The sequence below is a fragment of the Pedobacter sp. Bi126 genome (assembly GCF_918698245.1).
In the GTDB taxonomy this organism is placed as follows: domain Bacteria; phylum Bacteroidota; class Bacteroidia; order Sphingobacteriales; family Sphingobacteriaceae; genus Pedobacter.
Genome location: NZ_CAKKMS010000001.1, coordinates 115,343 through 230,685, shown reverse-complemented (window position 1 = coordinate 230,685; position 115,343 = coordinate 115,343). Strand labels below are relative to the sequence as shown.

Below are 115,343 nucleotides of genomic sequence, written 5' to 3'. Positions count from 1 at the left end.
AGCTGAAATCCAGGCAGCTTATGCCGGCGGTGTTTTCACAAGCAATGCCGATATCTGTATGACCAGGCATGAGAATGTTCCCAACAGTTATCAGGATCCACGCCCGAACGGAATTTCAGCAGCCTGGAACAGTAAAAATGAAATGGGCCGTGTAGTAAACACCTTCTTAAATGCATTAACGGTTACCAATGATCCGCGTGTAAACCATCTGATTAAATGTTACCGCGAATTCAATCCGGTAGCCCCGACCAGATTCCTGGAGCGGGAAGATATTACGGCACAGGTTAGGGCTAAAATAGGCTTGGTGGGTGCAATCCCGGGCCGTTATAACTCTGATGATGTGTTAAGCACCACTGCCATTACATTGGCAAACGGCACATCTTACACACCCAGAAGCATAGACCTTAAGCCACAGTTAAACCATAACTTACTGAGAAACGATGCACCATTCTTCCACATTACGTATGCTGAGGTAGAACTGCTATTGGCCGATGCGACACAGCGTTTCGGTTTGAACTTAGGTGGCACTGCACAAGAGCACTACTACAAAGGCGTGGAGGCAGCCATGCAACAGCTTAGCTTATATCCAGGTGGTCCGGTGGTAACGGCAACCGAAATCAACAACTTCAAAACCGCCAATCCCTTAGTTGTGGGCAGAGAATTAGAGCAGATTAATACTCAGTTGTGGATTGCCTTGTTGTTAAATGGAAACGAAACCTATGCCAACTGGCGCAGAAGCGGATTTCCGGTATTGGTACCGTCGCCTACTACCGAATCGGTATCACAAACCATACCCAGAAGATTTGAATATCCACTATCCGAGAAACAGCAGAATGCCGCTAATGTAGAAGCCGCGATTAAAATTATCGGTACAGACGATTGGACCAAACGCGTTTGGTGGGATCAGGAATAATAAACATCATTAATAATGATCGTACAAAATTTAAAGAGATGAAAAAAATCAAATTATTAATATACGCCTTATTTGCTATGGCCTTCTTTTTTGGTTGTAAAGAAAACGAGGTAGCCCAACAGGAAAAGGACTATGATTATGTGCCAAGAATTATTGGCGGAGACATTGCATCTATTTTCCCAACTCCCAATGCAACCCAAGTATTGGAACCGGGAGAAATTATTACATTCAATACACTGCAATTTACGCCTGCAGGAAAGGTGCAAGTGCTTTGGAAGGTAAACGACAAACAAGTAGCTACTGGCGAAAAATATGCTTTCACGGCTACAGCCGCTGGCGATTATCGCATAAAAGTAGAAGCCACTTATAACGGAACCACGGTAAGCCGGTTTAAAGATGTGTTTGTATTGGCTGCTGCTGGAACGGCATTTACGCCTAAAAGCTACACCAAGGTGGTGATGTCGTACCTGGGGGAGAATGGCGATATCAGCAACATGAACTGGAATAATGTAACACATGTTACCTTCAAGGCGGGCTTAATTAATGCTGCCGGATTGTTGGATGTTTCTAAAGGAGAAACGGGCAGGAAATCGCAGGAAATTGTGACCAAGGCACACCTGGCTGGTGTTCCGGTGCTACTGGGCATTAGTGCCACACTTTCGGCGAACGGCTGGAATATTTATGACAGTAATACTTTTGGTTCGGCATTGAAGAATGCAACTCAGCGTACCGCACTGGCACAGGCCGTTAAAGATTACCTGGCCTTACGAAACATGGACGGGGTAGATGTAATGATGGCCGATGTGGGCAATACCGTAGAAGCAACTACAACAGCTAACATGGCTGCAACGATAACTTTTATCAATGAGTTGCGCAATGCATTGGGCACTTCCAAAATCATTACCCTCACTGTACCGGTAAATTACACACACAGTAACTACACGGCTGCAAGTCTGACCAATGTAAACTGGGTTCATGTTCGTGCTTTTGAAAGCGGTTTAAATACCGGTACGGGCAAGCCATTGGGCAATCCTTCAGGCTACGATTACATGGTAAGCAGTGCCAATGTTTGGAAAGCTAAACTGCCGCTTAATAAAATCGTAGTAGGCATCCCGGCTATGGGATTAAGGTACACCGCAGTTGATGCCAATGGCAACAATGCGAGCTTTACCTCATTCAACTATATTGCCTATAAAGATATTCTGGCTTTATATCCTACAGCTTTCGATAAGGAGAAAGTAGATTTGACACCGGCTCCCTTGGCAATTTATTTCAACGGCGTGCCATTGGTTACCCAAAAAGCAAATTTCATTAAAACAAGCGACTTTTTGGGTGCCTATATCTGGCAGGGAGATTTTGATGTATCAGGAAACAACTCTTTAACCCAGGCGGTTTACAATACCCTTAAATAATACCCTATTGGGCCAGCGTTGGTCAGTTGATTGGCGCTGGTTCCAGAAAAAAGCACATAATAACTTTTGCAAAAGCTATACAAATGATTTACAGCAATAACAAAAAATGGATCTGTGGCTTAATGCTTTTGGTCCTGGCCACTGTTAACCCCTTGCATGCCCAGTTTAAAGTAATCGGTTATATCTGGTCGCGGGCAAATATGGTGCAAGACCTGAAGAAAGTTGATCTGGGAAAAATAACACATCTCAATATTGCTTTCATCAACCCCGGTCCAGACGGAGTTTTTAAAGATGTACCTGGCTTAGATACGGTAGTACAAATGGCACATCAGCGGAATATCAAAGTGCTGCTGTCTTGTGGTGGGGGAAGCAGCCATGCTTATTACGGCAAATTATTGGGAGATGAGCATAGGAAGGCTTTGGTTACCAACTTTATTGCTGTGCTGGATAAATATAACCTCGATGGCATTGATGTTGATTTGGAGGGGGACGACATTGATGCCAACTACGAGGCTTTCGTTGTTGGGTTAAAAAAACAACTGAACAAAAGAAAGAAGCTCTTATCAGCTGCGGTGGCCTGGTGGACCAGAGACCGAATAACCAATTTAGCTTTAGCGCAGTTTGATTTTATCAATATCATGGCCTACGACAAAACAGGCCCCTGGAAACCTGAGGTACCCGGGCAACACGCACCAATATCTTACGCGATGGATCATCTGGATTATTGGCATAAGGAGCGGGACATGAAAAAGACGAGTCTTAACCTCGGACTTCCATTTTATGGTTATGGTTTTGGTGAGTTGCCAGGTAAAGACAGGACCTTCAGGCAAATGTCCTGGCAAGATGTGCAGGCGAAATATACTGAACGGATGGATTACGACGAAATTGTCTTACCAGAAAATGGTGGCACAATTTATTACAACGGAAAAAACACCATTAAAGACAAAACTATATTGGCTACAAAAGACGGTGGTGGAGTAATGATCTGGCAACTCTTATACGATAGCCAAAATGAAAACTCGCTACTGAGCCTCATTGATAAAACCCATAGAGAAGCCCTGAAGTAAAAAATATCCATATGAAGAAAATATTGAATTTGCTCTGCATGCTCCTTTTTGTGTTGGTATCATGCAAGGGCAAGCAAACGGCAGCGCCGCAAGAAGGGCAGCTACCTGTAAATAAAGACAATCCGTTTGTTATTAACGGAAGGTTAAAGGTAGTGGGAACCACGCTCATGAACCAGCAGGGGAAAGCCATCCAATTGAGGGGCATGAGTACCCACGGCCTGCAATATAGGGGTAATTGCTATAATGACCAGTCGCTCGATCTGTTGACCAACAATTGGGGTGCCGACATTTTGCGTATTTCCATGTATATTCAGGAGGGAGGCTATGAAACCAAACCAGAACATTTTACACAGTTTGTAGATGACCTGGTTGAAAAATGTTATCAAAGGGGAGTTTATGCACTTATTGATTGGCATATGTTGCATCCGGGCGATCCAAATGCCAACACGGCAATGGCCAAAACATTTTTCGAACACGTATCCAAAAAACATGCAGCCAAAGGGAATGTGCTTTACGAAATCTGCAATGAACCCAATAGCGATAAGTATCCGGTTACCTGGCAACTGATTAGAAATTATGCGGAACAGATTATTCCGATTATTCGCAATAACGATCCCGGATCTATCGTGATTGTAGGCACTCCGGAATTTGCCTCAAGGCCCGACCATGTAATTGGCAAGACATTAAACTTTAACAATATCATGTACACCATGCATTTTTATGCCGCTGACCAAAACAAACCCAGTCAGGATGCCCGCATGGGCTTTGTACAGGCTGCACTTGATGGGGGAATTCCGGTTTTTGTAACCGAATTTGGCACCCAGGATGGATGGGGTGATGGAGAAAATGATTTCATAAAGTCGCAGCAATGGCTCAGATTTCTTGCAGATCGAAAAATATCATGGGTGAACTGGAACTTTTCTGATAGTCCGCGCAGTGGCGCAGCCTGGAAAACAGGCACCTGCCCGGATGGCCCATGGACCGATGAGAACCTCAAAGAGGCTGGCAAGTGGATCAGAACACAGTTGAGCAGTCCGCCAGATAGCTGGAAGTAAAAGATAATGGAGAGAAAATGATATCTTGAGTAATAAAATATTGAAAGTGAACAAGAGGATAAATAAAACAAAGTGGGTTTTTGCATTGGTTTGGCTCATTGCTACCAGTTATGCCTATGCCCAAACATCTGAGCAGAGGAATGACTTTGCCATTAAGGGTTTTCATCTTGATTTAAGGATCCAGGTGATGAAGATGCCCGCCTTAAAGGAATTTGCGCTTCGGCTCAGTAAAAACGGTATCAATGCCCTGGTGATGGAATGGGAGGGAACCTACCCATTCGAAAAACATGCGGTTATTGCCAACAAGTACGCCTATAGCAGAGCTGAAGTGAAATCGTTTATTACCTATTGTGATTCATTAAAAATTGATGTGATACCACTGCAACAAAGTTTTGGCCACGTCGAATACATCCTTAAAAATTACAGGTACAAGGCGTTGAGGGAAGATCAGAAAGATTACTCACAGGTAAACCCGATGAAGGAAGCGCTTTGTAAAGCCTTGTTCACTGATTTATATACAGACCTCATCAGTACCCATAAATCTAAATATTTTCACATTGGTGGAGATGAAACTTATCTGTTAGGCAAATCACCAGAATCTAAGCGCAAAGCAGATTCACTTGGTATGGGCAGGTTATATGGCGACTATATCAAAATGCTGTGTGAGCTTGTGGTGAGTCTGGGGAAAAAACCAGTAGTATGGGCAGACATCGCCCTTAAATATCCTGATGCCTTAAAATCATTGCCAAAGGAAACCATCTTTATCGACTGGAATTATGGTTGGGAGTTAGACCGATTTGGCGACCATGAGAAGCTGATGAAGAGCGGCTTCGAAATTTGGGGATCTCCGGCATTGAGAAGTAGCCCGGATAACTATTTTTTAACCGATTGGGAAAAGCATTTCAATAACATGAAAGTTTTTATCCCTCAAGGCAGAGCGCTCGGCTACAAAGGAATGATCATGACATCGTGGTCTACTTCCGGCATCTATTCGCCAATTGCCGAGTCGCATAGTGATATTATGGATCTCCATGCGATCAGACGGGTGTATCCACTTTCGGGTTTTAACCTTTTGGTTGATGCATTTTTTAAGGCCCTTTCAAGTAAGCAAGCAATTGCACCTGCTGATTTTGTAGCCAACTATGCCGCCGATAAATACGGCCTGTCAGCATCAGAGGCGAAACAGTTCTGGAATGCATTAAAACTAGCCCCCTACGAGGTAAATCAAGGAAAAGTAAGTAAGCAAGGTTTTACGGTTAAGCAACTCAGGGATAGTGCTAGGTATGTATTAAATGCGTTCAGATCTTTTAAAGTTAATAAAGGCCAAAAGGAATATGCACATTATGTGCTCATGGCCAATATCCGGTACAATTACCTGGTTTGTATGGAGGTTGAAAGCGAACTAAACAGGCAAGGTTTTGATAAAAAGCAGGCGGGAACGCTATTAAAGCAATTGCTCGAACTAAACGTATCAGAAGTCAATGCGGAATTTGCCAGGTTAAACAGCCATTTTTTGTATGATATGGAAATTGCAGAAGAAGGTCGATTGCGGAATTTCAGGTATTTAGACCTGCTTGCCCGGTTACAGAAAATTAACAACACACCTTAATATCTTTATATGTCATTACAAAACAGCCCAATTCAGGTGTCTTCGCTTACCAGGAAGGATATGTTGGTTTCAATTTCGATCATTGGCCTGCTATTCTTCATTTTTGGCTTTGTAACCTGGATCAACGCCATCCTTATTCCCTTTTTCAAGATTGCTTGTGAGCTGAACAACTTTGAATCTTACCTTGTTGCATTTGCCTTTTATATTGCCTATCTGGTTATGTCGCTACCTGCAGGCTATCTGCTTAAAAAAATCGGGTTCAAGAAAGGCATGATGTGTGGTTTTTGGGTGATGGCCTTAGGCGCTATGTTGTTTATACCCGCCGGGCTAACCAGAACATACCCGCTATTTTTGAGTGGACTTTTTACCCTTGGCATTGGCCTTGCCATCTTACAAACTGCCGCAAACCCCTATATCACTATCCTCGGTCCGCAGGATAGCGCCGCACAGCGCTTCAGTATAATGGGTATATGCAATAAAATGGCTGGAATATTAGCGCCTTTACTCTTTGCAGCGGTAATTCTGCGGCCAGAAACAGATAACGAACTGTTTAGAAAGGTAGCATTGATGGTCGGTACTGAAAAAGAAGTTATGCTCAACGAAATTATTGGACGTGTGGTGATACCCTATGCCGTAGTTTCCCTGGTATTGTTATTGCTCGGATTTTTGGTGCGCTATTCTCCCTTGCCCGAAATAGATACCGAACACGAAGACTCGCACATTGCCGTTGATAATGCCGATAAGAAAAGCATTTTTGACTTTCCACACTTAGTGTTCGGTGCGGTTGCCATATTTTTCCACGTTGGTTCTCAGGTGATCGCTGTTGATAGTATTGTGAACTATGCCTCACATCAGGGGATGGCTTTTATGGAGGCCAAAACATTCCCTTCTTACACGCTTACGGCAACTATTATAGGTTACTTGTTGGGTATCTCCTTTATTCCGAAGCTTGTTTCGCAGCTTACCGCCCTAAAAGTGTGTACGGTGCTCGGATTGATACTCAGCCTGTGCATTCTAGCTTTCGAAAGAAGAGTAGCCTTTTTTGGTCATCATACCGACATCTCGGTTTGGTTTATTGTGTCGCTAGGTTTTGCAAACTCTATGATCTGGGCCGGCGTTTGGCCACTTGCGCTCAACAACCTGGGGCGTTTCATTAAAACAGGTGCTTCCCTCCTCATTATGGGGTTATGCGGCAATGCCATCATGCCATTGCTATATGGCTATTGGGCAGATCAGCATAGTTTACGCGAAGCCTATTGGGTATTGCTGCCTTGTTACACTTACCTCATTTTCTACGCTTTTTATGCGTACCGGCTTAAAGACTGGAAATTTACAACGAACTAATTTATGAACTATACTAAAATATACAATGGCAATATCATTACCCCATCTGGCTTAATTAAGGACGGGACGGTAGTAATTGCCGGAAATAAAATTGAGGAAGTAACAACCGATAACGTTTCCGTTCCCAATGCCCTGGAAATTGACGCCAAAGGGAAATATGTTGCTCCAGGCTTTATTGATATGCATGTGCATGGTGGTGGTGGGCACGATTTTATGGACAATACACTGGAAGCATTCCTTGAAATTGCACGCACCCATGCCAGGTTCGGAACCACCTCGATGATGCCGACGACATTGAGCTGCGAAAAACAAGATTTATTGGCGACCATTGCTGCTTACGAAAAAGCACATCCATTAAATACTGATGGAGCCCAGTTTGTGGGCTTGCATATAGAAGGCCCTTATTTTGCGATGAGCCAAAAAGGCGCCCAGGATCCGAAATACATCAGAAATCCCGATCCTGTCGAATATCTCGAAATACTATCTTCCACCGGGGTGATCAAAAGGTGGAGTGCCGCGCCTGAATTGCCTGGAGCGCTACAGTTCGCCGAAGCACTAAAAGCAAAAAACATTCTTGCTGCAATTGCCCATACCGATGCTATTTACGAAGATGTAATAAAAGCATATGAAGTTGGATTTACCCATGCAACCCACTTTTATTCGTGCATGTCTGGTGTATCCCGTAGAAATGCCTACCGCTATGCCGGAGTGATAGAAAGTGCCTATCTCATCGATAATATGACGGTGGAGATTATTGTTGACGGCAGACATCTGCCCATACCTTTATTAAAACTGGTGTACAAAATCAAAGGAGCCGAAAATACTGCATTGATCACCGATGCGATGCGTGCAGCAGGTACAGGCGCAGACAAAAGTATTCTGGGTAGCCTCAAAAGTGGGATGGAAGTGATTATAGAAGATGGGGTGGCCAAACTGGTTGATCGTAGCGCTTTTGCCGGTAGTGTGGCAACAGCTGATCAGTTGGTTAGAAACATGATCAATCTGGCAGATATTCCATTGTTCGATGCGGTTAAGATGAGCGCTGAAACTCCCGCCAGAATTTTAGGTATCGATGACTTTAAAGGTTCACTTACCAAGGGGAAGGATGCTGATATTGTGATATTTGATCAGGATATTAACATAGACACCACTATTGTAAACGGTAAAATAGTTTATAGTGCATCACAACCGCCAGCCACAGTTCTTCATCTACCATAAAACAAACTATTTATATCGAAATACCCCGTGAACAAGCTAGAAATCCCCTATATTAAAACCTCAGACTTCACTACGGCAGATGAGCTGGTGTTGGCCGTACAGCAACTGCAGCGCATGCCGATATCATACAGTCCATGGCCAGAATTTAAAAGCGACACCAAGGCCAATTTTGTCATTGCCCATAATACCGATGCGATAATTCTATGGTACCAAATTGAAGAACGTTATCTTATCGCCGACGAACTGAACAATGGAAATATCCATAACGACAGTTGTGTAGAGTTTTTTATTGCTTTTGATAACGACAAGGCGTACTATAACCTTGAGTTTAATTGTTTGGGCGCTACCAAGATCGGTTATGGTAACAGGCGGAGCGGTCGTGAACTGCTTCCTGCAGAAGTAATCGGTAAAATAAGCTTCTCCTCCAGGATCAATTCAAAACTGGGTAAGAAGCAGGAAGGGTTCGACTGGGAAATTGTTCTCATTATCCCCAAAGAAATATTTGTTCATCACACCATCAGCTCATTTAACCTGTTAAAAGCAAAGGGAAACTTTTATAAATGTGGCGATGGACTACCAGAGCCTCATTTTTTAACATGGAATATGGTTACAGGCACTAAGCCGAACTTTCATAAAACAGATTGCTTTGGAGCGTTGGAATTTGCGCAGGGGGGCTAAATAATCCCACACGCATGCCTGGTAGTAAAAAGCCCTCTTTAGCTATTAAAGGCGGCTTTTTTTGGTAATCTTACTTATATGCTTTTACAGCCGTTCCGCCCAAGCTTGTTAAAAGCTTTTATCGCAAGTTGTTAGTGTATGGAGAACTATAGATATACTCCGTAAATTTATACTTTGACATAGATTTTCCGTTTATCCAAAACCCAACACACTAACCACATTAACAACATATAGGCAAGGGCAAATGCCAGTGATGCATTTTTAGGCTCCATTGCTGACAGAAATAGGTTGCGGTAGGCTGATGATGCTATCGATAACCGACCGAGCTGTATCATGTACAGTACTTTTAACACCATCCAGGAGATGATGTAAATGAAAAGCGGATTTTTACCAAATACGGCAAAGAAGTATGTCCACTTGCGCAGGTTGGCCAGTTCAATGAACACAATAAGCACAGCAAGGATTAAGAGGTCTAAGCCGACCGTTAAAAGAACGTAAGAACTGGTCCAGATTGCTTTATTGATTGGGAAGGAGGCGTTCCAGACCATCGAAACTGCGACTAAGACTGCGCCGATAATAGTTGTTTTGATGACCTTGCTTTTTGTTGTTCCTGGGCTTTGCACAAAAAGCCCGATCAGATAGCCGGCCAACACGTTTACTGTAGCAGGTAAAGTGCTCAACAAGCCTTCGGGTTCAAAGGGGATGCCAAAACCTTGATAAAGATTCTTGGCGTTAAACAGCAATAGGTCTACCGTTCTCACTAAATTGCCCTGCAGGCTATATGGATCGTTTGGATTACCTAGATAAAGCACCGCCCAATAGCCGAGCAGGGTACATATACTTAAAATGATAATCCCTTTTTTATGGAGATAGTGGATCACAATGCTCGCTAATAAGTAACAAACCGCTATTCTTTGCAGCACGCCCCAGAGCCTTACATCAAGAGGGCTGATGAAAATGAGTTTGCCTTCTTCGATTTTAAAGGAAGGAAAGTATAACAGCAAGAAGCCGATCAGGAAGATAATGGCGCTTCTTTTCAGTACTTTTTTATAGAACTCCGCAGTGCTTACTGCCCCGATTGCTTTCTTGGTAAAACTCATGGAATTACCTACAGCAAATAAAAATGTGGGAAAGACCAGGTCGGTTAGCGTAAAGCCGTGCCATTCTGCATGCCTGAAAGGTGCGTATATATCGTTCCAGCTCCCTGGATTGTTTACAGTGATCATCAATGCAACGGTCATTCCCCTGAGTACATCTAAGGGCAGGTTACGTTGCTTATTACTCATAACGTTTGTCATAATTCTCTTTTTGGTTTACTGTTCTTTCAGGTGTAAGTTAGGTAAATATAAATATTTTCGTGTACGTACACGAAAATATTTGCTACATTAGCAAAAAAGATGTTAATCTAATTTGTTTACTATGTCATTATCTATAGAAAATACCATTGATGTGAGGGTTTACGAATCACGTAAAACAATGGGGGCGGCTGCTGCCGAACGGTTTGCCAGGGAGGTAGACCACCTGCTGTCGTCAAAAAAAGAAATTAATGTGGTTTTTGCGGCCGCACCATCGCAAAATGAATTTTTAAATTGCCTGTATGATTGTAATTTGAACTGGAGTAAAATCAATGCCTTTCATATGGATGAGTACATTGGTTTGGCATCAGATGCTCCACAAGGTTTTGGTAATTTTTTAAGGGAACGTTTGTTCGGAAAGTTTAAGTTTAAATCTGTTAACTATTTAAACGGCAATGCTCAAAGCCTTCAGGCAGAATGCATGAGGTACACCGAGCTCCTGGCGCAATATCCTGTAGATATTGTTTGTATGGGGATAGGCGAGAATGGACATTTAGCCTTTAACGATCCGCCTGTAGCAGATTTTAATGATATCCATGCCGTTAAAGTTGTAGAACTTGATCAGGACTGCAGGACGCAGCAGGTAAATGATGGCTGTTTCGAGCATATCGGTCAGGTTCCTACACACGCCTTAACTTTGACTATCCCCAGCTTAATGAAAGCAGATTTCATCAATTGCGTTGTTCCGGGAAGTGCAAAGGCGATGGCAGTTAAAAATACCCTCGAAGAACAGGTAGATACGAAATATCCGGCTACCGTCATGCAGCGGCACCCAAATGTGGTTTTGTTTTTGGATTACGAAAGTAGTAGTTTATTGGCAAAAGCTTGGAAGATTACCAATAGAAAGTGAAGGGGTGATACTTTCTGGAGATCGCCTTCACTTTTCCTTTGATATTTTGCATTGCTGTTAGTATTTATTTGTCCAATTTGTTTTTCTAAAAATTCAGGATAGTGGTCGCCTACCAATGTAATTCTATTACTGTTGAGTGTTTTTTTGTAGATGCACAGGTAAAAGCGTCAACTGGGAAATTGATATGAGATTTTATTCAGGAAGGATATCACTGCTTATCGTTTTTTACTTCGCACTAGAGGTTTGTCTGGAAAGCCTATATTTCAATGGTGATACTTTCATATATCTAGTAAAAAGACGTGAGAAATAATATTGATCATCATAGCCCAGTTAAGAAGCAATATCTTTCACCTTAATTTCTGTAGTAAGCAATAGCAAGCAAGCTTCTTGTAATTTTAAATGGATAAAATAATCTAATGGTGACATGCTGGTGTGTTAACTCACTACGGGTCCAAAGCTTTTCACCGTTTCATCTGGCCATCATACCAATCAAGGTATCTGTGCCTTTCTTGATTTTCTTTTGGTTCTAATTTTTTTCTTTTTGTCTACGACTGTTGGAATTATCTTTTCTCGTTCTTTTCGCAAAAGAAAATCATTAGTGTCCGGTAAAAACTGAAATACATAATTAACCACAAAAAATTTTTGGTCTAAATGATGGATAGTGATGAAAAAAGAATGGGAATGGGGCCACAAACTATCCTATTTTGTGGTAAAGATTTTTTAAATGTGCTTTAGGTGATATAATGATCAGCATTTCATTATTTGCCGCTTCTTTTTTTAGTTACTTATGATCTTCAGATTTGCCACTTAATCATAACAGCTTATGTTATTCCAGCCCGGCGCTAAAGTCGATTCCAAAATTAAAATCCAGAAGTTCTGTTGGATGGATTTTTAAACCTATTGCCAATCTCAATAATGTAATAAAACTTGGACTGGTTTCTCCATTTTCATATTTAATAATATCTCCGGTATTAACCCCGCTTCTCTTGTAAAATTCGCGATAAGAAAGTTCCTGTTTCTCTTTTAAAGATTTTAAGTGCTGACCGAATCTTTTCAGCATTATTTTTTCTTTCTCACTAATCATTTTATTGCTAATAAAAATATAATTGGCAATGTCTTTTATATTTTATTTAAAATCGTCATGCAATTACTTGACATTAAGCTTTTTTTTATTTACATTTACGTAATAAAAAAATAAAACCAGTAAGGTAAAATTAAGAGTCTTGCAACCTCAAATCTCACGCCGTTGGAGCAGGACAGCAGATTTTATCCCATTTCTTATAGCGGAATTGCTATCTTTAGCTTTCCAAAATAAGAGTGGGCTTCTGCTGTAATTCCATTTCAACGTAAGGCGTGAGAAACATTATGAGGTTATGGTTTGGGAAGCCCACTTTTTCCTCTCTCCGCCAAGACTCATAACATACGATTATGAGCAGACAAAAAATAAGTTGGATTAACTGGTTGGTACTTACTGAGGTGAGTATGCTCCAATATGTTGTTTTAATTGTTCATCATTTCCAAGCATTTTTATACCAATCTCTATTAACTTGTCCGTTTGATCGGCTTTATGCCTTGAAGCCCAAGAACCCTGAATAGTTTTTTGGATGGGGCAGGTTGACCTTTATGGTTCAAGATAAAATAGGTTCTTAATAATGATGACCTGCCTCATTTTTTGTTGCTTGGAGCTTAGGCCTGGTTTATTGGGATGTTTTTTGCCCATCTTTCCTCTATTTTTTGTGTTTTAAAGAATAAACGGATTTGCCGTAGTGGGATTGGAATATCTGGATTTTTGAGCCAGGGTGGGCGTTTTTCTGCCACTTAGCCTCTTCCACAATTGGGTACTTTGGGCGACTGCCTTTGATCAATTTTTAGTTTAGCATTTTTAATCCTGTTATATGAAGACCAATAGTAGTTATTTGCCGTTTTTTTTTCTCTGTTGGACTTTTTTATATAGCTCATTGACGGTATGGAGCTTTTGGCCTATAGGTCGTAGCAGGCAGGGACTGATTAATAAAAATAAGTATGAGTCCGGGCAGGTACCGCGGAATATAGGCGGAGTGAAGTCGGGGCCGGATGATTTGACATGTTTCTGTTGTATTTATGGCAATGTGAGCTTGGTTATATATTCTTACATTGATTTTATTTCACCTTCGCTCCAAAATCCTATCAAAAATATTATTAAAGGTCCGGAATAGATCTGTCTTAGCAGCCGAGGTTTTTCAATTCTTGCAAAAATCAGGTTGCCATATTACTGTAAAGTAGTCAAACTTTGCGCTTGCTTTAATCAACTAACAATTTCTCCTAACCATCAATTCATGACCTTGTCTGATTATAATTCTAGAAACCTTTCTTTGAAAACAACTCAACAGGTGCTGGAATCATTTTATGAACACTATAATGTTGATAAAATAAAGCTGACGTTGTTGGAGTCGTTTCAGGGTTATGCCTTGAATGAGAAGAAGGGTTTCCTGGAGCTTAAAATCAGTGAGCAGGAAGTTAGTGATGTTTTCGATAGCCTGATCGATTTGGTCACGGCTGTGCGGACGCTGATGGAGCAGGGGAAGATTGAAGGAGTAAGGGCATAGGAGCTACTTTACGGTTCAATTTCTAATTTTTTTACGTTTTAAATCAATCAAAATGAAGCTTAAATTATGCTTCCTGCTACTGCTATGCCCAGTTTTTTGGGTGCATGCCCAGGATAAAAATACATCTGTTACCAGTGTGGCTGCGTCTGCGGATCATCGGGGGATTTCTATCGGTCAGCAGGTGCCGGATGTACTGATAAGGAATGTTTCCGGTCTTAATGGGGCGGGTCAGAATTTGGCAGTCTTGCCGCTTTCTGCTTTTAAAGGCAAACTGGTGATCCTGGATTTCTGGGCAACCTGGTGCTCGCCCTGTATCGCCATGATCCCTAAAATGGAGGCTTTGCAAGAAGAGTTTAAAGGGCGTGTCCAGTTCCTCCCGGTAGCTTATCAGTCCTTTAAAGAGGTAGATGCCTTTTATAAAAAGCTGCAGCAGCAAACTGGTAACGCTTTCTCGCTGCCGATGGTTACAGCAGATACGACACTGGTCCGGCTTTTTCCCCATCAAACGCTCCCACATTATGTATGGATAGGTGGTGATGGTGTAGTAAAGGCCATTACCGACCGTGAGGCTGTGTCTGCTGAAAATATCAATTCCTTATTAGCAGTAGGGTCGCTGGAGCTGAAGGTCAAAAAGGACGAGAAAATGCTATATGATACCAGTAAGTCTTTATTTTTCGAGGGAGCGGATTTCGATAACGGTATTTTTCGATCTCAGCTTTCAGGTTATATCACCAATATCGGCCGTGGGATCTATAAAGACGTAGAGGTAGAGGCAGGCGGACCAGTGAGACGCATTACCGGACGTAACCTGACCATTCCTGAATTGTTCCGAATAGCCTATAAAAAAGGGAAAAAAGAAACGGTGCTGGAAGATGGACTTTCGAAAGCATTTGAGCCTGGAAAATTAACCGGCGCAAATTTTATGGACTGGCTGAAGCAGGGCAGGGCATATTGTTATGAGCTTATGGTCAATCAACGATCCAGTGATCGGACATATGCACTGATGCAGGATCAGTTAAAGGGATTTTTCCCCGATTACCTGGTGGGGCTGGAGAAACGGAAAGTAAAGGTACTGGCTCTGGTGCGTACCTCTTCGAAAGATAAACTCCGCACCTCTGGCGGGCAGCCCACGGTTAACCTTGATGGCTTTGGGTGCAAAATGACCAGTTGCTTTCTCGCTGTTTTCATAGACCGGTTGAAGATTCCTTTTCAGGCGAGCCCACTTCCGGTGATTGACCAGACCGGATATACAGGAATGGTGGACCTTGAGCTCACTGCAAATATGAGCAGTATCGAGCAGGTCAATAAAGCCCTCGCCCGCTATGACCTGCGCTTTGTCGAAAAACCTGCAGAGATCGAAATGCTCATTATCCGTAAACGCTAAACACAAATTTTAGTTATGAAGAAAATTATTATACTATACCTCGCCATGCTGTTTCTGCTTTACAGTCTACCGCTCAATGCCCAGCAGCCAACAAACGAAATAAAGGGTAAGGTTGTGGCGGCGGGCGGACGCATTCCCTTGTTTGGGGCCACTGTTAAACTTAAAGAGTCAGGGGTCATGGTGCTGACTGATGAGGGGGGCGATTTTACTTTAAAAACGGGCCTTTCGAAAGTGACCCTGCAAGTGTCCTACCTTGGCTACGAGCAAGCCAGCCTTAGTGTATCGGCTGGTGATCAACCGCTCGTCATTATACTGACTGCCATAGAAGCACAGTTAAAGGAGGTTGTCGTTTCCACAGGTTATCAGACCCTTCCGGCCGAAAGGGCTACTGGTTCTTTTGTTCAGGTCGATAATAAACTGCTCAGCCGGAGGGTGAGTACAGGCGTGCTAGACCGGTTGGAAGATGTTACTCCGGGCCTGCTTTTCAACAAAGGCAGGTCGGCAGGGGCAGGCCTGATCAGTGTTCGCGGGCAGAATACCATATATGGGAATTCCAGTCCATTGATCGTACTGGATAACTTTCCATATGATGGTGATATCAATAACATCAACCCCAATGACGTAGAGAGCATCTCGGTGCTCAAGGATGCTGCGGCGGCTTCCATCTGGGGTTCCCGTGCCGGAAACGGCGTGATTGTCATCACAACTAAAAAAGGACGTTATAGCCAACCCCTGAAAATAGGTTTCAATGCCAACGCCACGATCGGTGATAAACCGGATGTTTTTTATCAGTCCAGGATGTCTGCTGCGGATTTTATTGGCATCGAAAAAGCGCTTTTTGATAAGGGCTTTTACCAAAATGCCGAAACGGGTTTCAATAATCCGGCGATTACGCCGGTAGTGGAACTGCTGATTGCCCGCAGGGACGGTAAAATCACTGCCGGTCAGGCTGATGCACAGATTAGTGCTTTGGCTTCAAACGATGTGCGGAGTGATTTTGAGCACTATTTTTACCGTAAAAGTGTTAACCAGCAATATGCCCTGAACTTCAGCGGTGGCAGCGAAATCCAGCGCTTTAACCTGTCGGGAGGGTATGACCATAACCAGGATAACCTGGTGGGAAACAGTTTTGATCGCTATACTTTCAATGGTGGACAGTCCATCAACTTACTGAATAAAAAACTGGAGATAACGACTGGATTTTATTATACCCAGAGCAATACCACAGCCAACAATCCCGGGACAAGCCTGATTGGACTCAACACAGGTAACGGCCCTTCGCTATATCCCTATGCCAGGCTTGCCGATGCTGTGGGAAATCCCATCGCCATAACCCACGACTACCGTCAGGGATTTATTCAGGCTGCGCAGCAGCGCGGACTGCTCGACTGGAGCTATAAACCCTTGGAAGAAATCTTTTTGGCGGATAAAACCCGAAAACTGATAGATTACCGGCTGAATTTTGGCGCCAGTTATAAAATCAAGCCTTATCTTTCACTGTCACTATTGTATCAGTATGGCCAGAGCATCGCTAACGGCCGGAACCTTCGGAGCGAAAAAACCTATTTTACCCGGAACCTGATCAATAATTTTTCGGCAGTTGATGCTAATGGGAAACTCTCTTACGCTATTCCGCGTGGCGCGATTCTAGATATGGACGAGCTCACTGCTACCAGTCAGAGCATTAGAGGGCAGTTGAATTTTAACCGTCAATGGAATGATAAACATAACCTCACGGCATTTGCCGGGTATGAACTCCGTGATTTCCACACGGTGGGCAACAGCAACCGATCATATGGTTATGATGACAGCCATGCGATCGCTCTAGGGGTAGATTACGTTACACTGTTTCCACAGTTTGCCATCGCTGGTTCTTCGACAGCCATTCCTTTTTATAACAGCATGACCGACCTGACCGACCGGAATATTTCTTATTATTCGAATGCGGCATATACTTACCTTGACCGCTATACCCTGTCTGCCAGTGCGAGGCTCGACCGGAGTAACCTGTTCGGGGTGAAAACCAATCAACAGGGGGTGCCCCTTTATTCGGCGGGCCTCGCCTGGAATATTGATAAAGAGCCTTTTTATAACCTGGATTGGCTTCCCTATTTAAAAATGAGGCTGACCTACGGCTACAATGGAAACGTGAATAAAAGCCTTTCTGCCTTTACAACTGCGCTGTACCTGACAGGCAATGTTATCAATACCACCTACGCGCAGGTCATCAACCCGCCGAACCCCGAGCTGAGGTGGGAGCGTATACGCCTGATCAATATGGGGATTGATTTTGCAACTAAGAATAACCGGATCAGCGGCACGGTAGAGCCTTACTTAAAACGGGGCATGGATCTGATCGGGGATATCGCCTTTGCACCCTCATCGGGCATCACCACCTTCCGGGGCAATACGGCAAATACCCGTGGAACAGGAATCGACCTTAGTGTAAACAGCCGGAATTTGGTCGGTGAATTGGGTTGGCAGACCAGTTTCTTTTTTAGCCATGTCAAGGATCAGGTTATAGATTACGCCCTGCGGCAACCGGCAAGTAGATATGCACAGTTTTCCGACAGCGAGGTTTATCCTTTACAGGGAAAACCCTTTTACGCGGTATACAGTTATGCCTTTGCAGGTCTGGACGCCCAGAACGGCGACCCTCAGGGTTACATCGGTGGCAAAATAAGCAAAGATTATGGGCAGCTATTGTCTTCGGCGACTGCGGATAACCTGATTTACAGTGGCCCTGCCCGTCCGGTTAACTATGGCGCCCTGCGTAATACATTCACTTATAGGCAGTTTTCCCTTTCTGCAAACATCAGCTATCGCCTGGGTTACTATTTTAGGCAACCGGGCATTTTGTACTCCAGCATCCTTTCCGGACAGGGTTACTTCCAGGGGAGGTACAGTGAGCGATGGCAGAAGCCTGGGGATGAACTGATCACGACCGTCCCATCAATGCCTGCCGGCATCAACGCCGCAAGGGACAGTTTTTATAATTTGTCAACTGCAACTGTCCAAAAGGCTGATAATATCCGCTTGCAGGATATCAGCCTTTCTTACGAATTTGGTAAAAACGTACTGCAGCATCTTGCACTTAGTAAACTGCAGGTCTATCTCTATGCCAATAACATCGGGATCATCTGGAAGTCGACCAAAACCGGTTTTGACCCGGATTATCCCGTCTTTGACTATCCGCCGGCCCGCACGGTCGCACTTGGCATTAAAGCTGATTTTTAAATGTTAATCACGAAACTGAATATTATGAAACCATTATTTTTGCTCATGGCCCTATTGCTCTTCGGCCTGCTTTTTACTTCCTGCCAAAAGGAATTCCTAGACAAAAAGCCAGATAAGGCGCTGCTCATTCCTACTACCGTGGATGATTTTAATGCCTTGATGGACAACCTGACCGTATTCAACATCAGTCCCGCGCTGCAGGAAATTTCAGCTGATGACTTTTACGCTACAGATGCCGACGTGGCTGGGTTTACCTCTGTGATCCAGAAAAACAGCTATTTATGGTCCGCAGATATTTATCAGAACCAATCTTGTACAGACTGGAACCGTCCTTATCAGCAGATCTTTTATGCCAATATCATACTGGACGGACTTCAGGAGCCTGAAGGGGCTGGAGGATCAAAGACCGACTGGAACACCACAAAAGGCAGTGCGCTTTTTCACCGGGCATTTGCCTTTTATAACCTGGTGCAGCTGTTTTCCAAAACCTATGACAAGAACACCGCCGGCGTAGATCCGGGGATACCCCTGCGCCTCACTGCAGATGTGAATGCAAAGGTTGGAAGGGCTAGCGTGCAGCAGGTATATGACCAGTTGATTGGTGATCTGCTGGAGGCAGAAAAGTTATTGCCACAAACGACCCGGTTTAAAAATCGTCCTTCCAAAGCTGCAGCAGATGCACTACTGGCGCGGGTGTACCTGAACATGGAAAATTATGAACAGGCCGGTAAATATGCGGCAGCATCGCTTGCGTTGAACCGTTCCTTGCTGGATTATAATACCATCAGCCTTAGTGCAACCAATCCATTCCCTTCTTCTCCAACAGTAGACAATCCTGAGGTAATATTTTATGATATGCTTGTAGCCCATGGATTTACCTCCTCCACCAGGACCACGGTTGCTGATGAGTTATACCAGCTCTATGCAGACAAGGACCTGAGAAAAAGCATATTTTTTGCAGGCAGCGCTCCCTTTTATTTCAAAGGACGGTATACCGGATTCCGCCTGCAGCTGTTTGGCGGATTGTGTGTGGATGAAATGTACCTCATCCGCGCCGAATCACTGGCGAGGATGGGCAGTTTTGCCGAGGCCATGAAAGAGTTGAATACCCTGCTGGTCACGCGCTGGACCAAAGGCACCTACCAGCCCCTCTCTGCTGCCGATGCGGAGAGTGCCCTAAAGATTGTTCTTCTGGAAAGGCGTAAGGAGCTTGTCTTTCGTGGACTTCGTTGGGGAGATCTCAAGCGGCTCAATAAAGATCCACGCTTTGCTAAAACTATAGTCCGGACGGTTTCAGGGCAGGTATTCACATTAATCGCTGGTGATAAACGTTATGTGCTGCCCATTCCGGCCGAAGAAATTTCTGCCAGCGGTATGGCGCAGAATGAACGGTAAATAAAAAAGCAACCGGCGCGATGCCGGTTGCTGGTTAAAAGGGTGAACAAGATGCTACTGAGCAAAAGTACCAACCTCTTCGTCAAGGTAGCCGCTTGGATTGATGTTGGGATTTTGGCCTTGAGGATAAGTGCGGGTACAGGTTAGGTCCGACTCTATACAATTGTAGTTGCCGGTTACCTCTACATACGTGCTTCCATTCAAACCCCATTTAACATTGGCTTTTTGAGCAGTAGATGCTACTGCTATGCCTGTTCCAAGTAGGAATGCGATAGCAGCTAAGTTTAATTTGATCCTTTTCATAGGAAACGAATGCTTTATTACATCAAAAAACATTCAGAAAAACTTTAGTGAATAAATGATGCTTACTCTGTTCGCAGGTTTTCAGCTTGCCCTGTTTGGCTGTTGGTCATGTTGTTGACCTTATTTAATTCCTTCGGTTCGAAAGTATAGAGATATAAAGCGAGAAGGTTTAGGATCAGAAAAATACTGTTGAATATAAGATGTGCGGTCCAGCCCATTTGGTTCAGAATGCCTCCACATGAACAGGGAACCCTGTCCCAGAAATGGAGCATGACCATGGCAATGTAGGATGTGAAGGCCAGCAGCAGTACAGCTGAAAATAACAGACCAGATATGATGGTCCGCTTGAAACATAGCAGCAGCGCAGTGATGATTTCTGTAGGGATCAAAAAATACAATAGGAAATCAGCAAGCCAGCTGGGAAAAGACTGGTTGTGAAGCTGCTGGTCAAAGTCTGAAAAAGTAAAGAACTTGCTCAAAGCAGCATATACAAATAGCAGTACGAGCAGTGGTGGAACGGTTGATTTTAAAATTGCCTTCATGGTAAAAGAATTATAGAAACAAATTAATGGCGAATAGAAAAGCCAAAACAGTATGAGATGGGTATTATACCCTTTAAAGCGACGAAGAGATGAAAGAAGATAAGTCAACGATGTACCGGTTTTTACCGCAGTTGTTTTTACGGGCACCGTACTATAGCTTTACAGGCTATGATCTCTCGCGGGTGCCGGAAGTATTGCAGGAACAGGCTTTTCGCAATGCAGTTTTTTTGGCGAGCGCCGGGTTTTATGCCTTACTTGAAAAAAAGGAATTTGATTTCGATAAATTATCAGATAAGGAAAAACATACCCTTTATAAGTATTATAACCGGATGTGCTTCAGACCAACCCCTTTTGGAAGCTTCTCCTCCTTCACTTTACTCCAATGGGGAAGCGGTGGCCAGGTCAGGCTTGCGGGAAGCGACGAGTCGGTACTTCATCTATTGCCTGACCAGAATTTTTTGAGAAAATTGAAAAATAGGGCGGAGGCTGATCTGTCAGACGGATTGATGGTCAACCCTGCGTTGTACCGGTTTAATGACGTTTTCCGCTACACCAAATCATCTTTAGATGATAAGGGCCGATTTAGCTTTTCCCTGGAAGGGATTGCAGCCGTAAAATTCAATATACAGCTATTTTCATTTTTATCTTCAAAAAAGGCTTCCAAAAATATCCTCTTGAGGTGGATTATGGCGCACGGTGAGTGCTCAGCTGCAGAAGCGGAAGAATACATCCAGTTTCTCCTTGACGCCGGTGCGGTTTTCAATGGCACTCAGGGCAAAGTGATCAGTAATGAGGTCATGGAAAACTCCTTTGGCTTACCTGGCTGGAATGACTTCTGGAAAAATTACACAATGATTCCTTTATCGGGTGACGCATCCCTGTCGGCTTTGGCCGGGAATATCGGGGAAATAGCAAAGGAAAATAAACCTATTGGCCAGCCATTTTATGCGGCCCTAGAAAGGCCGAACAAAACTGGGGGACCAGATATTGCTGAACAGGTGGAACTCTCCAAAGCTGTCCATGTGCTGCAGTTATTGGCAAATGCTGAACAGCCTGCTGATCTGTCGCGTTTTATCCGTGATTTCCGTACCCGCTTTGATCAGGAAAGGGTACCTTTGCTGACGGCCTTAGATCCCGATGGAGGACTGCATTATGGCGAGATGGAACCCTCCATGCCTGATCAGGATATCCTGGAGAATATTCCTTTCCCTGAGCCGGAAGAAGAAAACAGGACGCTTGGATGGCATGCCTCCCAGCAGTTTATCTTCAAACTCTGGATAGGGGACACCCTACGCGATCCCTGGTCGCCCCTGCAGATCAGCGAAGATGATTTGATTAAACTGGAAAATCACAAAAAAGCAGTATTGCCTTTGCCCCAGACGCAGGCGCTCATGTACCGGTCGACTGGAGAGCACCTGATCATCGAAAGCTCGGGTGGAGTTACTGCCGCATCGCTGATTGGAAGGTTTTCATGCTTTAGTGATCTGGTACACCAATTTTGCCGCGAGCTTGCCGCAAAGGAGACTTCCTCAAATCCCGAAGTTGTTTTTGCTGACATTGCCCAGCAGTCTGATAGCCATGTGGATAATATCAATCGTCGTAAGCCGATTTATTCACACGAGATACCCTTGAACGTATTTCCCACACAATCGGACGAAAAGCTCATACTTCCAAGCGAAGTCATGCTTTCTCTTAAAGGCGGTGAATTGATATTGGAGTCTTCTAAGCTTAACAAAAGAGTAATTCCCCGTTTGGCGACAGCCTATAACTTTCGAAATAACCATTCGCCGGTTTTCCGGCTGCTGTGTGACCTGCAGTTCCAAGGGGTACAGGCAGGACTTTCATTTAGTCTGGAAAACTTTTTTCCGGGCCTGACTTTTTATCCTCGGCTCTGCTACGGAAGGGTGATCCTCTGTCTGGCGAAATGGAATTTTAAGGAATCAGACACAAACCATTTAACTGCGGTAGATAATGTTGATCCATTTAAAACGCTGGATGGGTTTCGCAAGAAGCACCACCTGCCCCGGCACATCACGATAGGGGCAACAGACCAGCAGTTGGTTTTTGATCTGGCCAATACCACCGAGGCAAGGTTTTTTCTGCAGTGCATTCACGGCCTTAAGAGGATAACCATTCAGGAATATTTATGGCCAGACCGATCCGTTCTGGCCGGTAAAAAGCCGCTTGCGGGGCAAATGATTGCTTTTCTTGCCCACGGGAATAATATTTATAAACCTTCAAAAAAGGAAAGCGCCACTGCTTACGGCGAAAAACAACGCGATTTTTTAATGGGGAGTAATTGGCTTTACCTTAAAATTTTCTGCATTCCACGCGCTTCGGATGAAATCCTTAGTAAGGTGATTTTCCCGTTTATTAAAGCGCAGAAAAAGCGGATCAAAAACTGGTTTTTCATCCGCTACAGCGATAAAGGTTATCACCTGCGCCTGCGCATACAGGCGGAAGAATGTGATCTTGGCACGATACTCGTCGCCTTGCGAAAAAAAATTGAATCATCCAGACATGATAAACTCATCCGGGATTTCCAGGGAGATACCTACCGTAGAGAAATCGAACGCTATAGCCCCGTTCTCATTTCGCATGTTGAGGAGCTTTTTTGCGCGGGAAGTAATCTTACTGCGATCATATTGACTTTAAGGGGGAACAGTTCCCTTCAACTTAGCGAGTTTGAACTGGCTATACTTACTGCCTATCGCATGATCAGCTGCTTTTTTACTTCTTTGGTAGATGCTCTGGATTACCTTGGTAAGGTAAAGGATCAGTTTATGGCGGAGTTCAGTGCAGATAAAACGCTTAAGGTCGCAATGGATGAGAAGTACCGGGAGAAGAAATTAGCGATAGCGGACTTGCTGGCAAGTAAAGAATTATCAAAACATCTTTTGCCCCTTTTAAAGCAGATGTCTGTTTTAAAAGGGCTTACTATCAACTATTCAAAAGACAAAAAAATGGAGCTTTTGGCCGATCTGGTGCATATGCAACTGAACCGGACATTCTCCGTTAGACAAAGGCAACAGGAGTTGCTCGTCTACTATTGCCTGCAAAAGTATACCAGCTCGCGTTTGGCCCGAGAAAGGACTTCAGTCTAGTGATCACTTTTGTCTCTTTTGCTAATGACTAAAGCTGGCTGGATTTTTTCCCGGAAGGCGCTACGATAAGTCCCTCCAATCGGAATACTCACTTCTCCGCTTAGTCTTACCTGAGCGTATTCCAATGAATGAATAGTTGCATGGTTGACGATATAAGACTGATGTATTCTGGAAAAAGTTTCAATAGGCAACTTGGAAAGGACTTCCGCTAAGGTGAGGTAAGTGGTTACTTTTCCATCATTCATATGGATAATGATGTAGTTGCCTATGTTTTCAATATAAAGGATCTCCGCGATGGTGATCCGGTTAAATTTTCCTTTAATGTTGCTTTTGACGAAAAAGAAGGGGTTATCAGTGCTTCGAGTTGTCTGACTGGTGAGATTTGAGCGCACCCTGGTAACTGCCTTTAAAAACCTGGCGTAATTGATGGGCTTTAGCAGGTAATCTACTGCATCTTTTTCAAACGCTTCCGGTGCGTACTCGCGGTAGGAGGTTGTGAAAATAATGTTGCTCGCTGAACCTATAAGGTCTGCCACATCAAGGCCATTGAGCTGTGGCATATCGACATCTAACAGAACAATATCGGGAGTTTGGATAGTGCATAATTCTTCCAGCGCTAAAAGCGGGTTGGTGGAGCTGCCAACCAATTCCAAGCCAGGAGTTTGATTGACGTACTTATCGAGTACTTCAATTGAATGGTATTCATCATCAATGATATAGCATGTTAAGCTCATAATTTAAGGGTTAAAGTGAGTTCGTAAAATTCGCCAGGTTCGTTGATTTCCAGCTTATAGTTGTCTTTATAAAACGAATCCATGCGGAGCCGGATGTTCTGCAGACCTAATGCTTTTCGCTGACGGGGATGTCCGTTCTTTGATTTTTTTAAGTTCCTGGTGTAAAAAGTCAATTGTCCGGTTTCATCAGCCGTTAACTTCAGTACAGCCGGAGCGGTAAGTTCGGTCAGGTTCCCATGTTTGAACAGGTTTTCTGTCAGCGTAAGCAGGATCAGTGGGATTATTTTATAACGACTGAGATCGCCATGCATTTCCAGCTTAAGATATAGCGGTTCTTTAAAACGATAGCGGTTGATCGCGATGAGGTTTTCAATTTGCTCAACTTCTCTATCCAATTTGATTTTTCCGTCTGGACCTGCTTCTTCCAGGCTGAAACGCATAATCTCCGATAGGAGCCAAATGCAATTAGCGGCATCATCGGAATATTTCTGTGCGCTGTTGTAAACGAAATTAAGCGCATTGAAGAGCATATGCGGATTGATCTGTTGTTGTAGGTATGCATTTCGAGACTTGGTAAGCTGTGCTTCTAACGCTGCGTTATTCTTTTCGATGATCAATTGTCGCTTTTCGGCTTCCAAAGCCTGTCTTTTATAATGAGCAACATACTTTGCCGAACAATAAAATATAGCCAGCAAAGTGAAGTATCCGGCCCGCGCAATATTTCGTGCTAGAAACTGATTGATATATATGAAAGGATTATAATTGGCGGGTTGGGGATTTCCCAGTAAATAGTCGGCAAAGCCTTTTATAATCAGATAAAGAATAAGTAGGGCTAAATATGCAGCGACGCCGCGAATGTAATTTTTCTTTAACCCTTCTAAAGTATAATTTAACACATGAAGGCAGGAATAAAAAAATGCAAAGTTAATTGTATAAAAGACAATATATATAAGTGGCCTTTCCAGAGATCCAATTTGATAGTATACTAAGAACAATTCATACGCGATAAAAAGCGTCCAAAATGAAGTATGGATTATAATTGTCTTCCGAGTTAGCTTACTCAATTTTAAACTTTTCAAATTTATCATCACAAATGTTGTTTTACCTACAAAACCGCTCGAATCTGTAATAAATTATATAACCAATGCATAGACTCTTAAATTAACATTAAAAATTAAAATTATGATGAAATCAAAGAAACTTCCACAAAAAAACACGCAAATTGTTGCACAGTACAAATCTTTAAATGAAGTGAATAAAAGGCCTGATTCTGACACTACTACGGTGGCTACAACAATCATTTCAAGCACTCATATTTTCAACCAATAGAAGAAATATAAATAATGCACCGGGAAATTCCTTTCGCTATGCTTAAGAATGAACTGAAGGATATAGAAGAAATTTTAATTGAGCAAGAGTATTCCGACAGCGATAATACAGCCCAAATTAATCTTACGCCTCACTTTGGTCAAATCTATAGCGCATGGGAAGCCGTATTATTTTCCAATACGCCAGAGGCTACCCTGGTGCGTTATTTCCATTATCATCTTGATAGTATATCAACCACTTCCATTACATTATCTAATTCCCAAGATTCTGAAAAATATTTACTTTCCCAAAATGAACTTTTAGCACTTATAGACCATCTGCAGAAATACTATTTCAGTTATTTCAATGACGATGCGATTGCGCCTATAATTTATCATCAACGATTAGTTTCTCAGCTTAACGGAGATATTTGTGCTATCCAGAAAACCCTGAAGTCAAGCGACCTAAATGCTTCTCTGATAGCCTGTCTATTAAAATGGTTCAGTGTAATGTCCGAGGATATTGGAAAAGTAAAATTTACCTTTCGTTCATTATCTTATTTCGGATGTATTATTCATCAATTAGGTTCACTCGATTGTCATTCGCATAACGCAGAAAAATTACTGGTTTCTCTACTTATTCGTTCAAATTTCAATAACCTATCTTTTTTTGTTTACTACCAGGATACAATCAGGAATGCTTTTGGTGATTTTAGACATACGCAGGAAAGACTTAATTATTTGGTTGAGCAGAAAGCAGAAGTTTCATCATCTCCAGAAGCGAAAAACATAGCTTTTGACCCCTCGTGGCCTTCCATAAAAACCATCATAGGGGATTGGTTAAAGGAAGAAATTGTACTTGCAGAAAAGTTTTTAACCAAGGGGAGTGACGTTGTTGTTCCAAAAATACCACTGGAAATGTCAGTTGCTCACTTGTCCTGCTTAATTCGTTTACTGTACGAAGAAAGTGTTTTCGCCACTCAGAATCTTCAGTTTATTTTTAAATTTTTTGCTGGTCACTATCAAAGTAAAAGACAAGCTGTTATTTCCCCTGGAAGCCTTAGCAAAGAATTTTATAGTATTGACCAGCATACCGCCGCACGTGTGCGTGATCTGTTACAGCGTATGGTCCTGCGGATCAACCGCAATTTTTTTCCTATGGCCGTTGCAATAAATGCAACAGTCCTCTCTTATCTAAGTATGCGCTGAGTTCCCCCAGCCAGTTATAGCTAAACCCTTCTTTATTTATCAGTCGTTCAGGCAAAAGAGATGTGATGTCGTTTAATGTGCTGAAATTCATTGAACTACAAGCTTTACAGAATTCAGTGCTAAAACCAAGTCTGTCAATAGGGGTCTGTAATAATTCCTCAATTTCCATATTTTTAGTTATATGACGCGAAATAAAGATACATTTTTGTTTCTAATAAGATGTATCTATTGTGCTGTTTCTTTTTAAGAGTACCTCTCGCGCATCATTTTGGTTTACTTTACGTTATGAGTAGAGCCAAAAACGAAGAGGAGAGCGAGCATATAAAGGAAGTTTTGAAATTGGTTGGTGCACGGATTCGTTCCCTTAGAGAAGCGAAAGGGGAACGGAACTATGAAAAATTTGCCTTTAAACATGACCTTAACCGTACCCAGCTCTGGCGCTATGAAAATGGGGAAGATCTGTATTTCTCATCTTTGCTCAAAGTGCTTTCCGCATTGGATATCACCCTTGCTGAGTTCTTTAACGACGGGTTTGATCAATCGGCTAAGCGATAACATTTATTAAATATGAGCAGGCCTCAATAAAAAACTCAAGGCATTATGGTGTATTGTAGCGTTCCATTGATCCGGAGGTTTTGCTGCGTTACCGATGAAATGTTGAGGAGCTTTCGTACATAAACGCTCTTAAGCCACCGTCGGTTTTCAGACTGTCCCGATCTAATGAGCTGCCCGATTTCAATGTAAGCGGCTGCATGTAATACTGGCGAAAAGTAACAAGGCGTTGTGTTTGCTAAGACAATGGCGACATTGATGTCTAATCGATTTAATATATATTTGCCAAAGGATTTAGTTGCTGCATAAATAAAAGATTGGAAAACCGGAACTGAGGTGTCTATTAAAGACAGCTTTAGAGTTTTAAATAATGCCGGCTGGTTAAAAATGGATACATCTGGAGTAATTAGCCATGTTAATAAAATTTCACTCTCAACTGATTACGCAAACCCTGTCAAACATCTCCGGTAGGATGACCAGTATCAACAATAGTTCGCTAACGATAAATGATAAAAATGATGATGGAAACGATCTTTTTGGAATGGAAATCGGATATGAACTACCAGATGCAGGGTTGGGAGTGGCAGTTTACTATAACGGGCTTATTTCTTCGGTTAAATGGTCAACGGAAACCAGCGTGGTTATAGATTTGACTATGATAGTGCACAGCGCTTGAAAAATGCAATCTACGCTCAAGGAACATTGGGCTCAGGTTCATGGACGGATATTTCTGGTTACGAAGAAAAGAACATTAGTTATGACCAGAATGGCAACATCCTTAGCTTACAGCGTAATGCTTTACTAAATAATACTGGTCTGTTGATTGCCGTTTTTAATTAAAGGAGTGTCTGAACTCCAAAGGCGAAACGTTTGTCTTCGTCTTGAACAGCTTGCTGAACGATTGTGAATGTTCAAAGCCCAGTGCATAAGCAATTTCCGAAACAGAAAGATTTGTATTTGATAATTTTTCTTTAGCTTTTTCTATGATTGCATTCTGAATGTATTGTTGTGTGTTTAGTCCTGTCAATGAACTCAACATATCACTCAGATAGCGCTGCGATAGCTTTAATTCTGTACTGATATATTTTACGGACGGTAAGCCGTTTTTCAGACTGTTTTCTTCTTCAAAATAGTTGTCTAAAAGTTTGTCCAAAGAAGTTATGATATCGTGATTGATTGCTTTTCTCGTAATAAATTGCCTGTTGTAAAAACGGTTACTGTAATTCAATAACAATTCTATCTGTGACACCAGAACATCCTGGCTGAAGTGGTCAATGTTGTTATTCAATTCATTGGCTATTGTAGCAAATAAATTGGCTATAATTTCTTTTTCTTTTGCCGACAGAAACAAGGCTTCTGAAACATCGTATGAGAAAAAGCCATAGTGATTTATTGTTTTTCCCAACGTATAATTTCGTATAAAGTCCGGATGAAAATACAAAGCAATACCCTGATAGCTCTCTGTGTCTTCCGGCGAACAAACGATTTGTTTTGGCTTCAAAAATGCTAATCCGCCTTCTTCAAAATCGTAATAGCCCTGCCCGTATTTTATTTGTCCGGTGAATGTGGGTTTAAAGGAAATTTTGTAAAAATCAAGACTTACTTTTTGCCCTTTTGGAAACATCTCAATCGAAACATTATTGTAATCAACCAGTGCAATCAAGGGGTGCAACGGTGCAGGAAACCCCAGGATACGCACCAGTTGCGATATACTTTTTAGATGATTGATGTTGGATTGTTGTTGCATTTTTCGTTTACGAATGTAGTTAATTTTGTTTTGAAGGACGGATAACAATATCGCCAATTTCAACGTCGTCAGGCTGGCTTATGGTATAAATAACAGCATTGGCAATGGCAGCTGGGCTAATGGCCAAATTTTCCATATTATTCTTGATAATGGTTTTCATTTCCCTGTTTTTTATATTTTCAGCAAAGTCGGTTCTTACAACACCTGGGGAAATCCCTGTAATGCGTATGGTTCCATCTGACTCCTGACGAAACGCTTCTGCAATCGTGCGGATGGCATTTTTGGTTCCTGCATAAACACCTTGCATTGGCACAATCTTTATTCCTGAAGTTGAAATGATATTGACGATATGTCCCGATCGCTGTTTTTTGAAAACGGAAATTGCAGCTGCCATCCCGTACAAAACGCCTTTAAGATTAATGTCGATCATTTCCTCCCAACCTTCAATATCCAGTTCGTCAATGCGGCTTAATTGACTGATACCTGCGTTGTTTACAATAACATCCAATTTTCCGTATTGCTCAACTGCTGTATTGACCAATCTAATTAGATCTGCTTTATTCCTCACATCAATTTGAGCAAATGTGGCTTTACCACCTTCGCTATTAATTTCTTCAACAATTTGTTGCAACTGTGCTGTTCGCCTTGCACCCAGAACAATCTTTGCACCATTTTTAGCTAATTCCATGGCGATGGCTTTGCCCATTCCGCTGCTTGCGCCTGTAATGGCTATAACTTTTCCTTTAATATTTTGCATTGCTTTTGGTTTTTACTTGTCTATTTGTTTTTCTAAAAATTCGGGATAGCGGTCGCCAACAAGTGTAATTTCATTGACTGTTGTGTCAATTTTGGTGAGTTCATCGGCTGTTAGTGCAATATTTATACTGCCGATGTTTTCTTCTAAACGATGCAGTTTGGTAGTTCCGGGGATGGGTGCGATCCAAGGCTTTTGCGCTAAGAGCCAGGCCAAAGCCAGTTGTCCGGTCGTAACATTTTTTTGTTTGGCAATTTCAGAAAGTGCTTCTACTAAAACCAGATTGGCCTTTATATTTTCTTCGCTGAAACGGGGAATAATATTTCTGCGGTCGATAGCCTCTAATTTTTTGTTGATGATGCCCGTGAGAAAGCCTTTGCCCAAAGGACTGAAGGGAACGAAACCAATCCCCAATTCTTCCAATGTTGGTATGATTTCATCTTCAGGCTCGCGCCAAAACAAAGAGTATTCGCTTTGCAATGCTGATACAGGTTGTACTGAATGCGCTTTCCGGATCGTTTTAGTACTTGCTTCCGATAAACCGAAATATTTCACTTTGCCCTCTTGTATCAGGTCTTTTACTGTCCCTGCAACATCTTCTATCGGGACATTAGGGTCGACTCTGTGCTGATAAAGCAGGTCAATGTAATCTGTCTTTAATCGTTTTAGAGATGCTTCGGTAACTGCTCTGATCGTTTCGGGTCTGCTGTCTAATCCTACTGCAGGTCTGGCGTCTTTACAACCGAATTTTGTAGCTATCACCACGTCTTTTCTATAAGGCTGTAATGCATCGCCAACAAGTTCTTCATTGGTGTAAGGTCCGTAAGCTTCTGCGGTATCAAAAAATGTAATCCCGCTTTCAACTGCGTTGTGCAGTAGCGTTATGGCATCTTTTTTATCAAGACCTTTGCCATCCAGGAAATTTAAACCCATACAGCCAAAGCCCAATGCGGAAACTTCTAGTCCACTATTTCCTAATTTTCTCTTTTGCATAATTCTTTTTTGATTGTTTCTAACATTGAATAAATCTCATTACAAAACTCCTGATTGTCGTTCTGTAAAAAGTAGCCCAATTGGTAATTGTTGTAGTCAGATTGGCAATCGTTTTAAATGCTGCAATAAGTCCTATACCTTAATCTAGAGATTTGATGGCTGTCAGACCATCAGCGGATAACTCAAAGTCAGATACATTGAAATTTTCGTTTGCCCTTTCACAGGGTAAAAGGGCAAATTGAATATTTGGGATTGATATATTTTTTGATGCTTATGGCATTAGATTTTTCAGGGATTAGTTGCTGTTCAGAAAATTTGATCACTGGCAGACGGTTTTCAGTCTTTGCAAAGCTATCGGCAATGTATTTTCCCTTCATGGTAATAAATCATCTTGAATACTGATATTTATCAGTTTCAGTCGACTGGATTTATTTGGAACTTTGGGGGACAGTTTTATGGCCTTGCTTTAAATTGCTTTCCAATCCTAGAAGGTTTTACCATTTATGATTTTAAACCGGCCATATCACTTCTCTTTAGCGGGTATGTCATGGAGCGTAATTTATTTGGGCGCGATCAGATTTCATTATAATGCTTAGACACTTAGGACCAAAAAGAACATATGAGCATAATCTCAGATTGGCAAGCTTGTTAGGCATGACTGCTGGTTTTGTCAACGCTGAAGGCTATCTTGGATTTAACATTCTTACCACAAACGTAACAGGACATGCTGCACTTTTTGCTGAGAGGATAGCCTTTCAGGATTGGGGAACAGCACACATTATCGCGTTGTGGATGATGCTTTTTCTTGCTGGTGCATTTATTTCAGGCCTGATCTTGTCCTTTATGGGGCTTAACCAACGTTACGCTTGCTCAATTCCCATTCTCATCGAGATCGGTGTACTGCTGTTTTCAGCATTTTGCGGGGGAAGCTACGATAGGACACTTTTCTCAAAGGAGTTATTTGCCGGAAGTCTTCTTTTTGCCATGGGAATGCAGAATTCACTGGTGTCCATGGTGTCCGGTTCTGTCGTAAGGACTACCCACCTTACGGGTACTTTTACTGACCTGGGGATAGAACTGGCACAGGCGCTGCGTAATAAAGGGCAGGAGCGTAAGACTGTAAAATTAAAGATCAGGCTTCGGCTTGCTATTATTTTTTTCTTCATGGCAGGGGCAATTACAGGAGCTTATCTTTTCAAACATTTTGGATTCCCTTCTTTTTTTGCCCCGGTTGCAATTCTTGTTTCCGTATTGCTTTATGACTTATTCAGGATCAGGGCCAAAAGGTATTATAACAGGACCGCAAGCGCGGTGAAAAGGAGGATCGGACCACATCCCTAGATTAACTGCCAACACAGCTGGAGGCGACTGGGCAAAAATATATTGAATTTACATTGCACAGTCAAACTGATAATTATCATTTTTCTCCATGATATTTTGTCGGAAAAAATAGCTCATTACCCTATAATTTTGTTTCCGGGTTTGTTAAAGGACCTGTATGGCCATGAATTGAAGTATCTCTGGGCGTGTTCGATAAATAAGCTTCTTCCCATTGGTGCCTTATCGGTCAGTCAACAGGGCATTTTAATGAACGAGAATATCAATATTGGAAGTATTGTTTTAAACAGCTATATGGAAGAAATACCTAAGGATATCCTGCGCAGCTGTATGGACAGTTTATCGTATTGGGATATGTGGTGGTCTACCCGATAAAAAGAATTAAGCAAATGATTGGAATTCCATTACCGGTATCATATGGCCACAAAGTTTATACACTATATGTTATTTCATATGTGACTTCGTTGTTGCTGGAAAGTGAGATTTCGGTGGATATACTTCTTGAAGGTAAGAACCACAGACTGATCCTTGACCAAGGGTGTGTATGGAGGCAGCAGATTGATAAGGGAAGTATACAGATTGAGCCTGGCCTTTTGGGCAGGCTAACGCAGATCATAGAATCCCGATGGCTCGGAAAATTAAAACATTCAAGATAGATGGTGAGGGCGTTTTAGCTTATGCTTAACCCAGGAGCCTGGAATGCAGATTTGGCAATAGCCTTGTATGGCTATCTGTCGGAACCAATTAAGATTAAGACGGAACGTGATAAATAAAATTTTCGAGGACGATCAAACATTCGATTGGCTCTACCCGGAGCATTTTCAACTGATGTCCAAAAAACAATGGACCCCAATAAGTATAGCGCAGCAGTCTGCTGGGTTTCTTGCCCTTCCAGGTTCAAAAGTGCTCGATATCGGTAGTGGTATCGGAAAATTCTGCCTCATAGCAGCAAGGCAGCATCCTGCAACCATGTTTTTCGGAGTAGAACAGCGGCAGGAACTGGTGCATCATGCAAATGTTGCGATGGAATTTCTCAGACTGGATAACCTGGAATTTATCCATGCCAATATGACCCAGATAAACTTTAAGGCCTTCGACCATTTTTATTTCTATAATTCTTTTTTCGAAAATGTGGATTTTATAGGGAGGATCGACGATTCTGTAGAAACCTCGTTGGCTTTATATAAGTATTATACACAGTACCTAAGCGCAAATCTGGATAGGATGCCACGAGGGACCCGGTTGGTTAGCTTTCAGGGTTCTGGCAAGGAAGTGCCTGAAAATTTCACTTTAGTCAAGAGTACTTTTAACGGTCTTTTAAATATGTATGTCAAAAGCACCTGATTGCTCATCCCGATTTTGTGCTTCTTATTACCGAATCAATAAATAAATGGTAAATACCTACTTTGATCATGATATTCATTTTGATTATCTATATCCCGATCATATCCAACAACTTTCCAAGGTTCACTGGACACCGCTTGACATTGCAAGAAAAGCATCTGAATTTCTTTCATATCCTGCCCATAAAGTGATGGATATCGGCTGCGGCGTTGGCAAATTCTGTCTGACTGCGGCGTTTTTTAATCCCAACACATTTTTTTATGGTATAGACCAGAGAAGGGACCTTATCAGATATGCAAATGAAACGAAGGAAAATCTTAATCTTTCTAACGTTGATTTCATTCATGGTAACATAACCGATGTAGACCTCAAGGAATACAAGAGCCTTTACTTTTTCAATTCCTTTTATGAGAACCTCAATACAGAAGGTGGGATTGACTCTACCGTTAACAGGAATTATGATCTTTACCGTTTTTATAGCCAGCTGCTTTATAAGAAACTCGAGGCACAGCCAAAAGGCTGTAGGTTGGTTACTTATCATACCGTAACAGGGCAAATCCCTCCTTCCTATAAGGCCACTGTCCAGTGCTATCATCCTGAGCTCAAAATGTATATCAAAGGATAATTTTGACTTTAATGCACTCACTTTACGGAGATATGTCTGAAAAACATTACGTTGGCCTGGTTAAAAAAGGAAATCCAAAGGAAAGCACTAAAATAAAGTTGATCTGGGATTGTGCCCAGAGATAGTCCTTGGGAGGAAAAACTGCATTTAATGAATAATATAAGTCGTACCTTTATATATGAGCTTATCAGGAATTTTCCCCATTGATAAATGGAACTTCAGTACGCACTCGATATTAAATGTGCTGACCGAAGAGGAGTATCGGTTCCTGATTTCAGGACAGGCTGAACAGAAATATGGAAAAGGAGAGGTGGTTTTCAGGGAAGGAGTTGTACCTTCGGGGATCTACTTTATCCATAAGGGTAAGGTGAAAAAGTATAAAGTGGATCATAGTGGGAGAGAGCAGATCATATACGTTGCTAACCAGGGAGAGTTCATTGGTTACCATGCCGTACTCTCCGAAGAGCGGTATCCTGATTCGGCTGCTACTATAGAGGAGAGCGTTCTTAGCTTTATACCTAAAGAAGATTTTCTTCAGGTGCTGAACAATTCGCCCCTGCTCACCTCACGTATGTTAAAGGCACTAAGCCATGAATACACAGTATTGGCGAACAGTATTTCTGTTTTTTCGCAGCGTTCGGCCATAGAACGGCTTGCCATAGCGCTCATTTTTCTCAGAGAAAAGTATAAACACGACCTTAACACCGATGGAGAGATTCTGATCAATATCTCAAGACATGACCTGGCTAACCTTGCCGGGCTGGCAAAGGAGAATGTGATCCGGCTCCTCAAAGAACTAAAGTCGGAAGATATCCTTTATACAGATGGCAGGAAAATCTGGATTAAGAACATTGAAAAACTCATTGCCCGATCCAACTATCGTTAGCATGGTTTATCATTCATAGGAATCATGTCATGGCAACCAGGATTTTGATCAACTATAATAATGCTTTTCATCATCGTCATCTTTGGTTTTTTCGGTAGATATTTATCATTAACCCCTGAGATATTGTATTTAGGAAGCTGTCCTTGGTATCTTATCTTTCATTAGTGGATCGGTCTATGTACTTCTCTGAGTAGATTAGTAGAGGGCATATTCAGTAGGCCAGGGCTGGGAATTGCCATCAGCTGCAATAAATTGGCGATGAATATATTTCCTGTAATCTCTTTTTTGATCATCTCTTTGAGCCTCACTTGTTGCTGTGCCTGTTCATATACTCGCCATAGCTGATTGCTATAGCTTCCATCATGTACGATTTTTTCCAAAGCGGCGGAAAAGATTGCGGTAAAAAGGGTGAGTCCGATCGCAATTGGGCCACCGATGAGGCCTATTGCCCTGATGTTGATGCCGTTCAATGGTGCAGAGAAGGGGAGCAGATTTTTTAGATAGGCGGAGATTCTGATCGCATTAATCAGCACGCCTAGTTCTACCCCTGCGGCCACTACCGATGCTGCCAGTACGTTCGCTTTGATCTGCCTGGCGGGAATGCCTGCAAGTGCCTCTTCCAGAAAACGGTCCGGGATGCGTGTTCCGCCCAGCTTGAAATAATCGTTCAACAAGGGAAGCCTTCCCGGATTTGTTTTCAGATCTTCCTTTATCCAATTGTTGTAATCCTCAATGGCATCAAGAGCGGCACTGATCCTGTTCTGTCTAATGTGTTCACGAAGCAAATCCACGAAGTGCTTATGCGCCGGACTGGCGATTTGCTTGTCACACTGTTCTTCGAGCGAGGGAAGCATGGCAAGAAAAATCGCCACCGTCTTTTCACGGAACTCCCGCTTTTCATCCTGCGAGCGCATCCAAACAAAGAGCTCCTGACGGGTAATATGCCCTTGGGGAAGGCCTAGGTTTTGGCGGCTGGCGGTTGAGTCAAATCCTTGGTTGATAAGGCGCTGAAAGGCATCAGTGAGCATGGAGGTATACATGGCGCTAAAACCCAGTACGCCCTGCATTGTGGCCGTGGTTAGCGAGAGCATTTTTACGCGGCCTGTTTGTTTTACCTGGTCTGCTGTTCTGCGCATGTTGAGCACCTCACTATAAAGCTTGAATGCCTCCTGTTGCGAGTCAGCTACTATGACTACTGCATCGCAGATGAAGTTTCCCAGGATTTCACGGGTGCCGTTATCGGGATAACTAGGGTTGAAGCGTGCTGAGACGGGGTAAACGCCAGAGCGTGAGGTGTCAATGGTTCCTTTCAATAAAAAATAATCGTCCGGAACATTCAAAAATTCCCGCCCATATCTTTTGGAATAATATTCAGATCGCCTCAGTGTAGCACTGTCTAGCTGAAACCTGAACTCTGGCAAGGGCAGTGGATCCCCTCGAAAAATAATCATGTCGCACATGATGAGGGTATTGGTTGAAAAAACGATAGGATCAGCAATAGTAATTGGACCGTAGATGATCTGAGGAGACTGAATGATAATTGGCTGTTGAGGTTTTTTGTTTTTGTTTTCCATGGTTTTATATTTGCTTTAGTGATGTGGTTGGTAAGTTTATGGTTGTCCCTTTTCCTGGTAGAAAATGATAATGATCTTTGCTATAAAGTCTCTGCTGTTAAATCTTGAATGATTGGGACGCTGGTATACCGGTTAAATACACGATAATGGTAGCTGAGCTGACTGTATTATGCCAACTGCATTTCATCATACTGTAATACCTGTGTATATTGGTGGATTTTGCCATCATTTTGGTAATTTAAATAAACTACTGTAGGGATTTGCTGACGATGACGGTATAAATATAGATATTTTCGCTGAGTTAACAACCTGTGTGTTTGGTGAGTTGATCATTAAACAGCTAGATGCAGTTTTTAGTACTTGGCTACGCACGCAGAATGAGCGCTGTTACGGAAGCAGCTTGGTTACGCCTGTTATTGAGTTAATTTATGTTGAACACCAACGTGAAATTTGGGTAGATCAATTTTTTTTATTCTTTTTAAGTAAAAGGATAACACGCCAAAGAACTTTGATTGTCTTGCCAATAATCGGAGCATTTGATTGTAAAAAGCATAATGATGATGACAATACGCATTGTAGGTAAATGAAAATGGTCCGGCATTAAATTTATCCTGGTAATCTGAATACCGGCCACGCCAAGGGCATAGAAACATATTACGGTTGTGTAAAGCGTGTCGCTCTTCCTTTAAATAGCAAAGAGGTGAGGGGGGTGGCAGGAAGCACTCAATCCAACTTATGGATTATCCGGATAGCTTTTATATGGTAGAAAATAGAATAACAGCATGTAGCTTAAAAAAAGATATCTGTTTTTACGAAAAAAAGATTCTATTTAATTAGATTTGAAGTGTATCCAAAGAAATACTTCCCGCTAACAGGGAGCTTTTAATGCCTTACCAAATGACCCGGATTGCTCTAATTTTTATTTTTCTTCTCACTTTTTCAAATATCGCTCATGCTCAGGAGAGTTTTATTGGAGATATTAACTACCAATTGCTGGAGAAGTATGTTGATCTTGCACTGAAAAATTACCCCAAGCGCAAAATGTATAAAGCCAGCGAACTCAGCGCAAAAGCAAAAATTGGCGTTGCAAAGGCAACCTATCTGGATGCCTTTACCGCATCTTATAATTATAGCCCAAACAACGCTGCCAGGTATAATACAACAAATCCCTATACGCTGAACGGAATACAGTTCGGGATCTATTTTAATGTGGGGATTTTATTCCGTACACCAGCCTTGGTGCGCCAGGCCAAAGAGGAACATAATGAGAAGTTCTATCAGGCCCAGGAGTACGATATCCTGCTGAAATCCGAAGTTAAAAAAACATATTTTGAATATCTTCGTGAGGCTGCCGATTTAAGGGTTAAAGCGCAGACCTATATCGACAATAAAGCGTCGAGCGATGGTCTTCGGTACAAATTTGAGAAAGGTGAATCGACTTTGGACGATTATACCAAAGCCAAAACCTTAACCTCCTATGCTAACTCTGAAAGATTGCTTGCAGAGCTAAATCTCTTAAAAGCGAAAGAATCTCTTGAAGCATTGATTGGCGAAGTTTTGGAAAATGTGAAATAAGATAGAATGAACATAAAGAAATCCTTAGAAACAGTTAACAGATACAGGTGGATTATCATCTTGATTTTTATTTTTACAATGATTTCAGGTTTTTTCTTTCTGAGAAACCTGCCAAAAGACTATAAATCCGAAGCCAAACTCTCAACAGGTCTACTTGATCCATCGAGGCAGCTGGCGCCTGATAATGCCAGCTATACCGGGCCTGATATCATTATAAAACTTAACCAGCAGTTTTCTACCATCATGGACATCATGAGGATGCCCAAAAATATCAGCCTGCTTTCTTATCGGTTGATATTGCATGACCTCAAGGACGAAAAAGGTTCGTTCAAGCCATGGAGCGAAGAAATTAAGACATTAACCGATGTGCAAAGACAAGAGGCCATTGCCATTTATGAAGACCGCTTGAACAAGCGGCAGGTACTCACACCGCTTGATAATGGTAACATTAAGCTTTATCAGATCGTAACTTCGATGGGTTATGATGAGAAGAGTCTAAATAAAAAACTGGATATAAACCACGAACAGAACAGCGATTTTATCTCTGTAGCCTTTACCTCCAACAATACCCTGCTTTCAGTTTTTGTTGTAAATACGCTCTCGAAAGATTTTATCAATAATTATAGCCTGGAGCAAATCGGGAATAAAAATACAGCTATTCTTGTACTCGATTCTTTGCTGAAGAAAAAAGAGGCAATTATGAACGACAGGATACGGCAGTTGAAAGACTATAAAATCCGTAACGGTGTGCTAAACCTGGATAAACAATCTCAGATCGTTTATCAGCAGATTACTGATAATGAGAATAAGAAAAACCAGGCTCTGATTGATAAACAGGCCGCACAAGCTGCATTAAAAAGCGTTAATGAAAAATTGGCGAGCCGAACCAGCGATAAGTACCTGGGTGCTGAAGTGATTGAGGATAACCGCGCGATTATCAGCTTAAAAAATAAAATCCTGGCAGCAGAAGATCACTATTTGCGCAATGGGTATAAACCGGCAGATAAAAAGACTGTAGATTCACTACAACTCTTGCTCAGTTCAAGATTAGTCCAATCGAATGACCAGTATGTAAGCGATCCGCTTATTGCCAAACAAAGCCTGGTTCAGCGTCGTATTTCGCTAGGTGTGGAGATTGAAAAAGCGACAGCGGGCATAAGCGATATCGATAGGGAACTGGCCAAGCTTAATGCAAAATTTACCGGTATGGTTCCTTTTGATGCGGGCGTACAAAATCACGAACAAAAAGCCGATGTAGCAACAAAGGAATATCTGGAAATACTGGCACGTTATAACCAAACGAGCCTGGATAAGAATATCGGGTTGCGCCTGCAATTGGTACAAGAGGGGATACCAACACTTCCCGAATCATCAAAAAAACTGATATATATGGCCATGAGCGCTATTGCCAGTTTAGCAATCTGTTTTTGTACACTATTTTTGATATCTGTTTTAGATCGTTCAGTTAATAATAGTGCAGAACTAAAGGAGGCTTTACCTGCAAAGCTTATTGGTGAGTTGGATTATATTAGGCCCGATAACGATAATATAGCTAAAATATGGGGAGGCCAGCATTCCGAAAGCGAATATCAGGCTTTTAAGAACCAGCTGCGGGCCCTGCGTTTTGAGCTCGATAACAAGCTTTTTAGCGGTAACCAAAAAGTATTGGGCATTACAGGCTTTGGCTCAGCGCAAGCCCAGGCATTTACCATATTAAATTTAGCATACGCTTTTGGGCAAATGAATAAAAAAGTATTATTGATTGGAGATCAGGAGCTGGCGCCAGCGCTACAGCGGTTAAAAGTGCCTGTAGATCAATCAATAAGAGCGATATTGCAGGGAGCAGATGTTACTGAAAGCGAACCTTTTTCATTCGTGAAAAATGATCTTGGTGGCCAGTCGTTACTTGAAATAAGAGACAGGGAAACACTTTCTGGGATTTTCGGTTCGATCAGGGATCGCTTCGATTTAACCATTGTAGTGCTTGATCCACTGGGTGATGGTGCAGCGAACCGCGAATGGATGTCCTTTATCGCACTATACGCTGCTGTATTTGTAGCCGGATCAACATTGCATGATAAAGAGAAAGCGGCACTTGCTGCATTAAATGAGGATGAAAAGTTTGCTGGCTGGGTAATTACCGGGGTAAAACAAAAATAGGCAGTCCCTATGCTCAAAAATTTAAACGCATATATTGCTGACCATAAAAAAAAGATTATATTTTTTATAATCTCCCTGTGTCTTTCAGTCCTGGTGGCAGCCTCTACCTATTCATTTGGGATTTTAGGGCCATTGGCCGTATTGGCTATTGCGGCGCTGGGCATTTTTATGGTCAGCCTTTTCCGAGATCCCCGTACGGGTGTTTGGGTATATCTGGGCTACTGTTTTATCCTGGGCTTTTTGGTGAAATATTTTCTGAATATTCCGGTTGGTCTTGCCCTCGACGGGCTGTTGATCCTCACCTGGGCAAGTATACTGGTTCATGTAAAAAGATTCGATTGGGACCGGCTGAAAAATGAGCATGTTTTGTTTTCATTGGTATGGTTTGTTATAAGCTTTTTACAACTTCTAAACCCATACGGAGCCAGCTTTACCGGCTGGTTTAATGAGCTTAGGTTTGCAGCGCTTAGCTGGTTGCTGGTTGCACCATTTGTATTTCTGTTGTTTAACAGGAAAGCCGATCTGAACCGCTTTATCATTGCAATATTGCTGTTTTCTCTTGTTGCTACGCTTTACGGTATGAAACAGCTTTATTTAGGCCTGTTGAACGGAGAGCAGTTGTGGTTAAATGCAGGCAATGCCGGTACGCACATCATTAACGGCAAGCTCAGGGTATTTTCTATGTATTCGGATGCGGGCCAGTTCGGTGCCTCGCAGGCAATTATGGCCGTTATTGCGCTAACGCTTGCTGCAGGACCCTTCAGTTTTATGAAAAAAATAATTTTTGCGCTCTTTGCACTGGTTTTTCTATATGGTATGGCTATATCGGGTACCAGGGGTGCTTTGTTCGCATTGGCGGCCGGACTATTTTCTGCCCTTTTTTTAAGCAGGAATTTCAAGGTGTTAATTTTAGGCGTGGTCTGTTGTGCGGCAGGTTTTGGGGTGTTAAAGTATACCACTATCGGCGATCATATTTTCCAGGTTAACCGCTTAAGGAGTGCACTTAATCCGAAAGATGCTTCATTAGCCGTTAGGCTTGATAACCAAGATAAATTAAAAAAACTCCTCGAAGATGTGCCCTTTGGCGCAGGTCTTGGCATGAGCGGAATGAACGGTACCACTTACAATGCTGGTAAGCCCATAGCCAGTATACCACCCGATAGTTATTGGGTGAAAGTTTGGGTAATGTACGGGGTGGTGGGTTTAGTTATCTGGTTTGCGCTTACCAGTTATATTATCGGCAAATGTGGCGGGATTGCCTGGAAAATCCGCGATCCGAGGCTAAGGGTAAAGATGATTGCCCTTACCGCTGGTACCGTGGCCTGTTTTATCTGCAGTTATGGCAATGAGGTAATGAATGGGATCCCTTCATCTATAATTATGTTTATGTCCTGGTCTTTCATCTTCATTGCACCAGAACTTGATGAACAGCAAATGCGACTAGAATCGGATGGAACAGATATATAAAATTATACACCTGCTGTTGTGGGTTTTGGCTATTTACCTGTCATTTAATTGCCTGTACCTGGTAATTTTTGCACTTGCGGGGCTTTTCCCTTTGGCCGGTGTACAAAAATATGCTGCCAGCTATAAAAAAATAGCCGTGCTGTTTCCTACCTATCATGCAGATGAGGTGATAATCGAAAGTGTACGTGCTGCACTTTTACATGATTATAAAGGGGAGTTCGAAATTGTAGTAATTGCCGATGGATTAGAGCCTGATACAATTGAGCAGCTCGAAGTAATGGGAGCGGAGGTAATTGAGGTGTTTTTTGAGAAAAGCACTAAAGGCAAAGCCCTTTTATATGCAATTGAAAAGCTTAAAAACCGCGGCTTTGATATTGCTGTAGTGCTTGATGTTGATAATTTAATGGGACCACATTGCCTGGAGGCGGTTAATAGTTCATTTCAACACGGGCATAAAGTTATTCAGTTGCACCGCACCGCAAAAAATCTCGATACCAGTTTTGCTTTTCTGGATGCCTGCAATGAAGAGATAAACAATCACATTTACCGCAAGGGGCAGGCATTGCTAGGACTTTCACCTGCGCTTATCGGATCAGGAATGGCCTTCGATTACGGCTATTTTTATACCTTACTAAAAAATGTGGGGAATACCGTTGGTGAAGATAAAAAAATGGATTTCCTTATTGCCGGCGACAGGACTAAAGTTACCTATTTGAACGATATTTTTGTTTACGACGAGAAGGTAAGCAGCGCCAGTGTATTTACCACCCAAAGAACCAGGTGGATTGCATCGCAGATTGAGTTTTTGCGTATATATACCATACCCGGAATAAAACAACTGCTTAAAGGAAACATAGAATTTTTTAATAAGACGGTACAAACGATGTTAATGCCGCGCATATTATTACTGGGACTGCTGTTTGTCATGGCCCTTCAGTCTTTTTTTAATCCCTTGGGACCAGGAAAAATATTATGGCTAACTTTATTCTTTAGCATATGTGTTACACTGCTGATTTCAGTACCGATACGATTTTACAGGGATAAAAGGCTTTATCTTGCCATCTGGCAAATACCAAGGGCAATGGTTGGAATGGTTATCGCACTGTTTAGCATTGGGAAAGTTAAAAAATCCAATTTAGCAACGCCTCATCAAAATACAAGTGCCGGGAAAAGTAAAACTTAAACTATGCCGATATTATTATTGATCATTACCGGTGCAATTGCCGGCATCTTTGGGTTTATTAAAGGAATAAAAACACCTAAACAAAAAACATAATCCAATGGCTATTCTAAATAACAGGGACATTATCATTGTGGGGCAACAGCCCTGGGATATTCCTATTGGTAGCAATTGTAAGGATTTAGCGCTGGAGTTTAGTAAAAACAACCGTGTATTGTATGTTAATGCACCATTAGATCGAAAAACAAGTGTATTGCAGCGCGATACAGAAGGCGTAAAAAAAAGATTGCGCGTTATTGCTGGTAAAGAAGAAGCTTTGACAGAAGTATCGGCAAACCTTTGGGTGTATAATCCTCAGATTATCATAGAATCTGTAAACTGGATCAGATTCAGGGGGCTGTTCAGGTGGTTAAATAAAATCAACAATACCCGGTTCGCCAGATCGATCTGCGGTGCGGTTGCTCAGCTTGGCCTTAAAAATTTTATCCTGTTTAATGATAACGATATTTTTCGGAGCTTTCACCTAAAAGAGCTTTTGAAGCCCGATTTAAGCGTTTATTACTCGAGAGATAATGTTGTAGCCACGCCATACTGGATGCGGCATGGTACTTATATGGAGCCCGAGCTGATTGCAAAAAGTGACCTTTGTGTAGCCAATTCGGTTTATTTGGCAGGCTATTGCAGAAAATATAATCCGAATTCATTTTACGTTGGGCAGGGCTGCGATTTAGCGCTTTTTAGTAATGATGAGGTGCTGGAAATACCATCAGATCTTTCCGCTATCAAAAAGCCGGTTTTGGGCTATGTTGGCGCCTTGTTATCCATAAGGCTCGACGAAAAGATCCTGCTATACCTGGCAAAAGAAAGGCCAGACTGGAGTATGGTACTTGTAGGGCCACAGGATGAAGATTTTAGCAGGAGCGAGCTCCATAAGCTAAACAATGTGTTTTTTCTGGGCCCGAAAAAGCCAGAAATGCTGGCTGCATATATTAAGGGTTTCGATGTTTGCCTTAACCCCCAGGTGATCAATCCACTTACAATAGGTAATTATCCCCGTAAAATTGATGAGTATCTGGCAATGGGTAAACCTACACTGGCTACCAGAACCGAAGCGATGGATTTCTTTGCAGATCACGTTTATTTGGCATCGACGAAGGAAGAATACCTGCAATTGGCTGAAAAAGCGCTTGCTGAGGACAGTCTGGAGCTGGCCCGTGAGCGGATTGATTTTGCCGGAACACATACCTGGGAGGCCAATGCCCGGGAAATCTATAAGGCCATAAATGCTGTAGAAAGTGGTTTGGCAACATCTACGGTGGTGTAATACTGAATCTCCCCAGCTTGTTCATTAAGATTGTAAATATTTAAGTCAGATATGCCGTCGACCTCAATTATCACCGTTAATTTCCATCAACCGACAGTAACTATAGCCTTACTGGAGTCTATCAATAGGTCTTATCGTGCAGAAGACACTGAGGTTATACTGGTAGATAATGGCGCAGATCAAGACCAGGCGCATATATATGCACCCTATTTTGGAAATATCCACTATATCCGTTCTGTTGAAAACCTCGGTTTCGCAGGGGGCAACAATCTGGGAATCAGGCATGCCAAAGGCGATTACATTCTGCTGCTGAACAACGATACCGAAATACCGGCAGGCTGTCTGGAAACCATGCATGCCGAATTTGATGCCAATGAAAAAATAGGATTGTTATCGCCCTTATTGCTTTATTTCGAGCAGAAGGACCTGGTTCAGTATGCCGGTTTTACCCCCTTAAATTACCTAACGGGCAGAAATGCCTATGTTGGTCAGTTTGAACGTAACCATGGGCAGTTCCTGAAGAGCTATAGCACCGCTTTCTGCCATGGAGCGGCGGTGATGTGCCGCAGGCAGGATCTGTTGAATGCCGGACTAATGGATGAAAATTATTTTCTCTATTACGAAGAACTCGACTGGTGTGAAAAATTCAGACGGATAGGCAAAGAGGTCTGGTTTACCGGAAAGACCCACGTTTACCATAAGGAATCTGTTAGTGTGGGAAAGGAAAGTCCGCTCAAGGTATATTTTATGACCAGAAACAGAATGCTGTTTATCAGAAAAAACACGGGTTGGATAACCACTTTGTTCTTCTCGCTGTATTTTTGTTTTATCGCCTGCCCAAAAGCAGTATTGATTTATCTTGCCAAGGGAAGACAAGATTTGGTAAAACAGGTGCTCAGGGGGCTTTGGTGGAACTTTACGCACAAAAAGCACAGTAAAAAACTGGGACTGGTATTGCCTGGTAATGGCTCATCTTAATCTTTTCAGGCTGGCAGAAACAGCATATCTCCCAAGTAAAATTGCTGATCTGAGAAAACCTATGCCCTCGCTTTCCCTGAATATTTTCCAGGTATAACCAATTGCTTTGAGTTTGTTAGATGAAACCGAATTTTGTCTTACCCGGTAATAGGCAAGCGGTTGGTTAATGCCATAGCCCTGTCTGCACTGTTTTAGCAGTTTGAGTAAAAAGATCCAGTCTTCGTGGCCTGCAGGGCTAAACTTTAAGTCGCCAATGGCACTTTTTAACATCATAGAAGTCGAAAATATCACCACGTTATGGGCAAGCAGCGCATTATAATCTACTGCCTGTGGAGCCGGAATCTGACCTGAAACTACTTTTCCCTGTTCGTTAATGCGTTTGTAGGCGCAGAACGTAAGGGGCAGAAGTTCCTTTTCCATATAGGATACCTGTCGGCTAAGCTTATCTTTAAGCCAGATATCATCACTATCAAGAAATGCGACGTACTTGCCTTTCGCTTCTGCCAAACCGATATTTCTGGCATTCGATACTCCTCCATTCTCCTTTAAGGCTATCAGCCGGATACCATTGTGCCGGCTGGCAAATGCTTCAACTATCTGGCAGGTATCATCGGTAGAGCGATCATCTACAACAATCAGTTCCCAGTTTGTATAGCTCTGGGCAATTACAGTATTGAGGGTTTCTGTTATAAAAGCTGCTGAATTATAGCATGGGGTAACAATTGATACAAGCGGGTCCAATCTCTTTAGGTTATGTTTTTTTCGTTTGACCAAAATAGCTAAATTTTTTATGATAATATATTAGGGCACCGATGATATTCAAATAAAACCATTACTTTAGGGCAGCTATTGATATGGATAGAAGACGTTTTGTTGTTAACCTGGTCTCCAACTTTTTTAGTGCACTTTCTGGTGTAGGGATTTCTTTCTTTCTTACACCTTATATTGTGGCGCACCTGGGTAAAGAGGCTTATGGTTTCTTCCCCCTTTCCAATAACTTTGTGATGTATGCAGGGATTATTACAACTGCACTAAATTCCATGTCGAGCCGGTATATCACCATCAGCCTCGAAAAAAAAGACGTCAAAGAAGTGAATGTTTATTTCAACTCCATCTTGTTTGGCAATATGTTGATATCACTTGGTTTCATTGTATTGAGCGCGCTATTCTGTCTGTTCATCAATAATATACTCGATATTCCGCCCGGCCTTTTTGATGATGTTCGGTTGCTGTTTGTATTCATTTTTTTTAGCCTGGTGATCAATGTCTCTTCAGCGGTTTTTTCAGTCGCAGCTTTTGCCGTCAACAGATTCGATAAGCTCGCCTATATCAATATTATATCCAATGTGGTGAAACTTTGCGCAGTGGCGTTCCTGTTTTATCTTTTTAAGCCTAAAATTTATTTTCTGGGACTGGTAACGGTATTAACAGCAATTTACATATGTTTTGCAAATTACAGGCTTACCAAAAGACTCCTCCCTGAAGTGGTGATTGACAGGTCGCTTTTCTCTTGGAGTGCGCTTTCACTGATCGCGGGCTTCGGTATGTGGAATTCTATTATTGCCCTGTCGAATGTAATCAATACCCAACTGGATTTATTAATTGCAAACCACTTTTTTGGTGCCTCGGGAATGGGTTTCCTTTCATTAACCAAGTTCATACCCAATGCAATTTATATCCTGCTCGGAATTGTTGTGCCCATATTTCTACCCGAAATGCTAAAAGCCTATGCTCAGGAAGATATGGGAAAACTTAAAAGCACCCTCAACTTATCGTTTAAGGCTATTTTTATGGTTGTACTGTTGCCCTTGGCTGTATTTTTTGTTTATGGTGGCGATTTTTTCCGGCTATGGCTGCCAGGCCAGGATTCCACCGCGCTCCACCTGCTTTCGGTGATTACGCTATTGCCCTTCATCATTCATGGAACAGTAGAAACAGTACATCATGTTTTTATCATCACCAATAAGTTGAGAATTGCATCAATCTGGGGTATTTTTATTGCCGTGCTGAATTTTGTAATGGTGATTTTACTTTGCCTGTACAGCAGCCTGGGGATATATGCCATTCCGGTGGCGGCAGCAATAAGCGGCGCGTTTAGTCACCTTACTTTCACACCCATTTACGCCGCACATTGCCTGAAAGAGAAAAGGAGCTATTTCTTTTTTAAGATTGTTAGGGGATTAGCAGGTTTTACGTTGCTGGTTGCGGTAACTTATGGCTGGAGAAGTATCGGTTTGATTACGGTTACATCCTGGTTTACCTTTATCATGAATTGTATGCTAATCGGGCTGGTTTTGCTTTTGATTACGCTATTTATGCAGTTTGATCGGGTTACGCTAACCCAAGGTTACAGGAAGATTCTAAATAAAATGAAGCTATGATACCTAAAATAATCCACTATTGCTGGTTTGGTAAAGGAGAAAAGCCTGAGCTTGTGATTAATTGCCTGGCTTCCTGGCAGAAATACCTTCCCGATTATCGCATTGTAGAGTGGAACGAGGAAAATTTTGATGTAAACAGTTACCAATACTGTGCGGAGGCTTATCTCGAGTGTAAATTTGCTTTTGTTTCTGATGTTTGCCGCTTATATGCTTTGAAAAATATGGGAGGCATTTATTTCGACACAGATGTGGAGCTTTTAAAACCACTGGACGAGGCAATGCTTGGCAATTTAGCCTTTACAGGGTTTGAAGATAATCTTTTACTTTCATCAGCAATTATGGGAAGCACCAGGGATGGCAAATGGGTGAATGATTTACTTGCTTATTACGACAACAAGAGTTTTTACATGGCAAACGGAAAGCCAGACACCATGCCGAATACCGAAAGCATCACAGCATTTATGAAAGCAGAAAAAGGATTGCAGTTAAATAATTCCTTTCAGCAGCTTGATGACTATTGCACCATTTATCCCAGTGAGTTTTTTAGTCCCAAAAGCTGGAAAACACTAAAACTGAAAATTACGGCAAATACCTATAGCATTCATCATTTCGCAGCCTCGTGGATTTCTGGTGCTGATTATAGTCTTGTCGGTAAACTATCCAACCAGCTGTTAGGGAAAAGAGTATCGGATTTTCTATCTAAAATATACAGAAAGCTCCTATGGCGCTAAAATCAACACGGAGGATTGCTTGAATTGCTCAATCTGTTCTTGTCAGAATTGGTTTACTGACTATTTCTGATCACAATTTCTTCCCTGAGTTCGGCCATTACTCGGTTAAGCACATCGTTTACCTCCGCAATCATTTCTGCTAGTTTAGGAGCTGGGATATTTCCCTCATCCACTGCTTCAATTTCCCTTATGATACGCTGAAGCGGTATAATGGCCAGATGATCAATGGTGGATTTGAGTTTGTGGGCAAGTTTAGATAACTGTTCAAGGTCACCATCGGCGCTAGCCTGATTGAGCTGTTTTAACGCGTCGGGTATCTGTCCGCAAAACATTTCGATCATTTTGGTTACAAAATCCTCGCGCCCCTTGCTGATCACACGTAGGCCGTCAAGGTTATACAATGGTAAATCAAGATCAGGAGCGATAACCTGGCTTGCCGTTTTTTGAAGCCAGTTATCAATCACACCAATCAGCAGTTCTTCGTTTATTGGCTTGGTAATATAGTCGTCCATCCCAGCGGCCAAACATTTCTCTCTTTCACCTTCAATGGCCGAGGCCGTGAGTGCAATGATTACGCCCGTATATCCACCCGCCCTGAGGGTTTTGGTCGTATCATAACCGTTAAGGACAGGCATCTGTATATCCATCAGAATGATATCATAAGCCTCTTCATTTAACATGTCGAGGGCTATTTCGCCATTTTCGGCAATCATTACCTGCGGGCCATAGGCTAATAAAACCGTACTAGCCACCAGTCTGTTCATTTCGTTGTCGTCCACAATCAGGATTTTGCGCCCTGCAAATAAATCTTCGTTGTGGGTAATCTTTGTTTCAGCAGGTACATCGGTTGTTTTACCTTTTTCGAGTTTAATAACAAAGGAAATCTCTGAGCCCTGGCCTTTCTCGCTTTTTACATTGAAATATCCGCCCATTTGCGAGACCAGTTTTTGCGAAATACTCATGCCTAAACCTGTGCCACCATATTCGCGTGTTACAGATTCATATTCCTGGCTAAAATTATCGAACAGACGGCTTAAAAATTCAGGATCCATTCCAATCCCGGTATCTTTCACCAAAACTTCAATTTCCTGGTAAGTCTCGCTATCCTCCCTTACAATAGCTGTTAACAGCACTGAACCTTTTTCGGTAAATTTAATGGCATTGGTCATTAAATTAAGCACAACCTGGGTTATCCGGTAAGGGTCGCCAACCAGTACCGGCGATATTTCGATATCCGCTGGCGGAAGGTAATGGATTTCCAGTCCGCGTTTTATGGCCTTGTGCGTAACTACCTGCATTACCTCACTAAATACCATTGGTAAACTAAAGCCAATTTGCTCCAGATTGAGCTTTCCTGCATCCATCTTAGAGAGGTCTAAAATGTCATCAATAATGACCAGGAGACTTTTTGAAGCGGTTTGTACCGTTTGAATATAGTAATCCTGTTCTTCGGTAAGCGTGGTTTTAGAAAGCAGGTTGGTCATGCTGATAATGGCATTCATAGGGGTCCTGATTTCATGGCTCATATTGGCCAAAAACATTGCTTTGATGGTGGCTACCCGCTCAGCATCTTTCCTGGCTGTAATCAGTTCCTGCTCAAAGCTTTTGTGATCGCTTACATCAAAACAGATACTTATCCAGCCTGTATTTTCATTTCTTTCATTGTAATTTACTGCACGGCCGGCCAACCATAGTCTTTGGTTGCCTTGGGCATCAGTAAACACAATCTCATGCAATGCTGCGTCTGCTTCTTCCGAATCCTCATCTTTATAAGCTGCTGAAAAAAAATCGTTGCCAAAAAGTACATCAGGCATTTGCTGGTACATGTTATCCAGCGTATAGCCAGACAAGGCACAGAAACGTTTATTGGCATACTGTATTCTGCCAGCAACATCCATCTCTATAAAGCCAAAGCCCATATTTCCGAGGATCCTGTCGAAATGGTGGGCGTTGAGCAAAGGATATGTATCCGCAGTAGCACTGTTTTTTCCATTTATCTCACCAAGCCCATTTTGTTGGATATAGTCTGCCCCGGCAAAAAATAACAGTTCCTGTTCGGCAGATTTTTCCCAGCAACCTTTTATTTTTCCACCTGTATGTCTCGGGCTGATGAGAAGCGGTTCGCCCAAGGGAAATTGTCCTTTACCGTTTAATTCATGAAGTTCAAAATAATCAAACAAGTTTCCGTTCTGACAATCGGCATAAATATTTTTCAGTTTATCGCCAATATGCAATATCTTCATATCGCTATCCAACAGGATAAAATAAGGGAAAAGCCTGTTCAATTGTGCGGGATCAAGGGATAAGGAAAAGCTGTTCATCAAGATAGATTTAATAACAGGTTAAATTTATAAAAAAATAATCCGCTAATACAGCACATGAGCAATTTAGTATCTAAAAGCCCGATTGTTGTTATTAATACACTGGTTACGACCAAGTAGGGCTATACGTACAAAGGGTTAACTGCTTTTTTATACAGTAGATTTATCGCCTTTTTTAAAATGTATGGCTCGTTTACAGCGTTTTATTTATTCTTTCAACGTTTGGGAAAATAATAGGGATTAATCTGATTTTTTTTTATAATTGTACAACGACATTGATATCATCAAATTCAGACTACTGTCATTTAAATTTCGGTTTCCATTTTTGACTGTAAAACTGACAATAATGATAGTAGAGAAAACCGTTTTCGTCTAGAATTATTTAACTATTATCTTTTCTAAACCGGTTTTTATAGAAAATCAATGCGTTGCAATAAGTCCCTATCATGACCCAAACCAATAACCCCAAAACTCGTTTACTCTTGGTTGAGGATGATGAGTTTATGCAAGCAATACTTGAGGAGATCCTCACAGCAAACTACCAGATTGATATACGGCCTGATGGCCTCAGTGCATTAACTTTCCTGCAGAGTGGCAACATTCCCGACCTTATTATTTCTGATTTGAATACGCCGAACATGAACGGCCTTGAATTAATTGAACAGTTAAAAGTGAGCGACTTTTTCCATTCCTTGCCGATTATGATCTTATCGGGCGAGGAGAGCTCGGATAAAAGGATCAAATGCCTGGATGCAGGGGCAGATGACTTTGTGATTAAGCCCTTTAACCCGGCAGAACTCGAGGCAAGGATTAAAATGGTACTAAGGCGCGCAGGTAAAAATCTTTCGTAATGGAGTATGCGGTGAAGCCCGACCAAATGAATAAGCCGGTAATTGCCCTTGTAGGTTTTGAAAGGGATTTTCAGCACATTGATTTTGATGCATGCAATTTTGACGATATACAAATCGTTCGTTTTGAAAATGGATTAAGGCTTGTACAGGAATGGACGGAGCAGCAGTTAAATGTTACAGCTGTTATTTCTAATAGCGAAATTTTGTCGGACGGTGGGCTTTCCCTGCTCGAAACACTAAAAAAAAGCCAAGTGCCTTCAGTTCCCTTTCTTCTGGTTGTAAGGTATTTTAATTCAAATTTAAGGATATTGGCCTTAACGGCTGGGGTTTCTGATGTTTTTAGGCTGCCTATAGAAAAAGAACGCCTCGAAAAACGGCTTGTATTCCTCGTTAATAACTGGGGTTCACTTAACCGTGAGGTAAAAATAACCAGCAGACCAGTGTATCACATCGGTTTTGCCAAGCGCTTGTTTGATGTTTTTTTTGCCGGATTAGCCCTGATCTTGCTGTTTCCCTTATTATTACTGGTAGCAATATCAATATGGGTAGAATCCAAAGGTCCGGTATTTTACTATTCGTTAAGAAGCGGCACGGGGTTCAAAGTTTTTCGTTTTTATAAATTCAGGTCAATGTACGTGAATGCAGATCAAAAGATTAAAGACCTGAAACATTTGAACCAATACGATGTTGACCAGGAAAAAAAAGAAACCCGCAAAACAGATTTTACACTCTGCAGCTCCTGCATGTCACAGGGGAAATGCCAGTATCCTGTTTATGCTGATGGAGCCCAGTGGTGTGAAAAGGATGGTGTATATCTGAGTTCGCAAAAAAGCGGATCAGCGTTTTTTAAAATCGCCAACGATCCGAGGGTTACCCGGGTTGGTAATTTTATCCGGAATACCAGCATAGATGAATTGCCACAGCTTTGGAATGTAATAAAGGGCGATATGAGTATTGTGGGTAACAGGCCATTGCCCATTTATGAAGCCGAGAAACTAACTACAGATAAATATGTGCTAAGGTTTGCCGCACCGGCCGGGATAACAGGTTTATGGCAGGTAGAAAAACGCGGAAGGGGTGAAATGAGTGAGGAAGAACGGCTAATACTCGATAACACTTACGCCTTGAAGCAGAGTTTCTGGAACGATATCAGGCTTATTTTAAAAACTATACCGGCACTTTTTCAGAAAGAAAACGTATAGCGGTAAACAAAGCCGGATGGGGAATAGACAATGGGCCAATTTGCCCAGTTGTAAATAAAAATAAACCCATAAAAAGAAAACCGGATGTGCTATACCTGTTATTTTTTTCTGATATTTAAGGACTAACCCATTAATAAGCCCTGTGGCTCTAGCCCCACAGAGGCGTTGGTGCGGTTAGCCGCTGAGAGAAAAGATTGATTAGCTATGCTAATCTGTGGCCGTTGAAAAAAATAAAATATTGGAATGCAAGAAGATCTAACCGCACGTTTAAGGAAATCCTACAGTTACGAAATAATAGGGAAGGGCCGGGAAAGTGATTTCGACAGGATTAGCGAGATGGCTGCCTTAACTTGTGAAAGCAAGATTTCGTTAATTTCCTTTTCAGATGGCACCAACCTGTGGTGTAAAACCGTTAAGGACCTCAATGCCAAAGCGGTTAAGGCTGTTTTGCCCTTGTGCAACTATCCTTTGGTTTTAAGCCAAACGCTGATCATTGCAGATATTCTCGATGATGAACGTTTTAATGAGCATCTGGAGATCGTTAATGGAGAAAAAATAAGGTTTTACGCAGCATATCCGATAAGGGATAATAATGGCATTGTTCTGGGATCCTTAACGGTGATGGATATGGTGCCAAAAAAAATTACAACAACCCAGCAAAAGTTGCTTTCGCTGCTGGTAGAAGAAATCAGCGTACTCATTCACGAACGTGTAAAAAAGACTGAAGACAAGAATATAGGCCTGCTTTTCGAACATTCAGACGATCTTATCTGTATCCTGGATAAGGATTTGAAATTTAAGCGGATGAATACCAGTTTCGATATCAAAATGGGATGGACAGAACAGGAGCTCAGGCAAAAAACACTGCTCGATATTGTTCCGGCAGCTGAACTCGAACAAGCCGGCAGAATCTGGAAAAATCTGATAAGCCGTAAGCAGGAAGAGGATCCTACCCATCAGGTGGCCATGAAGGATGGAGGATTCAGGATGATTGAATGGACAGCTACAGTTGAGGAAAGGGATGGTGATGTATTCGCAATTGGTAGGGATGTAACTGCCGAAATGGAAAAGAACCATGCCTTAAAAGTCAGTGAACAAAAATTAAAGGCATTTTTTGAAAGCTCTCAAGGCCTCATGTGTACGCACGATATTCATGGAAACCTGATTTCGCTGAATCCTTCCGGGGCCAGGTCGCTCGGTTACAGAAGATCAGAATTGATTGAAAAAAGTCTTTTCGATATCATTCCCGCAGAAAGACATACTCATCTGCGCCAGTATCTGTTCGATATAGTTGAAAAGGGGCAATCGACGGGTTATATGATCATAAGGCGTAAATCGGGCGAGGAGCGCTTATGGTTGTATTCAAATATTTTGCAAAAAGACCTTCAGGGCGAACCTTATATAGTTGGGAATGCGGTAGATATTACAGACCAGAAAAAACTGGAGGCCGATCTGATACATATAAAGGATCTGCTCGAAGAAACCAGCGGTTTGGCAAGAATTGGGGGGTGGGAGCTGAATCTCAAAGATCAGCAGCTACATTGGTCAAAAATAACGCGCGAAATCCATGGCGTACCCGACGGATTTATCCCTACGACAGATAATGCCATCGCTTTTTATGAGCCCGGCCCAAATAGAAACCGGATCTTGCAAGCTATGGATGAATGCCTGAACAGCGGGAAGGAATGGGATGAGGAACTTCAGATCGTCGATTTTAATGGTCGTAATATCTGGGTGAGGGCTATTGGCAAAGCAGAAATTGCAAATGGAGTTCCGGTAAGGATATATGGTACTATACAGGATATTGATGAGCAGAAACGTGCTCAGCTTGCGGTTGCCGAATCTAAAAAACTGCTTGATGAGGTACTTTCGGCCGCTACTGGGGTAAGTATCATTGCGACAGACCTCGATGGAACAATTACAGTATTTAATGAAGGCTCTGAACGCATGCTGGGATATACAGCTGAAGAAATGGTCGGAAAACAGACGCCGATCATGTTTCATGACGAGCGGGAAGTTTCGGAGATTTGTGCTGATTTCAGCGCTGCTACAGAAGACGAAGTAACTGGATTCGGTTTTTATGCACAGTGTGCAGATAGTCCAGAAAGGGAAAGAATTTTTACTTTTATTACGAAGGATGCTAAAAGGGTGAGGGTATCATTATCTATTACCTCAATCAAAAGCAGTAATGGCGATACGATTGGATATTTAGGGATATCAATCGATATTACTCAGAAAGAAGCGATTCAGCAGGAACTTGCCCTGGAAAAGGCATTGTTGATTGCTTTTATTGAGAATGCACCTGCATCGGTGGCCATGGTTGATAATAACATGAAGTTTTTAATTGCGAGCCGCACATGGATAAAAGCTTATACCCAGATTGAAGGCGATATAAAAGGTTATTCCTATTACGAGGTATTTCCCGAGCTTTCTCAGGAACGTAAAGATGTGCATCAGGAAGTTCTAAGAGGCAGAACAATCAAAAAAGATGAAGATACTTATGTAAATCCGATAACTAACGACTTAAAGCATATTGCCTGGGAGATGACCCCTTGGTACAAAGCCGATAAAACTATCGGTGGAATGATGATCTTTACGCACGACATCTCAGCAGCAGTGCAGCATCGGCAGGAACTGACCGCGGCACGGTTGCGGGCAGATATTGCCAATTTTGCAAAATCAGAATTCCTGGCCAATATGAGCCATGAGATCAGAACGCCGCTTAACGGTGTAATCGGCTTTACCGATCTGGTCTTGAAAACCCAGCTGAACAGCACGCAGCAGCAGTATCTTAAAATAGTACACCAGTCGGCCAATTCCTTATTGGGAATCATTAACGATATCCTTGATTTCTCCAAAATCGAGGCTGGCAAGTTTGAACTTGATATAGATCGGTGCGATTTGTACGATCTTGCCTGGCAGGCCAGCGATATCACCAATTATCAGATCCATACCAAAAACCTGGAGATGTTGTTGAATCTTCATCCCGACCTGCCGCGGTTTATATGGGCCGATGCGCTGCGGTTGAAACAGGTATTAATTAATTTGTTGGGCAATGCGGCAAAATTTACAACAGAAGGTGAAATAGAACTTAAAATTGAATCACTGCAAAGCGAGGGCGACAATCATTTGTTGAGGTTCTCTGTCAGAGATACCGGTATCGGAATTGCCAAAAGCAAACAAGTAAAGATTTTTGAGGCATTCTCGCAAGAAGATTCCTCAACAACAAAGAAATATGGCGGAACAGGACTGGGGCTCACCATTTCCAATAAACTGCTGAACATGATGGATAGCCAGCTTCGGTTGGAGAGCGAACCGGGCGTAGGAAGTACCTTCTATTTCGATGTAAACCTGCGGTATGAACAAGGCGACCTGATTGAATGGATGGAAATGGGAAGTATCAGCAGGGTACTCATTGTAGATGATAACAATAACAACAGACAGATATTGACTGATATGCTTGTGCTGAAAAATATTGTATCTGACCAGGCAAAAAATGGTTTTGAAGCACTGCAATTACTGGCTGCAGGGCAAGCTTATGATGCCATTTTACTGGATTATCACATGGAGTATATGGATGGCCTTGAAACTGCTGCCAAAATCAGGGAAAATTTTCCTTCCGCTGATGGAGGCGAGATCCCGTTAATCCTTTTACACAGCTCATCTGATGATGGAAAGATCATCAAAGGCTGTAACGATCTTCATATCGATAACAGGTTACTTAAGCCGATCAAAATGAACGATCTTTATCTTGCCCTGACAAGAATAAGGACACGGGAAGCATCTTATCAAAACAGGCAGGATACTACACTCATGGACTCAATAGAAAGTCATGCATACCGGTTTCTAATCGTCGAGGATAATGCTGTTAACAGGTTTTTGACCCGATCTCTGCTGGAAAAACTGTATCCGAAAAGTGTTATAATGGAGGCAGAAAACGGTGTATTGGGCATTAGCCTTTTTCAGCAAGAAACTTTTGATCTTATTTTCATGGATATTCAGATGCCTGAAATGAACGGATATGAATCTGCCAGGAAAATAAGATCGCTGGAAGAGCATACCAGGGTTCCTATTATTGCGCTTACAGCTGCAAACGTGAAGGGCGAGCGGGAAAAAAGTATGGCTGCAGGGATGGATGATTTTATTACCAAACCAGTTTTAGAAGAACATATAGCAACCATACTTAATAAGTGGCTAGTGAAGCCAGTAAATTCGCTTAACAGCAAATTAAGGGATGGCGGTGCAAAAAAAAAACATTTTAATATTGCTAAGCTGAATCGTTACTTTAACGGCGATCGTATAAAACTGGGAAAGATCATTGGCATAACCATTGGACAGCTTCATGCTGCGGCAGGCCAGTTGAATAAAGATATCCAACCAGAGGATTATGATATGCTTATTTCCCTGGCGCATAAGCTATATGGAATGTCTACTTCTGCGGGACTGGAAAACCTGGCCGATATAAGCGGAAGACTTCAGACTATTTCATTTTATGAATTTGCAGCTATCTTAGCATTGGTAGAAGAACTAAAAGTAGGCATTGACGAGCTTATTCCAGTATTGGAAGTATATGTTCAATAAGCAAGTTGCATTACCATTGATAAGTTAGATAATTAAGGCGGAGCTAGCGGTATCGTTTAGCTATATGGGTACCTGATTGCTTTCTTGCCGGTTAGAATAGTCGTTGGCAGCGTAAAAATTTTTAACTGAAATCATAGGCAGGGAATGTCGTGTGGCAAATAAAGAAATGCTGCTATCCCAGATAGGAAGTGTAAAATGGGGGACAGGACTATAAGTCCAGATCCCCATTTTACACCTCCATCGCGGATGCGGAGCTGTCGGCGTCAGGTAGACATTAATGCAGCATACCTGCGGCACCTAAATCTTTTATTGGATAAGGGCCGCCCCAAGCAGCCCTGCGTATTACTTGACAGACATTTTAAAGGAAGGAGGAATCGATGATTCTGCTGATGCCCATAATTTATTAGGATGTTTACCCATCGTCAGTTCCAGTTTTCCGCCTTTCATTAAATCCTCATGGGAAAACCATGACTTGTTCCATACCTGTCCGTTCAATTTCGCAGACTGGATATATTTGTTTTCCGGTGCATAATTTAAGCATAACACTTCGAATTTTTTACCATTTCCTATATCCAGTTTTACACTGGAAAACATCGGGCTACCGATAACGTACATAGGCAGACCCGGAGTGATGGGGTAAAAACCCATTTGGGAAAAAACGACGAATGAAGTTAATCCACCTCCATCCTCATCACCCGGGATCCCCATCAAATCGTTACGGAACCATTGAGCAAGTAAACTGCGTACACGTTTCTGGGTCCGCCAGGGCTGACCGGCATAATTATACAGATAGGGAATATGCATGGCAGGTTCGTTGCCCATTGAAAACTGTCCAACATTACCGGTATGATCGGGTAACTGGGAATAAAAATCAAACCTGCTTTTTCCCAGTGGAGTATTGTACATTTTCTCGAGCTCATCAACAAAAGCCTGTTTTCCGCCTATCATCTCTACTAAATCGCCTAAATTATGCAGGACATCCCAGCGGTAAAGCCAGCCATTGTTTTCATCATACGTTTCCCTTGCTCCAAGTCCTCCTGAAAACCGGTAATCCAAAGGCTGGATAAATTTGCCGTCAATATCCTTTGGGTGAAAGAATCTCGTGTCTGGGTTAAATACGGTATGGTAGCTTTTACTCTTCTCTAAAAAATATTTAGCCTCATCTGTTTTGCCGAGTTGCTGAGCGATGTTGCCCAGGCACCATTCATCGTAAACGGTACCTAAAGTAACTGCTATGGGCTGGCGCTTTTCAAAACCATGAACCTCTGGTGCGGTTTCCTTTTCTCCTGGCGGCAATGCCGGAAAGTATCCTTTGTCTTTGAAAAACTGATCCAGGACACCAGCTTTTTTTCCCGACCAGGGTGATAGCGTTTTTTCGGTAATGCCAGCCTTACAATACTGATAAGCCTGCTCAAGGTTAAAACTTCTCAAGCCTTTATTATAGGCATCGATTATGGTGGCCACGCCATGATTGCTGTTCATTCTGCGGCTATCGCCGGTAACTTCAGGAAAAGTTGGCATCCAATGGTCGTCCATTTGCTGGGCCATACGCAGGTAGGAATTAATCATATTGCCTTCCATTTTTGGCTCGATTATCACACGTAGTGGGTGTGTTGCCCTGTAAGTATCCCAGATCCAATCATCGGTAAAAAAAGGAATCCCGTTATCATCGTGGACTTTTCCATCAAAGGCACTGAAATACCGACCATCTTCAGATAAACTGATCATGCGCTCATATGTGCGGTAGAGCGAGGTATAAAAAATGGTTTTAGCCGTTTCATCTGTTCCCTCTATAGCAATTTTCCCAAGGGTTTGGTTCCATATATTTTTTCCATTCTGTGCTACTTTATCTAACTGATAATCCTTTATTTCCCTATTAAGGTTTCGCTTTGCCTGCTCTACACTGATAAATGATATGCCGTAACGTGCTTTGATCTGCCTGGTATTGGCCGGATATTTTAGTATCAGATAAGCGTTCTGACCTGAAGCAGATTGATCCTGTGCGTCTATCTGACCGTTCTTTTGTTTGCCGGCAGCAATGGGTGATAGGTCAGTCTGGAAATAAATATAGACTTTGGTGTTATTGCTCAATTCCTGGAAACCGCTGACCACATTTTCTTTCACCGTAAGTTCCCCATTTCTGGTATTTAGAATCAGATAAGCAGGGCCAGATTTCGAAAAGTTAATGGAGTAGATTCCCGATTGATGCGAGGGCGCAAACTGGATATTAATGTCATAGTCATCCAGATCTACCTCATAATAATAGGGTTTAATGGTTTCGTTATCGTAACCATAAGCCATGGTCGCTTTAATGTTTTTCAGATCTCCCTGAAACGGGCTTAAATTAAAGGCTGAACTTCCCCTATGGCTGGTAATGACCAGCGGTAAACCATGTATCGTATTGGATGTGAAATTATCCCGCTCGGGATAAACCCTCAACAGACTGTTGGGTAAATGAACAGTAGGATAGGTGGGAACAAGCAAATGGCTAATATTCCCGATATAGGGGTTTACATAATCGACCGGCTGTTTTTTCTGTTGTGCAGTGGCTAGACTGGTAAATAATGTGAAAGCGTAAGCGCAGCTTAATAAAGCGCAGAAGTATTTTTTCATGTTTTTTTTGTAAAACCAACAAGCTTAGTATTACTTGAGTCCGCTGTTTTTACCCTAATTTAGAAGCTAAACAATATTTGACTGTGGGGTATTTGATTAAGAGAGCAAGTTAGTAAAACGATTTATTAAATTGTTATCAATTTTATCCTTTTTGGTATTTCTCATCTTTGGACGGCTTTTCCGTTGTCTATCTTTAGCATAAAAGGTTGCTGATTAAAGCGGAACATCCATTTTAGTGCTGAAGGTTTAACCAACGCTATGCACTCAAAACTAAGAAACATCTCTATGCTAATCCAGCTGATTAAATAGCCTATAGTGCAGAATAATGACCTAAATTAAGACGCTAAATTTAAATCTTACTAACCAAAATAATAACCTTATGAGAACTTTTAAACCAGTTATTCTGGCGCTTGCCTGCGCCACGGTAATGCAGTATGGCTGCAAGAAACAAGCAACAACGGAAGCGTCAGCAGAAAAAACTGATAAAGCCTTGCTGCAGCAAAACACCGCATCAGGAGGAGTACAAATTATGTCTGTGCTTTTTAATGGTGATGCCTCCAACGGATCGGCCAACGTATGGAAAGACATTAACATTGAAGGTACAGGAACGGTGACTACCGTAAATGATGAGACAGGCACACTAACCTGGAAATTTTTAAAGCCTGCTAACAGCCATAGGACAGAAGGGCATGGTGCCAAAAATTATGAAGCACAGGATGGGGATGAAATATACATTGGCTGGACCAGTAAAATCTATATGCCCACTACACTAAAAACGGAGGCCATATTTCAATGGAAATCCTATCCAACTACCGGATCGCTACAAAATCATCCATTGATGCTCAGAACCAAATCAGGAAACCTCGAATTACAGCATTTCGACGATAACCACGTGGCCACAGTACCATGGTCTACCACCCTGGCCGTTAACACCTGGCTTAAATTCGTTATCAGGATGAAAGTATCCAGAGATCCTGCAGTGGGCTATATTGAATTCTGGTACAATGGGGTTAAACAGACTCTTGCAAATGGTAGTCAGCGGTTGTATTGCAGAACTTTAGATGTTGATTACTGTGATCCGAAATGGGGTGTATATGGTGGCGATTCTTCGCAGGCAACGCATTTTGTTAAAAAAATAAGAATCGGTACAACTTATGCCGATGCAGCGCAATAAAATCAATGTAAGAAAAAGGCAAGCGCTTAGGCTTGCCTTTTCTTATCCTCCTTTATCCGGTTTTGGCAATTATGAGTTCATCTCCACTTTGTGGGTTTCGAATATTGACCGTCGTAGTAAAAGTAGTAATACGGATTAAGTTCAGCATTTTCGTCATCGGTAAAAAAATGATTTAATCTAGTTGTTTATCGTGGTTTAAGCTTCGGCAGGTCTTTAGTACAGAGGGTTTAAAAAAAGCAATCGGCTTATACTTGATTGATACAAATAATGTTAAATCGATGCATATTAGTCAATCATATTTAAAGGATATTAAACAAAATTGGCTTAGTTTTAAATATGAGGTTGGCAGCTGATGTCAATTTTGTTGACTAAATGGATAATTCCGATTAAAAAAAAACGATGAATTATGACGTAGTTGCAGATTAAAATATAATGCGGACTCCGTTATTTTATAAACAGAAAGTAAGAGATAGGCAATGCTGTTTATCTATAATTTTTGCAGGCTGTATTAGTTTTGAAGCTTTTTTAAGCAATGGCCGAATAAACCGGTCCTAACCAAATATTTATCATATCCTGATATGGAGATCATCAGTAATAAAAAAAATGTTTTAATTTTTAAGTTAGTTGTTTGCTTGATATGCCTTGGTGTTACAAGGATTAACGCTCAAAAAAATACTTCCAGACCATTAAAACTTTGGTACAATCAGCCAGCCGGGGTTTGGGAAGAGGCGCTGCCTTTAGGCAACGGAAAAATGGGTGCCATGGTATTCGGAAATGTGCAGCGGGAACGGTTACAGCTAAACGAAAGTACGCTATGGTCTGGTTATCCTGACCCTGGAAATAACCCTGATGGGCCAGTTCTGCTACCTCAGGTAAGGAAAGCAATGTTCGAAGGTGATTATCTAAAAGCTACGTCACTATGGAGCAAAATGCAGGGACCATATTCGGCAAGATATCTCCCTATGGGTGATTTGTTTTTGGATTTTGACCATAAAAATACGGCTTTTACAAATTACTACCGCGAACTTGATCTTGTTAATGCGGTATCGTTGGTAAAATATACCGTAGACGGAATTAATTATACCCGGCAGACTTATATGAGTTATCCCGATCAGGTATTGGTGATGAAGATAACGGCAAATAAGGCAAATTCAATTAGTTTCAGTGCTGGTTTAACGAGCAAACTGAAATATACTGTTGCAAGCGCAGATCAACACCAGTTGATTTTGAACGGTAAAGCGCCAAAATATGTGGCAGCAAGAGATTATGATCCGCAACAGGTGGTGTACGATGAAAAAGAAGGAATGAATTTTCAGATCAGGCTGAAGGTGGCAAATGTTGGTGGAACCGTGAAAAGTACTCCTTCTGCTTTAACGGTAAGCAAGGCAACAGAAGTGGTGATCTACCTAACAGGTACAACAAGTTTTAACGGTTTTAATAAGTCGGCAGGTTTAGCAGGTAAAGATCCATCGGCACAAACGCGCTCAAATATGAACAAGGCCATTAAAAAAGGCAGTTCGCGGCTTTATACCAACCATGTAAGTGATTATCAAAACCTTTTTAACCGGGTAAAATTTGAATTGGGAAATGCTGATCTGAAATCGGACCAGTTGCCAACGAACGAACGGTTGCTGCGTTTTAAGAACAGCCCAGTTCCCGATCAAAATCTGCTGACACTCTATTATCAGTATGGAAGGTACCTGTTAATTTCAAGCTCAAGAAAAGGCGGTCAGGCTACGAACCTGCAAGGCCTCTGGAATGATCTGGTGCAGCCACCCTGGGGCAGTAACTATACCACCAACATCAATACACAGATGAATTACTGGCTGGCAGAAAATACCAATCTTACCGAGTGTAATGAGCCCTTATTTAACCTCATCAAAAACCTTTCGGTTAATGGGGCGGTAACAGCCAATGTAAATTATAACATCAGTAAAGGGTGGGTAGCGCATCACAATTCGGATATCTGGGCCAAAACCTCTCCGGTTGGTGCCTTTGATAAAGAGGAGCGGGAGATGCCCAGAAAAACCTGCTGGCCCATGGCCGGAGCCTGGCTAAGCACCCACCTGTTTGAACATTACCGCTATACCAATGATACCCTTTTCTTGGAGAAAACAGGATATCCTTTAATGAAAGGTGCAGCAGAATTTATGTTGGAATGGTTAATAACGGATCCTAAAACGGGCTATCTGGTTACCAATCCTTCCACTTCTCCCGAGAATGTAGTTAAAATAAAGGACAAAGCCTATCAATTGAGTATTGCCTCTACAATGGATATGTCGATTATCCGGGAACTTTTTGAACAGTGCATCCAGGCCTCGCAGGTTTTGAAAAACGATTATGCGTTTGCAGAGCAACTTAAGCAGGCTAAAGCCAGGTTATATCCTTATCAGATTGGGCAATACGGACAACTGCAGGAATGGTTTCAGGATTGGGATGATCCTAATGATCAACACAGGCACATTTCTCAGCTTTACGGCCTTTATCCTGCCGGACAGATCAATGTTTATGAAAACCCGGCACTTTCATCGGCAGCAAAGCAGTCTTTATTGCATCGTGGAGATGTGAGTACAGGTTGGTCTATGGCATGGAAAACAAACTGGTGGGCGAGGCTGCAGGATGGTAATCATGCTTATCAGGTACTGCTATCGGCATTAAATTATATTGATCCACTTTCGCCAAAAGGACAGATGAGCGGTGGCGGAGCCTATCCAAATCTTTTTGACGCACATCCTCCTTTTCAGATCGACGGTAATTTTGGAGCTACCGCCGGGATGACAGAGATGTTGCTGCAGAGCCATTATGGCGAGCTGGTTTTGCTCCCTGCACTGCCTGATGCATGGCTATCGGGAAAAATATCGGGAATTAAAGCAAGAGGAGATTACAATGTAGGAATACAATGGGCCAACGGGATGCTCAAAAGGGCATCCATTAAAGCAAACAGAACCGGAAAATGTAAAATCAGGACATTTACGAAAATTAAGATTAACAATTCGGATGCAGCCCCCCGAACAGACGGTATTGAAAATGTTGTGGAAACGCAATACCTTAACCATAGCAAAACAGCCTTGCAGCCACTCAATTTAAAGCAGAGTTATGTTTATGAGCTCAACGTTAAAAAAGGAGAGACCTATTTAATCACTTCTGCTGATTAATTAAGTAGCCATTGCGTACAGTCCTAAAAGTGGATTAATTTATTTTTTGTTACCCGATTTCATGCAAAGATTTTGCATTCATTAGCGGTGCTATTCCAATTTATTTTTCTTTGCTGAGCTTGTTTTGTGGTAAATATTTGTTTTTCAGTCGATTAAGTTGTTTTGCTGCTCTGTTCGCCGCACCAGATCCGTTTAAAAGCTATTTTGACATCATCATTAACAGGCAATTTAAAAATTATATTCTGGGTTAACCATGCAATTTTAGCGCCAGGCATGTCTGGAAGGGATAAATATAGCCATTTTCATTAGGAAAGGATTTTTGAGTGCGGAAAAGATATTTGCCAAAATAGTTGACTAATTCGCCAATTCTTGCGCCAACTATTTCTTGTTTTATCCTTTAATTGCAGTAACCAAATATAAAACTAAAACGTATGAGTAACAGAAATTACCCAGGTTTTGAGAACCATTGGCGTTTTTTTACAAGTCATTTGTTAAACGTCAGCCATCGGGCCGTTCGGCCTGTCTCTCCAGTCTACTTTCCACTAACTTTTAATTCAGCGGTATGAAAAGAAAATTTACAAGATTTTTCTCTGCGCATTTAATGCTGCTTAAGGTAGCCATATTTGCGTGTTTGCTCACTTTGATCAACACTGATCTTTCTGCCCAGGGACAAACTAAGGTTTCGGGAACTGTAAAAGACCGTAGCGGGGCAGCCCTGCCAGGGGTAACGGTTCGGGTAAAAGATCAAACCGGTGGCGTATCGACTGATAATAACGGGAAGTTTACCATTTCTGTAGTCCCGAATGCCATTCTTCAGTTTAACATGATCGGGTATACAACCATTGAAAGGAAGGTTGGCGAAGGAGCAATGAACATTGTGCTGGAAGACGCATCAAGCGCGTTAGACGATGTGGTTGTAATCGGTTTTGGTGGTAAAGTTAAAAGAAGCGACCTAAGTTCTGCGGTTTCTTCTGTTTCGGCCAAAGATATCCAGGAGCGGCAGCCTGTAGACCTTTTGAATGCTTTACAGGGAAAAGCATCAGGCGTAACCGTCACTACCGATGGTGGTCCTGGCGGTGAAGGAACGGTTCAGATTAGAGGAGTTACTACTTTAAACGGTGGTGCAGGCCCGCTTTATGTGGTTGATGGTGTAATTACAGACAATGGCCGAAACATTAATCCATTGGATATTGCAGGCATCGAAATACTCAAAGATGCAGCTTCTGCTTCTATTTATGGGGCACAGGCCGCAAATGGGGTAATTTTAATTACCACAAAAAAAGGTATTGAAGGTAAACCCCGCGTTGATGTGCAGTATACACACTTGTTTGGTAAGCTGGCACATAAACTCCCTCAGAGCAACTCTGAAGAGGTTAGGGCCTTTAGAAGGCTGCAAAATGGGGGATTGATCACCGCTGGTTCAAATACAGATTCATTAAACGTTTCTTTTAATTCAGATAATGACCTTCAGGATCTGTTGTTGGGTAATACCGGCCAGCGCAACCAGGTAAATGCGAGTTTGGCAGGAGCCTCTAAAACCTTTAATTATTATTCAAGTGTTAATTATATCGATGATAAATCGATCGTGATCAACAGTTTTGCCAAATCACTTCAAACCAGGTTAAATATCTCCTATCAGGCACTGCCAAAACTGAAGTATACTTCCAATTTCTCGCTCTATTATCAAACCAAGAATGAAATACCCATTGCAAGAACGGTAAATGTTATTTTCGACAGGCCGGCAAACTCACTGATCTATTATCCCGATGGCGCATTAACAAGTTACATTGCCTCGAAGCGGAATCCTGTTGCAAATGCAATGTACGAAATCAATAAAACCGAAACCTATTCGGCACAGATCAACAACCAGCTGGATTTTGATATTACCAAGCATATTAAATGGACCACACTTTTTAACCTGGCTTACGAAAATCCACAGTATACATTTTTTGCGCCACGTTATGTAAGTCCAAACCGGAATACAAACAACGGTATAAATGAACTGACCAAAAATTTCAGATACGAAGCACAAACCTATTTTAACTATAACCAGAAGTTTAAAGACCATACCCTAAGTGCAACATTGGGTGCAAATGCCATACGTAGAACGCAAAGTGTATTTCATCTGGAATACCTGAATGCAGCAAGTGAAGAAATTACCGTTACACTGCCAGCTTATCTTACGGGCTCTAAAACCTATACCACGGGCACGGCCAATACCAACCAGGCTATTTTTGCCAGGGTAAACTATGATTATAAGAGCAGGTATTATGCAAGTGCGGTGTACCGGAATGATGGTTCTTCGCGTTTTGGCCCGGAGAACAAACGCGGATCCTTTTATTCAGGATCGATGGCCTGGCGTTTTTCAGCAGAAAAGTTTATGGACTGGTCTAAATCATTTCTTGATGATGCCAAAATCCGTGCGAGTTATGGCCGGGTGGGTAACGATCAGATCGAGGATTATGGTGCAATTACAAAAGTACAGTTTGAGGGAAATTATAATGGGGTAGGTGGCGCAGCCTATAATACTTCGATAGGCAACAGCCTGATTAAATGGGAAACAGGGATTCAGAAAAACCTGGGCTTGGATCTTACATTTTTGAAAGGAAGATTAAACTTTACCGGCGAACTTTATGAAAAAGAATCGAAAGACCTATTATACCAGCGCCAACTGGTTAAAGAAACCGGCTTTTCAACCGTTATCGTTAACCTTGGTTCAATTGTTAATAAAGGGATAGAATTTACCGTTTCCGGTACGCCGATTTCGAAAAAGAATTTTTCGTGGAACATAGATGCTAATATTTATTTCGAAAGGGGCACAATCAAAGAACTGGCAGGCGGTGTTCCGTTTATTGCAGGTAACAAATGGTATGTTCAGGAGGGTGGAAAAATCGGTGATTTTTATGGCTGGAAAAACCTGGGTGTTTACCAATGGAACGAATCTAACGCCTATAACGATAGCTGGGATAAATTGACCGTGGTATTAGGTGCAGATAACAAACCGCTGTATGTGAATGGAAAACCACAGTACACTTTAAACGGCCAGCCATACAGTGGAACGGTTCATAACCTATACGATCCTTCAGGTAAACTTGTTGGCGGAGATACAGAATGGGCAAATATAAAAAGAGACAGTTTAATAGATGACGGCGACCGCCATGTGATCGGCAATGCACAGCCTAAGTTTAATATCGGTTTTGGCAATACATTTAACTACAAAAGATTTTCATTGAATGTGCTGTTCAATGCATCTATAGGTGGAGATATCTACAATACCCTGTTGTATAATGCTAACAATCCATCCAATACCGGCCCTGGCAATCCTGATGTGCTGTATAATTCGTGGCAGAAACCTGGCGATATTGCAAAATATCCATATTATCCGAACAGACCTTCAAGAGGCAATTTAAAGGCGAACGGTAACAGTGCCTATCTGGAAAGCCGTTCCTTTATCAGGCTTGCGAGTATGAGGTTTGCCTATAGCATGGATCCTGCGCTTGCAAAACGGGTTTACCTAAAAGGGGTAACTGCATTTATATATGGTACAAATTTGTTAACCTGGACAAACTACAAGGGCTATGATCCTGAATTTAGCACTTCTAACCCTTTAACCCCTGGTGATGACACAGGAAAGTACCCTAAAAGAAGAGAACTTGGATTTGGTTTAAACATCAGTTTATAATAAGGATATGAAAACAATAAAATATACCTGTATTTTCATGCTATTGCTCGCTATGGGCAGTTGCAAAAAATATCTTACAGAGGCGCCTGTTTCGCAGGTGTCGAGCGATAAATTCTATAAATCTAAATATGATATTGATGCGGCTATGGCCGGGATGTATTCTGCTTTTCAGCTCACCATGGTGGGCGAATCGCAGTTTAACGATCGCTATCATTATTGGGGCGAATTCAGGGCCGATAATTTCGACCGTTTTCTCTCTTACACCAATACTTATACTACGGAAATTGCCCTTAATGCCCTTACCACAGATAATCCGTATGCAGATTGGTCAAGGCTTTATACTGTGATCGCCAGGGCGAACAGTAACATCAAATACATCCCTGGTGTACCCGCTTTAGATAACAATGTTACCCAGGCAATTGTGAATGCTAACCTTGCACAATCGTATGCCATAAGGGCGATAGCTTATTTTTACCTGGTAAGGGTTTGGGGCGATGCGCCGGTTTGGTTGGAACCTTACGAAGATAGCCAGGTTGCCGCAGAGCGGGAAAGAACCAAAGCATCCCAAATTCTCGACGATGTGATCATCAAGGATTTAAAAACAGCTTATGACCTAACGGTTAAAAATCAGAATGCATCAGTATACTATATGAATGAAGGAGCTATTTGTGCAGCCCTGGCAGATGCCTATATGTGGAAAAAAGACTATACCAATGCCATTCTTTGGATAAACAACCTATTTAAAGCAAAAAACCCAAAAGGTGCACTTTATACCGGTACATCCGATGCCAACCTGGAACCAACAGCCAGCTGGAAAAGTATATTTACTGCTCCTGCTGCGAGCATAGAAACCATCTGGTCTATCCACTGGGATTTTACCACAAACAGTTGCGCCTGCATGCAGATATCTTATTCGCCCAATAACAGGCAGATGCAGCTCGATCCACTTTTGTACGCCAGTTACTTTTTGCCTCAGACTCAACCTGTTCATACCAACGATATCAGGCCTAAACAAACACTGGATGTATATGCTGTTGCTAATCCGGCCCTAAACAACCGCGATCGTTTCCTTAAATTTTATCCAAGCCCTTCAAACCCTGTTGGGGCAATACCTACTACAGAATTAAACCTGTATTACAATCAGAATACTCCGGTTTATTTACCAATGTACCGGTTATCTGATATTTACTTGCTTTATGCCGAAGCGCTCAACGGAAACAACGATTTGCCGAACGCACTTAAATATTTAAATTTTGTGAGGAAAAGGGCAAATGTAGATCAGTATCTGGCAACCGATATTAAGGTAAATGCTAAAGCAGCAATGGAAAATGCAATTTTAGAAGAGCGCCAGTATGAACTCATCGGCGAAGGTAAACGCTGGTTCGACCTGGTAAGAACAAACAAAGTGAAAGAAGTTATGGATCCGGTGTTAAAAGACCGCCAGCTTAGAAATGGCAACACTGATATTGTAGGTTTTACTGATGTGCGCCGTTCTTATTGGCCATTAAGCAGGGCAGTAATGAATTCCAATAAAAAACTGGTACAGAACCCTGGTTATGGCGAGTAATGGTTAATTTTTAACAGTGGGCCTGTCTATAACAGCAGGCCGTAAATGATATAGAAATGAAAGTTTTTAAAAATAGAATATTGCCATCAACTTTATTGATTTTGATTGCGATTAGCCAAAGTGGCTGCGGAAAAATGTTCGGTTTAGAACGTCAGAAAGATTACGATTATGTAAAGAAAACGCTTGATCCCAATATTGGTGTATCGGCCCGTAAGTTTCTGGAAGACAGGGCGTCAGGTACGGGCATGGCAAACGATCCGACTGATACCGTTTTTAAGTATATGAAACTGGGCCTGGAGTATGCAGGGATAGACCTTGCAGAATATGAAAAGAATGATCGTACTTTCCTGTTCCTGCATAACCTTGGGGTTAGGGTACTACCAACGAAAGTAACCAATGGCGTAACGGTAACAACCAGCAACATACCAACAGCAGGTTTGTGGTTCGATTATCCAATTGTTACTGGTATCAATCCCACCACAGGCCTACCTATAACCAAGCCTGCAACCAAATGGAGCGATTACCCGAGAGAAGATGTAAAGAATTATTTCTTATACCTGATAGGCCAGGGCAAGTATAATTTCGATAATCTCAATGCCAATAATGTCCCTGTAAAATCAATTCTTCCCGCAAATGCGGTGTTGTCCAAATCATCAATGTTGGGTTATGCCAACAATGGCAAGGGCTTTGACGAAAATGGCATTTTTTATCTGAAAATATTGAATAACAGCGATCAGGCACCAATTGTGCATAACAACAGAACCAATGACCGCAGTGCTGGTTATGTGGCTACCAATGGCATTGTACACGTTTTTGGGGCATCGATGGCACCCTCATTGTAACCTGTGGAAGACCGACCGGGCATAAAATATGTGCCCGGTTTTTATTGTTTTCTACCATAACCTATACCGCAAAAAGAATATACCCAGCGGAGGTTCCAACTGCATGTATTTAGCATCAACATCGCCATGAAATTGATCAGATTGTTACTTTTTACCGTATTGCTATTAAACCTGCATTTTAGTTTAAATGCTCAGGGAATCACCTGGACACCAGTAGCGCCTGGTGTATGGAAAGGCGTATTTGGTATTCCCGAACCTTATGATCTTTTAAAAGCTTCGGGTGCTAAACCAAATCAAGAATCTTTAGGCAGATTAGGGGATGCTATGTTTCCTTTCTCTGATCAACCCATAACAGCACAGCTTAACGATGGCAAAACTTATTTAAGAATCCCGCTTGACAAAACCGAGCAACTTTACGGTTTCGGATTAAATTTTCAAACCATACACCAGCGGGGAAAGATCTTGGAACTGCATGTAGATCATTATGGTGGGAAAGATAATGGCAGAACGCATGCTCCGGTACCTTTTTATGTTTCATCAAACGGATACGGCGTTTTTATCAATTCGGCACGATACCTTAAAGTATGGGCAGGTACTGCAATGAGGAAAGACAGTAAAAATTTTCCCATACCAAAGGATAGAAATTCTGATAAAAGCTGGTCATCCCGAAACAACGGCGATGAGGTAGAAATTTTAGTTCCGGCGGCTGGTGTAGAAATTTACGTTTTTGCTGGGCCTAAACCGTTGGATGCTGTTAAAAGATATAATTTATTTAACGGCGGCGGCTATTTACCACCGCGTTGGGGGCTGGGTTTTACACAAAGGGTAATGACCCGTTCAACAGCTGCCGACGTAGAAAAAGAAGTAAATAGTTTTGAAGAAAAGGGTTATCCCTTAGATTTTGTAGGTCTGGAGCCTGGCTGGCAAAGTAAAGCTTATCCAGGTACGTTTTCGTGGGATAAGAGCAGGTTCACTAATCCGGGTGCTTTTGTGAAAAATATGTTGGCCAAAGGGATCAGGCTCAATCTTTGGATTAACCCTTGCGTTTCGCCGGATGCACCATTTTATAAAGATATTAGCCCCCTAACAGCTTCGCATACCGTATGGTTGGGTGAAGTACCCGATTTTACTTTACCAAAAGCACAGCAGCTTTTTTTTGATCAGCTGCAAAAAGACCAGGTAGCTATCGGAATAAGTGGATATAAAATTGATGAGGTTGACGGATATGATTATTATTTATGGCCAGATGTGGCCACTTTCCCTTCGGGTACCAGTGCCGAGCAGATGCGGCAAACTTACGGGTTATTAATGCAGCGTTACTCGGCAGAAATGTTCAGAAAAAGCAACAAACGTACCTATGGCTTAGTCAGGGCATCAAACGGCGGAGGAACCTCATTCCCTTACGTAATTTATAATGATTATTATAATCATGAAGATTTTATTACCGCACTCATTAACAGTGGTTTTGCCAGTGTACTGTGGACACCCGAGGTAAGGGCTTCCAAAACCGGCGAAGAATGGTTAAGAAGGTTCCAGTCTAATGTTTTTTCGCCTATGGCCATGATTAATGCTTGGGCAAGTGGCACCAAACCTTGGACTTACCCCGATGTGGAAAAACAAGTGAAAGAATATGCTTTATTAAGGATGAGGATGATGCCGTATTGGTATACCGAATTTGCAAAATACCATTTCGAAGGCATACCACCGTTTAGGGCAATGAATTTGGAAGATGGTTTTAAGCAAGAGGCAAAAGCAGAAGCGGGTAGTGCTAATTTAGAAGAAAATCCTTACGCAGAAGCGATTGCCAAGGAAATAAAAGACCAATACATGGCAGGCGAATATTTATTGGTTGCCCCAATGTTTACCGGACAAACCCAACGCAAAGTGATATTGCCAAAGGGTAAATGGTATGATTTTTACACGGGCGCTTTTGTTGGCGATGGGCAGGTGATTACTGCAAGCCCTGGCCTGGATAAAATACCAGTTTATGTTAAAGATGGCGGTATAATCCCACTGATGCCGGCCTTACTTCATGCACCAAAATTAGGCGAAAAAGTAGATCTCGAAATCCGCCACTATGGCGAAAAAGCCAGTGAATATAATTTATATGACGATGATGGCGAGACTTTTGAATTCGAAAAAGGAGCGTTTACCTGGAGGAAAATTAAAGTTGAAAGGCTGAAAAACGGTAAGTTAAAGGGAAGCATCTCTGCACCTGAAAAAGGAAAACCCAATACCATTGCTAAAGTAAGTTTTACATTTATGACTAAATAACATGATGCTAAAAATTAAATATGCGCTGTTTTTATGCTTTGTTATTGCTTTTCAGGCTAAAGCGGATGATGGTTATACTGCTGATGCGGCTAAAGTGCTGAAAAAGCAAATTTTACAAGAAGCAAAATGGGCTTTAGCGCAGGTGCCAATAACAGTTACTGCACAAAGTTCTCCACGAAGCGCAGGTGGCAGACACGATTACTTTTCGGAAGGCGATTACTGGTGGCCAGATCCAAGCAACGCAAAAGCGCCTTATATTCAGAAAGATGGACTAACCAATCCCGATAATTTTGTTGCCCATCGCCATGCACTGATCCGTTTCAGTAAAATTATCGGCGCCCTGGCGTCAGCATATAAAATTACGGGAGATGAAAAGTATGTTAAACATGCATTTCTACATTTAAAAGCATGGTTTGTAAACGCAGAAACGTTAATGAACCCCAATCTGTTGTTTGCACAAGCCATACAAGGAAGATTTACCGGGCGGGGAATTGGCATTATAGACACCATACAATTGATGGAGGTTGCGCAAGGCGTTTTAGTGATGCAAGATTCAAAAGCCGCAGATAGCACGGCATTAGCAGCCATAAAAAAATGGTTCGCTGAATATTTAACCTGGTTAACTACGCATCAATATGGTAAAGATGAAATGAACGCCGAAAACAATCACGGAACCTGCTGGACCATGCAAGTGGCTTCATTTGCCAGGCTTACCAAAAATAAAGCGCTACTTAATTTTTGTAGAGAACGTTACCAAACGGTGCATTTACCTAACCAAATGGCAGCAGATGGCAGTTTCCCGAGAGAAACTAAACGTACCAAACCATTTGGCTATTCGCTCTTTAATTTAGATGCGATGGCTACACTTTGTCAAATCTTATCCGATAACGAAACCAATTTATGGACTTTTCAACTGACAGATGGGAGAAGTATAAAAAAAGGAATTGAATATCTCTATCCTTTTGTGAACGACAAATCGCTATGGCCTTTTCAAAAAGATGTAATGCATTGGGAAAACTGGCCGGTTGCCCAACCCTTCTTACTATTTGGCGCAAATGCCTATCAAAATGAAGCCTGGTTTAAAACCTGGAAAAAATTAGATCATCAACCAAAAGATGAAGAGGTAATTAGGAACTTACCCATTAGAAACCCATTAATATGGATGTAATGAAGAAACTATTTATTCTTTCAACCCTGGTATTTGGCCATTTTTTTGCATTTGCTCAGGTAAATGGCGATGAGGATAAAGACATGTTTAATCAGGCGAAAGACCGCGATCAAAAGGCAGTTGATGAAGCGGTTAATACCTGGTATTCAGCTTCTATGAAAACACATGTGCAGCGCATAAAATGGTGGAGAGACGCTAAGTTTGGCATGTTTATACATTGGGGCGTATATTCTTTGCCTGCCGGAGAATGGAAAGGCAAAAAGGTGAGCGGTTATGCAGAACACTTAATGCGCAAGGAAAAAATATCGAAAAAAGCGTATTTAGAAGTTGCCCATCAGTTTAACCCAGTTCTTTTTGATGCAGATAAATGGATTTTAGACGCTAAAAAAGCAGGAATGAATTATTTTATCACTACGGCAAAACATCATGATGGCTTTGCCATGTACGATTCAAAAGTTTCGGATTTCAATATCGTGGCTCAAACGCCATTTAAAAGAGATCCAATGGCCGAATTAGCGGCGGCAGCCAAAAAACACGGAATGAAGTTTGGCTTTTACTATTCACATGCTTTTGACTGGGAACATCCTGATGCGCCCGGCAACGATTGGGAATACAAGAATCCGGGCGGAGATTTAGGTTTATATGGTGGTGTAAATTGGTATGTAGCGCATCCGGAGTTATTGCCAAAGGCAATAAAATATGTGGATGAAAAAGCAATCCCACAAATTAAAGAATTGCTTTCCAGGTACCATCCCGATATTTTATGGTTTGATACACCACAAAAATTGCCGCTTTCCGAAAACATCAGGATTTTAAAAGCCATTGGAGAGACAGATCCAAATGTAGTGGTAAATGGGAGGTTGGTAAGAAGTGCAAGTGCCAATTTTGGAGATTATAAAAATACTGCAGACAGGCCAGCCGAATTTTATCCGGTAGAAGGAGATTGGGAAGCTATTCCAACCACAAACGAATCGTATGGATATAGTAAATATGATAATTCACATAAAACGTCAGATTTTTTCATTCAACTTTTAGCTAAAGCAGCCGCTCGCAATGGTAATTTACTCTTAAATATGGGGCCAAAGGGCGATGGTACTTTTGACGCTAAAGATTCACAGATACTTTCAGGAATTGAAAAATGGGTAGCTAAAAATGCCGAAAGTATTTACAAAACCCATAAAACGATAATGCCCTTACAAAGTTGGGGTGTAACTACACAAAGTGAAAATAAGTTGTATTTACATGTATTTGATTGGCCTAAAGATGGAAAATTATATGTGGGAGGCTTAAAATCTAAAATGGATAAGGTTTATTTTTTAACCGATGTTAAAAAACACACATTAATCACGCAAGCTCTTGGTGATGGCGATTTCTATATCAATGTGCCAAAAAAAGCACCTGATACCGCTAATACCGTAATTGTTGTGGCTTTAAACGGACAACTAAAAGCCGATAATTTACATTATGTGAGTACAAATACCGCTGTAACCAGATTATTGGCCTTTGATGCCGATTTAAGTAACGGATTTAAGTTTGGAGATGGAAAAACCGATCGTTTTTATGTAGAAGGATGGGAGAAAATGGGGCAGACAGTCAAATGGGATTTTAGAACATCGTTTCCACAAAAATTTAAAATTATCATTAAATATTTAGCTGATAAAGACGCTGAAGGAAGCTATAATTTTAAGATTGATCAACAGGAAGTTAAACAAAATGTACTAACCAGCGATAAAGTGATCTCACAAAATATTGGAGAAATACAATTAGCCAAAGGAATACATCACATCAATATAAATCCAGATAACATTTCAAAGAATGAATTAATGAAACTTTTAGAAGTTCAGTTAATTCCTATAAATTAATTACGATGAAACTTAAATACAGTATTGCCACAATCATTTTATTAGCCACACAAACCTGTGTTTTTGCACAAAAAGTAAATGTTAAAAAAGCATTTAAACAGGCTGCTGCTCAAACCAAATTAATGTTGCAGGAAGTGGAAAAAGCTGTCGACGCTGCCAAACCAGAACTAATTTCGCCAAGGACATTAGACAATGGAAAGCTAAAATTGGTGGCGAGCAGAGATTGGACAAGCGGATTTTTTCCGGGGGTACTTTGGTATTTGGATGAGTATTATAAAACCGATGAATGGAAAGCAGCGGCCAGAAAGTTTACCACCCTTATAGAAAAAGAAAAAACCAATGGCACCACGCATGATATGGGTTTTAAGGTTTTTTGCAGCGTAGGTAATGCATTTCGCCTAACTGGAAGTGCCCATGATAAAGCGGTAATTATTGAAGGTGCAAAAACTTTGGCCACCCGCTTTAACCCTAAAACAGGCGTGATATTATCCTGGGACCACAGCAGGGATAAATGGGTAAACCCTGTAATTATTGATAACATGATGAATTTAGAACTGTTATTTGAAGCGACGAAACTAACCGGAGATTCATCTTTCCATAAAATTGCGGTAAGCCATGCTAATACCACCATGAAAAATCATTTTCGCCCCGATTTCAGCTCGTATCATGTAATCGATTACGACCCAAATACAGGTGCTGTGCTGAAAAAGAATACCCATCAAGGTTATAGTCATGAATCTGCCTGGGCCCGCGGACAAGCATGGGGTTTATATGGTTATACCATGTGCTATCGTTACACTAAAAATCCAATTTACTTAAAACAGGCAGATAGTATAGCAAAATTTATTTTCGACCATCCAAATATGCCGAAAGATTTAGTGCCCTATTGGGATTTTAATGCACCTCAAATCCCGAACGAGCCAAGAGATGCATCAGCTGCTGCTGTTATGGCTTCAGGCTTATATGAATTAAGCAGATACAGCAATCAAGGAAGTGATTATTATGAAAAAGCAAACCAGATTTTAAAAAGTTTAAGTACAGACTACATTGCGCCGATTGGAACGGCCAAAGGTTTTATCTTATTGCACAGCACAGGCTCAAAACCATCGAATAGCGAGGTAGATGTGCCACTAAACTATGCCGATTATTATTATTTAGAAGCACTGCTAAGGTATAAAAACTATAAAAGATAGCTGTCCAACGAATTACCGATTAAATAACCAAATAACCTACAATATGAAACTCAATTTTTGCCTAACGGCTATCCTCATCGGATGCTCGATCTACGGATCTGCGAAAGATTACAAAATAAGCACAGCGGCTGAGTTGGCTGCTTTAAAGCTGTTACCAGGTGATAAGGTAATCGTTAAAAATGGCGAATGGACAAATCAGCAAATGGTTTTTAGAGGTAATGGCACACAGCAAAATCCTATTAAGCTAATCGCAGAGCAGGGTGGTCAAGTATTTTTTACGGGTGCATCATCACTAAAAATTGATGGAACCTGGCTAATCACCGATGGTTTATCTTTCAAAAATGGTTTTACAAAAGGTGAAGATGTGATTGTTTTTTCAGAAAAGTCTGCTAATTGCCGTTTAACAAATTCTTCCATTATTGGTTACAATCCGCCTGATAAGGCCACTGAATATACATTTGCTTCATTGTACGGCGAGCATAACAGGGTAGATCATTGTTTTTTTGAAGGTAAAACTAATCAGGGTCCAACGCTTGTGGTGTGGTTGTCTGATAAACCAAATTACCACCAGATTGACCATAATTATTTTGGCCCTCGGCCGGATATTGGTGGAAATGGTGGAGAAACCATTCGAATTGGTACCAGCACCTGGTCGTTTCATGATTCATTTACAAAGGTTGATGCAAACATTTTTGCCCATTGTAACGGTGAAACAGAGATTGTTTCTGTAAAATCTTGCAGAAACACAATTTCCAATAACCTGTTTTTTGAAAGCGTGGGTACGCTAACCTTGCGCCATGGCAATTACAATGAAGTATTTGGAAATATTTTTATCGGGAATAAAATTGCAAATACTGGGGGGATCCGTGTCATTGGTGAAAACCATAAAGTACACCATAATTATTTGCAAGGATTAACTGGTACCGGCTTAAGAGCTGCCATTTCTGTAATGGATGGCCTTCCTAATCCAATTTTGGTAAGCCATTGGCAGGTAAAAAATGCGGAGATTATAGCTAATACCATTGTAGATTGTAAAGAGGCTTTTTCAATAGGCGCTGGAAAAAATGCCGATCGAATATTAGCTCCACAAAAAGTAGTCATTACCGATAATCTGGTAAAAGCAGATATCAAGCCGGTAAGTTGGGTAGATAAAGCAGCTGATGTAACTTTTAGTGGAAATATGCTGGATGCAAAATCAGCCCCACAAGATCTTGAAAAAGGTTTTAATGTGGTAGATGCGGAATTTGAAAAACAAGGAGGTATCTGGAGCGTAAAAAGTAAGAAAGCAGGAGCAAATCTAAATAGTAGCCAACTTTCCATCTTAAAAACAAAGAATATTGGCCCAAACTGGTTTAAACCGGTGCAAGCAATGGTGGTAAAATAAACCAAATTAATAACGATAGTTTGGTTATTGCATTTTAAAAACAAAGCTTTATAATTTCATTTCTTAATAAAACAGTATGATAAAGAAAATCAGCTTCTTGCTTTTGATATTTGCGTTTTCTGCTCCTATTGCCAAAGCTCAGCAAGCATTATCAAAAGATAAAAAAAAAATGGAATGGTGGCGGGAGGCCCGTTTTGGAATGTTCATCCATTTTGGCGTATATGCCCAGTTGGCAGGAGAATATAATGGACACCAGCAAGCCCGTGGTGGTGCCGAATGGATTATGAACAGGATGAAAGTACCTGTTGCCGAATATAAAGCAATAGCGAAACAATTTAATCCAGTAAAATTCGATGCTGACCAATGGGTTAAAATGGCCAAAAATGCCGGAATGAAGTACCTGATCATTACGGCTAAACACCATGATGGTTTTGCTTTATTTGATTCGAAAGCAAGCGATTGGGATATTGTTGATGCCACGCCTTATAAAAAGGATTTATTAAAACCATTGGCTGCGGCCTGTAAAAAGTATGGCATCAAATTGGGTTTTTATTATTCTCAGGCACAGGATTGGGGCAATGCAGGAGGCTCGGTAGCCAGAAAATTGATGGCCGAGGGTTGGCCAAATCCTGATAGCACTAAAATAAACAGTTATACCCAGGAACATAAAGGGCATTGGGATCCGGCACAGGAAACATCGACTTTTGCACAATATATTGACAGGGTTGCCGTGCCCCAGGTAAAAGAGTTGATGAGTAACTACGGAGATGTTGCCGTATTATGGTGGGATACCCCAACCAACATGACAGACGAGGCTGCTTTAAAGTTACAGGAACAATTAAAATTGCAACCCAACATCATCACAAACGACAGGTTAAAGCGGCCCAACTTTCCTGGTGATACTAAAACACCTGAACAGAAAATCCCTAATTTAAGCGAACTTGATGGCAAAGATTGGGAAACCTGTATGACGATGAACGGAACCTGGGGCTTTAGAAACTCCGATACCAACTGGAAATCGTCAACTACTTTAATTCGTAATTTGGTTGATATTGCATCAAAAGGTGGTAATTATTTATTAAACGTTGGTCCAAAACCCGATGGCTCTTTTCCGGAAGCAAGTGTAGAGCGGCTAAAAGATTTAGGTGGCTGGATGAAAACATACAGCGAAGCCATATACGCAACTCAGGCAAGCCCTATTCCGGATCAAACCTGGGGCAGGATAACCCGAAAAGACCTTAAAAATGGAAATACTACCTTATATTTTTCTGTTTTTGATTGGCCAAAAAATGGAGAATTGGTCGTGAAAGGTCTAAAAAATGGGGTGGTTTCTGCGCAGTTGTTAAACAGCAAAAATGAAGTAAGCTGGACAAAAGCAGCCGATGAAATGATCTTTAAACTTCCAATATCGGCTCCAAATGAAGTAGCAAGTGTAATTAAGGTTGAGGTGAAAGGCAATATGCAAACCTGGTTTGGCGAATTAGGTAAAGAGAAAATGAAAACCGGATCAATAGATTAATGATATGATGAGGATTTTAAGCTGTTTAATTTTATCTGTTGCCTATTTTACGCCTGCAAAAGCGCAAAAAGTAACACCACTTTGGCAAGATTTTATAACTGCCAAAGCACAAGGCAAAACACCAATTTTACCCGATTTTTCGTATGCCGGCTATCATTTTTCTGAAAAAGAAATCCCATCCCTTTCTGGTAAACAGGTATTTAATGTACTCGATTTTGGTGCTAAACCCAATGATAATCTATATGATGATGATGCTATTCAAAAAACGATAGACGCCGCTGAAAAAAATGCGGATGGTGGCGTGGTTTTCTTCCCGGCCGGTAAATTTTTATTGTCAAAAGATAATGATAGTACCAAGCAGATTCGAATTTCTAAAAGCAATATTATTTTAAAAGGAAGTGGCAGCGGATTAGGGGGGACAGAAATTTATCAGGATAAAATGAGAATTAATGGCAGGCAAATTTTGTTTAAACCTGCTGCGAATGCTCAAAATAGATTAACAGCAATTACCAAAAATGCAGAACGCGAAAGTTTCTGGGTAGAAGTGGAAAATACGGCCTCGCTAAAAATAGGAATGGATGTTGTTTTAAAGCACAGGAGTGAAGAATTCACAAAATTGTACTTCTCACCACTGGAACTAAAACCACAATGGACAAGGTTATTTGGCAAAGATGGTGGAATGTTGATCAATGAGATTCATACTATCGAAAAAATTGAGGGTAACAGGGTGAAATTTAAAAATCCGATCCATTTTGACCTTATTTTAGTAAAGAGTGCTCCTTTTGAACTGTTAAATTATAATTCGATTGAGGAATGCGGTATAGAAGATATCAGATTTACCAGTAACTGGAAAACTTACCCTGAAGCGTTTGTTCACCACAAAAATGCGATACACGATTATGCCTATGAAGCGGTAGGTATGGAGTATGTTAAAAATAGCTGGGTGCGGAATTGCGAGTTCCAGGATTGGAATGAAGGCTTATTCATCCGTTCAGGCTATCAGGTTAGTATACTGAACGTAAATTCCACAGGTAAGAAAGGTCACGCTTCTGTTCATGCCCGTACCGGTTACGGCGTTTTAATCAAAAATTGCAATTTCAATGATGCGCAGCATCATGGTGCAGGAACAGGTTATAGTGCTGTAAATACAGTAATTACACAATGTACTTTGGGTACAGACCAAAATATCGATATCCATTCTGGACAACCTTTTGCAACTTTGTATGATGATATTCAGGGTGGGGTTTTTTACAACCTGGGAGGCCCTGAGCCTGGTCATCCACATCATGCTAAATATTTGGTGTTATGGAATTTTAGGCATCAGTCTGCGAAAGAGCAACATTATAATTTTTGGGATTTGGTTAGAAGACGGAATTATTCGATTGCGCTACCTTTTTTAGCGGGCTTCCAATCTAATGGGAAAGTTACTTTTGAAAATGTGGGAATCAATGAATCCCAAGGACATGAAGTATTGCCACGATCTTTGTTCGAAGCGCAACTTCAATTGCGATTAACAGGTAAGAATATTGCCGAATAACGGGTTTAAGTTATTTATAATGAGCTGTAAGAAAAAATAGCTAAAGCAAGGGTTGCTACCGGATAGTTAATTTTGAAAAATTAAACCATTGGAGGCTGTTTCTGGCTTTAACTGATTTGAAATATATACATCATGAAAAAAAATATTACCGTAATCTTAGGCTTGCTAATTGGCTTTCCTTTTATAGGTTTTTCTCAATCTGCTGATTTAAAAAAATGGCCTAAAGGCGTTTCATCAGAAGAAATAGGCACAAAAGTGGCTGCCAGATTTGTAGCCACTCCGCACACCAATTTTAACAAATCAACTCCACCTAGGGTAATCACCTATGCAGAAAGCTGTGCCTGGTATGGTGCTTTAAAATTTGCTAAAGCATCAGCCGACCGTAGATTGAAAAATGACCTGATCAAAAGGTTTGAACCGATGTTCAAGGAAGAAGCTGGCATGATCCCACCGGTAACCAATGTAGATTATGCGGTTTTTGGATCCATACCACTTCAGCTTTTTATACAAACAGGCGATAAAAAATATAAGGAAATGGGGCAAAGCATTGCCGATAAACAATGGGCTATGCCAGATTCTGGCGTAAAAGTTAGTCCGGTCCAACTAGCAGCTTTTAAAAATGGTTATACCTGGCACACGCGGATGTGGATAGATGATATGTTTATGATTACGGCACTACAGGCCCAGGCTTACCGGGCTACGAAGGATGAAAAATATATCAACAGAGCGGCTAAGGAAATGGTATTGTACCTGGATTCACTTCAGAAACCAAATGGCTTATTCTATCATGCACCGGATGTTCCTTTCTTTTGGGCGCGGGGCAATGGATGGATGGCAGCGGGCATGGCCGAAATATTAAGCTCCCTGCCGGCAAACAATCCCGATCGCCCGCGCATTATAAAAGGCTATCAAACCATGATGAGCGCTTTATTGGCCTACCAGGCGCCATCGGGTATGTGGAGGCAATTGATAGATGAGCCTTCATCGTGGGAGGAGAGTTCATCAACCGGAATGTTTGCTTATGCCATGGTGGTGGGCGTGAAAAAAGGTTGGCTAAACAAAGAGAAATATGCACCGGCCGCAAGAAAAGCCTGGCTGGGCCTTGTATCTTGCCTAGACGAAAATGGTGATGTGAAGGATGTGTGTGAAGGCACCAATAAGAAAAACGATAAACAATACTACCTCGACCGTAAAAGGATAGTAGGCGATATGCACGGGCAGGCGCCTATTTTGTGGACTGCAGCAGCTTTGATAGATTAGTAGTTTTTGACCCTACGTTGCAAGAATTTATTTTTTGAATTCAATATACCGTCGCTTATGCAGGCGCTTGCTGAATGAGTTATTATTGATAAATACATAAATTTTCTTCGGGATGGGGTAGCTTCCTTTACCCGAAGAAAATACATGAGATCTGTAGATCGTGATAATGGAAAGTTAGTTAATTGGTGTGTTGAGAAATGAATTCACGCTGATAACTTAACGGACTTTTTCCTGTAGTGATTTTGAAATATTTATGAAAACTGGCCATGTTGTTAAACCCACTTTCATAGCACAACTGTTTAATGTTGAGTTTGTTCTCGATTAATAGTCTGCAGGCATGGCCAACCTTTATTTCGGTGAGAAACCGTGAGTATGTTTTGCCGGTTTTAGATTTAAAGTACCTGCAGAATGAATTTGGACTGATTACAGCTACATTTGCAATTTCTTCCAGGTGTATTTTTCTCCTGAAATTTTCAAGCGTGAAATTGTATATCGCATTGATCTTGATGTTTGCCGTCTCGTCGTAATCCTGCTTAAAGCCGATAGATGAAAGTTTAACCGTATGGTTGCAGTTGGCGATCAGGTTGAGCGCTTCCATCAGTAGTATGATACGGGCCGATCCTTCTGATGCCAGCATTTTTTCCAATAGGTCTGCTACTTTTGTCTTAATTTTGCCGTTCACCTGCAGGCCCCTTCTGCTGCTTTCGAGCAATGATTTAATCGCTTTGTTTTCAGGTAGGTTAAGGAATTGATCTCCCCAAAAGTTCTCGCTGAAATGTGCCACGCGCACGTCTGCACGTGCTTTCGACTGGTCTTTGAAATAACTATCGTCAAATCTCCAGTAATGAGCCAGATGAGGTCCCACCAGTACAATATCTCCTGATCTAAAACTTTTAATGTTGTCGCCGATAAATTGCGTTCCAACGCCTTTTTTGAGGTGGATGAGCTCAATTTCCGGATGATAGTGCCATTTGTTGTTCATGTGCGGAATCAGGTCTCTTCTTACACTAAAAGATTGTGTAGGCGCTGTTGAAACTTTTAGTAATTGCGGTTTCATATCTGATTTTATGTTTTGGTTAGTCTCTTAAATATACTACAAAATTAGATGTCGTTTAATGCTTGTGCCAATATTGTTGAGTGATTGGGTAATATTTCCCTGTTATGCGATATTATTTTTACACGAGCTATTATCATGGCATTAATTAACCACTTGAGGTATTCCGGTTACAATTTTTTAGGCTATGTTGATAAGGGCTAATTGCAAAAAGAATAGTAATTGTAACTAAAGTCCATTAAATATTTTGCCACTTAAATATAGCCTGAAATCCTTAATCCTGCCTGTTTCCATATCCTGCCGTGGCAATACCTTAATGCCGGTAATGGCCGTTTGTGCACCCAAATCAATTACAACCTGATGTGGATGTTTTGGACTGTTATCTTTCCATTGGCTATGCCAGATACTGGTATATTGAAGATCGAATACATTTTCTGATTTACCATCCTGGCTTTTTAGTTCCTCACTGTCTACATATACCACTTTCCATAAGTTCCTTGGAATTTGCTGGCCATTTCCGTCTAAAACTTCCAACTCCGCGAGTGCTGTATAAGCATCGTCGGCAAAGTTGTTTAATGCCTCAAGGGCAATATATCTACCGTTTTTTAAAGGAAAATTAAAGGTTTGCCATGAAGCGGAATTTTGCATTGTTCCACTATAAATCAATTGGTCAGAGTTGTTTCCAAATTGCTGCCCGGCTTTGCGGTGATTGCTGCTGATGGCTTTCACCTCAGTAAGGCTATCAAGAATCGGTTTTTCTAATCCCTGCAGGCGTGCTGCAACGGGGCGATGAAGATCGAGCACCACCACCTCGTTCTTTCCTGAATTTAGCCATACCCCCGGAACATACATGGTTTGAGTAGGCCCGATATTCCAGTAGCGGCCCAGGCAATGGCCATTAATCCATATTACACCTTTTTTGAACCAGCGCATATCCAGGTAAAAATCATTTTTGTTTTTAGCCGTAAAACTGCCCTTATAAAAAGCCGGTTCGTTTAGTTTTCCTGCTGTGCCGATTGGTTGATATTTAAATGGAGGATTTCCCTCACCTAAGGGAATGGAATAATGTTTCCACCCCTTTAACTGAACTTTTGATGTATGAGTGGTCCGATAAACTTCGCCCAGTAAACCTTTACGGTCGTGCATATATTCGCCGAAATTTACGCGGCCCATGGCTTCTACCAGTATCCGAAGCCTGCTGTTCTTTGCAAATGCGGGTAGATCGATACTGTGCTCATTTTTCATTCTGTTCAATACGCCAATCAGTTTCTGATCCAGGTATACTTCCGCATAATCATGAACTTCGCCAAGGTCGAGCGTGCTTTTCGCTCCGGCTGGCAGGGTGGTTTCGTAAGCCACCATTCCATATCCCTGGCCCAGATCTTCCATATTTAAGGTCGTGTCGGCCAATTTAGGTTTGCCCAGTTGTGCAAAGATAGGGGCAACCCCTGTTAAGTTAAATGGTGCAATCTGCTGTACCGGTATTGCGGGAGGTACTTCTGGCAAAACTTCTCCTGGTTGCAGATACTTTTTAAGCATATCCCGCAATGCATAGAATTTAGCATTAGCCGATCCGTTTTCACTAATGGGTGCGTCGTAATCGTAACTGGAAGTTTCTGGTGCATATGGTTGGCAGTTGGCTCCTGCCCATAAGCCGAACGAAGTTCCGCCATGGATCATATAGATGCTGAATGAAGCCTGCTGTTGGAGCATATATTCCAGTTCTTTCACCATGCGGTCTGCCGAACCGGTATGGTGCGCATTGCCCCATGAATCGAACCATCCGGGGTAATATTCGCCACACATTAAAGGTCCTTCAGGCTGAACCTCGCGCAAAGCTTTAAAACCCGCTTCAGGGTTGCTTCCGAAGTTTACCACAGCGAAAAGATCTTTCTGCACATCGTTCTTTAGCTGAACCACCCCGTCGCAGGTGAAAAACGGAACATCGAATTTAGCTTCCTTCAGGTAATCCCTAAGTGTTAATAGGTAATCTTTATCGTTTCCGTAACTGCCATATTCGTTCTCTACCTGTACCATCAGGATAGGGCCACCGTGGGTAATTTGCAAGGGGCTTAATACACGTCCAACTTCTTGCAGGTATAAACGGCTGCGCTCCAGGTAGTAGGGATCCTGTGTACGCAGTTTAATGTCTTTCTTTTGCAACAGCCACCACGGAAAACCGCCAAACTCCCATTCGGCACAGGAGTAGGGGCCTGGGCGTAAAATTACATACAATCCTTCCTGCTGTGCTATTTTACAGAATTCTGCTGCATCCGCCTGGCCCTCCCAATTGAATTTGCCTGGTGTAGTTTCGTGGAAGTTCCAGAACAAATAAGCACAAACGGTATTCAAGCCAACGGCCTTCACCATTTTTAAACGCTGCCTCCAGTAAGCTTTCGGGATCCGGGCAAAATGCAGTTCGCCACAACGGATCACATAAGGTTTGCCATTAAGGATAAAAGATGCTGTACTGATCTTAAAAGGTGCCGATGTTTCCTGTTGGGCTAAAACCGATTGGAAATAGAATGCGGATAGTATAAAAAAAAATAAACCGACTAGCTGCTTTTTCATGATTGGGTGATGTTTAAACAAACATTTAGCACAATGCTAATCAAAAAAAGAATAAATAAAATAAGTAAAAATTACGCATTCGATTGCGGTATATAAAACAATCGATTGTGTAATTTTCAGGCGCGTTCAGGCCATATTCCGCACAGCTTTTTACAATTTATTTTAATTAGTTTCGGTCTTTTTGAAATAAAAAACCGAATAATTTTATGCGAAAATTTACCTGTTTACTTTTGTTTTTAATCCCGTTAAATCTTTTGGCCCAACCGTTCAGGTCTGTTCAGGAGTTGATCAAGCGAAGAACACCATGGTTAGCAGACCGGGTGGTTTTTAAGCAGTTAAAAATCGATCAGAAGGACGTTTTTGAGTTAAACAGTACTGGCAATAAACTAATCATCAGTGCATCCGGTCCCAATGCTGCGGCAGTTGGATTGAACTGGTATTTAAAATACTACTGTAACCGCTCCATGTCGCACATGGGCGATAACCTTTCGGCAGTATACCCAATACCCCAGGTAAAGAAAAGTGTACGCGTTGAGGCCCCTGCAAAATACCGTTATGCCTTAAACTATTGTACCTATAATTATACCATGAGCTTTTATGATTGGAAAGACTGGGAACATGAGCTCGATTGGATGGCTTTAAATGGTGTTAACCTGATGCTTACCGTAAACGGTATGGAAGCAGTATGGCAAAAAACGCTGAAACAGATTGGATATACTGACCAGGAGATTAATGATTTTTTAGTGGGACCTGCATATACCGCGTGGTGGCTTATGGGAAACATTCAGGGTTGGGGAGGCCCAATGCCTCAAAGTGAGATAGATGGCCGTAAGGCGCTGCAGCAGAAAATGATGGCTAGAATGAAAGAACTGGGAATAGCACCGGTATTACAAGGTTTTTATGGGATGGTTCCGGGCTCTTTGAAAGATAAAAGTAAAGCACAGATCATCGACCAAAAAACCTGGGGTGCATTTAAACGGCCGGATATTTTGGTTCCTAACAGCCCTGACTTCTCCAGGATAGCAGGAATATATTACAAGGAAGTTCAGAAAACATACGGAAAAGACATCCGTTTTTTTGCAGGAGATCCTTTCCACGAAGGTGGAATTACTGCGGGCATAGATTTAAAGGTGGCAGGCAGATCCATTCAACAGGAAATGCAGAAGAGTTTCCCAGGATCGATCTGGGTGCTCCAAGGCTGGCAGGATAATCCGAAGCAGCAAATGCTTGATGGTTTAGATAAGCCGCATGTGCTGGTACAGGAGCTGTTTGGCGAATTCACCAATAATTGGGAGAAGAGAAAAGGTTACGATTCTACACCATTTATCTGGAGTGTAGTGAACAATTTTGGGGAAAGACCAGGTTTGTACGGAAAGCTGCAACGCTTTGCAGACGAGGTAGACAGGATCAGAAAAGGTCCTTACAATGAAGTATTAAAAGGGGTAGGGATTATGCCTGAAGGGCTGAATAACAACCCTCCTGTATATGATCTGATGTTGGAGCTGGGTTGGCGAAATGAACATGTTGAGGTTAAAAACTGGCTGAGCGGTTATACCAAATATCGTTATGGAAAATCAAATCCTCATATCGATCAAGCCTGGCAGGGATTTCTCGAAACCATTTACCAAAGTATTCCGGGTTACCAGGAAGGTGCAAGTGAATCTATATTTTGTGTCAGGCCAGCACTTGATGCAAAAGCGGTTTCCCGCTGGGGTACCAGGGTACGAACCTACGACCTGGTGAAATTTAAGGAGGCAGCCCTGCAATTCGCAAAAGCTGCACCAGAATTTAAACATTCCAACACTTACCAGATCGATCTGATCAATATCTTAAGGCAGGTATTGGCCAATGATGGAGAACAGGTTTTTCAAGACATGGCAAAGGCTTACAATGAGAAAAATACCGAACGGTTTACTAAAGTTTCTGCTCAGTTTCTGGATATGATCCGTTTAACTGACGACCTTTTATCTGCCCACCCATATTATCAGTTAAATACTTACAAAACTCAGGCATTAAACCTGGGGAAAACCAGCGAAGAGAAAAAGCTGAATATCCATAATGCGATGATGCTGATTACTTATTGGGGAGAGCATAATCCGGCCGAAGATAACCTGCGTGATTATGCGTATAAGGAATGGGGAGGATTAATGAAGGACTATTACCTGGTGAGGTGGGAAATGTACCTCGAATATTTGCGAAACCAGCTTCAGGGTAAAAACATGCAGGCTCCCGACTTTTTTTGGTGGGAGCGTGCATGGGTAGAGCGAAATTTGGAAATCAAAAAGGATGATGTAACTAAGCCTTTATATCAGGTAGTTGCTGAAATTCTAAGATCGAAAACAACCGCTCAATAAACTGATGAGGCTGATCGCTAACAATATTCCTGCTGTCTAAAATCACAACAGGAATATTGTATCTTTTTAACTGATCGAGCTGTTTTGAGGGCACTTTAGGCTTGCAGAGTGCAATCAGAATACCATCTACCCGCAGGTTTGTCATGTTTTCCAGGATTTGTCTTTCCTGGTCAGGGTTCTTAAATGACTGGCCAAAAATAACATTGTAATTTTTTTTGTGCGAATAACGTTCCATTTTACTCAGAATGGAACAGTAAAAAGGATCTGCAATATCCGGAAGCACAACGCCTACGGTAAAGGTTTTTCCCTGTTTCAGGAATATTGCATTTTGATTGGGGTGATAATTTAGCTCTTCCGCAATTTTATTTACCCTCATTGTAGTAACAAGGCCAATACTGGGGTGGCCTTTAAGCGCTCTCGATACCGTTGAAGGATTAATCTTCAGGCGTCTGGCTATATCTTTGATTGTAGGGATCTTTTCCATTTCTTTAGGCGGTTAGCGTAAAACTTTGAGTTGACGATTTTTAAGGTTGAATGCGTATCCTGACCGCTGGATTTTTTCCAGGTCTGGAAATCACTGATTGGATTGCCATTGGTGCTGTTCCAGATCCATTGCGGCTGTGTGGTGCTAAAATAGCTATTATGGTCAATGAGGTTATGACTTCCCGTTGAGGTGTATTTGTGAACAAGGAGATCCTGAGGGCCGGCATAAACAAGGTTGTATTTGATCACGTTGCTATCACAGTGTTCAGTCAGCCTGATTTCGCCCTCTATTTCTCCGAATGCGCCCAGCACGCGGTTGTTCTGAAACAGCGTATTGTTCAATATGGAACAGTTTTTAGTTCCCGAGATGGTATAATTTAAATAATCGCCCAGGTAAATACCGGTGCGATAACAATTATAAACCAGGTTGTTCCTAACTGTTGTGGTTCTTGTGGGGTAAATATTGCTTTCACTAACCAGACCGATTCCTCTGTCGCTTTCATAAACAATATTGTTTTCGATCAGGGTATTGGCCCCGCCACACACATAAATAGAGATTGCGCCATATCGGTCGGCTCCCCAAGTTTCAGGCGTTTTGGTCATGGTGTTATGGTGAAAAATATTATTGCTGATGATTCCGTTGCGGGCATAGTTTGTCGCAACAGCCCCGCGAGGGTTAAGGCCATCGCCGCCGGCTACAATAACGCCAATGTTTTCTGTATCATATACTTTATTGTTGCTGAACGTGAAGCCCTCTATATTTCCGGCAAGGGTTACATTTTCACTTGTTCCGGTTTGGGTATCGTGAACGGTACAACCGGTAATAGATAGGTTTGACATGGGGATGGTGCCGTTTCCGATGGCGAGTATGGCATGTCCGCTTCTGCCCTGGGCAAGTGTAGTATTGTTTTTGATGTTATAAATGCTGCAATTTTTAATGGTGATGTGCTGGCCACTGCCGTAAATCGCAATGCCTTGAGGATCTGTGTTGACCAAGGAACTATGTAGGTTACAAATGTCAAAACCATCGATAATTACCCAACTCACATTATTGATCGTAACCAAAGCCTGCCATCCGGTAACCGCAATTTTGCTGCCATCGATAACCGGTTTTTCTTTTGGATAACTTTGAAGGCTGATGGTTTTGCCTGGCGTGCCTGATCTGGGAAATTTCACTTGCTGATGGTAAGTACCAGCCCTTACTACTACCTGATCGCCGGGCGCGGCTTGATTTAATGCCACATTAATGGTTTGGAAGGGTGCGTTAATCGTCCCGATATTGCTATCTGAGCCATTAACCGATACATAATATTTATGGGGCTTCTTTTTGGTTTGCAGTGCAGCAGCAAACGTTTTATTAGCACAGACCAGCGTCTGTGCTAATAAAAACAGGCCTAGGAAACAATAAAATTTCATATGCTTATTTTGAAATTACCTCGTGAACTAAATTATTCTGAAATGATTTTTCTGATCCTGTTGTTGTTTTTGTCCAATACATAAACGGTTCCGTTTTTATCTACTGCAACACCGCCAGGTGCACTGAAAGATGCCTGCTGTCCAAATCCGTCCGTATATCCGGCTACACTACTCCCTGCAAAGGTGCTCACCTGATAAGTATTCGCTTGTACCAATCGGATACTTTGATCAGGATTGCTGGTGCTGCCACCACCGGTTCCATTGCCGGCAACGTAAATATTATCGCTGCCATCTATAGCAATGCCCCATGGGTAAGCAAATTGAGCCGATTTAGGGTCGCCATTTAAATAACCTATTTTATCCTGTTGGCCCGCAACAATGCTTCCTTGCCAGGTACCCGCATTGAACTTTCTGATCACCTGATCGCCATGCGCAGATACAAATAAATTACCAGCATGGTCAAATTTAATCCCCGCAGGATAATTGAGACCGGAGATGATTTCTTTGGTGCTGCCTTGTGCATCGATCTGGTAAACGCTTCCTGGGCTGGAACAGCTTGCATAGAAAAGCTTACCGCTGCTTTTGTCAAAAGCAACGCTCCAGGGCGCCTGACTACCAAAACCCCATGTTTTAGCCTGTCCATCCGGGCTGATCATCCTGATGTCCCAGTTGCCGGGATCTACACAATAGATGTTTCCACTGCCATCAATGGCGAGGTCGTATGGCAAAGAGAAATTTGCAGCGGTGCCTTTGCCATCCGCATAGCCCGCAAGGGCCGGATTGCCTGCAAAGGTGCTCACATTTCCTTCCGGATCGATTTTGCGAATACAATGGTTACCTGGATCAGCTACATAAACATTGAGTTGATCGTCTACCACAATGCCTGAACTTCTGTACCAATTTTGACCGGAAAAGTTGAAAGAGGCATCTGTTCCCTTACCGTTGGCAAATCCTGCGTTACCAGAACCGGCAAGGGTGGTTACAGTTCTTGTGTATTCATAGTTAAAAATGGCCTGACTTAAAATTTCCTTATTTTCTATCTTCACTTTTATCAGGCCAGATTTTGATTTTTTTGGCACCACCACCATAATCTGTGTGGCGCTGGCTCCAATTACTTTGAGGGGCAAGTCGTTTAAAACCACAGAGATTTTAGAAACGTCAGCAGTAAAATTAGTTCCGGTAATGAGTATTTCCGTGCCACCGCCACCTTTTTTGGGAATAAAATCTGAAATAGCAATCGGTGAAGACGGATCAAAGCCATCGGTTTTATTTTTTTTGCAGCTTGTAACAAGGAGCAAAATACAGATTGTGCAGCTTAACAAGTGCGAACGTTCTGCTATGATATGGATGAATTTTTTCATTTAATTCTTTCTTAAATACATTAATGCTTTAGTTACCAACCTGGATTTTGTACCAGGGCCCTATCACGGTCGAGCTGATACTGAGAAATAGGGAAGAGGTACATTTTGTTCTCCCAGGCTCTTTTTTGAAATAAGGTACGTTTGTAAAAGGAGGTAAAACCAAATCCAAGTCCACCGTCGTCTTCATTCACATTCATGGTGTAGATCGTTTGGTTTTCGGCAGCGCCGAGTAGCAGTCTTCTAATCAGGGTATAATACCTGTCGCCTTCGAAGCACAACTCTACCTGTCTTTCTTTAAGGATGTATTTTCTCATGAGCTCTTTGTTTCCAACTGCATTAGGATATACAGTTTCAATTCCCGGTAGGCCTGCTCTGGTCCTTACCAGGTTTATGGTCTGGACAATTTCGGGATTGGAAGGATCGTACTCGTTTAAAGCTTCGGCATAATTGAGTAGAATCTCCGCATAACGCATAATGATGAAGGGCCTGTAATTGGTAGCATCCTGCCTGATGTTATCAGCCGGGCTGATGTTTTTTAGAAAATTGTAACCGGTGATGTTATTGGTAATTCCGGTGGCTTTAGCGCCGGCTTTACCTGAATAATAGAATTCTATACGTCCGGTACCGTCAACATTGCCAGCTGAAGAATAATAGTTCTTATCATCAACAGTAGGGGCGGGCAACACCGGGCGGCCATTGTATTGGATGTACGCATAAAAACGGGCCTCCCTGTTGGCATACATATTCCATTGGCCTTTTTTATGTCCCCAGCTCTGATCACTGTTATTTTCTGCAAAACCAGTTTCGTTATATTGAGATAATGGATCATCAATGGAGCGGCCATTGTTCATATAGAAGGCGTCAACTACGTTTTGAGTGGCATTATACAGATTGATCCCCCCTGGATTTGGTGAGGATGCTTTGGTGTATCCCCAATAGTTCCACGAATTTCTGGAGAACAGGATTTCGCTGTTCCAATTGGCCAGGAAAAGATCGCGTACAGAAAAATATGGATCAAACCTGGTACCACCGTTATCCAGATTGGTGAATAACTTATAAGCATTGAGGTTCATCACCGCTTTCGCAGCATCTGCAGCAATTTTCCATTTATTTGGATCATAGGAGGTAGGCGCGAGCGCTTTCCCATCCTGATTTTTTAGCGAGCTGAACGCCGGGTTTCCATTCCACAGCGGACTGGCGGCCCAGAGTGCAAGTTGCGATTTTACTGCCAGACAAGACCCCTTTGACGGCCGACCATAGTTGCTGGAGGAAGCCCAGCTTACCGGCAGATCAACGGCTGCTTCATCCATTAACTGGTTCACATAGTCTTTGCATTCATCAAAAGTATTTCGTGGATATTTATTAAAATCTTCATCCAGTGCAAGCGCGGTTGTTAATCTTACCACCGGCCCGTACTGTTTAAGTAATTGCCAATAAAACCAGCCCCTTAAGAACTTTGACTCTGCTTTATACTGAGTTTTTAAAGCCGAACTCAGCTGCGATTCGGGTACACGTCCAACGTTGGCCTCGAAAATAAAAGTTGATCTGATGCCGGTATAGTAATGGTCCCAATGGTCATAGTAGGCATTTACCGGGCTCCAGTTTCCTGCAACCATCTGTCTTACATTTGTACCCGGGATAGAAACAGATGCTTCATCGCTGATGCCAATATGCGCAAAGTCGATTTCGAGCACCGCACCATAAATGTTGTAGAGGTAAGACTCTGCATTTGCGCGGTTGCTCCAAAGGATCTCTGAAGTGAGGAGGTTATCTGGTTTTTCGTCCAGGTGTTTGCATGCGGATAATATACTTGTTAAGAATAATGTCCCTGTTGCTATAATGATTAAATATTTTCTTTTCATCAGAATATTTTTTAATGCTATAATTGATCAATAAGTCTTTTTAAAGTGATGCTTTCAGCCCCAGTGCAAATGTTCTTAAGGGAGGATATCCTGCCGCATTGGCGCCAAGTTCCGGGTCCCACAATTTAAATTTGGAGAAAGTAAGCAAGTTCTGCCCTGTTAAATACAGGTATACCGACTTAATCGAGGCCCTTGTAAGCAAAGCATCCGAAAACCGGTAGCCCAAGGTGGCTTGTTTTAGGCGGACAAAGCTCCCATCTTTAGACCACCAGGTGCTGGGCTGATAATTATTGCTGTTCTGATTGGAAATCCCCAGTCTGGGATAATAGGAATCCTGTCTCGGGTTTTCAACAGTCCACCTGTTTTCCAGACTGGCTAGCATACCCGAAGGATATTGCCCCATGCCTGTAAAAGGTACAACGCCTGCACCAGTTGCTCCATCGCCGGTAACAGCCGAGCCGTTTGCCATAAAAGATACACCCGAAATGCCCTGGAAGAAAAGAGAAAGATCTACACCTTTATAACCTACTGTAAATCCTGATCCGTAAAGAATGGTTGGAACGTCTGATTTACCGGTATATACCCTGTCGAAGCTGTTAATTACCCCATCATTGTTCACATCTTTGTACTTAATGTCTCCCGGCTTTAAATTTGCTCCAAACTGGCTCGCACTGGCGGCGATCTGCTGGGTGGAGGTGAACAGCCCCTCAGCAATGTACATCAGGTTGTCTCCCAATTTCTGTCCGGTTGCCTGCTGATAGGCATACAGTTGTTTTGGTTCATCCCGTTCAACGATCTTATTGTTGTTATAGGTGAAATTCCCATAAAGTCGAAGCGATACATTTCCAATTTTCTCATTGTATTCCACATTGGCATCTACCCCCTGATTATTCATCTCCCCTAAATTGGCAAATACAGTTCCGGTTACACCCAGAATGCCCGAGAGTGAGCTCCTGGCAATCAGAATGTTTTTTCTTCTTTCTTTGTACAGGTCTACGGTGATGTTGAGCTTATTGAACAAACCGATTTCAACACCAAAATTGTCTTTGGTTGCCTTTTCCCAGGTAAGGTTTTCTACACCGAACACGGTTTCAGTCACCCCATTAAATATGGTTCCATTAAAGCCTAAACCTATAGAACTTCCCGAGCCATATTGGCTTATATAAGGGAACCTTCTCAAACCGGCTGCATTAACACCGATCTGGTCATTTCCTACAATTCCATGAGAACCTCTAACTTTCAGCAGGTTCACAGTAGCGGATTGGTTTTTAAAAAAGGGTTCGTTCGAAATCACCCAACCCCCTGAAACAGAAGGAAAAAATCCAAACCTTTTGCCAGGCTCAAAATTCTCTGAACCGGTGTAACCTGCATCAAATTCGAGCAGATAACGGTCTGCATAATCATAAGTTACCCTGAAAGCCATACCCTGGTTTTTGTAAGGGATAGAAGAAATTATATCTCCTGCCGAGCTAACCACCCTGGTACGCATATTGTATAAAAATAAACCGCCAACATGATGATGGCCAAACCTGCGGTCGTAAGTGATATTGGTTTCCAGGTACATCTTTTTCTCTGCACTTGAAGATTGTGAGTAACCCAGAAACTGTTCTCCAACCCTTGATTGGTTAAGGATCAGGTTGCCATCAGCATCTCTTGAGCTGGCCAGGAAAAGGTTGTTTCTTCCCGTTCGCCTATTATCGTTTTCACTGTACGAATCAAAGGAGAACCTGGCCATTGCACTCAGTCCAGGTGTAAAACGGTCTAATTTCTGATTGATGGAAAAAATGGATTGTATAGTGGGACGGAATTCTGTTGCGTAACCCGAATTTTGAATTTCGTTGAGCGGATTGCTTCCTCCATTGTTAAACGGGCCAGCCCACGATCCATCGGGATATTGGATAGGGAAAGCGATAGGCGGGGTTAAATAGGCATTATACCAGATTTTACTTGCTGATAAACCCGGGTATCTGCTGCTCACCAACATCGCGTCTAAATTCATCGATAATAAGGTTGTGGGGCTCAGGTCGATATCGAGGTTGGTCCTGAAATCATACCTTTTAAAATTTAAATTTGGATTATAGCCATTTTGTTTGGTCACTTTATAACTGCCATCCTGATTGTAAAAAGAGGCAGAAACATAGTACCTCACGCTTTGAGAGCCTCCGCTTACATTTAAATTGGTATTAAAACCTGGAGCCCAGTTTTTATAGGTTGATTTGATCCAGTTTACATTAGGGTAGAGGTACGGATCCAGGCCACTTGCCGTTTTCTGGATAATTTCTTCTGAATATACAGGTTGATTGCCATCATTAATATTGGCTTCATTGTAGAGCCTCATCCAGGAAACACCATCCAGCATTTGTGGAGTTTTGGTGAGACCAGACATAGAGGCTTCGGTTTTGATTGAAATCAATGGCTTTCCGGCAGTACCCCGTTTGGTATTGATAATAAGGACTCCATTGGCTCCCCTGGCACCGTAAACTGCAGTAGCCGAAGCATCTTTAAGTAAGGAAATACTTTGGATGTCTTCCGGATCGATGTTGTTGTAAGATCCTCCAAAGGAGCTGTTTACATCATCCCTTTGTACGCCGTCAATAATAATCAGTGGTTCTGTATTTCCTGTAAAAGTTCCTATGCCTCTGATGGTAAAAGAAGCGTTGTCGTATCCTGGTTCGCCGCTTCGCTGCATAGAGATAACCCCCGCAACTTTACCAGCCAAAGAGTTGGAAAGTGAACGGTTAGGGGTCTGCATATCCGACATATTGATCGTGCTAACTGCGCCTGTAATGGTTACCTTTTTTTGTTTTCCATAACCAACTACTACTACATCTTCCAGGGATTTGTCTTCTTCCGTCAGGTTGATGCTGAGCTCTGTCTGTTCGCCCAAAAATACTTCTTTGGTGATAAAGCCTACGATCTGGATGACCAGTGTTTCATTTTTATCCGCCTGGATTTTAAAATTTCCATTCGAATCTGTAGCGGTTGCTTTTTTAGTTCCTTTAATCATTACGGTTGCCCCCGGAATAGGGTTTCCTTTTAAATCGGTTACTTTACCCCGTATTTCCTGACTGCTGAAAATGCTGCTCAGTTTGTCAACAGCCCTGTCGAGAAGTGAACTTTCTTTTTCTTTGATCAGGATGGTTTTTCCATCAATAACATAGACCAGGGGAAGGTTATTGAGGATTTTTTTTACTGCGGTTTCCAGTTCCTCATTCTCAATAGAAATGGTAATGGGATTGATTCCGTTGAGGACTTTTCTGTCGAATAGGAAATTATATCCACTTTGATTATGGATCTTTTCTAATGCACTCTTTAATGATATCCGGCGTTCATTAAGGGTAATGCGTTGGCCGAAGCTTGCCGCACTTACCTGCATTAGCGTGAAAAGGAGTATGATGGTGGTTAGGCGCATAATCATCCATATTTTACGGATATAACGGTCTGTTATACCCGATTTGCTGGCATAAAATCTATACATTTTGTTATATTTGGTTTGTGCAGTGGCCGCTCAGGTCAAATTGTGGGCAACTGCAGGTTTTGGTTAGTAATTTTTATTAACTGGATGCCAGTAATTATCGGGGGTGTGTCCAGCACCCCTGGTGATTTGGCATAATCGGGTAGTAATTATTTCATCACTGTTACCCTCCTTCCTTCGATTTTGAAACGGACATCACCAACAGTTTCTATCCATTTCAGTACTTCCGATAACTTACTTTTTCTCGATACCAATCCCTCCAGAACAGGTGTTGAAGCTATTTTTAACCCCGGTTCATAAACAACATCCACATTGTACCATCTTGCAATCTTGCGCATGGCCGAATTCAGATCCTCTCCGTCGAAGATGAAGTTGTCGTTTTTCCAGCCTAAAGTTTCTTCTGTATTCACCAACCGTGAGGTTATCGTACCTTCAGCATCAATAGATACCTGTTGACTAGGTTTTAACACGACAGTTTTTAAATGCTGAGCATCTTTTAAACTTTGGATTTGCATGCTTCCTTCTACCAGGGTTGTTTTGCTTAGGGGTTCATCAGCATAACAATTGATGTTAAAAGACGTTCCAAGATCTTCGGCAACCTGGCCTGCGCTCATTACGCGGAAGGGCTGTTTGGCATTATGCGTAACCTGGAAATAAGCTTCTCCAGTTAATTCTACCCGGCGTTCTTTCTGGCCGGCAAAGCTGGAAAGGAATTTTAATGATGATGCGGCATTTAACCACACTTTGGTTCCATCAGCGAGCGTGATTTGGTACTGACCGCCCTTAGGGGTAGCTAGTATCAGTTGCTGCGCCGCTACCTCCGTTGAGCCGATTCCATTTATATCGGTTCCATCGTTATATTCCAGTCCGGATTTATCAACCACTACGCCGCCTGTTAAATTTTTTAGATCAATTTTTTGACCATTTGCCAGCGTTACAGTGGCTTTGTTGCTGCCGGGTTGGATATCATGAAGCGCCAGATTGTAATCCGTGCGTTGGCTATGCAGGTAATAATAAAGCCCGACAGTTACCATGACCAGCAGCGATGCTGCAATTAAAAGTTTTTGGCTTAATGTGCTGAACTTTCTTTCGGCTGGCAGGGTACTGGTCATCTTTTTAATAATGAACAGGTCTTCGAGTAGTTCCTCTTCTGTTAAACCCAGGGGAAGATCTTTATTCCATTGTGCATACCAACTCTCTAAAAAGTCGATTTCTTCAGGTGTACAGTTACCTGCCTGTTTCTTTTGTAAAAGCGCGTTAATTTCCTCTTTTTGCATCATTGTTAAACTGCGAAGGAGCGTACCTTCCGCATTCAGAGGTTAAAGACGAAGCAGAATAGCTTAGGGGGTAAAGAAATTTTAAAAAAAATCAGAGCGAGAGGAACAGCATAGATCCAAGCCTGCTACGCAATACCCTTAATGCATTGTTTATCGTAGTTTTTACTGTTTGTTCTGACAGGTTTAACACTTTAGCGATTTCCTGATGACTTAAGAAGTTTTTCCTGCTCAGTTCGAATATTTGACGGGTGCGGGGAGGAAGGTTGGCAATTTCCTGATCTATAATGGCCTTTAACTGGTTTTGCCGGACGAGGTAATCGGTAGTAACCAAACCATTTTCTGCAAAATCTTGAATAGATTGAATATATGTTTTCTTTAACTTTTGCTTTGCCAGTAAGTCGAATATTTTGTTTCTCACTGAAGTATAAAGATATCCGGAAAGGGTAGATTTAAAAGTAATTTCCTCGCGTTTTATCCATAATGTGGTAAAGAGTTCGTGAACCAAATCCCTGCATTCTTCTCTTAACTGAAGTCGTTTAAATGCATGAATGTAAAGGGCAGCGTGGTAACGGTGATAAATTTCAGCATAGGCCAGCTGATCACCTGACTTAAGTAAGGCTGTTAGTTCCTGATCATTATAGTGTTTATAGGGCATTCGGTTTGGAATGCACTAACATACATAAATAATGAATATGGTCAAAAACTATAATTCTATCTGGTTTTGTAGAGAAACGAGATTAATTCTTGTTGTTCTATAGTGCTGTTGGCATTTCGATGCAGTCACCTTTATCCTCAGCGAGCTCATCATACGCTGTCATCTTAGTGCCTAATTCGGCGATTTCCTTCAAATCAGCTATGAATTTATTGCTAATTTGAACCTTTGTCGACCCAAGTGGAACCAGGTCTTTTCAGAAGATTTTCGTCCCATTTTTTTTGCTCTTAACTCTTTGTTTAAAAATCTACCTATAAATCCCCATAGCTATCCTAATATTTACAAACCACTATAGGTTATTAATTCAAGCAGAAAAGTTTGGACTTGAAATAATGTTTTGATATTTTAGGACTATTCTAACCATTAATGTAACAGATGTCGTCCGCCCGCTTGTATCGCGTAATTAATTTATTTAGTATTATCATTTACAGTAGAATTATAGGGATCCCCGCGTTGTTCACATTATTAATTTGCTTCGCTCAGACGATTCAGGCGCAGCAAACTGTACAAATTCAGGATAATTCACCACATACAATGCTTTCGTTTGGTCAGATTGATGTTTTGGAAGATCCTAAAGCTACATTGAATATTAGACAGATAATAAGTAAAAAATTTCAGCATAGATTCCGTTCAAATACTTTTAGAATCCCTAAAAATGACAATACAGGGTCAGCTTATTGGTATCGGTTTAAAATCAGTCATAATCAGGAGAGCTCAAAACAATGGATACTTGAGTTTTTTGATCAGTCAATAAGCGAGTTGACATTATATGCACCTGATGGATCGGGTAACTACAAGGCAAATTATTATGGGACTAATTATGATTTTTCCAATAGAGGATACGACCATAAAAATTTCATATATGATTTAAATAACCATACTGATCAAATCTTCACTTATTATCTCCGGATCAAATCACCGCATTCAGTAAGCACGATTATTGTCTTGCGGGATCTGAGATGGTTTGTCAGCTACGCTTTGGGAGAATATTTGTTATTTGGGCTTTTTTATGGGATGATAGCGGTATTTTGCCTGTATAACCTTTTGATGTACTTTGCTGTAAAGGGTAAACAGTATTTATTTTATGTGCTGTATAACTTGAGTATCGGTACGTATGAAATGTGCAATGATGGTATAGCCTTCCAATATCTCTGGCCTACAAATCCTCATATCAATGTTTATGGATTTGGCGTTTCGCTTTTTTTGAGTAGCATTTTCGGTTTATTATTTACTAGTAATTTCTTATATCTCAAGTCAAAATCACCATTTTTTTATAAGTTGGTGTTAATTACCATTCTTTTAAGAGGCATCTTCTTTATCGCTTGCCTGATTTATACCCCTTTATTTAATTTCAAGATTATTGAATTTATTCCTCTCCTGGTTGCTTTCAGCGCCGGAATTTCTGTACTCTCATCTGGCTACAGGCCGGCGAGCTTTTTAGTTTTTGGTTATGGATTTCTGGTTGCAGGTTTTCTGCTCAAGATCTTACTGCTTTTGAAATGGATTCCTTATGGCACCCTTAGCTATTACAGTCTAAGTATCTGCTTTATTATTGAAATGATATTGGTTTCCTTCGCGATAGGAAATGCGATACGCACACTCAGAAAGAAAAAAAGCAGGGTACAAAAAAGGATTATTGAACAGCTTAGAATAAATGATGACTTACACCAAACCCTAAATGAACAACTCCAGGTTCTTGTTAATGAACGTACACAGGAGATTCAGCAAAAGACCGTAACCATCGAAAGACAAAATGCAGAGATCTCAGTGATGAACCATTTACTGAAAAAAGATATTTCTGAACTTCATCTTAATATAGAGAAAGTTACTCGCGCAAGAGTGATGCAAAAGGGATTGGATTTTGAGGAATTCAGCAGGATATATCCAGATAAGGATAGTTGTTTTAGATACCTTTCCGAACTGAAATGGAGTCATGGATATGCCTGTAGGCGGTGTCAGAACACGCAACACTCTACAGGTCAAACCTCATTCAGTAGAAGATGTACCAAGTGCGGTTATGATGAATCAGCAATTGCCCATACCATCCTGCAGAATTCAAAAATACCCATAAACAAGGCATTGTATATGTTTATTCTGATCTATACCTCTAAGGGTACCATCTCTTCCTATAAGTTATCCGAGATTTTAAACATTCGCCAAAGCACCTGCTGGACTTATAATTCGAAAATGCAAAAGCTTTTGCTTGATAAAAAAGCTTTGATTAAGAAAAATTCAGATGGGGATTGGGGAAAGCTGCTTTTGGATCCGGCAATTGTGTAATCATATTGATTGCTACAGCAAGCAGTATACCATCCAACTTTTAATGGTGTTTTAGTTGATATATTCGAATCAGAAAATTACTTCTTTTCCACTCCGCAGTTAAAGACTGTATTGCATATCTAAAACCCCGTTGATATAAATGACAGCTTTAACATTTTGCTTTAAATGAAATAAGTTTACTTAGCCTAAGCGGTCTGAAAAATGTGTTCATTTATCACTATCACCTAAATACGATACCCGATCATATATTTCTTGCCACAATTTCAGCCCACTCCTTATGCGGTATATAAATTCTAATTTATAGTCAAATAAATTAAATGAGCCAGTTATGCTTTGATCAGCGCGATTGATACAGCATCAGCTTTCCAAAAACCGTATAGCATTCATTATCCTGAAAAAAAATAACGAATAATGGATGTTGCTCAGCCGTATTAATCAAAAATAAACATACTTGAAATGGAAACGATGGAGTGCTTTTATGAAGCGATATCATTGTTGCTATATCGTATTATAAATTAATGTAACTATCTATTTAATAGGTAGTTATGTATTTTTTTTGTTTGGAAAATGAAATATTTAGAATAGGTTTGTATCATCCAATTATTCTAAACCAAATATAAAATGAGAAAAACCATTACCTTACTAATTGCATTGGTTTGCTTTGTATTTACGCTGTGTTTTGGACAAAGCATAGCTGTGAAGGGAACCATTAAAGACAAAGCCGGGGTAGGCCTGCCAGGCATTTCGGTGAAAGTGAAGAATGCTCAAACTGCTGTATCCTCCGGAGCTGACGGAAGCTTTTTAATATCAGTTCTGCCTAATGCGACGCTTGTTTTTTCTGCCGTGGGATTCACCACGCAAGAAATTTCAGTTGGCCAGAGAACAAGCATTTCTGTGACTTTAAATGAAGAATCCAAAAGCCTGACAGATGTTGTCGTAATAGGCTATGGTACCACAACAAAACGTGATGCTACCGGCGCCATTTCCAGCGTAAAAGCAACCCAGCTTGAAAATGAAAATCCACAAAGTATAGCAGATGTACTAAAAGGTAATATTCCTGGATTGTCTGTTGGACTTAGTTCAAGTGCCAAGGGTGGTGGAGACTTACTGGTAAGGGGGAAGTCGACCTTAAGTGCAGGAACCTCACCACTTATTGTCTTGGATGGTGTAATTTACAATGGGCAGCTCGCTGATATTAATCCAAATGATATTGATGGAATAGACGTTTTAAAAGACGCAAGTTCTCTTGCGGTTTACGGAGCTAAAGCTGCAACAGGTGTTATTGCGATAACGACAAAAAAGGGAAGAGGTGATTCTCCAACCATTACTTTTAATACCAATGTTGGTCTTGCCCAGGTTGCTAAAAACATGCGGCCTTACCAGGATGAAGCATTTTTGTCATGGAGAGGTGATGTGTTGCGGAGCGGTGCCACAACCCCGGAATATTTGTATAGCGATCCTAGAAATCTCCCCGAAGGCGTTAACCTCACCCAATGGTTGAATGGGCAAACTGGTGATCCTGTTGATTTATGGCTCAACAGACTTGGCCTTGTTGCAAATGAGAAGGCAAATTACCTCGCCGGAAAAACAATTAACTGGTATGATGATATCTTTAGAACTGGTTTCCGTCAGGATCATACCCTTTCTTTAAGCGGTAAGAAGCAAGAAATTTCCTACTATATGTCTTTAAACTATCAAAAAAACCAGAATGTTATAGAAGGTGGTGATTATACCGCAATCAGAGGAAGGATAAATCTTGAAGGCGAAGCAGCCAAATGGTTAACCCTGGGTATGAACGTCCAATTCGCCGATAGAGATGAAGCCAGAACAGGAGACGGATCAACCGAGGCAGATTGGGCTCAGATATTAAACTTGTCACCTTATGGAGATAAATACCTTTCAAACGGGCAATTAAGGCGCATTCCAACAGATGATAGCGGTTTAAATGCCAGAAATCCTTTTTTAAGTATGACATACAATGAACGCATGAATAAGCAAAATACAATTTTTGCAAGCGTTTATGGACGTGTAAAATTGCCTTTCGGAATCACCTATCAACTGAATTTTAGTCCAGGTCTGGATTTCTATAGAACATTCGATTATCGATCTTCCAGAAACCCGGATGTAGTAACTCCCGGAGGATCTGCAACACGAGCTAATGAAACCCGATACAACTGGCAGGTGGATAATTTACTTAAATGGAACAAAACCTTCTCCAACATTCACAACCTGGATGTAACACTATTGGCAAATGCTGAAAAATACCAGACCTGGTGGACACAAGCTTCAAATGAAGGCTTCGTTCCCAGTGACGTGCTAAGTTATCATAATCTTTCGAGCGGTATCAAACCGGTAACAAATAGTGAAGATAAAGTATATACAGGAGATGCATTGATGGCAAGAATAAATTATAGTTTATTGAGCCGTTATATATTAACCCTTTCGGTTCGTAGAGATGGTTATTCCGTTTTTGGCGTAAACTTCAAACGCGCTACCTTCCCGGCAGCAGCATTAGCATGGGTATTTACAGATGAAGCGTTCATGAAAAATCAGAAGTGGTTAAGCTATGGGAAGCTTCGTCTGTCGTATGGTATTAATGGTAACCGTGATTTACGTAACCCTGATAACGGAACTGTTGATCCATATGCTGCACTTGCTCAGTTAACGAGTGGTAAATACCAAACTGTAAATGGTAGTGGTGCTGCCTCAGATGTGAACACCGTTCAGATTGGGGCGAAAATGGCCAATTCAGACTTAAAGTGGGAAGAAACTACCGCGATGAATGCTGGTTTTGATTTTTCAATTCTTAACGATCGCATTAACGGTTCTATTGATGCCTATAACAAGAAAACGAGTGATTTATTAGTTAGACAGACATTGCCGAATGTTAGCGGCTATTCTAATGTTTATTCAAACCTTGCCCGTATCAATAATCGTGGAGGAGAACTAAACCTGAATAGTAAAAATCTTGTTAATGGTCCTGTTAAATGGAATACCAATTTCAATTTTTCCTTCAACAGAAATAAAATTGTTGCCCTTGCCTTGCCAACAGACGACCCTGGAAATGGGTGGTTTATAGGTAAAGATATCGACATCATATGGGATTATAACATTCAGGGTGTATGGCAGCAAAGTGAAATGGCAGAAGCCGCTAAATTTACAAAGGCAGCCATTAAACCCGGCGACTTTAAGTTGGAAGATGTTGACGGAGATTATGCCTATTCTGATAATGACAAAAAGTTTTTAGGTTACCGTACACCACGCTATTTCTTCGCCATGAGAAATGAATTCAATATTTTCAAAAATTTTGATTTTTCATTTCAATTGCTTGCCAACTGGGGGCAGCTTAAACAATATAATTCAGCAAAAAACCAACCTGGTAGCGTAGGATTTGCCCGCTCATCATCGTATGTTTTACCGTATTGGACTCCCGCAAACCCAATAAACGATTATGCCAGACTAAATTCTGGATCCAGTGGAACAAGCTATAATGTGTATTGGGATAACTCTTTCATACGCTTAAATACCGTAGCCATATCTTATTCGATACCATCAGATTTGCTTACTAAACTTCGTGTAAAAAGCGCTAAAATTTATGCCAATGTAAATAATGCAGGCTACTATGCGCCAACATGGACATTTTGGGATCCGCAAAATAATGGTCCTACGCCAAGATACTACACTTTAGGTCTTAATGTGAATTTATAACTTAAATGAAAATGAAAAAAATAAATCAAAATATATCCATCCTATTTGCTTTCGCTGCATTACTGGGCTTTGCTGGATGTAAAAAAGCATATCTGGATTCAAAGCAACTCTCCGCTTATGCACCAGAAAATCTAAACAACCTTACCGCTATGAAAGCCGCACTTAATGGTCTTGGATTGGCTACGCGAAGAGAGTTTTTTGGCGATTCTGCTCCACTACTAACAGAATCGATTTTTTCAGATGTTGCTGTGGATGGAACAACCGATAAAAACACACCCGCTCAGGATTTAATTTCTAGGATCACTCCGGATGCCAATCTTAACAGCGATGACTTCAACAAAATAGGCTGGTACTGGGATAATGAATTTGTTGCGGTACGGCAAGCTAATACAATCATTTCAAACATTGATAAACCAACATATACATCTGAAGCTGAAAAAAATCTGATTTTAGGATCAGCATATTTTTACCGGGCTTATTATTACTACAGACTTGTTCATCAGTTCGGCGATGTACCATTGCTTTTAAATGATCTGGAATTTCCAAAAGCAGATTTTTATTCCACAAAAAGAGAAGTAATCCTAGGCAAAATGAAAACAGATCTTGAATTTGCCCAAACCTGGGTTACCGATGGAGGCAATAAGGGGGACGTAACCAAAGGTGCTGTTAGCCATTTGCTAACTAAAGTAAATCTGGCACTTGGTAAATTTGATGATGCAATTGCTTCAGCTTCTAATGTAATTTCTGGTGGGAAATATGGTATGATGACCACGCGCTTTGGAAGCACCGCTTCTGATTTGACAAAAAATGTAGTCTGGGATTTGCACCGAATGGATAATAAATCGCTTACTACCAATAGGGAAGCACTATTTTTAGTGATTGATAGAGAAGCTTTTGCTGGTTTTACAGCCTTGGGTTCACAACTGATGAGAAACACCGTTCCCGCCTGGCATTTTGCAAACGTCAAAACACCATCAGGAGCGACCGCAATTGTGGATTTGGTTACCGCAGAAATTCCACTGACCAGAATGTACGGTAGAGGAATTGGCCGATACCGCGGTACGCCTTACAGCACAAAATACATCTGGACCGATAATACCGATTACCGACATGCAAAAGGCATGTGGATGGATATGACAGATTTAGTGTACAATAACCCGGCATTGAAAACCTCAACAAATGCTGCGGATAGAGCCTTATATGGTCAGCCTCTGCAAATGTATTCGGATGCAAATATCAAACAACGTTTCACAAATGGTGCACTTGATACCATTCGTCACTGGTTTGGGTGGCCACATTATAAAGTTTTCATCAATTCTACCAACGCGTTAGCAAATGACCCATACTGGACACCACCCCGCGGAACAAATACCGATTGGTACGTATTCCGTTTGGCAGAAACCTATCTACTTAGGGCAGAAGCTTATTATTGGAAAGGTGAACTTGGATTGGCTATGGCCGACTTAAACGTAGTGAGAAGCCGAGCTAATGCAACGTTGTTAACAAATGCTTCACAAATAACAATAGGAACCATTTTGGATGAGCGTGCCCGTGAATTGTTTTGGGAAGAGCCTCGCAAAACAGAACTTACCCGTATTGCATATATTTTTGCACAAACAGGTAAGCCTGCTTATAACGGTAAGAGTTATAGCCTTGCTACTTTTTCTGATAATAATTTTATGTACGACAGGATTATAGAAAAAAATGATTTTTATAAAAATCAGGTGCCAACATTACAAGGTGTAAACTACAAAATTGCACCTTATCACGTTTTATGGCCTGTTCCGGCAAGTGCACAACGGTTTAACACTGAAGGCAGGATTAACCAGAATAAAGGCTATGCAGGATATGATCAGAATGTACCCGCATTGGATAAGATACCCTAATAGAAGATAAAGACCGTGTAAGAATATACTTGGTTTTGATTAGAATGGGCAGCCCCTTAAACAAGGACTGCTCTTTTCCTGACCCGTATGAAATCAAAATATTTTAAGTACATATATAAATTAACAAGAAACTAAAGCAAAACGATGCACATGGCTGTCCAGGACAGTAAAGCACGAATAAGAAATATCTAACCAGATTTAAACCTAAACCAAATTAAAATGAGTGTTAAAATTATAATATCTAAATCAGCCGGTATGGCCATGTTATTTTTTTTCAGCGTTATTCTAGGCTGTTCGAAAGATTCTTCAGAGACAAACCAGTGCATTGTTACCTCGGAAAAACTTTTGGTAAATAAAAGTATGGCAGCGGCTGCCGCTCAAGCTTATCCAAGCAACATCAATACCAGTTTTGATCATCCCGATGGTTCATATTCTTACAGTGAAGCAAGTAGCGATTTCGGCATGGCTGCGCTGACGGGCTGGAACGAAGACCGTGCCTACATATCAGGTGGGTGGGCCAGGGCAACCTTGGCTCCAAACTCCGTGTCCAACGGACTTATCGCTGGGGCGGACCTATCTGATGGTTCTGCATATGAGGCCACATTTAAGGTTCGTTTTCATAGTCAGTTCGATTGGAGCAGGGGCGGAAAGGTAGGATTTGGCTTTCTTATAGGAGAAGGCAATACAGGCTGTGACATTCCCACCGATGGAAATGGAGGAAGTCTGCGATTAATGTGGTACAATAATGGTAACAGAGTCTATTTTCAACCTTATGTTTATCATAGGGATATGGCTGGTCCCTGTGGAGATACCTTTGGAAGATCTTATCCAACAAGCGGAAGCCTTGTCAAAGGAAATACTTATACAGTACATCTTTATGTGAAAAGTAATACCGGATCTACTAAAAATGGCTGGGTACAGGTACTTATAAATGGTGAAACAGTATTAGATCAGTCTATCCGTTGGACGACAAACGATGCAGAGCGCCTAATTAAGCGACTATCCTTCCATAATTTCAGGGGTGGAAAGGACGTTGCTGTCTGGGGTTCCAGTCAGACCAGTTATATTTACTTTGATGATTTAGTAGTAAACAAAATTCAATAGCATTTTGATGGTGAAGCTTGATAATCACCATCAAAATCATTAAAACAATAAGATCGCAAAAAAAATAATTTGTTTATTATTATATATGAAAAAAATAGCCAGGTATCTTATTGTCCTCAGTTTCTTCCTATCATCCGATATAGCATTTGCGCAAAAATCAATGCGGTTATATGCTGGCTGGGAATTTCTTAAACAGGATTTAGGAGGGGTCTGGGAAGCGGTCCGCCCTGTGGGCTTGGGAAATCCTGAATCCGTTCCATTATGGGAAAAGGTGAATTTACCGCATTGCGTTAATGCTACAGATGCGGTAGACCCTGATGTGAACTATTACCAGGGCCCCGCATGGTACCGCACAAAGCTTAAAATCGAAAATCCTTATCAAAATGGTAGAACCATTTTGCATTTCGAAGGTGCTGGTCAAAAGACAGAAGTTTATGTTTACACCACAAAAGTTGCAGCTCACCTCGGTGGTTACGATGAATGGACGGTTGACATTACAGATGCGGTTGCCGCATTTCAAAAAGAGGAAGTTTACCAAAAGCAGTTTAACGGGCAGGTGCCAGTTTCTATCCGTACGGATAATTCAAGAGATTTGGAAATGATTCCTTCCGATCTATCAGACTTTAATGTTTATGGAGGAATTTATCGCTATTTAAACTTGGTTTATGTTCCGCCACTCTCTGTTGAAAAAATGTTTGCTAAAGCTGAAGTAGATGCCCACGGAAAATTGGGTAAATTAAATGTAAGCGGAAGATTTTACGATCCTACAGGTCTAAAAAATGCCACTATCCATCTTAAATTAATCGACCCAAGAGGAAAGGTTGTTGCACAGCAGGAAAAAAAGCTTAATAATTTAAATGGTGATACTGAATTATGGAGTTTGCAGATCAATAAGCCACAATTATGGTCGACAGATAAACCCTTGCAGTATCGCCTGGTTTATGATCTCGTTTCATCCACAGGCAGTTATAAGAGTGAAGATAAAATAGGTTTTAGAAATATCAATTTCGTAGAGAAAGGTCCGTTTAATTTAAACGGAAAACGGTTACTGTTGCGTGGTACCCATCGGCACGAAGACCATGCAGGTGTTGCGGCAGCAATGAGTGAGGAAATGATTCGCACCGAGATGCAGATGATGAAGGATATGGGCGTTAATTTTATCCGGCTGGGGCATTATCAGCAATCGAGAATTGTGTTGAACCTTTGCGATAGTTTGGGCATTTTGGTTTGGGAAGAAATCCCTTGGTGTCGGGGTGGTTTAGGCGGCGAAACTTATAAACAACAGGCCAGAAAGATGCTTACAAATATGATTGAGCAACATTATAACCATCCTTCTATTATTATCTGGGGCTTGGGAAATGAAAACGATTGGCCGGGAGATTTTGCTGAATTTAATAAAGAAAAAATCAGAACCTTTATGAAAGAACTTAATGGACGCTCCCACAAACTTGATTCATCCAGGTATACAGCAATCCGGCGATGCGATTTTTGTGCCGATATAGTTGATGTATATTCTCCATCCATTTGGGCGGGTTGGTACCGTGGTGCCTATACTGATTATAAAAAGGTTTCTCAAGATGAATTTGCTAAAGTTAAGCGCTTTTTACATGTAGAATGGGGAGGTGATAGCCATGCCATGCGACATTCGGAAAATCCTGATAAAGCCCTAAGTAAAATTAAAACCGGTGAAAGCGCTGATGAGCGGGCAGGTGATGCTTCATTATTTGGGGGTGCCGCAAGAATATCCAAAGATGGCGATTGGAGTGAATCCTACATCACCAATTTGATTGATTGGCACCTTAAAGAACAGGAAAACATGCCTTGGCTAAGTGGTTCGGCATACTGGCCATTCAAAGATTTTTCTACCCCTGTTCGTCCTGATAATCCGGTACCTTACATGAACCAGAAGGGTGTTGTAGAAAGAGACTTTACTAAGAAGGAGGCTTATTATGTTTTTCAATCGTATTGGACCGATAAGCCAATGGTTCATATTTATGGGCATAGCTGGCCAGTACGATGGGGTGATGAGGGAGAGGAAAAAATGGTAAAAGTTTATGCTAATTGTACGGAAGCAGAAATATTTCTGAACGGAAAAAGCTTTGGGATAAAGAAAAGAAACAGCCAGGATTTTCCCGCTGCGGGTTTACGTTGGAACCTTCCGTTTCTTAAAGGAGAAAATACAGTTAAAGTTGTAGCTAAAAAAGGTAAGGTTACCGTAAGCGATGAGATAAAATTTATTTATCAAACAGAGAAATGGACCAAAGCCGCTAAAATGACATTAACCAAAATAAATGAGGAGGCAGATGTTGCAACCCTGGAGGTTAAGCTTTTTGATGAAGCCGGAATACAATGTCTGGATGCAACAAATTGGGTAAATTTTGGGTTAACGGGTGATGGAAGATTAATTGATGATTTGGGAACATCTTCCGGTTCGAGAAAAGTACAGGCTTACAATGGCAGAGCAATTATCAAAGTAAAATTAAATAAAGGCAAAAGTATTGCTTCGGTGAGATCAGAAGGCATGCCAACCATTTTCGAAACATTATAAGTTATGAGAAGAGCACTGGTTATTTTAATGTTTATTATTTTTTATATCGCAGGAACGGCATTTTCTGTCAATATTTTGAATAAGGGAAAGCTGCCTGCTGATATTAAGAAACAAACTATTGCGTTGCTTAAAAAGCAAATTTTAAATCAGGCAAAATGGGCAATGGAACAAGAGCCGATTACTATTACCGCATCATCTTCGCCGAGAAGTGCTGGCGGCAAACATGATTTTTTTTCGGAAGCAGATTACTTCTGGCCCGACCCGAAAAATCCGGATGGACCTTATATCAACCGAGATGGATTAACGAACCCGGATAATTTTGTCGGGCATAGGAAGGCTATGATTCGTTTTAGTAAAATCATCGGTGCATTGGCCTCAGCCTATAAAATAACAGGCAATGAAAGTTATGTAAAGCATGCGGTTAAACATTTTCAGGCATGGTTTATAAATCCTGAAACCTTAATGAATCCAAATCTTTTATTTGCTCAAGCAGTAAAGGGCAGATTTACCGGAAGAAATTATGGTATTATCGATACCATTCATTTAATGGAAGTTGCTCAAGGCGCTTTGGTGATGGAAAACGCAAAGGCATTTGATAAATCTATCTCCATTGGAATTAAAAAATGGTTTGCCAATTATACGCTGTGGCTGAATACCTCCAAACCAGGTATACAAGAAAAAACAGTTAAAAATAATCATGCCACGTGCTGGGCGATGCAAGTGGCATCTTTCGCTAAATTGTGTAAAGATGAGCCAATGCTCGATTCGTTGCGTATTAGTTATAAAACCATCTTACTGCCCAGTCAAATGGGTATAGATGGTAGTTTTCCTTTAGAAATGGTAAGAACGAAACCCTATGGATATTCAATTTTTAACCTCGATGCGATGGTGATGCTCTGCCAGATTTTGTCCACTCCAAATGATGATCTTTGGAATTTTACAACAGCAGATGGAAAATCGATCCGCAAAGGTCAGGATTATCTTTATCCTTTTATAGCCGAAAAAAATAAATGGCCTTTAAAAGCCGATGTAATGTATTGGGAAAACTGGCCTGTTGCACAACCCTTTTTAATTTTCGGAGCGGTTCAGTTCAATCAGCATGAATGGTATTCCACCTGGGAAAAATTAGACCATGCACCTCAAGTAGAAGAAGTCATTAGGAATTTACCAGTTCGCAATCCTTTAATATGGTTATAAATATGAATTTAAAAATTAAGATAACGTTATGTTGTATGTTATTAGCTGGCTCAGTAAATGCTCAAAAAGTTAACGTAAATCAAGCTTTTGCTGCAGCAGCAAAACAAACTGATGTTTTGGTTAAAAATGTTGACTCGGCACGTTTGATCAAACCCAGTCTGGTATCTCCAAGAACCGTAGAAAAGGGGCAGTTTAAAATGGTAGCATCGCGAGATTGGACAAGTGGATTTTTTCCGGCAGAACTCTGGTATTTTTATGAATATACAAAAGATAAAAAGTGGCTTGATCTGGCTAAGAAATATACTGCAGATATCAAGAAAGAGCAATACAATCGTGGTACTCACGATTTGGGTTTTATGATTTACTGCCCGTTTGGAAATGGCTATCGCTTAACAAAAGATACCGCTTACAAGGGCGTTATTATTCAGGCGGCTAAATCGCTTTCTACCAGATTTAACAAAACTGCAGGTGTGCTAAAATCATGGGATCATAATGGTGATAAATGGAAATATCCGGTAATTATTGATAATATGATGAATCTTGAATTGCTGTTTGAAGCGACCAAAATGACGGGTGATTCATCCTTTTATAAAATCGCTGTGTCCCATGCAGATAATACGATTAAAAATCACTTCCGACCAGATTTTAGTTCTTATCACGTAGTTGATTATGACACACTCAAGGCTGGAAATATACTTCAGAAAATAACAGCACAGGGTTATGCAAACGAATCGGCATGGGCCCGTGGCCAGGCATGGGCTTTATATGGATACACGCTATGTTTCCGCGAAACAAAAAACGATAAATACTTGTCTCAGGCAGAGGGAATTGCAGAGTTTATACTGAATAACAAAGTTACACCTGCAGACGGTATTCCGTATTGGGATTACAACGACCCTGATATTCCAAATGTTTCCCGGGATGCTTCCGCTGCAGCAATCACCGCTTCTGCACTTTATGAGCTCGCAAAATATAGTGTAAAAGGCAAAAAATATAAGGCTTCAGCTGATAAAATTTTATCCAGTCTCAACGTAAAATATACGAGTAAATTTGGCAATAATTATGGCTTCATTCTCGAGCATAGTACCGGGCATCTTCCGGCAAAATCAGAAATTGATGTGCCCATAAATTATGCAGATTATTATTATCTGGAAGCGCTTTTGAGGAGTAAGTAATAGGAGAAAACTATTGGGTTTCGCAGTATTGCACTTATTATTTTTGGTTGCAATGCGGCAAGAATGATCTCCTAATATGTGCATTATGAAGTTATCAAGAAATGCATAAAGTATATAATAATTTAAAGGACAATGAAAAAAAATATAAGTTTCCTATTAGTGTTCGCGACCACATTTGGTGCAGTGGCACAGCACAAAAAAAGTGTTGGAGCAACCGGTAAATCCCTTCAGGGATATGTGCTTGGAAATAAAAAAGTTGTGGTTTACACCACAGCGAGCAAATCTGATTATCGCATCAGCAAAACTGAAACATTAAATTTTGCAGAAAATAGACAGCCCTTTGAAACGGAACCAACAATTTTCGTTGATCCCAACATCAGATATCAAACCTTGGTAGGCATCGGCGGAGCATTGACTGATGCCTCTGCAGAAACCTTTGCCAAACTTTCCAGTCAAAACCAACAAGAACTGCTTACTGCCTATTACGATAAAGATAAAGGTATAGGTTACACCTTGGCCCGTACAAATATTGCGAGCTGTGATTTCTCCAGCCGAAGCTATACTTATGTTCAGGATAATGATAAAGATTTAAAAACTTTTAGCATTGCTCACGATAAGGAGTTTAAAATTCCCTTAATTAAAATGGCAACTGCGGCTGCCGGGGGTAAATTATCATTATACGTGAGTCCTTGGTCACCACCTGCCTGGATGAAAGACAATAACAGTCTGATTCAAGGAGGGCATTTATTGCCCAAATATCGCCAAAGTTGGGCAAATCATTATGTAAAGTTTATTAAAGCTTACGAAGCGATGGGTATTCCAGTTTGGGGTCTCTCTGTTCAAAACGAGCCAATGGCTAAACAGCGATGGGAATCCTGTGTGTATACTGCAGAAGAGGAGCGCGATTTTATAAAAAACTTCTTAGGCCCTACACTCCATAAATCAGGTCTATCTTCTAAGAAACTGATTGCCTGGGATCATAACCGCGATCAAATTTTTCAAAGAGCAACTACCATTTTAAATGATAAAGATGCTGCGAAATACGTTTGGGGTATTGGTTTCCACTGGTATGAAACGTGGACCGGAAGTGACATGCAGTTTGGAAATGTAAGGCAGACACATGAAGCCTATCCGGATAAAGCGCTAATTTTTACCGAGGGATGTAAAGAAAAGTATGATGTAAAGAAGTTGGATGATTGGACTTTGGGCGAGCGCTATGGCTATTCAATGATCAATGACTTTAATGCCGGAACTGCAGCGTGGACGGACTGGAATATTCTTTTAGATGAAAACGGTGGCCCAAACCATGTAGGGAATTTTTGTTTTGCCCCGGTACATGCCGATACTAAGAAGGATAAATTAATCTATACCAATGCCTACTATTACATCGGGCATTTTTCAAAATTCATCCGTCCCGGAGCCAGAAGAATTGCCACAGCATCCAGTCGTGATCTTCTGCAAACGACCTCTTTTTTGAATACAGATGGAAAACTTGTTGTGGTTGTGATGAATCAATCAGATGAAAAAATCAAGTATAGCCTATGGATAAAAGGTCAGGCAGCTACAACCACCAGCTTGCCGCATTCCATAGCTACATTGATAGTTGAATAATAGGACTAATTGCTTTTTTCTACATCAGGAGTGGTGATATGTTTATGTTGTATTCATTGTTTTTTGATGTGACAGAAGTTAGCTTTGGCTAAAAAAGCTAAGCACTAATAAAAAAAATAGTATCGGGGAGAATAAAATGGAATAGGAATTTAAATTACTCAGCGATATTTATAA

At 41.5% G+C, this 115,343-nt stretch carries 78 protein-coding genes and 1 pseudogene (1 of these 79 cut by a window edge); 55 read left to right on the top strand and 24 right to left on the bottom strand.

Going from position 1 to position 115,343, the window contains the following annotated elements; all coding sequences use genetic code 11:
• The 8 genes from LQ201_RS00760 to LQ201_RS00725 all read left to right on the top strand — a co-directional run.
• Nucleotides 1-913: the 3' portion of a SusD/RagB family nutrient-binding outer membrane lipoprotein gene (locus tag LQ201_RS00760; RefSeq protein WP_230144147.1), read on the top strand. The gene continues 674 nt to the left of window position 1, outside the view; only the last 913 of its 1,587 coding nucleotides appear in the window; its start codon lies beyond the left edge, outside the window; its stop codon occupies nt 911-913.
• A 38-nt stretch (nt 914-951) separates the two neighbouring features.
• Nucleotides 952-2,325 (top strand): glycosyl hydrolase family 18 protein, encoded by a 1,374-nt coding sequence (locus tag LQ201_RS00755; protein ID WP_230144148.1) that lies wholly within the window; start codon nt 952-954, stop codon nt 2,323-2,325.
• Nucleotides 2,326-2,408: 83 nt separating this feature from the next.
• Entirely contained in the window at nt 2,409-3,392 is a 984-nt protein-coding gene (locus LQ201_RS00750; protein ID WP_230144149.1) for a glycosyl hydrolase family 18 protein, read from the top strand.
• An 11-nt stretch (nt 3,393-3,403) separates the two neighbouring features.
• A complete protein-coding gene (locus tag LQ201_RS00745; protein ID WP_230144150.1) occupies nt 3,404-4,447 on the top strand; it encodes a glycoside hydrolase family 5 protein in 1,044 nt (347 codons plus the stop codon).
• Nucleotides 4,448-4,493: 46 nt separating this feature from the next.
• Nucleotides 4,494-6,056 (top strand): beta-N-acetylhexosaminidase, encoded by a 1,563-nt coding sequence (locus LQ201_RS00740; protein WP_230144151.1) that lies wholly within the window; start codon nt 4,494-4,496, stop codon nt 6,054-6,056.
• A gap of 9 nt (nt 6,057-6,065) precedes the next feature.
• On the top strand, nt 6,066-7,400 hold the full coding sequence (locus tag LQ201_RS00735; protein ID WP_230144152.1) for a sugar MFS transporter: 1,335 nt from the start codon (nt 6,066-6,068) through the stop codon (nt 7,398-7,400).
• A gap of 3 nt (nt 7,401-7,403) precedes the next feature.
• Nucleotides 7,404-8,618: an N-acetylglucosamine-6-phosphate deacetylase gene (nagA, locus tag LQ201_RS00730; RefSeq protein WP_230144153.1), complete on the top strand. Its 1,215-nt coding sequence runs from the start codon at nt 7,404-7,406 to the stop codon at nt 8,616-8,618.
• 27 nt (nt 8,619-8,645) lie between these two features.
• A complete protein-coding gene (locus tag LQ201_RS00725) occupies nt 8,646-9,296 on the top strand; it encodes a carbohydrate-binding family 9-like protein (protein ID WP_230144154.1) in 651 nt (216 codons plus the stop codon).
• 167 nt (nt 9,297-9,463) lie between these two features.
• Here the strand turns inward: LQ201_RS00725 and LQ201_RS00720 are convergent, their stop codons facing one another.
• On the bottom strand, nt 9,464-10,582 hold the full coding sequence (locus tag LQ201_RS00720) for an acyltransferase family protein (RefSeq protein WP_230144155.1): 1,119 nt from the start codon (nt 10,580-10,582) through the stop codon (nt 9,464-9,466).
• Between the two features lie 133 nt (nt 10,583-10,715).
• On the opposite strand from LQ201_RS00720, the gene LQ201_RS00715 reads away from it, so the two are divergent.
• Nucleotides 10,716-11,501, top strand: a complete 786-nt coding sequence (locus tag LQ201_RS00715; protein ID WP_230144156.1) for a glucosamine-6-phosphate deaminase — start codon at nt 10,716-10,718, stop codon at nt 11,499-11,501.
• A 225-nt stretch (nt 11,502-11,726) separates the two neighbouring features.
• Here the strand turns inward: LQ201_RS00715 and LQ201_RS25690 are convergent, their stop codons facing one another.
• Together LQ201_RS25690 and LQ201_RS00710 are read right to left on the bottom strand one after the other, a co-directional pair.
• Complete coding sequence (locus tag LQ201_RS25690; protein WP_371823033.1) at nt 11,727-11,831, bottom strand: AraC family transcriptional regulator; 105 nt, start codon at nt 11,829-11,831, stop codon at nt 11,727-11,729.
• Nucleotides 11,832-12,327: 496 nt separating this feature from the next.
• Nucleotides 12,328-12,561 carry a helix-turn-helix domain-containing protein gene (locus LQ201_RS00710; RefSeq protein ID WP_230144157.1) on the bottom strand — a complete coding sequence of 78 codons (234 nt, stop codon included), beginning with the start codon at nt 12,559-12,561 and terminating at the stop codon, nt 12,328-12,330.
• 1,255 nt (nt 12,562-13,816) lie between these two features.
• Here LQ201_RS00710 and LQ201_RS00705 point away from each other — a divergent pair.
• From LQ201_RS00705 to LQ201_RS00690, 4 genes are read left to right on the top strand one after another with little or no spacing between them, the layout of a single operon-like run.
• The gene (locus tag LQ201_RS00705; protein WP_230146584.1) at nt 13,817-14,086 is read left to right on the top strand and encodes a hypothetical protein; all 270 of its coding nucleotides are present in this window, start codon (nt 13,817-13,819) and stop codon (nt 14,084-14,086) included.
• A gap of 52 nt (nt 14,087-14,138) precedes the next feature.
• Nucleotides 14,139-15,470 (top strand): TlpA disulfide reductase family protein, encoded by a 1,332-nt coding sequence (locus LQ201_RS00700; RefSeq protein ID WP_230144159.1) that lies wholly within the window; start codon nt 14,139-14,141, stop codon nt 15,468-15,470.
• A 15-nt stretch (nt 15,471-15,485) separates the two neighbouring features.
• Nucleotides 15,486-18,707, top strand: a complete 3,222-nt coding sequence (locus LQ201_RS00695) for a SusC/RagA family TonB-linked outer membrane protein (protein ID WP_230144160.1) — start codon at nt 15,486-15,488, stop codon at nt 18,705-18,707.
• 24 nt (nt 18,708-18,731) lie between these two features.
• Complete coding sequence (locus LQ201_RS00690; protein WP_230144161.1) at nt 18,732-20,102, top strand: RagB/SusD family nutrient uptake outer membrane protein; 1,371 nt, start codon at nt 18,732-18,734, stop codon at nt 20,100-20,102.
• A 54-nt stretch (nt 20,103-20,156) separates the two neighbouring features.
• Here the strand turns inward: LQ201_RS00690 and LQ201_RS00685 are convergent, their stop codons facing one another.
• Together LQ201_RS00685 and LQ201_RS00680 are read right to left on the bottom strand one after the other, a co-directional pair.
• Nucleotides 20,157-20,405, bottom strand: coding sequence for a DUF6520 family protein (locus LQ201_RS00685; protein WP_230144162.1), 249 nt, complete (start codon nt 20,403-20,405; stop codon nt 20,157-20,159).
• A gap of 62 nt (nt 20,406-20,467) precedes the next feature.
• On the bottom strand, nt 20,468-20,947 hold the full coding sequence (locus LQ201_RS00680; protein WP_230144163.1) for a MauE/DoxX family redox-associated membrane protein: 480 nt from the start codon (nt 20,945-20,947) through the stop codon (nt 20,468-20,470).
• An 89-nt stretch (nt 20,948-21,036) separates the two neighbouring features.
• On the opposite strand from LQ201_RS00680, the gene LQ201_RS00675 reads away from it, so the two are divergent.
• A complete protein-coding gene (locus LQ201_RS00675) occupies nt 21,037-24,051 on the top strand; it encodes a lantibiotic dehydratase (protein ID WP_230144164.1) in 3,015 nt (1,004 codons plus the stop codon).
• On the opposite strand, the gene LQ201_RS00670 is transcribed toward LQ201_RS00675, so the two are convergent.
• On the bottom strand, nt 24,048-24,785 hold the full coding sequence (locus LQ201_RS00670) for a LytTR family DNA-binding domain-containing protein (protein ID WP_230144165.1): 738 nt from the start codon (nt 24,783-24,785) through the stop codon (nt 24,048-24,050). The genes LQ201_RS00675 and LQ201_RS00670 overlap by 4 nt on opposite strands.
• Nucleotides 24,782-25,681 (bottom strand): sensor histidine kinase, encoded by a 900-nt coding sequence (locus LQ201_RS00665; protein ID WP_230144166.1) that lies wholly within the window; start codon nt 25,679-25,681, stop codon nt 24,782-24,784. The genes LQ201_RS00670 and LQ201_RS00665 overlap by 4 nt, the downstream gene beginning before the upstream one ends.
• A 471-nt stretch (nt 25,682-26,152) precedes the next feature.
• On the opposite strand from LQ201_RS00665, the gene LQ201_RS00660 reads away from it, so the two are divergent.
• Together LQ201_RS00660 and LQ201_RS00655 are read left to right on the top strand one after the other, a co-directional pair.
• Nucleotides 26,153-27,301, top strand: coding sequence for a hypothetical protein (locus LQ201_RS00660; protein ID WP_230146583.1), 1,149 nt, complete (start codon nt 26,153-26,155; stop codon nt 27,299-27,301).
• A gap of 285 nt (nt 27,302-27,586) precedes the next feature.
• Nucleotides 27,587-27,856 carry a helix-turn-helix domain-containing protein gene (locus LQ201_RS00655; protein WP_230144169.1) on the top strand — a complete coding sequence of 90 codons (270 nt, stop codon included), beginning with the start codon at nt 27,587-27,589 and terminating at the stop codon, nt 27,854-27,856.
• 47 nt (nt 27,857-27,903) lie between these two features.
• On the opposite strand, the pseudogene LQ201_RS00650 reads toward LQ201_RS00655, so the two are convergent.
• Nucleotides 27,904-28,041, bottom strand: a pseudogene (locus LQ201_RS00650) (DNA-binding protein); the annotation flags it as partial.
• A 430-nt stretch (nt 28,042-28,471) separates the two neighbouring features.
• Between LQ201_RS00650 and LQ201_RS00645 the strand changes: the two are divergent.
• Nucleotides 28,472-28,693, top strand: coding sequence for a hypothetical protein (locus tag LQ201_RS00645; RefSeq protein ID WP_230144170.1), 222 nt, complete (start codon nt 28,472-28,474; stop codon nt 28,691-28,693).
• Here the strand turns inward: LQ201_RS00645 and LQ201_RS00640 are convergent.
• From LQ201_RS00640 to LQ201_RS00630, 3 genes are read right to left on the bottom strand one after another with little or no spacing between them, the layout of a single operon-like run.
• The gene (locus LQ201_RS00640) at nt 28,686-29,600 is read right to left on the bottom strand and encodes an AraC family transcriptional regulator (protein ID WP_230144171.1); all 915 of its coding nucleotides are present in this window, start codon (nt 29,598-29,600) and stop codon (nt 28,686-28,688) included. The two genes, LQ201_RS00645 and LQ201_RS00640, sit on opposite strands and share 8 nt — an antisense overlap.
• A gap of 19 nt (nt 29,601-29,619) precedes the next feature.
• On the bottom strand, nt 29,620-30,357 hold the full coding sequence (locus LQ201_RS00635; protein ID WP_230144172.1) for an SDR family oxidoreductase: 738 nt from the start codon (nt 30,355-30,357) through the stop codon (nt 29,620-29,622).
• A 12-nt stretch (nt 30,358-30,369) separates the two neighbouring features.
• Nucleotides 30,370-31,347 carry an aldo/keto reductase gene (locus tag LQ201_RS00630; protein WP_230144173.1) on the bottom strand — a complete coding sequence of 326 codons (978 nt, stop codon included), beginning with the start codon at nt 31,345-31,347 and terminating at the stop codon, nt 30,370-30,372.
• Between the two features lie 588 nt (nt 31,348-31,935).
• On the opposite strand from LQ201_RS00630, the gene LQ201_RS00625 reads away from it, so the two are divergent.
• From LQ201_RS00625 to LQ201_RS00610, 5 genes are all read left to right on the top strand, one after another.
• The gene (locus LQ201_RS00625) at nt 31,936-32,688 is read left to right on the top strand and encodes a YoaK family protein (RefSeq protein WP_230144174.1); all 753 of its coding nucleotides are present in this window, start codon (nt 31,936-31,938) and stop codon (nt 32,686-32,688) included.
• Nucleotides 32,689-32,934: 246 nt separating this feature from the next.
• Nucleotides 32,935-33,060 carry a hypothetical protein gene (locus LQ201_RS25655; protein WP_256449124.1) on the top strand — a complete coding sequence of 42 codons (126 nt, stop codon included), beginning with the start codon at nt 32,935-32,937 and terminating at the stop codon, nt 33,058-33,060.
• Between the two features lie 453 nt (nt 33,061-33,513).
• Complete coding sequence (locus LQ201_RS00620) at nt 33,514-34,029, top strand: class I SAM-dependent methyltransferase (protein WP_230144175.1); 516 nt, start codon at nt 33,514-33,516, stop codon at nt 34,027-34,029.
• 46 nt (nt 34,030-34,075) lie between these two features.
• Nucleotides 34,076-34,654 carry a methyltransferase domain-containing protein gene (locus LQ201_RS00615; protein WP_230144176.1) on the top strand — a complete coding sequence of 193 codons (579 nt, stop codon included), beginning with the start codon at nt 34,076-34,078 and terminating at the stop codon, nt 34,652-34,654.
• A 178-nt stretch (nt 34,655-34,832) separates the two neighbouring features.
• The gene (locus LQ201_RS00610) at nt 34,833-35,540 is read left to right on the top strand and encodes a Crp/Fnr family transcriptional regulator (protein WP_230144177.1); all 708 of its coding nucleotides are present in this window, start codon (nt 34,833-34,835) and stop codon (nt 35,538-35,540) included.
• A 161-nt stretch (nt 35,541-35,701) separates the two neighbouring features.
• Here LQ201_RS00610 and LQ201_RS00605 read toward each other — a convergent pair whose 3' ends face one another.
• The gene (locus tag LQ201_RS00605) at nt 35,702-37,114 is read right to left on the bottom strand and encodes a hypothetical protein (protein WP_230144178.1); all 1,413 of its coding nucleotides are present in this window, start codon (nt 37,112-37,114) and stop codon (nt 35,702-35,704) included.
• A gap of 897 nt (nt 37,115-38,011) precedes the next feature.
• On the opposite strand from LQ201_RS00605, the gene LQ201_RS00600 reads away from it, so the two are divergent.
• The 6 genes from LQ201_RS00600 to LQ201_RS00575 all read left to right on the top strand — a co-directional run bounded on the left by LQ201_RS00600 (nt 38,012) and on the right by LQ201_RS00575 (nt 45,798).
• Nucleotides 38,012-38,689 (top strand): TolC family protein, encoded by a 678-nt coding sequence (locus LQ201_RS00600; protein WP_230144179.1) that lies wholly within the window; start codon nt 38,012-38,014, stop codon nt 38,687-38,689.
• Between the two features lie 6 nt (nt 38,690-38,695).
• Nucleotides 38,696-40,849, top strand: a complete 2,154-nt coding sequence (locus LQ201_RS00595) for a hypothetical protein (protein WP_230144180.1) — start codon at nt 38,696-38,698, stop codon at nt 40,847-40,849.
• 9 nt (nt 40,850-40,858) lie between these two features.
• Nucleotides 40,859-42,316, top strand: coding sequence for an O-antigen ligase family protein (locus LQ201_RS00590; protein ID WP_230144181.1), 1,458 nt, complete (start codon nt 40,859-40,861; stop codon nt 42,314-42,316).
• Nucleotides 42,300-43,499, top strand: a complete 1,200-nt coding sequence (locus LQ201_RS00585) for a glycosyltransferase family 2 protein (RefSeq protein ID WP_230144182.1) — start codon at nt 42,300-42,302, stop codon at nt 43,497-43,499. The genes LQ201_RS00590 and LQ201_RS00585 overlap by 17 nt, the downstream gene beginning before the upstream one ends.
• Nucleotides 43,500-43,596: 97 nt before the next feature.
• On the top strand, nt 43,597-44,820 hold the full coding sequence (locus tag LQ201_RS00580; protein ID WP_230144183.1) for a glycosyltransferase: 1,224 nt from the start codon (nt 43,597-43,599) through the stop codon (nt 44,818-44,820).
• A 51-nt stretch (nt 44,821-44,871) separates the two neighbouring features.
• Nucleotides 44,872-45,798, top strand: a complete 927-nt coding sequence (locus LQ201_RS00575) for a glycosyltransferase family 2 protein (protein WP_230144184.1) — start codon at nt 44,872-44,874, stop codon at nt 45,796-45,798.
• On the opposite strand, the gene LQ201_RS00570 is transcribed toward LQ201_RS00575, so the two are convergent.
• Entirely contained in the window at nt 45,790-46,539 is a 750-nt protein-coding gene (locus LQ201_RS00570; protein ID WP_230144185.1) for a glycosyltransferase family 2 protein, read from the bottom strand. The two genes, LQ201_RS00575 and LQ201_RS00570, sit on opposite strands and share 9 nt — an antisense overlap.
• A 113-nt stretch (nt 46,540-46,652) precedes the next feature.
• Between LQ201_RS00570 and LQ201_RS00565 the strand changes: the two genes are divergently transcribed.
• Both LQ201_RS00565 and LQ201_RS00560 read left to right on the top strand, forming a co-directional pair.
• Nucleotides 46,653-48,179: a lipopolysaccharide biosynthesis protein gene (locus LQ201_RS00565; protein ID WP_230144186.1), complete on the top strand. Its 1,527-nt coding sequence runs from the start codon at nt 46,653-46,655 to the stop codon at nt 48,177-48,179.
• Entirely contained in the window at nt 48,176-48,910 is a 735-nt protein-coding gene (locus tag LQ201_RS00560; protein WP_230144187.1) for a glycosyltransferase family 32 protein, read from the top strand. The genes LQ201_RS00565 and LQ201_RS00560 overlap by 4 nt, the downstream gene beginning before the upstream one ends.
• 53 nt (nt 48,911-48,963) lie before the next feature.
• On the opposite strand, the gene LQ201_RS00555 is transcribed toward LQ201_RS00560, so the two are convergent.
• Complete coding sequence (locus LQ201_RS00555) at nt 48,964-51,231, bottom strand: ATP-binding protein (RefSeq protein ID WP_230144188.1); 2,268 nt, start codon at nt 51,229-51,231, stop codon at nt 48,964-48,966.
• Between the two features lie 446 nt (nt 51,232-51,677).
• Between LQ201_RS00555 and LQ201_RS00550 the strand changes: the two genes are divergently transcribed.
• The 3 genes from LQ201_RS00550 to LQ201_RS00540 all read left to right on the top strand — a co-directional run bounded on the left by LQ201_RS00550 (nt 51,678) and on the right by LQ201_RS00540 (nt 57,865).
• Nucleotides 51,678-52,082 carry a response regulator transcription factor gene (locus LQ201_RS00550; protein ID WP_175634355.1) on the top strand — a complete coding sequence of 135 codons (405 nt, stop codon included), beginning with the start codon at nt 51,678-51,680 and terminating at the stop codon, nt 52,080-52,082.
• Nucleotides 52,082-53,284 (top strand): sugar transferase, encoded by a 1,203-nt coding sequence (locus tag LQ201_RS00545; protein WP_230144189.1) that lies wholly within the window; start codon nt 52,082-52,084, stop codon nt 53,282-53,284. Before LQ201_RS00550 ends, LQ201_RS00545 begins: the two co-directional genes overlap by 1 nt.
• 243 nt (nt 53,285-53,527) lie before the next feature.
• Nucleotides 53,528-57,865, top strand: a complete 4,338-nt coding sequence (locus LQ201_RS00540; RefSeq protein WP_230144190.1) for a PAS domain S-box protein — start codon at nt 53,528-53,530, stop codon at nt 57,863-57,865.
• A gap of 342 nt (nt 57,866-58,207) precedes the next feature.
• On the opposite strand, the gene LQ201_RS00535 is transcribed toward LQ201_RS00540, so the two are convergent.
• The gene (locus LQ201_RS00535; protein WP_230144191.1) at nt 58,208-60,478 is read right to left on the bottom strand and encodes a GH92 family glycosyl hydrolase; all 2,271 of its coding nucleotides are present in this window, start codon (nt 60,476-60,478) and stop codon (nt 58,208-58,210) included.
• Between the two features lie 379 nt (nt 60,479-60,857).
• Between LQ201_RS00535 and LQ201_RS00530 the strand changes: the two genes are divergently transcribed.
• The 13 genes from LQ201_RS00530 (at nt 60,858) to LQ201_RS00470 (ending at nt 83,095) form a co-directional block, all read left to right on the top strand.
• Complete coding sequence (locus LQ201_RS00530) at nt 60,858-61,652, top strand: heparin lyase I family protein (protein WP_230144192.1); 795 nt, start codon at nt 60,858-60,860, stop codon at nt 61,650-61,652.
• 578 nt (nt 61,653-62,230) lie between these two features.
• Nucleotides 62,231-64,807, top strand: coding sequence for a glycoside hydrolase N-terminal domain-containing protein (locus LQ201_RS00525; RefSeq protein WP_230144193.1), 2,577 nt, complete (start codon nt 62,231-62,233; stop codon nt 64,805-64,807).
• A 562-nt stretch (nt 64,808-65,369) separates the two neighbouring features.
• Nucleotides 65,370-68,489, top strand: coding sequence for a SusC/RagA family TonB-linked outer membrane protein (locus LQ201_RS00520; RefSeq protein WP_230144194.1), 3,120 nt, complete (start codon nt 65,370-65,372; stop codon nt 68,487-68,489).
• A gap of 7 nt (nt 68,490-68,496) precedes the next feature.
• Entirely contained in the window at nt 68,497-70,056 is a 1,560-nt protein-coding gene (locus LQ201_RS00515) for a RagB/SusD family nutrient uptake outer membrane protein (protein WP_230144195.1), read from the top strand.
• A 56-nt stretch (nt 70,057-70,112) separates the two neighbouring features.
• Nucleotides 70,113-70,898, top strand: coding sequence for a hypothetical protein (locus LQ201_RS00510; protein ID WP_230144196.1), 786 nt, complete (start codon nt 70,113-70,115; stop codon nt 70,896-70,898).
• 126 nt (nt 70,899-71,024) lie between these two features.
• Nucleotides 71,025-73,172 carry a TIM-barrel domain-containing protein gene (locus tag LQ201_RS00505; protein WP_230144197.1) on the top strand — a complete coding sequence of 716 codons (2,148 nt, stop codon included), beginning with the start codon at nt 71,025-71,027 and terminating at the stop codon, nt 73,170-73,172.
• 1 nt (nt 73,173) lies between these two features.
• A complete protein-coding gene (locus LQ201_RS00500) occupies nt 73,174-74,340 on the top strand; it encodes an alginate lyase family protein (RefSeq protein ID WP_230144198.1) in 1,167 nt (388 codons plus the stop codon).
• The gene (locus LQ201_RS00495) at nt 74,340-76,202 is read left to right on the top strand and encodes an alpha-L-fucosidase (protein ID WP_230144199.1); all 1,863 of its coding nucleotides are present in this window, start codon (nt 74,340-74,342) and stop codon (nt 76,200-76,202) included. The genes LQ201_RS00500 and LQ201_RS00495 overlap by 1 nt, the downstream gene beginning before the upstream one ends.
• A 5-nt stretch (nt 76,203-76,207) precedes the next feature.
• Nucleotides 76,208-77,395: a glycoside hydrolase family 88 protein gene (locus LQ201_RS00490; protein WP_230144200.1), complete on the top strand. Its 1,188-nt coding sequence runs from the start codon at nt 76,208-76,210 to the stop codon at nt 77,393-77,395.
• Nucleotides 77,396-77,438: 43 nt separating this feature from the next.
• The gene (locus LQ201_RS00485; protein WP_230144201.1) at nt 77,439-78,779 is read left to right on the top strand and encodes a polysaccharide lyase 6 family protein; all 1,341 of its coding nucleotides are present in this window, start codon (nt 77,439-77,441) and stop codon (nt 78,777-78,779) included.
• Between the two features lie 76 nt (nt 78,780-78,855).
• Nucleotides 78,856-80,298: an alpha-L-fucosidase gene (locus LQ201_RS00480; protein ID WP_230144202.1), complete on the top strand. Its 1,443-nt coding sequence runs from the start codon at nt 78,856-78,858 to the stop codon at nt 80,296-80,298.
• A gap of 4 nt (nt 80,299-80,302) precedes the next feature.
• Nucleotides 80,303-81,835, top strand: a complete 1,533-nt coding sequence (locus LQ201_RS00475; protein ID WP_230144203.1) for a DUF4955 domain-containing protein — start codon at nt 80,303-80,305, stop codon at nt 81,833-81,835.
• A 132-nt stretch (nt 81,836-81,967) separates the two neighbouring features.
• Complete coding sequence (locus LQ201_RS00470) at nt 81,968-83,095, top strand: glycoside hydrolase family 105 protein (RefSeq protein ID WP_230144204.1); 1,128 nt, start codon at nt 81,968-81,970, stop codon at nt 83,093-83,095.
• Between the two features lie 178 nt (nt 83,096-83,273).
• Here LQ201_RS00470 and LQ201_RS00465 read toward each other — a convergent pair whose 3' ends face one another.
• On the bottom strand, nt 83,274-84,152 hold the full coding sequence (locus LQ201_RS00465) for an AraC family transcriptional regulator (protein ID WP_230144205.1): 879 nt from the start codon (nt 84,150-84,152) through the stop codon (nt 83,274-83,276).
• A 225-nt stretch (nt 84,153-84,377) separates the two neighbouring features.
• Nucleotides 84,378-86,720, bottom strand: a complete 2,343-nt coding sequence (locus LQ201_RS00460; protein ID WP_230144206.1) for a beta-galactosidase — start codon at nt 86,718-86,720, stop codon at nt 84,378-84,380.
• Between the two features lie 206 nt (nt 86,721-86,926).
• Between LQ201_RS00460 and LQ201_RS00455 the strand changes: the two genes are divergently transcribed.
• Nucleotides 86,927-89,074 carry an alpha-N-acetylglucosaminidase gene (locus LQ201_RS00455; protein WP_230144207.1) on the top strand — a complete coding sequence of 716 codons (2,148 nt, stop codon included), beginning with the start codon at nt 86,927-86,929 and terminating at the stop codon, nt 89,072-89,074.
• On the opposite strand, the gene LQ201_RS00450 is transcribed toward LQ201_RS00455, so the two are convergent.
• From LQ201_RS00450 to LQ201_RS00420, 7 genes are all read right to left on the bottom strand, one after another.
• Nucleotides 89,016-89,558 (bottom strand): LacI family DNA-binding transcriptional regulator, encoded by a 543-nt coding sequence (locus LQ201_RS00450; protein ID WP_230144208.1) that lies wholly within the window; start codon nt 89,556-89,558, stop codon nt 89,016-89,018. The genes LQ201_RS00455 and LQ201_RS00450 overlap by 59 nt on opposite strands.
• Entirely contained in the window at nt 89,528-90,973 is a 1,446-nt protein-coding gene (locus tag LQ201_RS00445; protein WP_230144209.1) for a right-handed parallel beta-helix repeat-containing protein, read from the bottom strand. The genes LQ201_RS00450 and LQ201_RS00445 overlap by 31 nt, the downstream gene beginning before the upstream one ends.
• A 32-nt stretch (nt 90,974-91,005) precedes the next feature.
• Nucleotides 91,006-92,334, bottom strand: coding sequence for an IPT/TIG domain-containing protein (locus LQ201_RS00440; RefSeq protein WP_230144210.1), 1,329 nt, complete (start codon nt 92,332-92,334; stop codon nt 91,006-91,008).
• A gap of 32 nt (nt 92,335-92,366) precedes the next feature.
• Nucleotides 92,367-94,196 (bottom strand): RagB/SusD family nutrient uptake outer membrane protein, encoded by a 1,830-nt coding sequence (locus LQ201_RS00435; RefSeq protein ID WP_230144211.1) that lies wholly within the window; start codon nt 94,194-94,196, stop codon nt 92,367-92,369.
• A 40-nt stretch (nt 94,197-94,236) separates the two neighbouring features.
• Complete coding sequence (locus LQ201_RS00430) at nt 94,237-97,674, bottom strand: TonB-dependent receptor (RefSeq protein ID WP_230144212.1); 3,438 nt, start codon at nt 97,672-97,674, stop codon at nt 94,237-94,239.
• A gap of 146 nt (nt 97,675-97,820) precedes the next feature.
• Nucleotides 97,821-98,951, bottom strand: a complete 1,131-nt coding sequence (locus tag LQ201_RS00425) for a FecR family protein (protein ID WP_230144213.1) — start codon at nt 98,949-98,951, stop codon at nt 97,821-97,823.
• An 88-nt stretch (nt 98,952-99,039) separates the two neighbouring features.
• Complete coding sequence (locus LQ201_RS00420) at nt 99,040-99,603, bottom strand: RNA polymerase sigma factor (protein WP_230144214.1); 564 nt, start codon at nt 99,601-99,603, stop codon at nt 99,040-99,042.
• Nucleotides 99,604-100,194: 591 nt separating this feature from the next.
• Here LQ201_RS00420 and LQ201_RS00415 point away from each other — a divergent pair.
• The 8 genes from LQ201_RS00415 (at nt 100,195) to LQ201_RS00380 (ending at nt 115,169) form a co-directional block, all read left to right on the top strand.
• A complete protein-coding gene (locus LQ201_RS00415; RefSeq protein ID WP_230144215.1) occupies nt 100,195-101,940 on the top strand; it encodes a 7TM diverse intracellular signaling domain-containing protein in 1,746 nt (581 codons plus the stop codon).
• 621 nt (nt 101,941-102,561) lie between these two features.
• A complete protein-coding gene (locus LQ201_RS00410; RefSeq protein ID WP_230144216.1) occupies nt 102,562-105,648 on the top strand; it encodes a SusC/RagA family TonB-linked outer membrane protein in 3,087 nt (1,028 codons plus the stop codon).
• A gap of 11 nt (nt 105,649-105,659) precedes the next feature.
• Nucleotides 105,660-107,534: a RagB/SusD family nutrient uptake outer membrane protein gene (locus LQ201_RS00405; protein ID WP_230144217.1), complete on the top strand. Its 1,875-nt coding sequence runs from the start codon at nt 105,660-105,662 to the stop codon at nt 107,532-107,534.
• A gap of 219 nt (nt 107,535-107,753) precedes the next feature.
• Nucleotides 107,754-108,638 carry a polysaccharide lyase gene (locus LQ201_RS00400; RefSeq protein ID WP_230144218.1) on the top strand — a complete coding sequence of 295 codons (885 nt, stop codon included), beginning with the start codon at nt 107,754-107,756 and terminating at the stop codon, nt 108,636-108,638.
• Between the two features lie 85 nt (nt 108,639-108,723).
• Nucleotides 108,724-111,186, top strand: coding sequence for a glycoside hydrolase family 2 TIM barrel-domain containing protein (locus LQ201_RS00395; RefSeq protein ID WP_230144219.1), 2,463 nt, complete (start codon nt 108,724-108,726; stop codon nt 111,184-111,186).
• Nucleotides 111,187-111,189: 3 nt separating this feature from the next.
• Entirely contained in the window at nt 111,190-112,383 is a 1,194-nt protein-coding gene (locus LQ201_RS00390; protein ID WP_230144220.1) for an alginate lyase family protein, read from the top strand.
• Nucleotides 112,384-112,385: 2 nt separating this feature from the next.
• Nucleotides 112,386-113,558 (top strand): glycoside hydrolase family 88 protein, encoded by a 1,173-nt coding sequence (locus tag LQ201_RS00385; RefSeq protein ID WP_230146582.1) that lies wholly within the window; start codon nt 112,386-112,388, stop codon nt 113,556-113,558.
• 132 nt (nt 113,559-113,690) lie between these two features.
• Nucleotides 113,691-115,169 (top strand): glycoside hydrolase family 30 beta sandwich domain-containing protein, encoded by a 1,479-nt coding sequence (locus LQ201_RS00380; RefSeq protein ID WP_230144222.1) that lies wholly within the window; start codon nt 113,691-113,693, stop codon nt 115,167-115,169.
• Nucleotides 115,170-115,343 lie beyond the last annotated feature (174 nt).

Excerpts from the sequence above, each read along its gene's own strand:
- LQ201_RS00755 (WP_230144148.1), top strand. The coding sequence starts at position 952 with ATGAAAAAAATCAAATTATTAATATACGCCTTATTTGCTATGGCCTTC.
- LQ201_RS00750 (WP_230144149.1), top strand. The coding sequence starts at position 2,409 with ATGATTTACAGCAATAACAAAAAATGGATCTGTGGCTTAATGCTTTTG.
- LQ201_RS00745 (WP_230144150.1), top strand. The coding sequence starts at position 3,404 with ATGAAGAAAATATTGAATTTGCTCTGCATGCTCCTTTTTGTGTTGGTA.
- LQ201_RS00735 (WP_230144152.1), top strand. The coding sequence starts at position 6,066 with ATGTCATTACAAAACAGCCCAATTCAGGTGTCTTCGCTTACCAGGAAG.
- nagA (WP_230144153.1), top strand. The coding sequence starts at position 7,404 with ATGAACTATACTAAAATATACAATGGCAATATCATTACCCCATCTGGC.
- LQ201_RS00720 (WP_230144155.1), bottom strand. The coding sequence starts at position 10,582 with ATGAGTAATAAGCAACGTAACCTGCCCTTAGATGTACTCAGGGGAATG.
- LQ201_RS00715 (WP_230144156.1), top strand. The coding sequence starts at position 10,716 with ATGTCATTATCTATAGAAAATACCATTGATGTGAGGGTTTACGAATCA.
- LQ201_RS00710 (WP_230144157.1), bottom strand. The coding sequence starts at position 12,561 with ATGCTGAAAAGATTCGGTCAGCACTTAAAATCTTTAAAAGAGAAACAG.
- LQ201_RS00705 (WP_230146584.1), top strand. The coding sequence starts at position 13,817 with ATGACCTTGTCTGATTATAATTCTAGAAACCTTTCTTTGAAAACAACT.
- LQ201_RS00700 (WP_230144159.1), top strand. The coding sequence starts at position 14,139 with ATGAAGCTTAAATTATGCTTCCTGCTACTGCTATGCCCAGTTTTTTGG.
- LQ201_RS00695 (WP_230144160.1), top strand. The coding sequence starts at position 15,486 with ATGAAGAAAATTATTATACTATACCTCGCCATGCTGTTTCTGCTTTAC.
- LQ201_RS00690 (WP_230144161.1), top strand. The coding sequence starts at position 18,732 with ATGAAACCATTATTTTTGCTCATGGCCCTATTGCTCTTCGGCCTGCTT.
- LQ201_RS00685 (WP_230144162.1), bottom strand. The coding sequence starts at position 20,405 with ATGAAAAGGATCAAATTAAACTTAGCTGCTATCGCATTCCTACTTGGA.
- LQ201_RS00680 (WP_230144163.1), bottom strand. The coding sequence starts at position 20,947 with ATGAAGGCAATTTTAAAATCAACCGTTCCACCACTGCTCGTACTGCTA.
- LQ201_RS00675 (WP_230144164.1), top strand. The coding sequence starts at position 21,037 with ATGAAAGAAGATAAGTCAACGATGTACCGGTTTTTACCGCAGTTGTTT.
- LQ201_RS00670 (WP_230144165.1), bottom strand. The coding sequence starts at position 24,785 with ATGAGCTTAACATGCTATATCATTGATGATGAATACCATTCAATTGAA.
- LQ201_RS00660 (WP_230146583.1), top strand. The coding sequence starts at position 26,153 with ATGCTTAAGAATGAACTGAAGGATATAGAAGAAATTTTAATTGAGCAA.
- LQ201_RS00655 (WP_230144169.1), top strand. The coding sequence starts at position 27,587 with ATGAGTAGAGCCAAAAACGAAGAGGAGAGCGAGCATATAAAGGAAGTT.
- LQ201_RS00645 (WP_230144170.1), top strand. The coding sequence starts at position 28,472 with ATGGTCAACGGAAACCAGCGTGGTTATAGATTTGACTATGATAGTGCA.
- LQ201_RS00640 (WP_230144171.1), bottom strand. The coding sequence starts at position 29,600 with ATGCAACAACAATCCAACATCAATCATCTAAAAAGTATATCGCAACTG.
- LQ201_RS00635 (WP_230144172.1), bottom strand. The coding sequence starts at position 30,357 with ATGCAAAATATTAAAGGAAAAGTTATAGCCATTACAGGCGCAAGCAGC.
- LQ201_RS00630 (WP_230144173.1), bottom strand. The coding sequence starts at position 31,347 with ATGCAAAAGAGAAAATTAGGAAATAGTGGACTAGAAGTTTCCGCATTG.
- LQ201_RS00625 (WP_230144174.1), top strand. The coding sequence starts at position 31,936 with ATGCTTAGACACTTAGGACCAAAAAGAACATATGAGCATAATCTCAGA.
- LQ201_RS25655 (WP_256449124.1), top strand. The coding sequence starts at position 32,935 with ATGAACGAGAATATCAATATTGGAAGTATTGTTTTAAACAGCTATATG.
- LQ201_RS00620 (WP_230144175.1), top strand. The coding sequence starts at position 33,514 with ATGTCCAAAAAACAATGGACCCCAATAAGTATAGCGCAGCAGTCTGCT.
- LQ201_RS00615 (WP_230144176.1), top strand. The coding sequence starts at position 34,076 with ATGGTAAATACCTACTTTGATCATGATATTCATTTTGATTATCTATAT.
- LQ201_RS00610 (WP_230144177.1), top strand. The coding sequence starts at position 34,833 with ATGAGCTTATCAGGAATTTTCCCCATTGATAAATGGAACTTCAGTACG.
- LQ201_RS00605 (WP_230144178.1), bottom strand. The coding sequence starts at position 37,114 with ATGGAAAACAAAAACAAAAAACCTCAACAGCCAATTATCATTCAGTCT.
- LQ201_RS00600 (WP_230144179.1), top strand. The coding sequence starts at position 38,012 with ATGACCCGGATTGCTCTAATTTTTATTTTTCTTCTCACTTTTTCAAAT.
- LQ201_RS00595 (WP_230144180.1), top strand. The coding sequence starts at position 38,696 with ATGAACATAAAGAAATCCTTAGAAACAGTTAACAGATACAGGTGGATT.
- LQ201_RS00590 (WP_230144181.1), top strand. The coding sequence starts at position 40,859 with ATGCTCAAAAATTTAAACGCATATATTGCTGACCATAAAAAAAAGATT.
- LQ201_RS00585 (WP_230144182.1), top strand. The coding sequence starts at position 42,300 with ATGGAACAGATATATAAAATTATACACCTGCTGTTGTGGGTTTTGGCT.
- LQ201_RS00580 (WP_230144183.1), top strand. The coding sequence starts at position 43,597 with ATGGCTATTCTAAATAACAGGGACATTATCATTGTGGGGCAACAGCCC.
- LQ201_RS00575 (WP_230144184.1), top strand. The coding sequence starts at position 44,872 with ATGCCGTCGACCTCAATTATCACCGTTAATTTCCATCAACCGACAGTA.
- LQ201_RS00565 (WP_230144186.1), top strand. The coding sequence starts at position 46,653 with ATGGATAGAAGACGTTTTGTTGTTAACCTGGTCTCCAACTTTTTTAGT.
- LQ201_RS00560 (WP_230144187.1), top strand. The coding sequence starts at position 48,176 with ATGATACCTAAAATAATCCACTATTGCTGGTTTGGTAAAGGAGAAAAG.
- LQ201_RS00555 (WP_230144188.1), bottom strand. The coding sequence starts at position 51,231 with ATGAACAGCTTTTCCTTATCCCTTGATCCCGCACAATTGAACAGGCTT.
- LQ201_RS00550 (WP_175634355.1), top strand. The coding sequence starts at position 51,678 with ATGACCCAAACCAATAACCCCAAAACTCGTTTACTCTTGGTTGAGGAT.
- LQ201_RS00545 (WP_230144189.1), top strand. The coding sequence starts at position 52,082 with ATGGAGTATGCGGTGAAGCCCGACCAAATGAATAAGCCGGTAATTGCC.
- LQ201_RS00540 (WP_230144190.1), top strand. The coding sequence starts at position 53,528 with ATGCAAGAAGATCTAACCGCACGTTTAAGGAAATCCTACAGTTACGAA.
- LQ201_RS00535 (WP_230144191.1), bottom strand. The coding sequence starts at position 60,478 with ATGAAAAAATACTTCTGCGCTTTATTAAGCTGCGCTTACGCTTTCACA.
- LQ201_RS00530 (WP_230144192.1), top strand. The coding sequence starts at position 60,858 with ATGAGAACTTTTAAACCAGTTATTCTGGCGCTTGCCTGCGCCACGGTA.
- LQ201_RS00525 (WP_230144193.1), top strand. The coding sequence starts at position 62,231 with ATGGAGATCATCAGTAATAAAAAAAATGTTTTAATTTTTAAGTTAGTT.
- LQ201_RS00520 (WP_230144194.1), top strand. The coding sequence starts at position 65,370 with ATGAAAAGAAAATTTACAAGATTTTTCTCTGCGCATTTAATGCTGCTT.
- LQ201_RS00515 (WP_230144195.1), top strand. The coding sequence starts at position 68,497 with ATGAAAACAATAAAATATACCTGTATTTTCATGCTATTGCTCGCTATG.
- LQ201_RS00510 (WP_230144196.1), top strand. The coding sequence starts at position 70,113 with ATGAAAGTTTTTAAAAATAGAATATTGCCATCAACTTTATTGATTTTG.
- LQ201_RS00505 (WP_230144197.1), top strand. The coding sequence starts at position 71,025 with ATGAAATTGATCAGATTGTTACTTTTTACCGTATTGCTATTAAACCTG.
- LQ201_RS00500 (WP_230144198.1), top strand. The coding sequence starts at position 73,174 with ATGATGCTAAAAATTAAATATGCGCTGTTTTTATGCTTTGTTATTGCT.
- LQ201_RS00495 (WP_230144199.1), top strand. The coding sequence starts at position 74,340 with ATGAAGAAACTATTTATTCTTTCAACCCTGGTATTTGGCCATTTTTTT.
- LQ201_RS00490 (WP_230144200.1), top strand. The coding sequence starts at position 76,208 with ATGAAACTTAAATACAGTATTGCCACAATCATTTTATTAGCCACACAA.
- LQ201_RS00485 (WP_230144201.1), top strand. The coding sequence starts at position 77,439 with ATGAAACTCAATTTTTGCCTAACGGCTATCCTCATCGGATGCTCGATC.
- LQ201_RS00480 (WP_230144202.1), top strand. The coding sequence starts at position 78,856 with ATGATAAAGAAAATCAGCTTCTTGCTTTTGATATTTGCGTTTTCTGCT.
- LQ201_RS00475 (WP_230144203.1), top strand. The coding sequence starts at position 80,303 with ATGATGAGGATTTTAAGCTGTTTAATTTTATCTGTTGCCTATTTTACG.
- LQ201_RS00470 (WP_230144204.1), top strand. The coding sequence starts at position 81,968 with ATGAAAAAAAATATTACCGTAATCTTAGGCTTGCTAATTGGCTTTCCT.
- LQ201_RS00465 (WP_230144205.1), bottom strand. The coding sequence starts at position 84,152 with ATGAAACCGCAATTACTAAAAGTTTCAACAGCGCCTACACAATCTTTT.
- LQ201_RS00460 (WP_230144206.1), bottom strand. The coding sequence starts at position 86,720 with ATGAAAAAGCAGCTAGTCGGTTTATTTTTTTTTATACTATCCGCATTC.
- LQ201_RS00455 (WP_230144207.1), top strand. The coding sequence starts at position 86,927 with ATGCGAAAATTTACCTGTTTACTTTTGTTTTTAATCCCGTTAAATCTT.
- LQ201_RS00450 (WP_230144208.1), bottom strand. The coding sequence starts at position 89,558 with ATGGAAAAGATCCCTACAATCAAAGATATAGCCAGACGCCTGAAGATT.
- LQ201_RS00445 (WP_230144209.1), bottom strand. The coding sequence starts at position 90,973 with ATGAAATTTTATTGTTTCCTAGGCCTGTTTTTATTAGCACAGACGCTG.
- LQ201_RS00440 (WP_230144210.1), bottom strand. The coding sequence starts at position 92,334 with ATGAAAAAATTCATCCATATCATAGCAGAACGTTCGCACTTGTTAAGC.
- LQ201_RS00435 (WP_230144211.1), bottom strand. The coding sequence starts at position 94,196 with ATGAAAAGAAAATATTTAATCATTATAGCAACAGGGACATTATTCTTA.
- LQ201_RS00430 (WP_230144212.1), bottom strand. The coding sequence starts at position 97,674 with ATGTATAGATTTTATGCCAGCAAATCGGGTATAACAGACCGTTATATC.
- LQ201_RS00425 (WP_230144213.1), bottom strand. The coding sequence starts at position 98,951 with ATGATGCAAAAAGAGGAAATTAACGCGCTTTTACAAAAGAAACAGGCA.
- LQ201_RS00420 (WP_230144214.1), bottom strand. The coding sequence starts at position 99,603 with ATGCCCTATAAACACTATAATGATCAGGAACTAACAGCCTTACTTAAG.
- LQ201_RS00415 (WP_230144215.1), top strand. The coding sequence starts at position 100,195 with ATGCTTTCGTTTGGTCAGATTGATGTTTTGGAAGATCCTAAAGCTACA.
- LQ201_RS00410 (WP_230144216.1), top strand. The coding sequence starts at position 102,562 with ATGAGAAAAACCATTACCTTACTAATTGCATTGGTTTGCTTTGTATTT.
- LQ201_RS00405 (WP_230144217.1), top strand. The coding sequence starts at position 105,660 with ATGAAAAAAATAAATCAAAATATATCCATCCTATTTGCTTTCGCTGCA.
- LQ201_RS00400 (WP_230144218.1), top strand. The coding sequence starts at position 107,754 with ATGAGTGTTAAAATTATAATATCTAAATCAGCCGGTATGGCCATGTTA.
- LQ201_RS00395 (WP_230144219.1), top strand. The coding sequence starts at position 108,724 with ATGAAAAAAATAGCCAGGTATCTTATTGTCCTCAGTTTCTTCCTATCA.
- LQ201_RS00390 (WP_230144220.1), top strand. The coding sequence starts at position 111,190 with ATGAGAAGAGCACTGGTTATTTTAATGTTTATTATTTTTTATATCGCA.
- LQ201_RS00385 (WP_230146582.1), top strand. The coding sequence starts at position 112,386 with ATGAATTTAAAAATTAAGATAACGTTATGTTGTATGTTATTAGCTGGC.
- LQ201_RS00380 (WP_230144222.1), top strand. The coding sequence starts at position 113,691 with ATGAAAAAAAATATAAGTTTCCTATTAGTGTTCGCGACCACATTTGGT.